Source organism: Lysinibacillus sp. NPDC096382, from assembly GCF_044762845.1.
In the GTDB taxonomy this organism is placed as follows: Bacteria; Bacillota; Bacilli; order Bacillales_A; family Planococcaceae; genus Lysinibacillus.
The window spans coordinates 115,343-208,891 of record NZ_JBIWFC010000004.1 but is presented as its reverse complement, the minus strand read 5'-3'; the positions used below and the strand labels follow the sequence as shown (position 1 = coordinate 208,891).

The following is a 93,549-nucleotide window of genomic DNA, read 5'->3' as shown; positions in this document are numbered from 1 at the left end:
TGCTGCCGCTGCGTTACACTGCGCTTTCGCACAGAAAAACTTGTTGCTGCCGCTGCGTTACACTGCGCTTTCGCACAGAAAAACTTGTTGCTGCCGCTGCGTTACACTGCGCTTTCGCACAGAAAAACTTGTTGCTGCCGCTGCGTTACACTGCGCTTTCGCACAGAGCAACGCTTCCTGGGGACGTTCGATAAGCCGCTTCACTCGTGGTGCTCGCTCCAAAGTCTCAGCTGATCCCCAAGGAGTCGCCCAGCCTTCACTCCAAGCAGAATACGTTTAAAAAAATGTCATCCGCAATTTTTGGGTAGTTTAGTAAAATCCTACTGTAGCTCTTTTACTAATGTTTTCACTAGAGTAGGGAGCCAATCATGAAGTTGACTAAATGTAAAGCCTGCCGCTTCTGCTTTTGTAGTTGACATATACCAATCTGCCGGAACCCCATATGGTGACTGCGACATTTCATCGTTACCTACCAGAGAAATTTTTGCAGACTTTCCGGTCGTTTTTTCAATAAGCCCAAGCAAATCTTTTAACGAAATTGCGCCTGCAGCCGTGGCATTATAAGGTCCTTCAATTGGTGTAATGCCAGCAAAGTATAAAAATGCAGCTGCTTCGTCATCCGTAATAAAGCTCATCTTTGCTGCGATATTTGGTAATGAAATAGGTTGTTCCTGTAAAACTCGTTCAACATGAAAATGTAAACGGCGTGTATAGTCGTTCTCCCCCATAACAATCGGGAAACGTACAGCGACAACAGGGAATGTGGCTTCTTTGAAAAGTACTGCCTCTGCTTGACGCTTACCCTCCCCATACGAAAATTCTTCACGGTTCCCCATCCGAACTTCATAATCATATGGATTAAAATCTTCTTCTGTTTTGACAATGCCGTCTATTTCGTAGGTTGATAGAGTAGATGTAAAAACGAACTTTTTCGTTTTACTTTCTAAAATTCCACATATTTTATGAGCTTCGTTAGGAGAATAGCAAATATTATCATAGACAATATCCCATGCTGTATTGGATAGTGCATGGGATAACGAATCGGCATCATCTCGATTAACTATTAGCTGCTTCACCTTTGTGCCAAAAGGATTCCCACTTTGTCCACGTGTTAAAATAGTCACGCTATGACCGTTTTGAATATAGAGTTCAACAAGCTTTTTACCAAAAAAACGAGTGCCTCCTAAAACTAAAATGTTCAATTATTTCCACCCCTTCAAATTAGTAGTCCCCTTTATAATGACAAAAAAACAGGCATACTACAATTACTTTTGAATTGTAGTATGCCGTGTAAGATTATTATTGGGTAGGTGGTGGATTAGTCGGTGGAGTTGTATTTCCGTTGTCTCCTCCGTTAGAGCCATTCCCAGTGTTTCCGGAACCATTCCCGTTATTTGAGCCATTACCGTTATTTCCGGAACCACTGCCGTTATTTGAGCCGTTTCCGTTATTTCCGGAACCACTGCCGTTATTCGAGCCGTTTCCGGTATTTCCAGAACCATTGCCGTTGTTTGAGCCGTTCCCGTTACTACCATCTGACCCATTGCCATTTTCCGAACCGTTTCCGTTATGGTTCGAGTCATTACCGTTAGTAGGTGGGGTCGTTGGAGGATCTTTTTCTTCCTTGTCTTTTTCAGGTTGTTTGTCATTCGCACTACCACCAGTAGAAACGACATTAGATTGCGATGAAGTTAAACCTGTAATATCGACAGCGACAACAACATAGGCTTGACCACTTGCTACCGTCATACTTTGTGATGACTCAAGCACTGATCCGACAAGCGTTTTACCACCGTTTGTTACTTTATATATTCGATAACCGACAACAGCATTTGAAGAGCCTGTCCAAGATAATGTATTGCCATTAACTGAAGCGGTTACTGCTGCTGGCGAATTGTGATCTGCCGGGAAATCAACAGCTGATACCGATGAATTCGATAATGTCGAATTTTTTGGTAGTAGGCTGGCTGGGTTACCGCCAAGTCTGCCTAACATTCGTTTAATAAATGCCTGATTAATACCTGCGCCACCTTGTTTTACAAATTCTGGTGGTGTGTTAGGGAGTGCATTATACGTTTTACCTTTAATCGTCACAACCTTTGAGGAAGCTAAGCTATCATCAGGCTGCGAAGGTAAAAATACTTTCGCGTTAAACAAATCAGAGCGTACGAGACCAGCATTAGCACATGCTGCTGAAGGTGCTAGACCAGAAATACCACAGAATGATGCAGTAACAACGTTTTTCGGTTGCTTAAATCTAGTTTTAGGGGAGATTAATTGTGGATCGACATCATACACAGAATTCATTAATGATCCCCATAGCTTGTTAATTCGCACACTAGGCTGTTGATACGTATTATTAAATGTATACAGTGATTGATTGTTATCATAACCCATCCATACACCAAGAGAAACATTCGGGTTATAGCCAACTAGCCAAACGTCTTTATAATTTTGCGAAGTACCTGTCTTAGCAGCAAAGTCAGCAGAGAATTTAAGTGAATTTCTTGCAACTGTACCTGTTCCTTGTGTTAACACATCTCGTAACATATCTGTAACGATATAAGAAGTTTCAGGACTAAACACTTGTTCAGGTTTAACTTCGTGTTTATATATGATATTTCCATTTTGGTCTTCAATTCTATCAATCATATAAGCGTCAATGAATTGACCGCCGTTTGCGAAAGTTGCATAGGCGTTGGTGTTCTCTTCAACAGTAATACCATCTTTTACTCCTCCGATCCCAGCTGCAAGGTTTGAAAAGTCATCAGGTTGTAAAGTTGAGATCCCCATTTTTACTAAATAATCGGCAGGACGTCTGTTAAGAATATCATAATATAGACGTAAAGCAGATAAGTTTTGTGAACTAGCTAAAGCTTCACGTGCAGGTATAAGTCCTCGTTCATCACTACTAATATAGTTGCTCGGACTCCAACTGCCAACAGAGAATTTTACGTCGACTAATGGGCTACCTGCACCGATTACACCGTATTCTATTGCAGGTGCATATACGAGTAATGGCTTCATTGTTGACCCATTTGAGCGTTTTGCCTGTGTAGCATAGTTATAATTTTTTAATTCAAAGTCACGACCACCGACAAAGCTTAAAATACGTCCAGTATTATTTTCAATTAAAATACTGCCGACCTGTACAGGCATTCCAGTATCCACTGCTTCACCTGTTGCAGGATCCTTGTCTTTCACGGTGTAAGTATGACCGTAATTTTTGAAGTTTTCCGCTGCTTTTTGCATCGCATCGTACATATCCTTATTTATAGTTGAATAGATGCGATAACCTTTTGAACGGACATCACGATCTGCTAGGATCGTATACTTATCTTTTAATTTTTTTTCATTTTTTAAGCGTTCTGGATCAATACCATCTGCTACCGCTAGTTTTTCAGCAATAATTTCTGTCGCGCGACTTTCAAGCTCATATGTTAGCCATGGGTAGCGATCCTCTGTGCGCATCTCTGGTGAACGGAAGTCAGCGGTAATATCATAAGCGAGTGCTTCTTTATACTGAGCTTCGTTAATGTAACCTGCGTCTTTCATGCGATAAAGTACAGTTTTCATACGATCAATACCCTGTTGAAGAGCTTCTTTACTTTTAAGTGCACCTGTATTTGTAAAAGGTGTGTAAGTAAAAGGTGCTTGAGGAATACCAGCTATATACGCTGCTTGAGGAAGCGTTAAATCCTTTGCTTTTACATTGAAAATACCTTCAGCAGCTGTTTCAACCCCTGCAATGTTTCGACCGGAAGAGTTACGACCGTAAGGAATTATGTTTAAATAGGCCTCTAAAATTTCTTCCTTTTTCATAAAGTGCTCTAAACGCATTGCGAGTAAAAGTTCTTTTGCTTTTCGCTCGTAAGATACTTCGTTTGTTAATACTTGGTTTTTTATAAGTTGTTGTGTTAGTGTAGAACCACCAGTTTGAGTGGAAGAGTTTGTGACGTCTTGAAGTAGCCCGCGGATGACAGCTTTCGGAACTATTCCGTTATGTTCACGGAAATACTCGTCCTCTGTCGCTAATACCGCATTAATAACATCAGGTGCGATATTGTTTAATGTTGTTGCCCGACGGTCTAAATCTGTACGTAATTTTCCGATATAAATATCATTGGCAAAATAAATCTCACTTGTTGAATCGTAGTTGAAAATTTCATTTCGTAATTCTTGCTTTGAGCGTAGTGGCTCTTCTTTTACAAGTGACGCAAAATAGCCAGCGCCAACTGACCCGGCAAATACAGTACCTACCAATGCAAAGACTAAAAATAGTAAAAATAAGTTCCAGGTAACACTTCCTGAAATACGTAATTTCTTCATCCATTTTTGTTGAATTAATTCATCGATCTTTGCATTGATTTTCTCAATCCAATCTTTCAATGTATCGACCTCCTAAAATCTTGTTTATTATAGCACATATTGATTTAGGTCGAACATAGTTATTGACAATGAAAAAGAATCGTATAGAATAATGCTTATAGTTTTCTAGTGAGGAAGAGCTTGCAGTAGTGTCTATATTCCCTGTTTAGAGAGCCAGCGGTTGGTGAAAGCTGGTCATAATGTAGAGACGAATTACGTGCTTGGAGCTTAGACGTGCGCGCCTGCGATAAAGGCGGTTGAATGAAGAGGAAGATGGATGACATCTTCAAGCCGGGTGGTACCGCGTTAGTTATTAACGTCCCTGCATGCAATGTTTTGCGTGTAGGGACTTTTTTGTTTCTAAAATAATTCTCCCTACACAACATATTAAACACTTAGGAGGAATAATAATGACGAACGAATTATTACAAGACTTAGAATGGCGTGGATTGTTATACCAACAAACTGATGCTGAAGGTATGAAAAAATTATTAGATGAACAATCTGTATCTTTATACTGTGGTGTTGATCCAACTGCGGATTCTATGCATATTGGGCATATTGTGCCTCTTTTAACGCTACGTCGATTCCAAAAAGCAGGTCACCGTCCGATTTTGTTAGTTGGTGGTGCGACTGGTATGATTGGCGATCCATCTGGTCGCTCGGAAGAACGCCAATTACAAACTGTTGAGCAAATTGATAAAAATGTTCAAGGTATCCGTAGTCAATTAGAGCGTATTTTTGACTTTGCAGAAGATGGTAATGGTGCTCAATTAGTGAATAATCGTGACTGGATTGGCAATATAAATACGATTGAGTTTTTACGTGATTATGGGAAATTAATTAACGTGAATTACATGTTAGCAAAGGATACGATTGCATCACGCCTTGATACAGGGATTTCATTTACTGAGTTTGCGTATACTTTAATTCAAGGTATTGATTACAATCATTTATACAACCATTACAACTGTCGTATTCAAGTAGGTGGCTCTGACCAGTGGGGGAATATTACAACAGGTTTAGAAGTTATTCGTAAAACACATGAGGAAGAAACGAAAGCTTTTGGTATAACAATTCCTTTAGTAACGAAAGCAGACGGTACGAAATTTGGTAAAACAGCAGGTGGTGCTGTATGGTTAGATAGTAAGAAAACATCTCCATACGAGTTCTACCAATTCTGGATTAATGCTGCAGATGCTGACGTTGTAAAATACTTAAAAATCTTCACATTCCTTTCTCGTGAAGAAATTGAAGCTTTAGCAGTATCTGTAGAAGAGGAACCACATTTACGTAAGGCGCAAAAAGCACTAGCTGAAGAAATGACTCGCTTAATTCATGGTCAAGAAGCATTAGACCAAGCAATCCGCATTACAGCTGCTTTATTTTCTGGAGACTTAAAAGCACTTTCTGCTGATGAAATGAAGGATGCGTTTAAAGATGTTCCTTCTATTGAATTGGCGAAAGAAGATAAAAACATTGTGGAATTATTAGTGGAGGCGGGTATTTCACCTTCAAAACGTCAAGCTCGTGAAGACGTAACAAATGGTGCGATTAGCGTGAATGGTGAAAAAGTCACTGAATTAGAATATGTAATCGACGGCAAAGATCGTTTAGAAGATGCATTCAGCATTGTTCGTCGCGGTAAGAAAAAATACCATATGGTGAAATTCGTATAATCCAGACTCAAAAACATCCCTTCGAAATTTGAAGGGATGTTTCTTTATGTGGCTCTTCTGCAAAACGAGGGGGTGATTTCCGTTCCGGCTGGGCGCTTTCCTGGGGGCGTCCGATGAGCCGCTTCGCTTCGCTGCAGGGTCTCGGGCCAACACGATGTTGGTCACGAAGGCGTTATCACAGGACGTGATGCTTTTAGCCTTCGTTCCTCTATCGCTGATCCTCAAGGAGTCGCCCAGCCTCCGCTCCAACCACCTACTTCACATAGAATATACCTTCTGGCATGTTCCTCTAATTTATAAGTGATAAAACTAAAACTTCAGCAATGTTTGTGCGAAAGCGTCATCAGCAACAAGATGTGTTTTTGTGCAAATGCGAAGTGACAGCAACAACTATTTCCTGCGAAACGAAGTGTCAGCGGAAACAATAGCGGAGGAAGCGGCTCGACGCTCGCCCACAGGAAGCTTTGCTCTGCGCGAAAGCGAAGCGTCAGCGACAAAGGGTAGCCTGGAACGGAAATCACTCTCATTTAAAGTGTAACAATATTAACAAAGACCTCCTTGATTATTTCTTTTAGCTATCTAAAAAACTAGGAAGCTTTATGTGCTCATATTCTTTGGGGTGAAGCATATTTGCAAGCTTTAATGCACCCTCTATGAGGCGTGGTGATGGGCGACAATAAAGCCATTCCTCCATTACGTGAAGCTGTTTCATTTTAATGGCTTGAAGCTCCTGCGCTTGTGCACGCTTTAATAAATTAGCCGGTTGAATACGCTCAAATGCAACCCCTACCCAAGCCATCATAATATAGTCTGGGTCGCGCCTTACAACATCAGCCCAATCAGTTTGCACGCTTGCTAGTTCTACATCTTGAAACAGATTTTGCCCACCAGCAATGGCACTTATTTCAGTTAGCCAATTTATGTTACCTGGTGTAAAGATAGGGTTTGGCCACCACTCCCAATAGAGAGTTGGTTTTTTAGGAATCGTTTGAGCAACTGTGCGAAGACAATCGATACATTGTAAATATTCCTCAGAAATTTCTTTTGCACGTCCTTCAACTCCGCAGGCTTTACCTAAAGTATGGAGATCCTGTGCGATTTCCTCTAATGAATTAGCATTAAAAACAATATGGGGAATATTTCTAGCTTGTAATGCTTCAATATTTTTTTCCATGCCAGGGACACTTAAGGATGCGAGTACAAGATCAGGCTGCAACGCCTCTAATGCAGCCATATCAATTGATAAATCTGGGCCAAGCTGAGGTAAGTTTTTTACTGCTAATGGCCAATCCGAAAAATCATCGACTCCAACAAGCTGATCAGTCAGACCTAAATAAGCAACAAGCTCGGTATTACTAGGACAAATTGATATTAAACGCATCTTCTTATCTCCAATTCTTTTTAAGAAAAGTATAGCTAGTGTTGGAATCACATACAATGACAGAATGTTTTTCTCAATAAAAAAAGCATGCCAAGAGACATGCCTTCTGATTACTTATTAAGAAAGTGCGATAGCTTCGAGTGATTCTTCTTCTTTCGCTACAGGGCCCATCGCATTTGTAATAATTTGTTTAATGTCTTCTAAAATTGCTTTACGTGGGTTTGTTGCAGCACATACATCTAACATTGCATTTTTCGCTAAGATTTCAATATCCTCATCCTTTGCACCTAGTTCGCGGAAGCCACTTGGAATGTTCAAGTCGCTAGAAAGATTTTCAATTGCTACAATTGCCTTCTCCGCAGCATCACGTTTACTTAATCCTTCAACGTTTTCACCTAACAATTCAGCAATTTTTGCAAAACGCTCAGTACGTGCTGTTAAGTTAAAGCGACAAACATGAGGCAATAAAATAGCATTACAAACACCATGTGGTAGATTATAGAAGCCACCTAATTGATGAGCAATTGCATGTACGTAGCCAAGTGAAGCGTTATTAAACGCCATGCCTGCTAAAAATTGTGCGTAAACCATTTGCTCACGTGCTTCTAAATCAGCACCGTTTGCATAGGCACGTGGTAAATATTCAGGAACTAACTGAAGTACCTTTTCAGCGCAAGCGTCAGTAATTGGTGTTGCGTTTGTCGATACAAATGATTCGATCGCATGTGTTAATGCATCTAAACCAGTTGCCGCTGTTAGAGCAGGAGGTAAGCCAATCATTAGCTCTGGGTCATTAATTGATAGTAGTGGAGTAACATGTTTGTCCACAATAGCCATCTTCACTTTACGAGCTGTATCCGTGATAATCGTGAAGCGAGTCATTTCACTTGCTGTACCAGCAGTTGTGTTAATAGCGATTAATGGCACTAATGGGTTTTGTGATTTGTCAACGCCCTCGTAATCATGAATGCGTCCACCATTCGAAGCAATAAGTCCGATACCTTTCGCTGCATCGTGTGCGCTACCTCCTCCAAGAGAAACGATCGAGTCACAGTTTTCAGCATGATACACTGTAATCCCATCTTCAATGTTTTGATCTGTTGGATTTGGTTCTGCTTTCGGGAAAATTGCTACATCAATTCCAGCAGCTATAATGATGTTAGCAATTTGTTCAGAGAGACCTAGTTTGTGTAAGCCCTCATCTGTTACGATTAATGTCTTTTTCACTTCTAAATCATTTAAGCGTTTACCAACTTCTTGAATTGCTCCAGGTCCAAATAAGTTTGTTTTCGGCATAACAAATTGCTTTAGAACGTCTGACATATTTCCAACCCCTTTAAAAAAATTGTTATTGCTTGAATGATGGCGAACCACCTTTCGAAATTCATAGTATTCTATTCTTTGTAAAAGTTCAACTCGTATTTTTATTAAAATTGTTAATTTTAATTGTGTTATTATTTTACAAAAAAGTTAGCCTTATTTTTTGGTTAGCAGAAGGTTGAATTGTCTAGAAGCGCTGATTTTAAAAAGGTTTAAAAATTGTTTTCCTATGAAAGCAAAATATATTTTTTTGAAATATGTTCTATTTTAAAGAAGTGTTGAATAGTAAATAACTGATATTTTTGTTATTACTATAATAGTAGTGGTTAAGTTTTTTTATTGTGTAATTACTATTTTGAAGTACATAAAATCGTCATAATTTATAGGAATATTTAAAATTATTTGACCCTCCTTTTTAAATTGTTTAAGGAAATCTATAATGCGAGAGTTACATAAAGAATGTCCGTATATCCGTGTAAAGTGCACATATAGAAAATTGCCGTTGAATCTGAACTGATAGGAGGATAACCGCTGTGAGCATTAAAATGATATACCTCCTGCTTATAACCGAACCAAATTGCTACTAATAAAAAGTTGGTTACAAGAAGAGCCAGTAAAGCTTTTTTATGAAAAGTGATGTAACAGATTTTCTTTAAAAGTAATTGGACGCTTTATTTCCTTGCTTTGATGCTTTTTAAAGGGAACTAAGAAAAAAATCATAATGCCACTATAAACTAAAACCAGCACAGTAAGTTCAAAAACCTCCAATATTTCCTCCTTTGAATTTTTAATATTTCTTATTTAGATTTCCGTAAAGATAAAAGGATTCCTTTTTCATTGGTATATATTAATTAATATTTACAAACTGAAATGAAAACTTATTAAAGTTTTTATTTTCTGGGCACTTTTCAGGAATATTTGCAATTTTATTGAATACTATTTCAATGAAAATATATTCAATAAAGGGGTGGGGAAGATGTCAATTAGACATGAACAAAAAGAACAACGAAGGGCATTGATTTTACAATCTGCATTAGATTTGTTTATTCGGAAGGGGTATGGTGAAACGAAAGTTGCTGATATTGCTAAAGCTGCTAATATGAGCATGGGGTTGCTTTTTCATTATTTTGACTCTAAGGAAAAGCTTTATGAAGAGCTAATTCGCATAGGGTGTGAAAGACTTCAGATGGATTTTAGTTTTACTAATGAATCCCCATTAGCTATTTTTACAGCTGCTGCTGAGGAGTTGTTTGACATGATTCGTACAAAACCATCTGCAGCAAAAATGTTTGTCCTAATGGAGAATGCACAACATCTTGATTCCTTGTCGGAAGATTTAAAAGAAATGCTTATGGAAGCAGATAAAGTAATAAGAAAGAGTGTTCCATTAATAGAGAAAGGGCAAATGCTAGGTGAAATTAAACAGGGTAATGCTGAAGCTCTTGCAGTAGCATTTTGGTGTTCTATTCAAGGAATCGCTCAATACATTGCACTGCATCCCGAAACTCCTTGCCCCGATACGATGTGGGTTATTTCAATCCTTGAAAACAGGGAGGTGGATTGAAAAATGAAAACAAAACGCAACTTAATAATTTTTATAGTTGTTGTTTTACTATGTGGTTGGCTTGCTGTTTTTGTAGATCGCTTCGTCCCTGAACAGCCTAGAGGTGACACGCTTGGAATGGGCATTTGGCTAGTGTTTCCACTGCTGACAACTATACTGTTACGTGCCTTTGCGGGAGATGGTTGGCGAGATATTGGCTTATTACCTAATTTGAAAGGTAACATAAAATGGTATATTGTCTCGCTCCTAATCTATCCTGGCGTCACTTCTATAGTTTTGTTAGTAAGCTATCTATTTGGCTGGATGGATTTTTCGGATTTTAATTTAGATGTACTAGTTTCGGTTTTCGTTGGTGGTTTACTGATTCAATTTGTTAAAAACTTTTTTGAGGAATCCGTTTGGAGAGGGTATTTGACAAGTAAACTTTTAACGTTAAAAGTAAATGATTTTCGGTTATATTGTATTGTTGGTGGTGTTTGGGGAGCGTGGCATATTCCTTATTTTTTAGTGTTCCTAACAAAAAGTGATATTTTCAGTGTACTTCCTGTAGATAGGTGGCTATTTGCGTTAATAGGTATTGTGACGATGATTTGCTGGACAGTAATGTATACAGAAATTTATTTAATGACGAAAAGTATATGGCCACTTGTCCTTATGCATATGACAGAAGATGCGCTTGTAAATCCGCTTATTCTAGATGGCTATATTAAAATTGCTCAAGGGAAAGAATTCCTTGTTTCCCCAACGGCAGGCATTATTACTACAATTCTTTATCTAATGGTAGGGCTTTTATTGCGAACTAAACGAAAAAAGCTGGAGAGGGAAATTGTATCAAAATCAACTACTGTTATCGTGAAAATTTGAACTTTTTGGCGTTGTTGCTGCCGTTACGTTAGAACTACGTTTTCGCTTAGAGTTGTTGTAATGGTAAAACAGAGAAAAATTTCCAAATAGATTTAATTTGAGTATTATTAAACTAACGATGAAAGGGAGATAACAGTGGGATATTGGGAGAGGGGATTGTTTAAAATTGGAAGGGGATCCTCCTCATTTGTCGAATTGAAGTAGATGGAAAAAGGAGAGGTTTTATGGAAAGAGACCAACTTAAACAAAGAATAATAAGAGAATCATCTAAATTTATTTCATATTTGAAAGAACTAATTAGCGAAAATAGATTTGACGATGGTGAAGCGTTAGAAATATCGTTGCTTGTCATAAAAAATGGACCTGAAAGTTTATCGGATAAACAATGGTATGTTTTTTTAGAGAATGGTACTTTACGTGATAAGTATGTAGATAAATGCGAAAGATGTTCTGAACATATTCCTTGGTCAAATATGAACAGTGCTATATTTATAAATAAAGATTATCTTTGTGCTAACTGTAGTTATTTTGAAAATAAAGTTACCTTCCACAATTATCTGTGAAGGGTTATCTAATGTACCTAGAAATGCACTGTGTCAAACGGTGCTTTTTTTTGTAAGTAAACTTTTCTTATAATGGACCAACAAAAAAGATGGAAGCAGTACCCAATTAGGTGTTTAGTCATTCATACCCACAAATGCGTTAATATTTAGCTCGGAAATAACAATATATAATACATTATTAAAAGCAAAAACCCTAGAGAACCTTAATATAAAAGGCTTTCTAGGGTTTTCTAAACTACTCTTTGCAGAGCAATTTAATTAACGTGAGTAATACTCTACGATGAATGCTTCGTTGATTTCAGCTGATAATTCAGAACGCTCTGGAAGACGAGTGAATGTACCTTCTTTTTTGTCAGCATCAAATGTTAAGTAGTCAGGTACGAAGTTGTTTACTTCGATTGCTTCTGCTACTACAGCAAGGTTTTGAGATTTTTCACGAAGAGAAATCGTTTGACCTGGTTTTACGCTGTATGAAGGAATATCAACGCGTTTGCCATCTACTAAGATGTGGCCGTGGTTTACTAATTGACGAGATCCACGACGAGTACGAGATAAACCTAAACGGTAAACTAGGTTGTCAAGGCGAGTTTCAAGAAGGATCATGAAGTTTTCACCGTGTACACCTTTCATTTTACCAGCGCGGTCAAATAGAGTACGGAATTGACGTTCGTTCATGCCGTACATGTGACGAAGTTTTTGTTTTTCTTGAAGTTGTAAACCGTATTCTGATAATTTTTTACGTTGGTTTGGACCGTGTTGACCTGGTGCGTAAGGGCGTTTTTCGATTTCTTTACCTGTACCGCTTAGTGAGATACCAAGACGACGTGATAATTTCCAAGATGGACCTGTATAACGAGACATAGTGTTGTCTCCTCCTTTAAATTTGGTTTTTTTGTTGTAAAACAAAAACCAGTAGTACCCATTCTTATACGCATTTTATTTTCATGTATTTTCGCCTATGCAGCCGTTAGGTTACGCAATACACCATCTATTTGTTTAGAATCTGTTTAGTTATACTAAATAGAATAGAGGAATAAAATACAGTAATAAGCTCATACCACTGCTGCGTTTATTTTACACAAACTCCATTGTAACGGCTTAATACATAGACGTCAATTATTAGACTAACTATTTTCGAAAAAGGGTAATAGTATAAATTTCCTCTTTGTACATATTTCGATACACAAGAGTAGTTAATGGTACAGTGTGAAATGTAAAATGTAAAAGTAAAATAGAATAACATAGTCAAAATGACACAAATTATGTATACTATACTATAAGTTAATAGTATTGATTTGGACGTTATATAGAAAAGGTGATTTCATGACAGACCATTTACAAACGCTAAAATATATAAAATCAGATGTTTTGAGCATTTGGGTGAGTTCTAAGGAACAAGCCGGTTTTAATGAGTATTTTTGCTCATTGGAACAGTGTCTAAGGAAGCGCTTTGGAATTGTAAAAACGGCATTTCTTGGTTTCGAAGGTAATTCTTTAATACCTGTTGAAGAAATGGCTACTTTAACAATTGAAACAAAACTAAATGCTGTGTCATGGTTAATGATTGAAGCTAGCTTTTATCAACAGAAGTTAGTAAAAGTCCCTTATATATTAAAAGAAAAAGAAGCATATATGATGATGACAGATATGGTGCTTTTCCAAACAGATGGCAAAACTCCAATTGGTGTGCTACTCGTTGAGGCAACCGATGCCTGGACAGACTTTATGGCTTCGGATTATGGGGAAGAGTTTGTTGCAACGCTCACGAAGTTCTTTCAGATAATTAGAGAAAATCTTCAAGTAAAAGTGAATGAAGATCAATATAGAAAACTGTACAATATGACAGATTTATTTCATTCCACTATGGATATTGATTTAATTTTAGAAAATGTCTTGAAAAATATTAAGGATAATTTTCCAGAGTTTAATGTAGAGCTTATACTATCGAATGATCAAGACCGCCATACGACGATCGATATTAAGCTATTTGATTACTTATCTGAAAGACCTGCGACAATTGAGGCTTTTGTCTCAGGAGAGCTGACGACGGAGCTAGCAAGCGATTTGAATTGTCGATTATTAAACGCCCCTATAAAAGGAAGACAAGCTATTTATGGTATTTTACAAGTAAGTGCACCTACAACATATCTTTTTTCAACGACTGAAAAAGATTTTGTACGAATGCTAGCACAAACATCTGGAAATGCGCTAGAAAATGCGAAATTATATCATCAATCACATCGCCTTGTAAGTGATTTACAACTCATCAATGAAACATCGCATCGTTTAAATATGAGGGTTGACATAAATGAAATGTTACTTTTCCTTCAAAAACAGTTAATGAAATCTTTTCAACCAATGGAAGTTTGTTTCGCTTTTAAACATAATGATACCTTTAAAGTGACGGATGCTAGTACAGCCTTATTCAATGCAGAGAAGGGTCAAACATATATAAAACATGTTGAACATCATTTTGAACATACCAACGATCCACTATTTATTGCCGATTTCAGTCGATTAACCCCTAATCAAATTGAATATCATTCAATTATGGCAATCCCGATTTTAATGGAAGAAAAAATTAATGGCTTTAGTATTGTGTTGCACAAGGAGCCATATTTCTTTTCATTTGATAGCTTTAAATTAATGCAATCATTAATCCATCACTCTTCTTTAGCAATTGCAAACTCTATACTACGTAATCAACTTCAAGAAATGGTAGATTTGGACCATTTAACAAAACTATATGCAAGAAGTTATTTAGATCAGTATGTAGAAAAATCTCTTGAAAATGATCAATCAGGGATGTTTTTACTTATTGATATTGATAATTTCAAACGTATTAATGATACGTTTGGTCACCAAATTGGTGATAAGATTCTTATGCAAATTGCGGTACAGTTAAAAGAAACGATTGGAGCTCGTGGCATCTGTGCACGCTGGGGTGGAGAAGAAATGTCTGTGTATATCCCAAATATTAATGAGAAAGAAGCAATCGAATTAGCAGCTAAAATCGTTGCAAAAATTCCAAATACAACAGATCCTCAGGTGACTATTTCAGCAGGTCTCATAACATGGGACGAACAGTACCATCCAGCGTTTCAGTCTGTTTTCCTCCATGCAGATACAGCGCTATATGAAGCGAAAAACAGTGGCAAAAATCGATTTTGTGTTCATGATCGATCTTATCAAAACAATTTATGAAAATAAAACGTCAGCCTTATGCGCTGAAATGCCCCGAAATGACAATACATCATTTCAGGGTATTTTTTATAAATGGAGAAGTAAGGTATTAACGAATATCTCTAACCCCTCTTGATCTTCTTTTGAAAAGCGGTTTACGATTGGACTGTCGATATCAAGAACACCGATGACCTGTCCTTCATTTATTAAGGGAATAACAATTTCGGATTGGGATGCGGCATCACAGGCAATATGTCCTGGGAAGTCATGTACGTCTTTTACTACTATTGTTTCTGCTTTGCCTACAGCTGTTCCACAAACTCCGCGTCCAATTGGTATTCTGACGCAGGCAGGTAAGCCTTGAAATGGCCCTAATACAAGTTCATCCCCCTGTAATACATAAAAACCAACCCAGTTAATGTTTGGTAGGAATTGATTTAGTAAAGCAGAGGCGTTGCTTAAATTAGCAATGCGATCGCTTTCTCCCGTAAGTAAGGCATCTAACTGTTTTGCTAATGTATTATATTGCTCGGCAATGGGCCCTTCATAATTAATTTGTGTAAACATAATAGCACCTCGTTTGAAAGTTATTTATTTTGGAAATATAACATTATAGTGTTGATGTAAATCAGCAACACTATGAGCATCTGAACCAAAAACCATTGGTAGCCCAATCGATTTACTATAATCGATAAAGGTAAAAGGTGGATAAGGTTCCTGACAATATGTTTTACTTAAACCAGCACTATTTAAATCTAGCTCATAGCCTTCTTCCTTCATTAAATCTAAAACTTCTCGAATCCGCGTAGAGTCATCAATTTTCATCTTATGTGCTAATTGAAATTTGTGAATAAGTGAAGGATGTCCAATGCGCTTAGGCTTGTATTGCCCTAAATCTGCTTTAATGGATTGTAGGACGGTATCATAATATAAATTATACACTTGTTCAATAGAGCCCACTTTTTTTGAAAAAGCCATAAAGCTTTCTGGAGAAAAGTCTATGCATTCAAAGATATTTCGCCATTGTAAAAAATGGACTGATAAAATAGAGTCATCTAAAAAGTGTCCATATGTATCAAGAAATTGACGAGTTTCTTGTTCAAAGCCTTGAATATAGTCAACCTCAAGACCGATATGAATGCGAATGTCTTGTGCGTACTCCTCTTGAAGGCGTTGTAAATCTTCAAAATAAGGCATTAAAAATTCTGGATTCATACCACTATCTTGCTGAGGTGTAGGGTCAGTAAAATTCAATGGTAATGGTGCATGTTCTGTAAAAGTGATATCAGTAAAGTTGTGAGAAATTGCTTTTTCAATGTATTGCTTAAATGAATCAGAAGTACCATGTGGACAATAAGGACTATGAACATGGCCGTCACATTTCATAAAATTACCACTCCTTTAGCTTTTGGATCAAACACTTTTATTTGCGCAAATTGTCCGAAATTTAAGTAGGTGTTATTCTTGAAAGGCGTAAATACATAAAAAACACTCAAATTTTAGTACAAAAGGCGATAACATAGTATATAATAAATACAACTAGCCAATTCGTTTATTGTAGAATAGGAGGCTTACGATGGAGTATATCATCATTCCGGTTATCCTACTATTAATTTTAGCAATAGTAGGATTTATGATGCGACGAAAACATACAACAATCATTACTAAACTTGAAAATGAAAAATCACAAATACAAAACAATCCCATAAATGAGGAAATTTCAAAAGTTAAATCTTTGAACATGAACGGTGAAACGGAAGAGATGTTTGAACGATGGCGTAATAGCTGGGATGAAGTCATCGATGTACATATGACAAAAATTGATTCACTTTTATTTGATGCAGAGGATCAAATCAATAGACTTCGTTTTAAGAAAGCAACGTTAATTGAACGTGAGATAGAAGATTACATTCAAAAATGTGAACAAGATAAAGATAAAATTTTAGAAGAACTAAATGAATTAATTGGCAGCGAAGAAAAAAATCGTATTGAAATTGAACAATTAAAAGAATACTATCGCTCTGCACGTAAAACATTGTTAGCTCACCAACATTCATTTGGTGTAGCATTACCGGCTCTGGAGAAAAAGCTGGAGATGTTTGTTCAAAAGTTTGAGGAATTCGATGTACTTACTAGCGAAGGGAATTATTTGCAGGCTCGAGAAATTGTTATTGGATTGAACCAAGAATCACAACAGACATTTGAATATATTAATGATGTCCCAACAATTTTGACTGAATTACAAGTAAAGCTACCAGGAGCGGTACAAGAATTACGTAGTGGCCAGCGTGAAATGGAGGAGCAATCCTACTATTTACAGCATTTAGAGCTAACTAAGGGGCTCGATAAATTTGATGAAGAATTTGCAACATTAAAAAATGAATTAGCAGAGCTTAATTTAACCGTTGTTAAACCACGTGTAGCTGAAATAAATGAAGAGATTGATCACTTTTACGATCTACTTGAAAAAGAAGTTATTGCTAAAAATTATGTTGACCAAAATTGTGATCGTTTATTAAGCTCAATTACTAATGTTATAAGTTCAACAAGATTAGTAAGTGATGAAGCAACTTTTGTGCAGCAAAGCTATCGTTTAAATGAAAAAGATGCAGAAATTCCAAAAGCTGGATTAAAGCAATTAGAGGCTTTACAACGTCGCTATGATTTATTAGCGATGCGTGTTAGGGAGGAAAAATCTGCATACTCAAGTTTGCAGGAAGAATTGATTGAAATTAACGAGGAACTTGAACGTATTCATGAGGAGCAAGGTCACTTATCAAATACGATGAAGAAGCTCCGAATTGATGAAAACAAGGCCCGTGCACAAGTAGAAAACTTAAAGAAAACATTACAAGAAACAGATCGTCTATTGAATAAGGCGAATATTCCAGGTATTCCTGAAGAGATGGACGCTCGTCTAGATGAGGCAGCAGAGCATATTTATGTAGTTGTGCAAAGCCTTCAAGAGGTACCACTCAATATGGGAACAGTTCATAACAATTTAAATGCTGCAACACTTTGTGTAGAGGATGTAAAAGCGAAGGCGCATGAATTGATTGAAAATGTAATGCTGATTGAACGTATTATTCAGTATGGTAATCGTCATCGTGCCACAAATCCAAAATTGCATACTTGTTTAAGAGAAGCAGAAAAATCCTTTAATCAATTCCGCTATTCCAAGGCATTAGAAGAGGCTGGAACGGCAGTTGAAGAAATGGAGCCAGGTGCTTTAAAGCGAATTCAAGAACTTGTAGCAGAAGAAACAGTATCAAAATAGTCAAGTATAATAAAGAATTACATCAGCTGTCTAAAAGGTATAGTTAATACTTTTTAGACAGTTTTGTTATAAAGGTGCAAAATTCAATAAACATATGATTTTACGTCTTGGAACGGTTGAGGAAGCTACGCATTCATTTTTAATGAGAAATGGAACGGGAAGCTTGACATGCTGTCTCACTACGATATTGATTAAAAACTATTAGAGGTGTTTCAAATGCATTTATATATTCGGGAAATGAATGAAATTTTTGCGACTGATATTTTAAGTTGGAAATATGAGGAACCATATGATTTTTATAACAATGATCTATGCGATGAAGCTCTAAAAGAAATTCTTGAAAGTCCGTATTATTCAATTGTCAATGATAAAGAAGAGCTAGTTGGTTTTTTCTGTACAGGAACATCAGCACAAGTACCTATAGGACGTGATTATAGTGCGTATTTAGACGAGTACATTGATGTGGGGATAGGGATGAAGCCTGAGCTAACAGGAAAAGGTTATGGTTCAGAATTTTTTTCATTTATTTTAAATCAGCTACAACAAGAAAATCATAGTCCCCTTCGTTTAACAGTAGCTACATTTAATACAAGGGCAATTCACCTGTATGAAAAATTTGGCTTTACAAAAGTCATGGAATTTACAGCTTCAACTGAATTTATAACAATGAAGAAAGATTGAAAATAAGCGTGTTGACTAGGATTTATAGTGGTGAAATTCGCCTTCAATACGGTGTTGAAATATAGTTTAAATATGGTCGCTGAAAGTTGAGGATGGCATTTATTTAAAGCATATGTCATGTATATAAGTTGATTGGAGTGGAGGTTGGGCGACTCCTTGGGGATCAGCGGCTCATCGGACGCCCCCAGCCGGAACGGAAATCAACCTCACGTTATAGTAATAAGCCTAACAATGCAAAACCCAAATTTTTATATTCAGGAAACGCTCATAGTAAATTTTAATATGCCACTCTATAATGGGTGGTTTTGCACATTAAAAGCAAACGAATGAGTGATTAAATTAGGATAATTGTTAAAGTTAGTAGTCAATCGCTGAAGATTGCGTTATGATAAATACCGTTAAATCAACGTTTTGAAAGTGTGTGAATATTAATGAAAGTTAATACAATCTATTTAGACAACAGTGCAACAACAAAACCTTTAAAAGAGGTTATGCAAGCATTTATGGCAGTGAATGAGCAGTATTATGCCAATCCTGCTTCCATTCATGCAATGGGTGTTGAATCAAACGAATTGTTAATGCGTGCACGTGAGCAAGTAGCAGATATTTTGCAGACAGAAGCAAAAAATGTGCTATTTACATCAGGTGGTACTGAATCCAATAACACGGCTATATTTGGTTTAGCAAGTAGCAATACACATAAAGGAAATCATATTTTAACAACCGAAGTTGAACATCCATCTGTTCTTGAATCTGTTAAGCAACTTGAGCAAGAAGGTTTTGATGTGGAATACTTACAAGCCGATAAAAATGGCGTTATTTCTTTAGAGGAGCTTCGTACAAAAGTGCGCAAGGATACCATTTTAGTAAGTATGATGCATGTAAATAATGAAATGGGTGCTATCCAACCAATTTTTGAAGCTGCAAAAATTATTCATGAATCAAGTCGCGCAGCTTTTCACGTGGATGCTGTACAAAGCTTTGGAAAGTTACCAATATTATTTAACGATGAAGATGGACCAGACTGTATTTCAATTTCTGGCCATAAAATTCATGGCTTTAAAGGTTCAGGTGTACTAGCGTTCCGTAAAAAAATGAAATGGCAACCATATGCACTTGGCGGAGGGCAGGAGTTTGGTTTACGTAGTGGAACAGTAGCTGTACCGCAAGCAGTAGCTTTATCCAAAGCAGCCCGAATGGCAGTCGAGACGATGAATAATCGTGCAAAAAAATATCGACAATGGAATGATGAAATATGTACGCAATTACGTGGTTATGGAGATGTAGTGCATATTTTATCAACCCCACAAGGTGCGGCACATATTTTATCTTTTAGTATTCGAGACTTAAAAGGTGAAGTCATTATCAATGCATTGCAAAAACGCAATGTAATTGTGTCAACATCGAGTGCTTGCTCATCGAAACAGACAAAAACAAGCCATGTTGTTGAAGCTTTAAATATTGATGAGCACTTTAAAAAGGGTGTTATTCGTATAAGTTTTGGAGCGCATGTAACAAATGAAGATATAGTAAAGTTTAAACAAGTATTAGATGAAGTATTGATGGAACTTAAAGGAGAATATTAAAAATGATTTGGAAAGAAATTTTAATTCGATATGGAGAGCTTTCTACAAAAGGTCGCAACAAGATGGATTTTATTCGTCGTTTACGCGAGAACATTCGTCATGCGTTTGCGGATTTAGGACATTTACACATTCGCACAGAGCGCGACCGTATGTTTATCGCCATTCAAAATGAAACACAAATGGACGTTCTATTAAAAGGATTACCTAAAATTTTTGGTATCCAATCTTTTAGTCCAGTGGCAGCATGTGAAAAAGACATGGAGGCCATGAAAAAACTTGCCATAACAATTATGGATACATTTAAAAATGAGCAGCTTACTTTTAAAGTAGAAGTAAAGCGTACAGATAAAACATTTCCGTTAGAATCACATGCTATTCAACGTGAAATTGGTGGTTATGTATTACCACAATATCAAAATTTATCAGTAAAGGTGAAACAGCCTGATATCGAGCTTCGTGTAGAGGTACGTCATGATGCAACATATATGATGGCACAAGTTATTCCGGGTGCAGGTGGAATGCCTGTAGGTTCGAATGGTAAATCTTTATTAATGCTTTCTGGTGGAATAGATAGTCCTGTTGCAGGTTATTTAATGATGAAACGTGGAGTGCGCTTAGAAGCGATACACTTCTTTAGTCCACCTTATACAAGCCAAAATTCATTAGAAAAAGTAAAGGTGCTGGCTAATGAATTAACGAAATTTGGCGCTAATATACGTTTACATGTTATTCCTTTCACTGAAATCCAAGTTCTTATTAAAGAAAAAGTACCTTCTAATGTATCGATGACAACAACTCGTCGTATGATGCTAAAAGTTGCTGACAAAGTACGAGAAGAAATTGGTGCATTAGCAATTGTTACAGGTGAAAGTCTTGGACAGGTAGCAAGTCAAACTCTTGAAAGTCTAACAGCTATTAATGCCGTAACGAACACACCGATTTTACGTCCATTAATCTCATCAGATAAATTAGAAATTATCGATATTGCAGAGAAAATAGGCACATACGAAACGTCTATCCAGCCATTTGAAGACTGCTGTACAATTTTTACTCCAGCAAGTCCAAAAACAAAGCCAAAGCTTGAAAAGGTTGAGCATTACGAAAGCTTCTCGGATTTTGATGAGCTAATCGAACGAGCAGTGAAAAACCGTGAAGTCTATATATTCCCGAAAAAAGAGCAAGAAGCCGATAAATTTGCAGATCTTCTATAGAAGAAACTTGCGATTTCATAAGCTAACGAGCCGACTCAGAAGTCTTGAGTCGGCTTTTTTGTTCATTTCCTTCGTAGGCACAATTTACCTATAAAATTTTCGTATTAAAAATCTAATATCGCACATTCTATATTCACAAGGAGGTGAGAGACATGACTTCAACAAATCGCAGTTCAAACAAACTTGCTGTACCTGGTGTAGAGTACGCTCTAGATCAAATGAAATACGAAATTGCACAAGAATTTGGTGTTCAATTAGGAGCTGACGCTTCAGCTCGTGCTAACGGTTCCGTTGGCGGTGAAATCACTAAACGTCTTGTACAAATGGCAGAATCACAATTAAAAGGTATGCCAAACAACAACCTATAATTGCATAATCAGCAATTATTAAAATTAAAACCAGTGACCGTAAAAGGCACTGGTTTTAGTTTGTTTAAATTTTTTATTTTTATCCTGTATTAACGGACTGTATCAAAAGAGAAGCGAGTTGTTCCTATTTCAATTCAATGAGAGCAAAGAAATAGGTGAGGCTAACTGCCCGTAAAAAACCGATTGGTGAAAACTAATAAAAGTTTCACCTTTATCCTACAAATGATTTAAATGTAGAGACTGTATTTGCAATATCCTCACTTTGGCAAATTGCAGAAATAACTGCTATCCCATCAGCACCTGCTTTAAATACCATAGGAGCATTTGAACAGTTTATGCCTCCAATTGCAACGATAGGGAGATCCGGATATTGCATCCGAGCTTGTTGTAAAAAATTAGTTCCACTAGGTGGATTGGCGTCACTTTTAGAAGTGGTTGAAAAAATCGGACCAATTCCTACATAATCAGCACCATATTGTAGAGCAGTTTGTAATTCAGCTTGTGAATGAACAGAAACACCTAAAATCATGTTGCCAATTTTATTACGCACCATCGACACAGGAAAATCCTCTTGCCCAATATGAACACCGTCTGCTCTAAGATTTATAGCCAGCTCGACATCATCGTTGACGATAAACGGAACATGATATTGTTGACAGAGCTTTTGACATTTACGAGCAAAATCTTCATAGGCTTGCCCAGTTAGTGTATTTGGTCCTTTTTCACGATATTGAAACATCGTAATTCCAGATTGCAGAGCTTTCTCTAAAACGTTTAATGGCTCGTGTTTGAAAACATTACTTGTACCCATTATAAAATATAGCTGTAGATCGTCATGTTTCATGAATGATCACCTCGCAGGAATTCTTCAAGTTTTGATAAGCAAAATGATTGGTAGGACCATGTCCATTACCAATAGATAAATCATGAGTTATTGCTAATTGAATAAATTTTTTAGCTTCCTCAATCGCATCTTCTAAAGTTAGTCCACGACCAAGAAAAGCAGTTAATGCAGCGGAAAACGTACAGCCTGTACCATGCGTATTTTTGGTTGCAATACGAGTGGACTGCATGGAAAATGACCGACCATCTTGGAAAAATACATAATCAGTAGCATAACATTTATCCTCTAAATGACCGCCTTTAATAATGACGCATTGAATGCCCATTTGTAATAAGACCTTAGCTGCTTCTTTAATATCTGTTAAAGAATTGATTTTCCTTCCAGAAAGGGTTTCTGCCTCTGGAATGTTCGGTGTTACCACTGTTGCTATAGGTAGCAAACAACTGCGTAATGCCTCAATTGCTTCTTGCTGTAATAAGCTTTCGCCACCTTTTGCAATCATGACAGGATCTACTATAAGCGGACTATTTATTTCAGTTAAAATCCGTGCAATTGATTGAATAATTTCCGAGGAAAACAGCATTCCGGTTTTAATAGCACTTATTGAAAAATCCTCGACAAGCGCTTGGAGTTGTTTTTCGACAAAACTAACTTCAATTGGTAAGACATCCGATACCCCGAGTGTATTCTGGGCGGTTAAAGCTGTAATAACAGACGTTCCAAACACCTTTAATTCCTGGAATGTTTTTAAATCAGCCTGTATCCCTGCACCGCCACCACTATCAGAGCCAGCAATTGTCGTTACAATATGCATCATTGTTCACCACCCTTGGAGAGGCGGTGTAGTTCGTTCAATACTGCAATTTGAAAATCGCCAATATATGGGGTAGAAGAAGCAGCTTGCTCTGCCACTTTTTTATAAAGCGATAATGTTTCTATTAATTGGTCAAATGGCTTATTTCCTACGAGGTAGGAAGCACAACAAATGGCACTCAATAAGCAACCTGTTCCAGTGACTTCTGTCATTTGTGAATTTCCACCTGTAACCCATTGCTGATGTTCGCCATCAGTAATAAAATCCTTTTCACCGGTCACAATAACAATACAATTGTAAAGTTGAGCTACTTTTTGTGCCTCAACTTCTAAAGAAATTGAACCACTACCACTATCTACGCCTTTTTGTTGCCATTCTACATCGGCTATTGCTGCAAGCTCTCCGACATTACAACGAATAGCAGCAAAATTTATTTCCTTGAGTAATTGTTGTACCGTTTGTTTCCGGTAAGTTGTTGCACCTGCAGCAACAGGATCTAAAACAACGGGAATGCCAAGAGCATTTGCTGTTTTTCCTGCAAGTAACATTGATTCTTTCATTCGCTCATTAAGGGTACCGATATTTATTAATAAGCCTGAGGCAATTGCGACCATTTCTTCAACTTCATGACTGTCATCTGCCATAACTGGTGAAGCGCCTATAGCTAATAAGCCATTTGCTTGGAAATTAGCTACAACATAATTAGTAATGCAATGAATTAGTGGATTTTGTTTACGGATAGTATGAAATAACATTTTTAGTCCTCCTTGTTGGATGGACGTAAGCGTGCAAAAAAGGCTCTTTTTCGTGTAGAAAAAAACACGTAAAAGAGCCTTTCATCAGTAAATAGATGTGAATTGCTCCCTACGTCAGTATTAACTAACAGGTTCAAAGGGTCAGGTTTTACCTTCTCAACTCTAAATGAGTCCCCCTGCAATCATGCTTTTAGTTGACCAAAATGTACCATATTATTCATTCGTGTTCAATAGTTTTTTTCTTCATTGCGAAAACGGCACTAATGCTAAGTCGAAATGGATAGTACCAATACGTGACTGATGCCATATAGCAGAGCATGATAGTTGTCACGACTTTAATGAATTGGAGTGAATTCCATTGAAAATGATAAAAATTGAGTTTTATAATGAGCGTACAAAAGGGGGCATTTGCCATGAAAAGAGAAGATTTAATCGCACCAGAGTGGTATAACATTTCAGATGAAATTGAAAAATATGCACAGGATTCTACTAAAAATGCATTATTAGTTTATAACGAAGATGAGGAAATTCAATATTTAACATATCGAGCTTTACTTGAAAAGGCAAACCAGGCAGCACATGTATTTACATCTCAAGGTTTAAAAAAAGGTGATGTTATTTTGGTCATGGTGCCAAGATCAGTTGAAGCGTATATCGTTTATATTGCTGCCTTAAAGGCAGGCTTAACCATTATACCCAGCTCAGAAATGCTAAGAACTAAGGATATTGAATATCGAATCAATCATGCCAATGCAAAAGGCGTTGTTGCATTTGAACCTTATATTGAACAATTCGATAATGTGGGAAGTTTACAAGAAATACAACAGTTTGTCATTGGTCATGCACATGAACCTTGGCAGCCATTGCTTGAAAAAATGCAACATCAACCGACGACTTACATAAGTTCTACACCGACTAAGAGTACAGACATTGCATTTTTAGCATATACGAGTGGTACAACAGGCAATCCAAAGGCAGCGGTTCATACACATAGCTGGGGTTATGCGCATTTGCGAACTACTGCTCCAAATTGGTTAGGTGTACAAGAAGGTGACATTGTTTGGGCTACCGCAGCACCAGGTTGGCAAAAATGGATATGGAGTCCGTTCCTTGCTACATTAGGAAGTGGTGCGACAGCATTTGTTTACAAAGGTCACTTCGATGCGGCAACATACCTTTCATTGCTTGAGAAATTCAATATTAATATTCTGTGTTGCACACCGACCGAATACAGATTTATGGCAGGTCTTGAAAATTTGCAAGACTTTAATTTAAGTACGATACGTCAGGCTGTGTCAGCCGGTGAACCTTTAAATAGTGAAGTGATAAAAGTATTTTCCGAGGTCTTTAATGTACAAGTACGAGATGGTTATGGACAAACAGAGAATACATTACTTGTTGGAACAATGGTAGGGATGGAGGCTAGAATGGGCTCAATGGGTAGACCTACTCCAGGTAATATGGTTGAAATTATTAATGATTTTGGAAATCCTACTGTAATTGGAGAAGTAGGAGATATTGCTGTGCACTGTGAATCACCCGCGTTATTTAAGAAGTATTTAAACGATCCCGAACGTACAAATTTACAATTTAGGGGCGAATGGTATATTACAGGAGATCGTGCATATAAAGATGAAGATGGCTATTTTTGGTTTGAAGGACGTGGAGATGATGTCATTATTTCGTCTGGGTATACGATAGGTCCATTTGAGGTAGAAGATGCGTTATTGAAGCATCCAGCAGTAAAAGAAACGGCCGTAGTCGCGAGTCCGGATGAAATTCGTGGAAATCTCGTGAAGGCATTTGTTGTGCTCTCTGATGGAGTAGTTGGTGATGAAACGCTAATAAAAAAACTACAAAGCCATGTAAAAACTTTAACTGCCCCTTATAAATATCCTCGTGCTATTGAGTTTGTTACTGAGCTACCAAAGACTGCATCAGGCAAAATTCGGCGTGTCGAATTACGTGAGCAAGAAAAAATCCAATATAGTAATCATCGTTGATTTCCTAGGAAATAATGTCGAAAATCAAAGTTCCTGCTTTTTTTATGAACTTTGATTTTTTTTTTATAGTAGATAATGTAGTATAGGTTGAATAAGTTAGATTGGTTAAAGCTTTTGCATAGTATTTGTCAGTTACCAAAATTTGGAAATGTAATTTGTTAAAATGTGTAATTTGTTTCTAAGTGGATTGGAAACGTCATAGATTTAGACCTGAGTAAGCCGAGTAGAGGAGACAAAGGTTAAAAGTATCATATTCTGTGATAACGATGCACTTTCGCAAGAGATCAACCCCATGTTATGGTGCTAAGCATATTATTGCAATAAGTATGAAACAAATTTGGATATCAATCGTATAACGTTATGAGGAGGCGGAAAGATATGAATGGTAAAAGGTGGACCGCTTTAATAATTGCAGGTGTACTATTAGTGTTTTCATTAGGGATCAACACAATTTTTGCAATTTTTAAATCGAATTTCTTTAGTAATTTTGATAGCTTGGTGGAGGGAAACGATTTATCTGTGATGGAAGAAGTTAAAGAAAGTGGCGAAATGGATAAACGTATTGCATACTTAAAGGTTGATGGTACGATTCAAGATGTTGGCTCAAGTTCGTTTTGGGAACCAGTTTCTTATGATCATCAATTTTTCTTAGATCAATTAGAAAATATTTTAAGTGATAAGACTGTGGAAGGTATCGTCTTAAGTGTTAATTCGCCAGGTGGCGGAGTAAAGGAATCAGCTGAAATCTATAAAAAACTCATGGAAATTAAAGAAGAGAGACAAATTCCAATCTATGTAACTATGGATTCGATGGCAGCTTCAGGTGGTTATTATATTTCAGCCCCTGCAGATAAAATATTTGCGCAACGTGATACAATTACAGGTTCGATTGGTGTCATTATGCAATCTATTAATTATCAGGCGTTAGCAGAAAAAGTTGGTATTAAATATGAAACGTTTAAATCTGGTGAACATAAAGATATGCTTAGCCCAATGCGTGAAGTGACACCGGAAGAGCGTGCTATGATGCAAGACATGATTAATGAAACTTATCAGGAATTCGTTCATATTGTGGCAAAAGGTCGTAATATGTCTGAAGCTAATGTGAAAAAAGTTGCCGATGGTCGAATTCTTAGTGGTAAGAAGGCTCTTGAAGCGGGCTTAGTAGATGAGATTGGCGATGAGGAAGCAGCAATTACTGCAATGCGTAAAGACTTTAGTTTAGAGGACGCAGAATTATTTGAGTATTCATATGAGACGGGTGGTTGGCCATCATATGTTGGGATGAAGATTGGATCAATGTTTGGCCCTTCAGCAGAGGAAAAAATGTTGATGAAAATTATGGCAGATTATAAAGCACCAAAAATGATGTACTTATATGGCGAAAACTAAGGAGGGAGTACAATGACAAACAATGATATTGTTATGCAAGGTTCACCCTCTATGGAGAATACGTTCCTAATAGATAAACCAACTACGAATAAAAATTATGCGTTAAAAACGGCAGGCTTTTGGATACGTTTTTGGGCATTTTTATTAGATGGATTCGTTATTACAGCTATAGTTGGAATTCTCGTTAACCCAATTTTTTATTTAATGGATTGGTCATTATCTGAGTCTGTATGGTATGCACCGATTTCGATTATATCCGCTATTCTTTATTACAGTTATTTCGTATTAATGACGAAGTTTTTTGGGCAAACATTAGGGAAAATGATATTTGGATTACGTGTTATGTCATTAAAGCATGATAAGCTTACTTGGTCAGATGTGTTATTCCGTGATTGGATAGGGCGTATCATCAACAGCATTTTCATGCCACTTTATATTCTTGTAGGCATTTTACCAAACAATCAAGGTTTACATGATTTTTTCGCGGATACAACAGTCGTTCATGAAAAAGTTTATATTGAAAAAGATATTGTACAATCATCTTTGCCAATCAAAGAGCAAAAGACTGAATCTGTACCTCTAGAGGAAAAACCAGAACCTGAAAAGCTGGAAAAACATAACGAAGAATAATGGCTTGAGCTGTCTCATTACGGTGAGACAGCTTTTATTTTTGTGAGGATAGAGGTGATTAATGGTTAGTTCATTGGAGAAAAGCCCCGAAAGTTGGGATGACATTTTATTATAACGTATACAATGAATAAAATTGATCTTCGTTCCGGCGGGGTGACTCATTGGGGATTAGTAATAGAGGAACGAAGACTAAATGTATCACGTTCTGTGATAACGCCTTCGAAAAGTGCTTAGTCAGAACGAATATCAACCCTATATTATGGTGATGAGCTTGGAAAATGGTGCAATCATAAGCAAGTATGGTAGAACAGGTTCGAAAAAATTCTTTCAAAACTATTTTGATGAGCTGTCTTAGTTGCAATTAATTCCCTCCATTTAGTAATATTATGTACATATGAAGATTAGGAGGCGTTTATATGGCACAAGTAACATTTAAAAATGGCCCAGTAACACTTGTAGGTAACGAAGTAAAAGTTGGAGACAAAGCACCAGACTTTACTGTATTAGCGAATGATCTATCACCTGTTACATTAAAAGATTCAGAGGGGAAAATTCGTTTATTTAGCGTTGTACCATCATTAGATACTGGTGTTTGTGATGCACAAACACGTCGTTTTAATGAAGAAGCAGCAAATTTAGGTGACAATGTAGTTATTTATACGGTATCTGTTGACCTTCCATTTGCTCAAAAACGTTGGTGTGGTGCAACGGGCATTGATGCTGTTCAAACAGTTTCAGATCATCGTGATCTTTCATTTGGTGAAGCATACGGTGTCTACATCCAGGAATTACGCCTTCTAACGCGTGCGGTGTTTGTTGTGGATGCAAATGACAAAGTGACATATGTGGAATATGTTCCTGAAGCAACAAACCATCCAAACTATGAAGCGGCAATTGCAGCTGTCAAAGCACTAGCATAATTTATTGATATTAGGCTAAGATATTACTAGACAAAGGGGCTGTGACAAGTTTTTGTCACGGCTCTTTTCTGCTTGAAAGGAAGTTGTGTATGGAAAATATCGAAAAGTTATTTGGTATGCTAAATGAACATGCTGAAAAGATAGAAAAAGAACATAATGTTACATTGCTAGAGGGGATTTTAGATGGTTTAGAGGCATGGTTAGATGGGGAAGTTAATTTTTCACAAGACGGTGCTACAAAGGAAGATGTGCGCAAAGCAATTCAAATTGCTGTTTTAAAGGGAATGCGAAAAGGTTCTCAGCCGAATCACCAAATGACACCTGATACTCTTGGATTATTAGTTGGTTATTTTGTGGAGCAACTATTTGCAGAGCGTCTAGAAACAGAAAAAATATCTATTTTAGATCCAGCAGTAGGTACAGGGAATTTACTATTAACAGTTATGAATTTATTAGACGGAAAAACAGAAGCTACAGGTGTAGAAGTTGATGAGCTACTTATTCGTATAGCTGCTGCTACAGCTGATTTGACAGAGCAACCCGTTTCCCTATTCCGTCAAGATACTTTACAAGATTTATTAGTAAATCCTGCAGATGCTGTTGTTTGTGATTTACCGGTCGGGTATTATCCGAATGAAGAAGTCGCATTAGATTATGAACTATGTGCTTCAGAAGGAATGAGTTATGCACATCACTTATTTATTGAGCAGTCCATTAATTACACAAAGGATGGTGGCTACTTATTTTTCTTAGCACCAACCCATCTCTTCGAGTCTGAGCAGTCGAAACAACTGCATAAATACATTCAAAAGCATGCTTGGATTCAAGCGATTATTCAATTACCAGATACAATGTTCGCCAATAAAGCACTTGAAAAGAGCATTGTCATTTTGCAAAAGCAAGGTAAGGAATTCAATGCTCCAAAAGAAGTACTATTAGCAAAAGTACCAAACATGCAAAATAAACAAGCTCTTGCTATGTTCTTCGAAAAAGTGAAGATGTGGCAAGAAGGGAAATAAGTATAAAAGGTATCCAAAATAGGATACCTTTTAGTTTGCGCTAAAAGAATAAATATAAAATAGCTTTTACTTCGAGTCGTCGCAAAAACGAGAGGGGTGATTTTCGTTCCTCTATCGCTGATCCCCAAGGAGTCGCCCAGTCTTCACTCCAATCAACCAATGCACTAGCGTGTCACTTAATGATATAACGAAGCTTCAGCGAAGTGTAGAAAAACCCCGCTTAGCACTGGAAGGAGCGTCTTAACTTTCCCGTTTTTCTCTATGATGAGTCATTACCTAATAAATAATCAAATCTTTTAATATTATAGCTTCCGATGTCAATTCACTGCATGGTGTAGAACAATTGCCTTATTTAATAGGACACATTAATCTTAAAGTCATAAAGGTTTTTCAACAATAAGAAAAAGGTACCCAAAATTGGATACCTTTTATGTAAGACAAAATTAATTTTCAGGTGTACGGATTACAAGTACGTCACATTTAGCTGAGCGTACAATTGCTTCAGATACTGAACCGATTAGGAAGCGTTCTACTGCATTTAGACCAGTTGCACCACAGATGATTAAGTCTGCGTCTACAATTTTAGAAAGCTCTTTTGTAATGATATTTTTTGGTGAGCCGTATTCAATTACAAGGTTAACATTTGTTAAGCCTTCTTCTTCAGCTTGTTTTTTGTAACCATTTAATAGCTCTTCAGAGAATGCTTGAGCACGCTCAGCAATTGAACGATCATATGCTTCGATTGCAGCGAATGAACGTGTGTCAATAACATTTACTAAATTTAATACAGCACCTTCGTTACGTTTTGCTACATCAATCGATTTACGGAAAGCGTATTCAGCTTCCTTAGAACCGTCTACTGCAACTACAATGCTTTTATATTTATTAGCCATTTGAATTACCTCCCTGATTTGTATATGTTGATTATACCAAATGATTTTCTAAAGGAAATACTTTCCGGAAGAAAAAATGTGAAGAAGTGAAGGCATTTACATGCACAAAAAAATAAAAATTACTATCAAAAAGCAATTTTTTTGTTACTTACGAGGCATTCTCCAGAAAATCGCTTATCGACGAGAATAACTAATTACCAATATATTAATTGGAATGTTTACTGTTGTTAGAATATTAGGAATTTTATCTATTATTATTTTAATTAAAGCATTTTTTGTTTATGTTTGGTAATATGGAAGTGCAAGGGGTGCATCAATACATCGAAGAGTATGTAACAAAAATGTGCTTATTTTTTAGGTAATGGAAGGGGACAGGGAAGATGAAGATTGGTATTCCAAAAGAGATTAAAAACAATGAAAACCGTGTAGCTATGACACCAGCAGGGGTTGTTACATTAACGAATGCAGGCCATGAAGTGTACATTGAATCTGGAGCAGGTTTAGGCTCAAGCTTTACAGATACAGACTACGTTGCTGCAGGAGCTCATATTGTTGAGACAGCAAAAAAAGCATGGGCACAAGAAATGATTATGAAAGTAAAGGAACCCGTAGCATCAGAATACGATTACTTCTATGAAGGTCAAATCTTATTTACTTATTTACATTTAGCGCCAGAGCTTGAATTAACGCAGGCACTTTTAAATAAAAAAGTTGTAGGCATTGCTTATGAAACAGTGCAATTAGCAAATGGTTCCTTACCACTTTTAACACCAATGAGTGAAGTTGCTGGTAAAATGGCAACGCAAATTGGTGCACAATTCTTAGAGAAAAATCATGAAGGTAAAGGTATTTTACTAGGCGGCGTATCGGGTGTACCACGCGGTAAAGTTACAGTAATCGGTGGCGGTATAGCTGGAACAAATGCGGCGAAAATAGCTGTAGGAATGGGTGCTGATGTAACGGTTATTGATTTAAGCCCAGAGCGTTTACGTCAATTAGAAGATTTATTTGGCCGTGATGTTCAAACATTAATGTCGAATCCTTATAATATTGCAGAATCAGTGAAAAACTCAGATTTAGTAGTTGGGGCAGTTTTAATTCCTGGAGCTAAAGCACCAAAGCTTGTTTCTGAGGAAATGATTCAGTCAATGCAACCGGGTTCAGTAGTAGTCGATATTGCTATTGACCAAGGCGGAATTTTTGAGTCATCTGATCGAGTGACGACACATGATGATCCAACGTATGTAAAACACGGAGTTGTGCATTATGCAGTAGCAAATATGCCAGGAGCTGTACCACGTACATCAACAATTGCTTTAACAAATAATACAATTCCTTATGCGCTACAAATTGCGAATAAAGGTTACAGACAAGCGTGTGTTGAAAATGCTGCACTGAAACTAGGTGTTAATACTATAGATGGACATCTTGTTTACAAGGCTGTTGCAGATTCTCAAGGTTTGCCATATGTAAATGTTGATGAATTAATTCAATAAGTAACATAACAAAAGGAAGCACCATGTTTAATTATGAGTGCTTCCTTTTGTGTTGCATGTTGGTTGCTTCCTTTTCCTTAAATAAACTTACAGTACAATCAAATCTTTCGGGAATTTTGTAAGTATTTCTACGCCATCTTTTGTTACTACCACATCATCTTCAATGCGGACACCAGTCACATCGGATTTATAGATACCTGGTTCAATTGTGAAGACCATGCCTTCTTCCATAGTCATTTCATTAGCGCCTGTAACAGAAGGGAATTCATGTACAGAAATGCCGAGTCCATGACCAAGTCGATGTGTGAAATATTCGCCATAGCCTGCGTCAGTAATAGTATCACGAGCGATTTTATCTAAATCCATTGCGCGAACACCTGGTTTTACAGTTGCGATTGCATTTGTGTTAGCAGCTAGTACTGTGTTGTAGATTTCCTTTTGTGCCTCACTAGGTTCACCAAAGGCAACCGTACGTGTAATGTCAGAACAATAACCGTCGTAAATTACGCCAAGGTCGAATAATATCATATCGCCTTTTTCTATTTTTCGAGCACCTGGTTTACCGTGTGGAGAGGCTGTTTTTGGACCGCTCAATACCATTGTTTCAAAGGACATCTTGCAGCCTTTATCCTGAATAGCGCTTTCTATCGCAGTTAAGATTTCCATTTCTGTTTTGCCTTCAGCAATTTCTTTACAGCCGATTTCAATAGCATAGTCAGCTAGTTCTGCAGCTTTACGTAATTTTTCTAATTCAATTTCATCTTTAATTACTCGCATAGCATTGATTTTTTCGTCGAGACGAACAAAACTAGCCTGCGGGAATGATTGTTGTAGGGCTTCTAAACGCTCTACGATGAGCTGAGCTTTTTCAATAGCAAATGTTTGTGGGTTAACATTACGAGCTTTAATAGCTTGGGCAAGAACTTCCATTGAATTTTCAGTATCTTGATGACCGATGACCTCATAAGGCCAACCTGCATCCTTCGCATCTGGGATTTCCATTTTGGGGCAAATCAAAAAAGGTTCTGCCTCTTTAAAAATCATCACGCCAAGTAATCTCTCGTGCGGATTACTTTTAAAGCCTGAAACGTAAAAAACATTATCAGGTGTCGTTACGAAAGCGGCATCAATTTGGTTTTGTTGTAAATAGTTTTGAATTTCTTCAACCTTTAACATACACAGTTCCTCCTCTTATTGCATTGAAAAAAACTTCAAGTGCTTAGCTAAATTTATAGCCTCCCCGGCATGGGGCTTCAACGAAATGAATAATTGTTTCCTACAAGGTATACCTGTTAGGAAAGTATCTATTATTCTCTGTACTAGCATATCAAAAAAAGGGAAAAATCGCATGGATAGCGAATAAAAATGATGTGGCACAATATGTACTGCTGGGAGGAAACTTATATGGAAATTAGTTATCATGGACATTCAGTTGTTAAAATTCAATCAAATGGGAAAACAATATTAATAGATCCATTCATTAACGGGAATGGGCTAACAGATTTAAAGGTTGCTGATGAGGCTCCGGATATTATTTTACTTACACATGGCCATAATGATCATGTCGGTGATACAGTGGAGCTTGCGAAGAAAAAAGATGCGCTTGTCATTGCACCGAATGAGCTAGCCAATTGGATTTCTTGGCAAGGAGTTAAAACGCATCCAATGCATATAGGGGGAGCTAAGGAATTTGATTTTGGTAAAGTGAAGTTTACTCAAGCGTTCCACGGTTCGTCATTTGTAACAGAAAATAATGAAATTATATATATGGGGATGCCTGCTGGAATTTTATTATTTATCGAAGACTTAACGATTTATCATGCAGGGGATACAGCTTTGTTTAGTGATATGAAATTAATTGGAGAACGCCATCCTATTGATATTGCATTTTTACCGATTGGTGACAATTTTACGATGGGCCCAGAGGATGCTGCTTGTGCAGTTTCATTTTTGAAGCCGAAAATTGTCGTACCAATTCATTACAATACATTCCCTCCAATCGAGCAGGATCCACAAATTTTTGCAGATTTAGTGCAAAATGCAGAGGTTCAAACTTTAAAAGTAGGTGAAAAAGTTAACTGTTCCTAATTAGTGACACTGCTGTACTATATGAGTTGGCACCACGTGCGTAGTTGAAACGATGGGAAAAGTAAAACAAATTATCACTTTACATTAAATATTTTAATAAAAAATATGGTACACTAAGAGCAGAATTTGATGCTTGAGAAATAGGTGATATTTTGTCTACAAAACATGAGAGAATTTTACAATACATCGAATCATTACCCGTGGGTGATAAAATTTCAGTACGTCAAATTGCAAAGGAAATGCAGGTGAGTGAAGGAACGGCATACCGCGCCATTAAAGAAGCGGAAAATCGACGTTTAGTAAGCTCTATAGAACGTGTTGGAACAATTCGTATTGAGAAGAAAAAGAAAGAAAATATTGAGCGATTAACCTTCGCTGAAATAGTTAACATTATAGACGGCCAAGTTTTAGGTGGAAAAACAGGTCTACATAAAACGTTAACGAAATTTGTTATTGGTGCCATGCAATTAGAAGATATGATGCGTTATACAGATGCTGGGAGCTTGCTCATCGTTGGTAACCGTATAAAAGCACATGAAAATGCGCTGCGAGCTGGTGCTGCTGTTTTAATTACAGGGGGCTTTGATACAACTGAGGAAAACAAGTTACTTGCAGATTCCTTGGACTTACCGATTATTTCAACAAGCTATGATACCTTTACCGTAGCAACAATGATTAACCGCGCAATTTATGACCAGTTAATCAAAAAAGATATTTTATTTATTGAAGATATTTTTGTGCCGATGACAGATACTTCTGTTCTTCGAAATGATGAAACAATTCATCATTTCCAAAAGCTAAATGAACGAACAACTCATGGTGCATTTCCCGTTGTTACAGCAAACAATAAGCTTGTTGGGATGATTACCGTAAAAGACGTTATTGGTCGAGAAGAAAACGAGCTAATTGATAAGGTTATGACAAAAAATCCGATTGCTGGATCGATGAAAATGAGCGTTGCCTCTGCAGGACATCGTATGATTTGGGAAGGGATTGACCTATTACCAATTGTTGATGATGACAATATTTTGCAAGGTGTGATTAGTCGACAAGATGTACTAAAAGCGCTTCAGCTTGCTCAAAGACAACCGCAGCATGGTGAAACGATTGATGATTTAGTGAAAAACGAGATGAAGGTACTTGGCGATGAAGAATTAATCGTAGATTTTAAAGTAACACCACAAATGACAAACCAATACGGTGCAATTTCTTATGGAGCATTCACAACTTTGTTAGCGGAAGTTGGCTCATTCGCATTAAAGCGCCGTAAACGTGGGGATGCAGTTGCCGAAAACATGACGATTTATTTCATCAAGCCTGTGCAAATGGAAAGTACACTTACTGTAAAGCCTCGAATATTAGATATGAGTCGTAAGTTTGTGAAAATGGACTTCGAAGTGTTTAATCAACAAATGCTTGTTGGGAAGGCTATGATGATGTTCCAACTACTGGAACGTTAAGTAAACACAAAAAGGGATGGTCTAGGGTAAATGCTAGACCATCCCTTTCACTTCTTTCAGCGGGTGTCACGGAATCGGAGGGGAGTTATTAGCCTATAACAGCTAACTGACCTGCATCGGTGCCGCTCCCGCTGCGTTAGCACTACGCATCGCACAAAAAACATCTGTTGCTGCCGCTACGCTTTCGCACAAAAAAATATATGCTGCCCTAAGCACAAAGCCGATTTCATACGCAATTATGCCGGTGCATAATTGATTATTTATTGGTTAATTCGGTACTCCTCGTCAACAAATTGACCGTAATGACGAACCCTTTTAATATTTTCTATAACAACAAAGATGCCTAAAACGATAAGAATTGCTACAATAATAAATGTATATAACCCAGGGAATAAATAGGCTTGGTTTAAACCAAATAAAAGGATAAATGTACCGAAACTTACATTAGCTTTACTTTTGTACCAATTTTTAGCGATTGGTAATGAAGAACGAAACTGTTTTGTTTTAAAATAAAAATAAAAAACAAATGATATGATTATTGCAAATACAAATATTAAATTGAGCATAGTAAACCTCCTAGCATAACTAGTCATTATTGTAACGATAATTAGAGAAAAATGCTAACGGTTATTACTATCATTTTGGGGGAAATTAATTTGAAAAGACAAATCATCGACACAATTGCTTCATATGAAACAATCATTATTCATCGCCATGTGCGTCCAGATCCAGACGCATATGGATCTCAGCAAGGGTTAAAAGAGCTTATTTTAGCAAATTATCCGGAAAAGAAGGTTTTTGCTGTAGGTGAGCATGATGAATCTTTATCATTTTTAGCATATCCAGATTACATTACGGATGATATATACGACGATGCTTTAGTTATAGTGACAGATACGGCTAATACTGAACGTGTTGACGATCAACTCTATACAAAAGGAAAAATGATCATAAAAATAGATCACCATCCAAATGATGATCCGTATGGTGATTTACTTTGGGTGGATACGAATGCGAGTTCTTGTAGTGAAATGATTTATGAGCTTTTTGAGGAAGGGAAACAAGAAGCAAACTGGATTCTACCTGATGCCTCCGCTAGATTATTATTTGCCGGTATTGTAGGGGATACAGGACGTTTCCAATTCCCTAGCACGACCGTAAAAACGTTTAAAATTGCAGGAGAGCTTATTACATATAATTTTGATCGAAATCAAATTTTCGATGGAATGTATGAAATGGATCAAAAGCTATTAAATTTACAGGGCTATATTTATCAAAATTTCAAAATGGATGAGTATGGAGCAGCGCATATCAAGCTGACAAAGGAATTGCTGGCAGAATTCAATGTTGTACCGTCAGAGGCGTCACTGTTAGTTGGCTGTCTTGGAAGTGTGAAAAGTATTTGTGCATGGGTGGTCTTCATTGAAGAGAACGATCAAATTCGAGTGCGTTTACGTTCAAAAGGCCCTATCATTAACACTTTGGCGAAGGAATTTAACGGTGGAGGGCATCCTCTTGCATCTGGGGCTACAGCTTACTCATGGGAAGAAGCAGAGCGTGTAATAATACGATTACAGGAAATTTGTAAGGCGTATCAATAAACATAAATATTTGGGCTCATCACTAAAATTTGTGGATGACATTTGTTAAACTCGTATGCCATATTTAAGTTGATTGGAGTGGAGGCTGGGCGACTCCTTGGGGATCAGCGTCACAGATGAGACCCTGGAGCGAGCAAATAGGGGAACGAAGGCTAAAAGCATCACGTCCTGTGATAACGCCTTCGTTTTGCTGCCGCTACGTTACACTACGCTTTCGCACAAAAAACATCTGTTGCCCCAAGCGGCTCATCGGACGCCCCCAGGAAGCTCTGCTCTGCGCGAAAGCGAAGCGTCAGCGGCAAATGTTTTCTGTAGCGAAAGCATAGCGACAGCTACATAGCGCCCAGCCGGAACGGAAACCAACCACTCATCATGGTGATTATCCAATACTTAGCGATAATTTGTAAACTCAACAGAATAAGAACGTGCTTCTGTCATAATAATAAAGCTTTGAATTAACATTTTTAAATACCTAGAAAGGAAGGGATTCATTTGACACATGTATACACGAAAATGCATACGAGTGCGGATTTATTGAAAAGTACGATTCGGCTTGAACAATTGATCCCTTTTTTACAAGAGCAAAATACTCAGGCCTGTGCAATCGTCAATTCAAAATTGTACGGGCTTTTGCCTTTTTGTAAAGCATTGCAGCAAGCGAATATTCATGCTGTAATAGGGCTCACGATAAATGTACAGTGGCAAGAAAGAAAGATTCCACTTGTGCTCTATGCTCAGACGCAAGAAGGCTACCAGCATCTTTTAAAGATTAGTAGTGCAGTTTCAATTCGAGAGGATGATGCACTTCCTTGGAAATGGCTTGAAGGATATGCAGCGGGCTGTGTGGCATTACTTTCTTCGGATAACTTAATAGAAATTGAGGATTGGACTGAAGTAGCAAGTGCTCTAAACAAGGTATTTGGTAACCGTTTATTTATGGGTATAGCAAGACCTGCAGGGATGATAGCAGAAAAAGAAGAAGCGTATGTAGCATGGTGTGAAACTTTGAACATAACACTAGTTGCCTCTCAGAGCTGCTATTTTTTACGTCCAGAGGATCATTTTGCCTTTGAGGTTGCAAGAGCGATAGATTCAGGTGACAAGATTACCGGTACAATGTTATCAGCTTATTTACAAGGTTATTTCGCCCCAACGAAAGAGGAATGGCAAAGTTGGTTTGCTGATCATCCAGAATGGCTTGAGTCTAGTGCAATGATGCTTGCTAGCTGTACGGCGGAAATTCCTGAAATGTACGTACAAATGCCTAAATTTCCTGTCCCAACAGGAGAAACAGCCGAAAGCCTACTTGTCAAAGAGGTTTTTGCAGGATTGGCAGAACGTTTAAAGCAAACTGAAATTCCTCAAATTTATCGGGAGCGACTTCAATATGAGCTTGAAATTATTTGTGCAATGGGCTTTGCAGATTATTTTTTAATTGTTGCAGATTTCATGCATTTTGCTAAAGAAAATCGTATTTTAACAGGTCCTGGTCGTGGCTCATCGGCGAGTTCACTGGTGGCTTATAGCTTATCTATTACGCAAGTAGATCCGTTAGTTTACGGCTTATTATTTGAACGATTTTTAAACCCTGAACGTGTTACACTGCCAGATATAGATATCGATTTTGTCGACAGTAAAAGACAAAAAGTTATTCATTATGTCACTCAGAAATATGGAAAGGCAAATGTAGCGCAAATTATTACGTTTGGTACTTTATCCGCTAAGGCAGTTGCTAGAGATGTTGCCCGTGTTTTTGGTTTTGACGCTGAAACATTGGAGAAAATTTCGAAAATGATTCCGAATAAACCTGGGATAACATTGCAAAAAGCACTGGCCGAATCACAAGGTTTACAAGGCTGGCTAGCCGAGGATGAAAAACATCGGCGCTGGTTTGAAGTGGCGTTAAAACTAGAAGGGTTGCCAAGAAATTCTTCTACTCATGCGGCAGGGATTGTGCTGTCGCCTTCACCATTAGTCAATACGATACCGATTGAAGAAGGACATGATGGCGTATATTGTACGCAATGGCCGATGGGAGATGTAGAAGCTAGTGGGCTTGTCAAAATGGATTTTCTAGGATTGCGCAACCTGACAATTTTAGAGCAGATACGTTGGTCGATTTATAAAGCTGGCGGTCCTTGGATCGAGTTTGAGCTTATTCCCATGCAAGATGAAAAGACATTTCAACTTCTTCAAATGGGCGATACATTAGGAATTTTTCAATTAGAATCGGAAGGTATGAAGCAAGCTTTACGTGATATTCATCCAAATCATTTTTTAGATATAGTGGCAATCAACGCGTTATATCGCCCTGGTCCAATGGATTTTATTCCTGTATATGCAAAACGAAAAGCAGGAAGGGAATCGGTTACTATGCTACATCCAGCTTTAGAACCCATATTACGCGATACGTTTGGTGTCATAATTTATCAAGAACAAATTATGCAAATTGCTTCGGTGATGGCTGGTTTTACGATGGGACAAGCGGACTTACTGCGTCGGGCGGTAAGTAAGAAAAATCGTCAAGTATTAGAGGAGCAACGTGCCGCATTTGTAAAGGGAGCAATGAAGCAAGGCTTTGACGTTCATGTGGCAGAGGAAGTGTATGCATTAATTGTGCGCTTTGCAGACTATGGTTTCCCTAAAAGCCATGCTGTCGCATACAGCGTTATTTCCTACCAAATGGCTTATTTAAAAGCACATTTCCCACAAAGCTTTTATACAGCACTTTTATCAAATGCAACAGGAAATGTGGAGAAAATTCTACAGGTTGTGAGTGAGGCGAAAGAGAAGGGGATTCCATTTTATCCACCGTCATTAAAACAGAGCACAAAATTTTTTACTGTTGAAAAGGATGGAATTCGCTATAGTTTATCAGGAATAAAGGGAGTGCCTCATACATTTATAGAGAAGGTGAATGCCTTACGCCAAACGAATGCAGAAGCATTTGATAATTTATTTGACTTGGCAGTTGCTTTAAGTGCACAGCATTTTAAACCAAAAGTAATGGAATCTTTAATTTTTGCTGGAGCTCTTGATTATATAGGTAAAGATCGTGCTGTACTAATAGCTACATTGGAGGCAACCTTAAAGCATGCTGAACTGCTAAGACCAACTGAAGATATTGATATAGAATCTGCTACTGCCTTTAGTTTTGGTAAGCCGAAGTATATGGAAGCGGAAGCGATGCCACAAAAGGAAAAATTACTTCATGAAAAGGAGAGTCTTGGTTTTTATATTTCTGCACATCCGGTCTCAGAGGAAAGAGCTTTTTGGAATGAAGTAAATAGTACGTGCCGAGAGTTGAAGCATGCTCGTGAGGGAACGTATGTAAAAATGATTGGCATAATAGAAGAAGTAAAAAAAATACGCACAAAAAAAGGTGAGCAAATGGCTTTTGTTCAGCTTCAGGATGAGTTTGGAACGGTATCTGTAACATTATTCCCGCAAGTTTTCCATCTTGTTCAAGAGCTGTTACTAGTAGACGAAATGCTTTACATTGAGGGAACTATTGAAAGGCGCTTTGGTAAACCTCAAGTGAAAGTAAAACATGCGCAAACGACGAAAAGAATATGAAATTAAAGAAAAATTTAGAAACTGCATAATCCTTTATGCAGTTTTTTCTTTACTTTTTAATAATTATTTTGTAAGCTAGAGTCAATGTTGAAAAGTGGTCAGACCACTTTTTTCTTCATTCAGTAGGAGATTCCATCTTTTGGAAGTGGTGGACTTCCTTTCTTTTCAATAGGTATCCAAACACCTGCTGAATGAAGATAAAGCCTTTGGATGCATTGTTTATCTGTGCGAAAGCGAAGCGACAGCTACAAATAATCTAAGGCAAAATAGATAGAACGGGGAGTTGATCGTATGGATAAAAAAACCGAACAAAAGAAAGTTTTTTTAGATATCGTCCAACAATTACGACAACTTATTAAATTAGAAAAAATACAGGCTGGTGAAAAGCTACCTTCCGAACGAGTCCTTTCAGAACGTCTAGGTGTCGGGCGATCCTCCGTGAGAGAGGCATTGCGAAGCTTAGAGTTGTTGGGTCTTATTGAAACGAAACATGGGGGAGGTACTTTCCTAGCGTCCACACATAAACATCAGCTAGTGGAAATACTGTCGATGTTTATATTAGAAGATGAAAAATCAAAAAAGGATGTCGAATTAACGCGAGAAATTCATGAAAAGGAAGCCGTTCGCGTAATAAGTTGTACAGAGACTCTACGAACACTACCTGTGTGGGACAGTTTTTTTGTAAAGCTAGAGATAGAAAGCGCGATTAATTGTCGGGACGTTTTACGGGAAATAATAATCACGTCAGGAAATCGTCTTTCACTAAAAGTATGGTTTCAGTTAGCAGTTTATGACGGTGACCGATTAAATCGAAACTCAACAGAAGAAGAAAAAATAATCATTCAAACAATGTTGAAATCGATGCAGCTAGGATATGAAAAAGAAGCATTAAAAGCTTACGAGCAATGGATGAAGACTGTACGAAGTAATTAGACAACAAAGGGGGAGTCAAACATGGCAATTCGCAGCTTATTTACTAAAAAGAAAGAGGATGGACAAGAAAAGGGATTTCCAGAAGGACTTATGACAAAATGTCCAGAATGCCGTCACATTCAATTAACGAAGGAATTAGAAAAAAATGATAAAGTATGTTCGAAATGTGACCATCATTTCAAAATGACAGCACAGGAGCGCGTTGCATGTTTTTTAGATGAAGGATCATTTGTTTCAATGGACGATCATTTACAAACAAGTAATCCGCTTAATTTCCCTGCTTATGTTGAAAAAATTTCAGCGGATCAACAAAAAACGGGATTAAATGAAGCTGTACTGACAGGAAGAGGCGCCCTTGATGGAGAAGAAATTGTAGTTGCAATTATGGATTCTCATTTCCGTATGGGTTCAATGGGCTCAGTTGTTGGAGAAAAAATTACACGTGCCATTGAAAAAGCTACTGAATTACGTGTACCGTTTATTATCTTTACTGCAAGTGGCGGAGCGCGCATGCAAGAAGGCGTACTATCATTAATGCAAATGGCAAAAACGAGTGTTGCATTAAAACGTCATAGTGATGAGGGTCTGTTGTTTATTTCAATACTCACGCATCCTACAACAGGTGGCGTTTCTGCGAGTTTTGCCTCTGTTGGAGATATTAATATTGCGGAGCCACAAGCATTAATTGGCTTTGCTGGTCGTCGTGTAATTGAAGAAACAGTAAGAGAAAAACTACCAAGTGATTTCCAAACGGCAGAATTTTTACTAGCGCATGGTCAGCTTGATGCCATTTTCCATCGAAAAGATTTACGAAACCAAGTAACGGTGCTTGTAAAAATGCATACGAAAGGCGGCGTGCAACATGTCTAAAAATTTAGCTTTTGAAGAACCAGTAGTACAATTACGTGAAAAAATTGATGAATTAAAAACGATTGCTTCCGAAGCAGATGTAGATATGACAGGCGAAATCGAAAAGCTTGAAACACGTCTAATACAGCTTGAACAATCTATTTATGCCAATATGAAGCCATGGGATCGCGTACAGGTTGCTAGACATCCAGAACGACCAACAACTTTACAATATATAGAGGCTATTTGTGAAAACTTTATTGAGTTACATGGTGATCGTACATTTGGTGATGATGCAGCTATTCTTGGAGGAATTGCTTTTTTTGAGGGACAGCCGATAACAATTATTGGACACCAACGCGGAAAATCTACAAAGGAAAACATCCGTCGAAATTTCGGTATGCCACACCCTGAAGGATATCGTAAGGCATTACGCTTAATGAAACAGGCTGAGAAGTTTAAGCGTCCAATTATTTGTTTTATTGATACGAAAGGTGCCTATCCGGGTAAAGCAGCTGAAGAACGCGGTCAAAGTGAAGCGATTGCTAGAAATCTCGTCGAAATGGCGGGCTTAACAGTGCCGGTTATTTCTATCGTTATTGGGGAAGGCGGAAGCGGCGGTGCACTTGCATTAGGTGTAGCAAATCGTGTCTTTATGTTAGAGAACTCAACTTATTCGGTTATCTCGCCAGAAGGGGCTGCGTCGATTTTATGGCGTGATGGTAGCCTAGCGAAGCAAGCAGCAGAAGCAATGCGTATAACAGCACCTGACTTAAAAGAGCTTGGTGTTATTGATGGAATTATCCCTGAAATTACAGGCGGAGCACATCGCAATGTAGCGAAACAAGCACTTAATATAAAAGAATGTATAAGTGATACACTTAAAGCATTGAATTCTTTAAATGGCCAACAATTAATTGAAGACCGTTATGAGAAATTTAAAAAGATTGGACAATATACAGAAGCTTAAATTACAATTTTAAGTTTTTGGATATGTAAATTTGCTCGAAAATAGTTAGAAATTATGATTCGTATTAATAAAAAAATTAGAGTGAATAACATGAAAAAATAAGGGAAATATATTGAATGGATGTTAAATTTCGGATATTTTTGAATAGAAAGAGTGTGTGAAAGCGCATTCTTTTTATTTTTTATGTAAAAGTTATGTTTTTCTAGCCTCAGAACCCTTACATAGTTTGTTTTTTCATGTTAATGTGAATAATAATAGTATCTGCAGGAGGTTCGACAATGAAAAAAATTGCCGTATTAACAAGTGGTGGAGATGCGCCAGGAATGAATGCAGCCATTCGTGCAGTCGTTCGTAAAGCAGCATATCATGGAATTGATGTTGTCGGAATTAAGCATGGCTATGATGGCTTAATAAATGGTAATATGGAAAATCTCGATTTAGGTTCAGTAGGTGGCATTATTCAACGTGGTGGTACACATTTAAATTCAGCAAGATGTCCTGAATTTAAAGAAGACGCTGTTCAGCAGCGGGGCATTGATAATATGCGTGAAGCTGGCATTGAAGGACTAGTCGTTATTGGTGGTGATGGTTCTTACCGTGGAGCTATGGATTTAGTGAAAAAAGGCTTTCCTGTTGTAGGCGTACCAGGAACAATTGATAACGACGTACCTGGAACCGAGTATACTATAGGATTCGATACTGCACTAAATACAGTCGTGGAATCGATTGATAAAATCCGCGATACAGCAACTTCCCATGAAAATTCCTTTATAGTTGAGGTAATGGGGCGAGATGCAGGGGACATTGCTTTATGGGCAGGTCTTGCAGCTGGTGCTGAAACAGTTTTAATTCCAGAAGAAGATTATAATTTGGATGACATTGTGGCACGCTTAGACCGTGGTGCAGCTCGCGGGAAAAAGCATAGCATTATTATCGTCGCTGAAGGTGTCATGTCTGGTAGCGAATTGGCGAAGCTTTTATTTGAAAAAACAGGAAAAGAAACGCGTGTTTCTGTTCTTGGACATATCCAACGTGGCGGTTCACCTACTGCGCGTGATCGTGTTTTAGCGAGTCAATTTGGTGCACATGCAGTTGAATTGCTGATGGAAGGAAAATCTGGCAGGGCGGTAGGTATCCGCAATCATCAAGTTATTGACTACGATATGCCTGAGGCTTTCGAAAAAAATCATGAGGCAGAAGTAAGTTTATATACTTTAATGAAAGAACTATCAATATAATTTGTCATAAAAACGGAGTGGGCAGAAAATGAGAAAAACAAAAATCGTATGTACAATTGGTCCAGCAAGTGAGTCACCAGAAGTTTTAGAGAAACTAATTGAAGCAGGTATGAATGTAGCCCGCTTAAACTTTTCGCATGGTTCTCATGAGGAGCACGAAGTACGTATTAATTTAATTCGCGAAGTAGCACAAAAACTTGGGAAACCAGTTGGAATTTTACTCGACACAAAAGGTCCAGAAATTCGTACGCATAATATGAAAAACGGAGAATTGCATTTAGCAGCAGGGCAAGTAATTGATATTTCAATGACTGAAGTTGAAGGAACTGAGTCAAGCTTCTCTGTAACGTATGATCGTTTAATCGAGGACGTTGAGCAAAACTCTATTATTTTATTAGATGATGGACTTATTCAATTACGTGTATTAGCAAAAGATATGGAAAAAGGACTTATTCATACGATTGTTGAAAATACAGGTATCTTAAAAAATAAAAAGGGTGTTAACGTGCCGGGCGTTTCTGTACAGCTTCCTGGAATTACAGAAAAAGATGCACAGGACATTCTATTCGGTATTAAACAAGGTGTTGATTTTATTGCAGCCTCGTTCGTTCGTCGAGCAAAGGATGTACTAGAAATTCGAGAATTACTTGAACAAAATGGTGGTAACCACATTCAAATTATCCCGAAAATCGAAAACCAAGAGGGTGTCGATAATATCGATGAAATCATCTTAGTTTCAGATGGATTAATGGTAGCGCGTGGTGACCTAGGTGTAGAAATTCCGGCAGAAGAAGTACCACTTGTACAAAAGAAATTAATTTTAAAATGTAATCAAGTAGGTAAACCAGTTATTACAGCTACACAAATGTTAGATTCGATGCAGCGTAATCCACGTCCAACTCGAGCAGAGGCTAGTGACGTAGCAAACGCAATTATCGATGGTACAGATGCAATTATGCTGTCTGGTGAAACGGCAGCAGGGCTTTATCCAGTAGAGTCCGTACAAACAATGAATAAAATCGCACAGCGTACAGAAAATTCATTAGACTATAAGGTAATCGTCTCTACTCGTAGTCGTGAAAAAGAGGCGAACATGACCGAGGCGATTTCTCAGGCAGTAGCATACACTTCGATTAACTTAGGTGTGAAGGCAGTATTAGCACCAACAGAAAGTGGTAACACAGCTAGAATGATTGCAAAATATCGTCCTGGTGTACCGATTGTCGCTGTAACAGGTTCTTCTAATACAGCTCACGCATTAACATTAGTTTGGGGTGTGAACCCAGTTGTATGTCAACGAGTTACGACAACAGATGAAATTTTAGAACTAGCTGTTGATGAAAGCTTGAAGCATGGTTTCGTAACGCACGGTGATGCAGTTGTCATTACGGCAGGTGTACCAGTTGGTGAAGCAGGTACTACTAACTTAATGAAGGTACACATCATCGGAGATTTATTAGCTCGTGGTCAAGGAATTGGTAAAGCTTCAGTAGTAGGTAAAACAGTTGTTGCAAAAAATGCTGCAGAGGCACTAGCATATGATACAGACGGATGCATTTTAGTAACGGTTGGCTCAGATCGTGATATGATGCCAGCACTTGAAAATTGTAGTGGTTTGATTACAGAGGAGGGCGGGCTAACAAGTCATGCAGCGGTTGTAGGACTAAGCCTTGGTATCCCTGTTATCGTCGGAGTAAAAGAAGCGACTACATTGATTCGCCATGGTCAAGAAATTACAATGGATGCTGAAACAGGCGTTATTTACAAAGGGCATGCAAGTGTTCTTTAACTTCTTTAGCAAATGTTATTATCTATAACAAAAAGCTCTAGTACAAATAATTGTACTAGAGCTTTTCTTATAAAGATGAAGTAAATAGCATTTTGCGGTTTATCACCGGAATCAAGAGATGACAATTTGTTAAAAAGTATGTCGTGTGTATAAGTTGATTGGAGTGGAGGCTGGGTGACTCCTTGGGGGGATTAGCGTCACAGATGAGACCATGGAGAGTGAAGCGGCTCATCGGACGCCCCCAGGAAAGCACCCAGCCGGAACGGAAATCAACCACACGTTATGGTGATGACCTAGTTTTAAAACAATATTTAACAAACGTAAAAATCGTTCCCTCATGAAATGAGAAATTACTATAAAAAGAATAACGTCGTTTTCTCTTTAATAGGGCCCATAATTTTTTAAATGAAACTTAATGGGCTATAATAACGTATAAAAGGTATAGCATTTTCAACTAGAAAGGAGAAAAATATGAGAAAAGTACTTCTTGGTTTCATTGTCTATGCATTAGCCGAGTTGGCGTTATTAATAGTAATTGGTCAAAATATTGGTGTTCTAAATACATTATTGCTTATAGTCGCTACGAGTATTATAGGTATTTATATAGTGAAAAATAAAGGTATGAATTCTGTACAAAAGGTAAAAAATACGATAGCACGCGGAGAAGCTCCGGGGCCAGCATTAGTTGATACAGTATTAAATTTCAGTGGTGGTGTACTTCTAGCATTACCAGGTTTTATAACAGATCTTGTTGGTTTATTATTACTCATGCCTTTTTCTCGTAAAATGTTCCAGCCAATCTTTTATTATTGGATGCGGAAAAGGATGAAAAAAGGTCAATTTATCATCGTTCAAAAATAGCATTATCCTTTAGTTTAACCGCCAAAAATAAAAATATAGGGCTCAGTAAAATGCCGTAAAAACCAAATAATAAAATAGAGGCAGCACTGATGAAAAAAGTATGGAATGTACGTAATTGTAATGTATTTGACCAAAGCATGGATTCAGCTAGCTGCCTTGTTAATTGAACGAAGAGATACAAAAGTAAAATAGCTGCACATAAAAAGGTATTGCCTTTTAAGTAAAAATAAACGCTCATGGGTACAAGGAATACGCCAATCCCAAAGAACGGAAGTACATCTGCAAATGCAACTATAAAAGCTTTAATGATGGCTTGTTCAAATTGGAGAATCATAAATCCCGCACAAAGAATGAGCAGTGTAATCGTGAATAGCTGAAACTCCACGTACAAAAAGTAATGAAATAGCTGCATTATTTTAGAAAAATGCTTCTGCCATTCATTGCGGAATTTTTTTGGCACATATTGAAAAAACCAATATCGGGATTTGCGCGTTTCCAATAGGGCGAAATAGTAAGCAATAAGGAATATAAATACTTCAATTACATGCTTCATGAATAGCTGGAAAATATTAGCTGTGTATAAAAAGATTGAATCGAAAATAGAAAGTGATTTTTCCTTTAAAACTTGGATGAACATTGATTCATATTCAGTAAAAAGCGGGAAATTTTGTAATGTATTTCTGATTTCAGGGAAGACAAGAATAATACTGTTTATCGATATGATAACGAGAAGAAAAACGCAAGCTAGTATAAGTGCTTCCACAATAATTGCTGCAAGCCAATAGGTAATTCTACAATAAGAATGAAGAAATTTTATAATAGGATAAGTGGAAAAAGACAAAAAAATCGCAAGAGATACAGGTAATACGAACCACAATATTACCAAATAGAATATGAAAAACAAAATACTTGTAGTCTTTTCGTATGAAAAATATTTAATATTCCTCATTTTTACAAATTCACCCCGTTTCAAATGATAATTTAAAATTGAAATGCACAAAAGAATCTCTTTTAAAACTTATTTATAATCGCTCGTGCACCTTTTTCTTTATTCGGAGGTTTTTCATTCACAAAGCTGTCAAAAATGATTATAATAGCAATGTAAGCGATTAACTTAATGGTTCATATGAGCAAAAAACGTAAATGCGAGCTAATAACTGCATTTACCACTAAAAAATATATTATGAGGGAGCGATAATTTATGTCAGCAACTAAAGGTTTAGAAGGTATCGTAGCAGCGGAATCTAAAATCAGTTCAATTATCGATGACACACTTACATATGTTGGTTACAACATTGATGATTTAGCAGAGAATGCGTCATTCGAAGAGGTAATTTATTTATTATGGCATACTCGTTTACCAAAAGCGGACGAGCTAGCTGAATTAAAACAACAATTGGCAGACAACATGTCTATTCCACAAGCAATTGTAGAGCAATTCAAAACATACCCACTTTCAACTGTACATCCAATGGCTGCACTACGTACTGCAGTATCTTTACTTGGTGTATTCGATGAAGAAGCGGATGTTATGGATACAGAAGCTAACTACCGTAAAGCAATCCGTTTACAAGCTAAAATTGCTACAGTAGTTACTGCATTTGCGCGTATTCGTAAAGGTTTAGAGCCAGTTGCGCCAAAACCAGAATTAGGATATGCAGCAAACTTCTTATACATGCTTAAAGGTGAAGAGCCAGCAGCAATCGAAGTGGAAGCATTCGACAAAGCATTAGTATTACATGCTGATCACGAATTAAATGCATCTACATTCACAGCACGTGTATGTGTAGCTACATTGTCAGATGTTTATTCTGGTGTAACTGCAGCTATCGGTGCATTAAAAGGACCACTTCATGGTGGTGCAAATGAGCAAGTTATGAAAATGTTAACTGAAATCGGCTCACTAGAAAACGTTGAATCTTATATTCAAAATAAATTAGATAACAAAGAAAAAATCATGGGCTTCGGTCACCGTGTATACCGCAAAGGCGACCCACGTGCACCACACTTACGTGTAATGTCACAAAAATTAACTGAGCTAACTGGTAAACCAGAGCTTTATGAAATGTCAGTTAAAATCCATGACATGATCGTAGAACAAAAGAAATTACCTGCAAACGTAGACTTCTTCTCTGCGTCAGTGTATGATTCTTTAGGTATTGATCATGACCTATTCACACCAATTTTCGCAGTGTCACGTACTTCTGGTTGGGTAGCTCATATTTTAGAGCAATATGCTAACAACCGTCTAATCCGTCCACGTGCAGAGTATGTTGGACCAGGCATGCAAAAATATGTTCCAGTCAGCGAGCGCTAATTCGGAAAATATGCTAGAATATTTGGGACTGTGTTACTGAAAACACAGTCCTATGATTATGAATTTAGGAGGCAACATCAATGTCAAACAAAATTGTAGTTGAAAATGGCGTACTTAATGTACCAAACAATCCAGTGATTCCTTTCATCGAAGGTGACGGAATTGGTCCAGATATTTGGGCTGCAGCATCACGCGTAATCGACGCAGCTGTAGAAAAAGCTTACAACGGTGAAAAGAAAATCGAATGGTTAGAAGTTTTAGCTGGTGAAAAAGCATTCAACCAAACTGGTGAATGGTTACCACAAGAAACTTTAGACAAAATTAACGAATACCTAATCGCAATCAAAGGTCCTCTTACTACTCCAATCGGTGGTGGTATCCGCTCTCTAAACGTAGCATTACGTCAACAGCTTGACCTATATGTATGCTTACGTCCAGTACGTCACTTTGATGGAGTACCTTCTCCAGTTAAACGTCCAGAAGATGTTGAAATGGTTATCTTCCGCGAAAACACAGAAGACATCTACGCTGGTATTGAATTCGAATCTGGTTCTGAACAAGCACAAAAAATCATCAACTTCCTACAAACTGAATTTGGTGTTAACAAAATCCGCTTCCCAGAAACTTCTGGTATCGGTGTAAAACCTGTATCTAAAGAAGGTACTGAGCGTTTAGTACGTTCAGCTATCGAGTATGCTATTAATCATAAACGCCCATCTGTTACTTTAGTACACAAAGGTAACATCATGAAATTCACTGAAGGTGGATTCAAAAAATGGGGTTATGAATTAGCTGAAAAAGAATTTGCTGACCAAACATTCACTTGGAACCAATATGATGCTATTAAAGCTGAACAAGGTGAAGAAGCAGCAAACAAAGCACAAGCTGACGCTTTAGCAGCTGGTAAAATCTTAGTTAAAGATTCTATCGCTGATATCTTCTTACAACAAATCTTAACTCGTCCAAATGAGTTCGACGTAGTTGCTACAATGAACTTAAACGGTGACTATATCTCTGACGCATTAGCTGCTCAAGTTGGTGGTATCGGTATCGCTCCAGGCGCAAACATTAACTATGTAACTGGACACGCGATCTTCGAAGCTACTCACGGTACAGCTCCAAAATATGCTGGTCAAGATAAAGTAAACCCATCTTCAGTATTACTTTCAGGCGTATTAATGCTTGAGCACTTAGGATGGCAAGAAGCAGCTGACATGGTTACTAAATCTGTAGAGAAAACAATTTCTTCTAAAGTTGTAACTTACGACTTCGCTCGTTTAATGGACGGCGCTACAGAAGTAAAATGTTCAGAATTCGCTAATGAATTAATCAAAAACCTATAATTTCCTATTTTAAATAGAAATTATAGTTAAAGCGGAAGTATGTTCTGCCGATATAATTAGGGTGAAATGTAAATTTCTATTGACCTTAGCTTAATAAAATATTTACGATGAACTTGTTTAATCGAGGGAGGAGAATTTATTCTCCTCCCTTTTTTAAATTCTTTCAGCGGGTGTTTAAACACCCGCTGAAAGAAGCCTCCGGCGGATGTCACGGAATCGGAAAGGAGTTCACATAGGATGTTAGCCTAAAAGCATCGCATCCATGCGATAACGGCTAACTGACCTGCATCACGCAGGCCTAAAGCCGATTCCTGACACAATTATGCCGAGGCATAATTGATTATATAACCTAATTTTAAAGGAGCGTATTCGAATGTCTCTGAAACGAAAAAAAATCTCAGTAATCGGTAGCGGTTTTACTGGCGCTACTGCAGCATTTTTAGCAGCTCAAAAAGAACTTGGTGATGTAGTGTTAGTGGATATTCCTCAAGCTGAAAACCCAACAAAAGGTAAAGCTTTAGATATGTGGGAAGCTGCACCAGTGCAAGGCTATGATTCTTATGTTAAAGGTACTTCTAATTATGCAGATACTGCAGACTCTGATGTAGTAATCATCACTGCTGGCGTTGCACGTAAACCAGGTATGAGCCGTGACGATCTTGTTCAAATTAACCAAGATGTAATGAAAGCTGTTTCTAAGGAAATTGCTAAGTACTCACCAAATGCAACAATCCTCGTTCTTACAAACCCAGTTGATGCAATGACTTACACAGTATTCAAAGAAACTGGTTTCCCTAAAAATCGTGTAATAGGTCAATCAGGTGTACTTGATACAGCTCGTTTCTGTGCGTTTGTAGCTGAAGAACTGAATATCTCAGTAAAAGACATCACAGGTTTTGTGTTAGGTGGTCATGGCGATACAATGGTGCCACTTACTCGCTACTCATTCGCTGGTGGTATTCCATTAGAATCATTAATTCCAGCAGATCGTCTTGAAGAGATTGTAGACCGTACACGTAAAGGTGGTGCAGAAATCGTTAACCTCCTTGGTAATGGTTCTGCATATTATGCTCCTTCGGCTGCGCTTATTGAAATGGCGGAAGCGATCATTAAAGACCAAAAACGTATACTTCCATCTATTGCATACTTAGAAGGCGAATATGGCTACAATGATTTATATCTAGGTGTTCCGACATTATTAGGTGCAAATGGTATAGAAAAAATCTTTGAACTTGATTTAACAGACAAAGAAAAAGCGGCTTTAGATAAATCGGCAGAGGCTGTCCGCGACGTTATGAAAGTTTTAACTTAATAAAAGTTTATGAAATCGAGTGGGATTCATTCCTACTCGATTTTATGTTGTTGAAAAAACGATTAATGTCAATGAAATTAAAGTGTTATATTAATTAAAGTATGACTCTTTGGCAAAGTGAGTGGTTGATTTCCGTTCCGACTGTGCGCTTTCCTAGGGGCGTCCGATGAGCCGCTTCGCTTCGCTGCAGGGTCTCATCTTAGACGCTAATCCCCAAGGAGTCGCCCAGTCTCCACTCCAATCAACCACTTCATATAGCGTGTAACTTCGGGCATGTTACTTTAATGTATAGTAATAAAGCAAAACTTCAGCAACAAATGTTCTCTGTACGAAAGCGAAGCGTCAGCGGCATCAGATTTACAAACTTATCACTGTTAGAAGTCTTTCCGTTCGATTATGGTGAGTAGCTTGGAACGGAAATCACCCCTACGTTATGATACTAAACTTTAATCTATTTCGCCTTGAAATAATGGTAGCTGTCGCACAGACGAACTCATTTTGCTGAATAAAGATAAAATGGTTATTTTGCTTTTCGTTGTACTTTTGGAATAAAATTGATACTATGAAGGTATATGATAGAAAAGGGGTTGGCGTATTTTTGCTTCAAAAAAACAGTAAGCTTGGTCTCACTATTGATGAAATTACAGTTGGCGAGAAGATTCATATTACCGAGAAGATAGAAGATAAGGATTTACTGCTTTATTTAGGACTTACGAATGATAATAATCCGCTTTATATTCAACATGATTATGCAGCGATGACTCCTTTTCAAAAGCCAATCGTACCAACAATTATGTTAAATGGCATTATTACTTCAGCAGTATCAAAGTATATTCCTGGACCAGGTGCACGAATTATTGAGCAACATATAAAATATTTAGAGCCGCTCTATCATTATGAATTATTTGATACTCTTTTAGAGGTGACGGAAGTAAATAAATTACAAAATACAATTACTGTATCGGTACACTCTTATAATGAGCAGAAGCAGCTTATGATTGAGGGTACTTTGCTGGTGACACCACCACTTGCTTTATAGACGTCTTGAGATTTGAAATGGGGGTTTCAAATCACTAACGGAGGCTTTATACATGACAAAAACGATTTTAGTTGTAGAAGATGAATTTTCGATTGCGACATTATTGAAATATAATTTAGAACAGGCTGGATATGTAGTAGAAACAGCTGCAGACGGTCAAGAGGGTCTAGGTAAGGCCATCGACTTACAACCCGATTTAATTTTATTAGATTTGATGCTTCCAAGGCTTGATGGTATGGAGGTTTGTAAACAGATCCGTCAACAACGTATGAACACACCTATTATTATGCTAACAGCAAAGGATGATGAGTTCGATAAAGTACTTGGTCTAGAGCTAGGAGCAGATGATTATATGACGAAGCCCTTTAGTCCGCGCGAAGTGTTAGCACGGGTAAAGGCAGTTTTAAGACGTTTTACACAAAATGTAGTGCCTGAAGAGAAGAGTGGGCCACAAGAGAAAATGTTTGAATTTGGACAATTGCGTGTCTTTCCAGAGCGTTTTGAAGTATTTTTACAGGATGAGGCACTGGAATTTACACCAAAGGAATTTGAGCTACTCATTTATTTACTTGAAAATAAAAACCGTGTTTTAACACGTGATCAGCTCTTAAGTGCTGTATGGAAGTATGACTTTGCTGGTGATACTCGAATTGTAGATGTGCACATTAGCCACCTTCGCGATAAAATCGAAGAAAATAGCCGTAAGCCGATGTTCATCAAAACAATTCGTGGCCTTGGCTATAAATTCGAGGAGCCGAAGACGACATGAAATCAATGAGCAACCGCTTATTCTTGACATTCATGCTATTGCTTGGATCGATATTAGCTGTCCTAATGATTGTTATAGGTCAGCTTTTTCCTGTTTATATAGAACAGTACAATGAGCAAGCTAGTTTACAGGTGCAAGAATCCATTAACCAAGTATTAGATGAACGAAAGATTGAACTAACAAAAGAAGATAGAGAGGCACTGTATACTGCTCAAAACATTGAGGCAACAGATTCTATAATATCGAATGTTCATGCGCGACTATATGTTGTGCTAGCGATTCTTTTTTTAATAGCGCTAATTTTAATGGCTATTGTAAGTCGCTATATGATTCGAAATTTCACTGCTCCTATTGATAACGTGACAGATACAGCACTGGAACTGGCGAAGGGAAATTACCGTGCTCGTGCCCATGAAAATGAGCATGAACGCATGATGCCACTTAGTCACTCCATCAATATTTTAGCGCGTAACTTACAGGATATTACGGCGATTCGCGAGGTAGAAGAGGAAAGGCTTAAAACGTTAATTGAAAATATGGGAAGCTCCCTCATGATGATTGGACGTGAGGGGAATATATCTATCGTGAACCGTGTATTTTTAGAGCGTTTCGGTATGCAAATTAACGATGTACAAGGAAAAGTTTTTCGTACAATTGGCTTACCTAAAACTCTGGAGCAATTTATCGACCATGTGTTTCTAACGGAAATGCCTTATCGACAACAAATTAAAATGGAGGTCCAACAGGAGCTATACAATAAGGAAGTCTATGGAGCACCTGTTATAGGGGATCATGGTAGATGGCTTGGTGTTGTTATCGTTATGCATGATATTACAGAGCTTGTTCGTTTAGAGCAGATTCGTAAGGATTTTGTAGCAAATGTATCCCATGAATTGCGTACACCCATTACATCTATTAAAGGCTTTTCTGAAACTTTACTGGATGGAGCATATAAGGATGAAAAAATGCTGCTATCTTTTTTAGAGATCATTTATAAGGAAAGTAACCGTCTGCAAATGCTTATCCAGGATTTACTAGAATTATCGAAAATTGAACAGCATGGTTTTACCGTTAATATTATGCCGATGGGCTTGCAAGATGTACTTATACGTGGGGCAGAGCTGACAGGACCTCGTCTGGATGAGAAAAATATGAGCTTTCGTGTTGATATAGAACGTGATGTTCAAGTTATGGGTGATGCGAATCGTATCATTCAAATTGTCACTAATTTAATTACTAATGCTATTACGTACTCTCCGGAAAATACAATCATTACGATTCGATTAAAGGAAAATGAAACGTACGGTATTCTTGAAATAGAAGACCAAGGTATAGGTATTGAAAAGCATGAAATTGCCCGTGTCTTTGAACGGTTTTACCGTGTGGATCGTGCACGAAGTCGGAATTCTGGGGGTACAGGTTTAGGGCTTGCTATTGTGAAGCACTTAGTAGAGGCGCATCATGGCCGCATTCAGGTAGAAAGTGAAGTTGGAATTGGGACAAAAATGATTGTCATGATTCCGAAAAAATTAACAAATTCTTTACATTAGCACAATTTTAGATTCACAATAGGGCCTTATACTTGTTAGTAGAAACCCCTATATAATTGTAAAGACTTTTTAATAGCCAAAAAAATCTTTATATATGAAGATTTTCTGATTGTGTTGCTTAGTTATCGCCGATAGGAAGAATCTATTGCCAAATTTTTTGGTGATAGGTTCTTTTTCTGTTTTACACGTAACGCAAATAGGTGTAAAGTATAGTAGCATAATATTCAACTAACTTATTAGTTGAGCCAATCGGGCTTACGGTCTGCACTTATCTAGAAGTGCTCTATATTCTGACCGTTTAAGCGGGATAAAAAATTGAGAGAAGGATGACCATGAAAATCGTCAAAAGTATCGTGCAAATCGGCTATCTATATGTAATTTTATTTGTTGGGAATAGTATTGCACGTCTACTTCACTTGCCGATTCCAGGGAGCATAATTGGACTAGTCTTATTGTTTTTACTTTTGCAGTTTCATATTATTAAGCTTGAATGGATTGAGCTAGGTGCAGGTTTATTACTTAGTGAATTATTACTATTTTTCATTCCATCTGCTATCGGAGTAATCGATTATACTGCATTATTCGGTGTGCAAGGTGTGAAAGCTGTGCTTGTTATTGTATTGAGTGCCATAGTTGTAATGTTTGCAACAGGTTTCACAGCACAATTGCTAGGGCAACGAAAGAAAGGTGATACTGCATGAGCTTTTTAATAGCTATACTAAGTTTACTAGGTACTATTGCAGTTTTTTATACTAGTAAAATGTTTTATAAAAAGTATCAGAAGGAATGGTTAACACCTATACTAATCACACCATTAGTGGCAATTATCATCCTGCTGCTAACGGGTACATCCTATAAATCTTATACTGCAGGAGCCGGTATTTTATCAAATTTACTAGGCCCAGCAACAGTTGCATTCGCGGTACCAATTTATAAAAATTTTAACCTATTAAAGAAACATGCTTTTGAAATTTTTCTAAGTATTGCAGTTGGCTCAGCTGTTGCGATTACATCATCATTTACCTTTGCTGTATTAGTTGGACTAAATAATGAGCTTGTGCATAGCATAGTTCCACGCTCAGTTACTACACCAATAGCGATGGACATTTCCAATATGATTGGTGGCTCTCCTACGCTTACTGCAGTTTTCGTTATGGTAACTGGTATTTTAGGGAGTATAATAGCACCGTTAGTTATTAAAGCATGTCGTTTCCATCGACCATCCTCTAGAGGTCTACTGTTAGGAATGGGAGCACATGGTACGGGTACATCTAAAGCATTTGAATTTGGTGAGCTAGAAGGTACGTTTGCAAGTCTTGCTATGATTGTAGCTGCATTAATTAGCATTGTATTATCAACAACATTTTTCCCAGCATTTGAACATCTAGTTGTCAATATCCTGTTGCCTTAAATGGTAGCAGGATTTTTTTGTTCTATTTTATTTGGTGAGCTTCACAATCCTCCTTATGTCAAACTGCCTAAAATAAAAATGGGTTTATTAAAATATTTTGAAACTTTTTAAGAAGTGCCACGTATACATTAGTACTAAGCTTAAGGGAGGATTAGACATGAGTGTGAAAAGGTCACTAATGATGGTGGGACTTGGCATTTTCGGCATTGTTGCACTTATTGCGGTATTTACATCATGGTACACGGTAGATGAATCAGAACAAGCCGTTGTCATAACGTTCGGTCGTGCCGATAATACAGTAACAGAACCAGGTTTACATTTTAAATTACCTTGGCCTGTACAATCGGTTGAGGTTTTATCGAAGGAAACATTTAGTTTACAGTTTGGCTATAAGCAAAATAAAGATGGGGAATTGGAAGCTTATGATGCTGAAACGAAAATGATTACAGGGGATGAGCATATTGTTTTAACAGACCTTGTAGTTCAATGGAAGATTACCGAACCGAAAAAGTATTTATTCAGCTCACAAGATCCAGAAAAAATATTACATAGCGCTACGTCGAGTGCGATCCGATCAATTATTGGTAGCTCAAAAATCGACGCTGCGTTAACAGAGGGAAAAGCGGACATAGAAGCAAAATCACGAGATTTACTCGTTTCTCTTATTGAAAAATACGATATTGGTATTAGTGTTTTAGGGGTAAAACTAAAAGATGTTGAGTTACCGAATGCAGATGTGCGAGCAGCGTTTACAGCTGTTACAGACGCACGTGAAATGAAAAACACAAAAATTAATCAAGCAGAAAAATATAAGAATCAGCGTACTAATGAAGCTGAAGGTGAAAAAGATGCTATTATCTCGAAGGCTCAAGGTGAAAAAACAGCCCGTATTGAGCAGGCCCAAGGGGATGTAGCTGTCTTTAATAAAATGTATGAACAATATAAGGGTAATAAACAAATTACACGTGAGCGTTTAATTTTAGAAACGCTTGAAAATGTTTTACCTAAAGCACAAATTTATATTATGAATGATGATGGCAATACAATGAAATACTTGCCTCTTCAAGCATTGCAACCTGCGAAACAGGAGACACCTACTGCGCAGGAAACACCAAAAGAGGAGAAAAAAGAAGGGGGCGGTAACTAATGGACCAAAAAAATAAGGATCTTGAAAAATTCCTCAATTTTTTATCAGGTAAATCCAAAAATACTGCTCCAAAAGAAGAGGATACAGTGGATAATGTGGTCAAAATGTCGAAAAAAAGCCCGATGAATCCTAAAAAATATATTTCTCTTGCCGTAACATTAACAGCCGTTTTTGCTCTTGCCATAATATTATTTACTAATGTTTATATAGTTAAAGAATCCGAATACGCAGTTGTTAGACAGTTTGGAGAAGTAGTGAAATTTCAAAGTGAGCCTGGCTTGAAAATAAAGGTTCCATTTATTCAAAGTGTAACGAAGCTACCAAAAAACCAAATGACGTATGAAGTTTCTGAAGAAGAAATTAATACAAAGGATAAAAAACGAATTATTATTGATAATTATGCAGTTTGGCATATAACAGATCCAAAGCAATTAATTTCAAATGCAGGAACAATAGAAAAAGTTGAATCACGTATGGAAGAGTTTATTTATTCAGTTATTCGTTCAGAGCTTGGTCGAATAGAATATAAGGCGATTATTAATGATGAAGATTCTTCACGTGGAGGTATCAACGATCAAGTAACTGCACGTGTCAATGAGTTACTTTCAAATGATAAGTATGGAATAGAAGTAATAGATGTTCGTATTCGTCGTATTGATCTGCCATCTGTAAATGAGCAATCCGTGTTTACAAATATGATTTCGGACCGTGAATCAATGTCGCAAAAATATTTATCAGAAGGTGATGCTGAGAAACGCCGTATTGAAGCTCAAACAGATAAGGAAGTTCAAGAAATGCTCGCAACAGCGAAAAAGGATGCAGCAATGATTCAAGCGGAAGGTGAAGCAGAAGCGGCTAAGATTTACAATAAATCGTTCTCTCAAGACCCTGAATTCTATTCATTGTACCGTACATTAGAATCATATAAGAAAACTGTAGGTGAAGATACGGTCATTATTTTGCCATCCACTTCACCCTATGCAAAAATATTATCTGGCTATATAAAGTGAAACTTTAATCAGTGGGGGTTCTCTAACCCCACTGATTATTAGTCTTCACCAATCGGGCTTTTACGGGTAGTTAATCTCCCGCTTAACTTCTTTGCTTTCGTGAATTTTGAGGTGGGAGTCTTGTACCTGACGCTTCGCTTTTGATATAGATAAATTACTGCCCGTTAATGCGGGATAAAATAATACGATTATTCTTGCAGGGATAAGCATATGAAGTCGTCTCAAACTTTTTGAGACGGCCTTTTACATTTTAGTAAGTTTTTTGTATAGCGTTGGAAGGACTTTAATGGGTGGCGATAGTTATATATGCGTTCCGATTGGGCGACTCCTTGGGGATTAGCAACAGAGGAACGAAGGCTAAAAACATCACATCCTGTGATAACGGCTTCGTGACCAACATCGTGTTGGCCCGAGATCCTGCAGCGAAGCGGCTCATCGGACGCCTACAGGAAAGCGCCCAACGGAAATCAACTCCACGTTATGGTGAGGAGCCTTCGAAGTTTGATTAGGTGTTTTTAATCACTCACTCAATAAAAATCTATCGTATGTCGATGGTTTGTTATGAAAATGATAGAAATCTGTAATTTTATGTTCCGTTTATGACTATTATCTGATAGAATGATATTGTTCGAGAAATAAAAAATGGGGGTAATAGTTGTGAAGTTGCAAATTAGTAAGTGGCTCCAAAATTTAGGGATAGCCTGTAGTATTGCATCGTTATTTACACTTTTCTTCCGTCTATCAGATTTTGCATGGATCACAAAAAGTGTTTATCATATACCAGTATTTTTTGTCATTTTGTTTTTATTAGGTTTAGTCATTGCTGCGGATGTACGCAAAATATTTAAAAGAATATTTTTATACGAGAAACGCAAGGTTAAACGTCCTATATGGCAGGTAGGGATTGGCTTTATTTTCTTCTTAGCGCAAATCGGCACTGTAATGGTGTTTAATACAGAGCTTACACATCCACAGCTTGGTGGTATGCCATTATTTTTAGTATTTGCCTTTATGAACGCCTTTATTTTGACAGTCATATATGAAGAGATTTTTTATCGTAAAGAAAAAACGAATAAAGCCAGTGAATAACATAGATGAAGTCAATTACAATGAGTGATTGGCTTTTTTTTGTGCAGTCAATCCTAAGCTATTGATGTAGAAAATTTGGCGATTTTCAACGTTATGATTGGTAAAATACCCGTTTTCTCGATAAAGTAAAAGGAAGAGGCATTTTCAAACATACGTTTTCGTTTTACAATTAAGAAGACGACAACGCAGGAGGATAAAATCATGACAAAGGAAAAATTGCTATTATTGGACGGCAATAGTTTAGCATATCGCGCGTTTTTTGCGTTGCCATTATTGACGAATGATAGTGGGATTCATACGAATGCAGTATACGGCTTTACAACAATGCTACAAAGAATATTAGAGGAAGAGCAACCAACGAAAATTTTGGTTGCCTTTGATGCGGGGAAGACAACCTTCCGTCATGAGACATTTACGGAATATAAAGGTGGTCGACAAAAGACTCCACCAGAATTATCGGAGCAGTTTCCTTATATACGGAAGCTTATTGATGCTTATGGTATTAAGCGATATGAGCTTGAATTGTACGAAGCGGACGATATTATAGGGACACTCGCCAAAGAAGCTTCATCACAAGATATGGACGTCATTGTCGTATCAGGAGATCGAGACTTAACACAGCTTACGACTGAGCAAGTAACAGTATATATTACTAAAAAAGGCATTACTGAAATTGAAAAAAATACACCAGCCTTTATTGCAGAAAAATACGGCTTAACGCCCGGGCAAATAATTGATATGAAAGGTTTAATGGGAGATTCTTCAGATAATATCCCTGGTGTACCAGGTGTCGGTGAAAAAACAGCAGTTAAATTGCTAAAAGAGCATGGTTCAGTAGAGTCGCTTTATGCGGCAATGGATACGGTGAAGGCTTCTAAAATGAAAGAAAAATTAGTTGCCAACGAAGAACAGGCGCTAATGAGTAAAAAGCTGGCTACCATTTTTACAGAGGCACCGATTGAAATAACGCTTTCGGATCTTATCTATAATGGTCCGAATGAAGAAGAATTAATTAGCGTGTGGCGAGAGCTTGGCTTTAAATCATTGCTAGAGAAAAGTGATTTTACTGTCCAAGAAGAGGAACAAGCTCCTTTTGACTATGACATTGTGCAAGAAGTAAAACAAGAGCATTTAAAAGATGTAATGGCAGTGCATTTGGAGCTAGAGGACGAGCATTATCATACATGCCAGCAACTAGGCATTGCACTCACAGATGGAGCGAAAACAATGTATGTGCCGTTTGATATTGCGGCTCAATCAGATGTCCTTCGTCTTTGGTTAGAAGATGCTACTAAAATAAAGTATATGTCTGATTCAAAAGCATCTCAGGCTGCGTTAAGACGTGCGGGAATTCATTTAGCTGGTGTGGAATTTGACTTATTACTTGCTTCTTATATTAATAATCCTGCGCTAAGTGGAGATGATGTGGCAACACTTGCGAAAGAACTAGGCTATCGTAATGTGCAGGCAAATGAGACTGTTTATGGTAAAGGGGCGAAACGAGCTATACCTGCCATTGATGCACTTGCTGAGCATGCCAGTCGCAAAGCCTTTGCTGTATGGTCTTTACAGCCTAAGCTTGAAGAATTGCTAAAGGAAAACGAACAGTTTGAACTCTATAAAAATTTAGAGCTACCGCTTGCTTCTATTTTAGGGGAAATGGAAAGTGAAGGAATCACGGTCAATCGTGCCACATTAGAGAAAATGGGGCAGGAACTAAATGACAAACTAATTGTAATTGAACAGGAGATTTATACGGAGGCAGGAGAAGCCTTCAATATTAATTCACCAAAGCAATTAGGGGTCATCCTCTTTGATAAACTTGGTCTGCCTGTTATTAAAAAGACAAAGACAGGCTATTCCACTGCAGCAGATGTTTTGGAAAAATTAAAACCAGAGCATGCCGTTATTGAGCATATTCTTTTATATCGTCAGCTTGGGAAATTACAGTCAACTTATATCGAAGGCCTGCTAAAGGAAATCCATGAAGAGGATGGAAAGGTGCATACTCGATTCCAACAAGCATTAACAGCTACAGGGCGTTTAAGCTCAACGGATCCGAATTTGCAAAACATCCCGATTCGTTTAGAAGAAGGGCGAAAAATTCGTCAAGCATTTGTGCCATCGAACGAAGATTGGATATTATTTTCTGCCGATTATTCGCAAATCGAATTGCGTGTATTGGCCCATATGTCAAAGGATGAAAACTTAGTTGACGCTTTCCGTGAAGGTATGGATGTTCATACACGTACTGCTATGGATGTATTCCATGTCTCAGAAGATGAGGTCGACAGTAATATGCGCCGTGCTGCAAAAGCAGTAAACTTTGGTATTGTTTATGGTATTAGTGATTACGGCTTATCGCAAAACTTGGATATTACCCGTAAGGAAGCTGCTACATTTATCGAGAAATATTTTGCGAGTTTCCCAGGTGTAAAACAATATATGGATGATATCGTCCAAGATGCGAAGTTTAATGGTTATGTGACAACACTTTTAAATAGACGTCGATATTTACCGGATATTACGAGCTCGAATTTCAATATACGAAGCTTTGCAGAGCGTACTGCGATGAATACACCAATTCAGGGAAGTGCAGCTGATATTATTAAAAAAGCAATGATTGATATGGATGCTCGCTTGAAAAAAGAAAATATGCAGGCAAAACTTTTATTACAAGTGCATGATGAATTAATTTTTGAAGCACCTAAAGAGGAGATTGCATTGCTTGAAAAAATAGTACCAGAGGTTATGGAGAATGCAATCGCACTTTCAGTACCATTAAAAGTAGATTTTAATTACGGTGCGACTTGGTACGAAGCAAAATAAGGAGGGGTTAAAATGCCTGAATTACCAGAGGTTGAAGGTGTCGTCCAGGCATTAAAACCTAAAATTGAAGGGCGTACAATTCAACAGGTTCAACTATCTGAAATTATTCGTTTTTCCTTTGGGGAGGGAAAACAATGTATCGTGAAGCAAGCTGAGCCTGATGCATTTGAAATATCCTTGTCTCAAATGATGATTACAAAAGTCGAACGACGTGCGAAATACATCTTTTTTCATTTGCTGAAAGCGGATGTCCCATATGTGCTTGTTAGTCATTTAGGGATGACAGGTGCATGGTTTGTAGTGAATTCGCCTGAGGAAATCCATGAGGCGAAATTTAAAAAGCATATTCATGCTACATTTCAAATGGCAGATGGTGGCTATTTAATTTATTCGGATATACGCCGCTTTGGTGAACTACGTTTTTTAACAAAAATTGAAGATCATGCACCATTAACAAAAATGGCGCCAGAGCCATTCGATGAAATAGCATGTGATTATTTTATTGCGAAATCAAAGTTACCGAAATATGAGAAAAAGGCCGTTAAGGATGTCATTATGGATGGGCAGGTTATTTCGGGCTGTGGCAATATTTATGCTACCGAAGCATTATTTGCTCAAAAAATTCATCCGGCCCGCACAATGAACCGCATCAGTGAAAAGAGTAAGTGTGCATTATTCGAGGCAATTGTCGCCATTTTACGCCAAAGCATTGAAGCGGGGGGGTCAACAATTTCAGATTATCGTAATATTAATGGTGAGGCTGGAAGTATGCAGAAACGACTGCAAATGTATGGAAAGAAGATGTGTCCAACGTGTGGTACTGCAACGAGCCAAATGACGATAGGTGGGCGCACATCAGTCTTTTGCCCAAATTGTCAACATTAAAGGGGATTTAACTATGATTATCGGACTAACGGGAAGTATTGCAAGCGGAAAAAGTACAGTAGCAAAAATGATGACAGCACTTGGTTTACCTATTGTCGATGCAGATATTGTTGCACGTGATGTTGTAGAACCAGGAACGGAAACTTTAAGGTTAATAGCTGAAAATTTTGGACAACATATATTGCTAGAAGACGGTAGTTTAAATCGCACCAAGCTTGGCGATATTATTTTTCACGAGCCTGCTAAACGTAAAATGTTAAATGATATTATGCATCCTGCTATTCGTCAGGAAATGTTACGCCAGCGTGATGCTTATTTAGAGGCTGGAGAAAAGCATGTTGTGATGGATATTCCGCTTTTATTTGAAAGTAAGCTGGAGCATTTTGTCGAGCGTATTATTGTGGTATCGGTTAGTGAAGAGGTGCAGCTCCGTCGATTAATGGAACGTAACAACTTATCGAAGGAAGATGCACTAGCTCGAATGCATTCTCAGTTACCTTTGTCAGTCAAAGAAAAAGGCGCCCATGCTGTTATTTATAATAATGAAAATCTAGAACAAACAGAGCACCAATTAAAAAAAATCCTGACTTATTGGGATGTAATTTTAACTAAGAATCTGTAAAATCATTCGATGCGTAGCAATGACATATTGCTACGCATTTCATATTTTTGAAAAACTATTGTGTTGCAAGGAAATCTCTTAATGGTGTGGCTCATTAAAGAGTGATTTCCGTACTCGCTTTCCTGTGGGCGAGCGCCGAGCCGCTTCCTCCGCTACGCCCCCAGGAAGCTTTGCTCTGTGCGAAAGCGAAGCGTCAGCTACAAAGCGCCCAGCCGGAACGGAAATCACCCCCTCGTTTTGCCGAAGAGCCATACTTTATTTAATGTGACACCTTAATTTCATTGACACAATAGTTAACAACATGGATGCGTAGCAAAAACACTTTGCTATGCATTTTTTTGTGAGTTTATACCATAATAAGGACTAATTTAGGCGATTTTATTTTTCAGAAAATAAGAACTTTAATATTATGAATATATAATGTTCATCTTTTTTGAAATTGTGTTATACTATTCGCATAAAGTATATAATTAATCTGAGTATGACTCACAGGAGGATTTTATAAATGACAGTATCAGTTGCTATTAATGGTTTCGGACGTATCGGACGTATGGTTTTCCGCCAAGCGATCGTGCAAGAAAGTTTAAATATCGTTGCGATTAACGCTAGCTATCCAGCTGAAACTTTAGCACATTTGATTAAGTATGACACAAATCATGGAACATTCGAAGGTTCAGTTGAGCCAGCAGGCGATGCTTTAATTGTAAACGGTAAACGTGTTCAAATTATTAGCGAACGTGACCCATTAAAATTACCATGGGCAACAATGGGTGTAGATATCGTTATTGAAGCAACTGGTAAATTTAATGATCGTGAAAAAGCAGCAATGCACTTAGAAGCAGGAGCAAAGAAAGTTATCTTAACAGCACCTGGTAAAAACGAGGACGTAACAATTGTTTTAGGTGTAAATGATGAGAAACTTGATATTGCAAAACATGATGTTATTTCTAATGCTTCTTGTACAACAAACTGCTTAGCACCAGTTGCCAAAGTATTAAATGACACATTTGGAATTGAAAACGGATTAATGACAACGGTTCACGCTTATACAAATGACCAAAAGAATTTAGATAATCCACATAAAGATTTACGTCGTGCACGTGGTTGCGCACAATCAATCATTCCAACATCTACAGGTGCTGCAAAAGCATTAAAATTAGTGTTACCAGAATTAGAAGGCAAAATTCATGGTATGGCACTTCGTGTTCCAACACCAAACGTATCATTAGTTGACCTAGTAGTTGATTTAAATACAGACGTAACAGTAGATTCTATCAATGCTGCATTTGTGAAGGCTGCTACTGAAGGTCCGATGAAAGGTATTTTAAACTTCTCAGTTGAGCCTCTAGTATCTTCTGATTACAATACAACAACTTACTCTTCTACAGTAGATGGACTTTCTACAATGGTAATGGGTAACCGCAAAGTGAAAGTACTTGCTTGGTACGACAATGAGTGGGGTTATTCTGCACGCGTTGTGGATCTTGTGAAAAAAGTGGCCAAAGCTTTAGAAACAGTTAATGCATAATTCAGTGACATCCGCTAAAAGAAGTTAAACTGAGCACATTGAAATCCAAGTGATTTCAATGTGTTTTTTATTTAGACAATTGGTTTAAATGTAGAATCTATGCTTGTACTTTAGCCTGTCAAGGCTTATCATGAGCACACTTGCGTTAATGCACTTTTCTTACACATAGGAAATTTGTTATAATAGAGATATTAAATTGTTGTGAAATCAGGAGAGTAATTATATGAGATGTCCATCTTGCCAGTTTAACGGAACGCGTGTTGTGGATTCGAGGCCAGTTGATGATAATAAAGAAATTCGTAGACGTCGTGAATGTGAGTCATGTGGCTTCCGCTTTACAACGTTTGAAAAAATTGAAGAGACACCTTTAGTTGTCGTGAAAAAAGAAGGTTCGCGAGAAGAATTTAGCCGTGAAAAGGTACTTCGTGGACTTATTCGTGCTTGCGAAAAACGTCCAGTTGCCCTTGAAGTACTTGAGGGACTAGTAATGTCTATTGAAAAAGATCTTCGCCGCATTGGGAATTCCGAAGTCCGATCTGAGGATGTAGGAGAAATGGTAATGGATCGCTTAGCGAAAATCGATGAGGTTGCTTATGTGCGCTTTGCATCGGTTTATCGTCAATTTAAGGATATCAATGTCTTTATTGAAGAAATTAAAGAAATTATCCAACGTCAGACAGAACAGAAATTATAAGGTAAACAGAGAGGGTGAATGACGTTGAACCATTTGTATAAGGAATTGCAGCCAGTTGATTCTTTTGACATTCGTCTACCTCATGCACTTTCTACGCAGGAGCGTCAATTAGTAACGCTTTTTTATCAGCCTTTAATTGGAGCGGAGCCAATCAGCCTTTATTTAACACTATGGGCAGAAGCTGAACAAATGTCTAAGCAGCAAATGACGCATTATTATTTAATGAATGTACTAGGGCTTCCTATTGGTAAAGTATTTGAGGCGCGTATTGCGCTTGAAGCAATTGGTCTGTTACGCACATGGAAAAAAGAAGATGCTGGCCAGCGAAGCTTTTTATATGAGCTAATACGTCCACTTGATGCAGATAGCTTTATGAAAGACCCACTGCTCTCGATGTTTTTATTTAGTAAAATAGGGGAGCAAGCTTATCGGAAGTTACGTCAGCGTTTTATGCCATCTACAAGAGATGTAGAGTTTAAAGATGTATCGCGTGCCTTCATAGATGTTTTTAAGCCTGTAAGTACAAAAATTCCAGATGATTTACAAGCTGATACTAGTCATAAGGATAAACAGCAAAAGATATATCCGTTTTATTTTGATCAGTTTGATTTTGAACTACTGCAAGGGGGCTTATCGGAGCAACTAGTGCCGGCAAGCCTTCTAACATTTGAGGTACGTGAATCAATAGCAAAATTAGCATTTTTATATCATTTAACGGCACTTGATATGCAAAAAGTAGTGATTCTTGCATTAGATGATGACTTAGGGATTTCATTGGAACGTTTACGTAAGGCCGCTGCGGATTTTTATAAGCTAACGGTATCAAAAGAACCACCAAAGCTTGCTAGAGTGAGTAAGCAGCCGTCATCCATAGAAGAATCGAGCCAAAAAACAAAAGATCAGGAGCTTCAGCAATATTTAGAAACGACTCCTCCAGTGCAAGTACTGCGAGATATCAATAATGGCAAAGAACCTTTACAGACCTCCGTACAGCTTGCTGAGAGTTTAATTGTTCAGCATGGAATGCCAGTAGGTGTTGTTAATGCACTTTTGGAATATGTCATGCTAACAACTGATATGAAGCTACCTAAAAAATATGTGGAAACGATTGCGGATCATTGGGTACGTAAAAATATTCAAACTGCAAAAGAAGCAATGGAATTAGCACGCCAAGAGCATGATAAGTACACTACGTGGAAAAATAAACCCCAGTCTTCGGCAAAAAAGAACTCTTACACAAAAAATCGCCGAGAGGAAAAAGTACCAGATTGGTTTTATAAGCGTAATGAAAAATCAGAGGAAGTAGTAAATGATACAACAAATACTGGCACTACTGATTTTGAAAAGGAAAGACAAAAGATACTAGAGAAATTAGGTAATATTCAAAATAAGGTAGGTGAATGACAATCGAACCGATTAATGGACCATTAAAAAGAGCAATTAAGGTACCATCATTTCAAGAACGATATGAAGCGATGCGTAAAGAAATATTAGAAAACCCTCGTGTGCAACAGTTTTTAGCTGAGCATATGGATGAGTTAAGCTATGATGCGGTTGAACGTAATTTACCGAAGCTCCATGAATTTATTAGTCAATCTACAGTCTGCTGTGGCTGTGACAGTACAGAAAATTGTACAAATTACTTAAAAGGTTTTTTACCTACCTTACGTGTAGTAAGGGGTACTGTTGAAATTGATTATGTACGATGCGAGCAAAAGATACGCGAAGATGAGCGCCGAGATGTTGCTAATATGATTGCAAGTATGCATATGCCAAAGGATGTGCTACAAGCTACTATAAGTGATTTATTTATTGATGATCATACACGTGTTGACATTGCAAATCGTGCGACTGATTTTGTTCAAAATGTACTAGATACAGGGAATTTACCTGCTAAAGGCTTTTATTTATATGGTCAATTTGGAGTGGGGAAATCTTTTGTGCTAGGCGCATTAGCTAATGAACTTGCGAAGGCTAAAGTAAAGTCAGTTGTAGTTTTCGTGCCTGAATTTTTACGAGAAATGAAAAATTCAATTGGCGACAACACGTTGAATGAAAAAATAGATTATGTGAAAAAGGCACAGGTGCTAATGCTCGATGATTTAGGAGCCGAAACAATGACTGCTTGGACGCGAGATGAAATTTTGGGGACTATTTTCCATTACCGCATGGCAGAGCAATTGCCAACATTCATTACATCTAATTTTAATTACGATGAATTGGAGCACCATTTAGCACAGTCACAAAAAGGTGACATAGAAGTTGTGAAGGCTGGACGTGTTATGGAACGTATTAAAGCTTTGACAGAGCCGATAAAAATGGGCGGGCAAAATAGACGTCTGTAAGATTGGCAGTTGCATTTTATGACAATCGAGCGTATACTGTCACATATAATAATTAACTTCTTTCAACAGGTGTCCAAACACCTACTGAAAAAGTTAAAGCCTCCGGCGGATGTCTCGGAATTGGAAAGGTGTTAATAAAGGATGTTTGCCTAAAATCATCGCATCCATGCGATAACGGCTAACTGACCTGCATCGGTAAAAACGCCACGTCCTGTGGCATTACCGAAATGACCGACATCGTGTCGGCCCTCGTGCAGGCCTAAGCACAAAACCGATTCTGGACGCAATTATGCCGAGGTATAATTGATCAAATGCATTGATGAGGACATGAATTTTGTGTAACGGCTTTTAGAGAGGGAAGTCATTGGCTGTAAGCTTCCTAGTTCGAGCACACTATTTACTACCTGCTGAGCAGCGAAAGGGATAATCTTTCGCCGGTCCCTAGCCCGTTAGCTAGCCTTAAGCTTCGTCTGACTATAAAAAGTCGGAAGGAAGAAGGGTGGAACCACGAGCATACGCTTCGTCCCTTTCGTAGGGACGGAGCTTTTTTTATTTTCGTCCGATGGAAAATAGTGGTGAGCTGAATGCGGATGTAATTTTGGGTGTCACAACATCTATTGATTACGGATAACTTCCGGGATTCTTGGACTTCAATCATGCATCACAACAAAACAATAAGGAGTGCAAACAAAATGTCAGATATGATTAAATTAACTTTCCCAGATGGCGCTGTAAAGGAATTTGCAAAAGGTACATCTACTGATGATGTAGCATTATCAATTAGCCCAGGACTTCGTAAAAAAGCATATGCGGGTAAAGTAAATGGTGCCTTAGTCGATTTAAAAACACCAATTGAAGAGGATGCTACAATCTCGATTATTACACAGGATGATGAAGAAGCACTAGAAATTTTACGTCACTCTACTGCACACTTAACTGCACAAGCGATTAAACGTTTATTCCCTGATGTTAAACTTGGTATTGGTCCAGTTATTGAAGGTGGCTTCTACTATGATGTTGATGCACCAACTCCAATCACTGCTGAAGACCTACCAGCAATCGAAAAAGAAATGAAAAAAATTATCGCTGAAAACTTAGAAATCGAGCGCAAAAATGTTAGTCGTGCAGAAGCGCAAGCCATCTATGGAAAAATTGGCGATGAATACAAATTAGAATTACTTGAAGCGATTCCAGCAGATGAGCAAGTTTCTATTTACCATCAAGGTGAATTCTTCGACCTTTGCCGAGGTATCCACGCACCATCAACTGGTAAGCTTCGTGAGTTCAAACTTCTTTCATTAGCAGGTGCTTACTGGAGAGGTAACTCAGATAACAAAATGCTACAACGTATTTATGGTACAGCATTCTTTAAAAAAGAAGAATTAAAACATCACCTACAAATGCTTGAAGAAGCAAAAGAACGTGATCACCGTAAAATCGGTAAGGAATTAGAATTATTTACAACTTCTCAAAAAGTTGGTCAAGGTTTACCGCTATGGTTACCAAACGGTGCAACAATCCGTCGTGTCATTGAGCGCTATATTGTAGATAAAGAATTATCTCTTGGTTATAAACATGTTTATACACCAGTACTTGGTTCTAAAGAGCTGTACCAAACTTCTGGTCACTGGGATCACTACCAAGATTCTATTTTCCCACCAATGGAAATGGACAATGAAACATTAATTATGCGTCCGATGAACTGTCCTCACCATATGATGGTGTACAAAAACAGCATGCATTCTTATCGTAACCTACCATTACGTATTGCGGAACTTGGTACAATGCACCGTTACGAAATGTCAGGCGCTGTTTCAGGCTTACAACGTGTACGTGGGATGACTTTAAACGATGCACATATTTTCGTTCGTCCAGACCAAATTAAAGCGGAATTCCAAAAAGTAGTACAGTTAATATTAGAAGTATACAAAGACTTCGATTTAAAAGATTATTCATTCCGTTTATCTTACCGTGACCCAGCGGATACTGAGAAATATTTTGACGACGATGCAATGTGGGAAAAAGCACAAAGTATGTTAAAAGAGGCAATGGATGAGCTTGGCTTAGATTACTTCGAAGCTGAAGGTGAAGCTGCATTCTACGGTCCTAAACTTGACGTACAAGTGAAAACTGCCATTGGTAAAGAAGAAACTTTATCAACAGTTCAGCTTGACTTCTTATTACCAGAACGCTTCGACTTAACTTACGTTGGAGAAGATGGTAAACCACATCGTCCAGTTGTTATTCACCGTGGTGTCGTATCAACAATGGAACGTTTCGTTGCCTTCTTAATCGAAGAGTATAAAGGGGCATTCCCAACATGGTTAGCACCAGTACAAGTTGAAGTCATTCCAGTTTCAAACGAAGCACACTTTGATTATGCAAAACAAATTGAAGAGCAATTAACTGCAGCGGGCTTACGTGTTGAAATGGATGATCGTGAAGAAAAACTAGGCTATAAAATCCGTGAAGCACAAATGAAAAAAATCCCGTATATGCTTGTTATCGGAGACAAAGAAGTAGAGGCTGGTGGCGTAAACGTACGTCGCTACGGCTCAAAAGATTCAGAAACAATTAGCTTCCAAGACTTCTTAGCTAACATGAAAGCAGAAATTACAAAATAATTTTAATGATTTTGCCGTTGATGCGATTAATTAGAATTCGCCGGCAATTTTTGAAGTGTAATCTTAATTTTATTAAAACAATATTATTGATTTAATTACCAAATGTTGGGGTGACACTTGTTACAACAAATGCCATTTATATAAGTTGATTGGAGTGGAGGCTGGGCGACTCCTCGGGGATCAGCGTCACAGATGAGACCCTGGAGCGAGCAAAGCGAGTGAAGCGGCTCATCGGACGCCCCCAGGAAAGCGCCCAGCCGGAACGGAAATCAACCTCACGTTATGAAGATGAACCATTATAATAGTTTAGATTATAAATTTTTAGGTTACTTTATTAATAATAAGCTAAAAAATATTTGACAGCTTATAAAGTACATGCTATTATAGTTAAGGTTAATGAATACAAAGTTTGTGGTTGAAGTAGAGGCTGCCCGCTTCTCACCTGATACAACGCTCTTAGGCTGTGAACAGGTATGACACGTTGAATTGTTTTGCGCAGACTTGCGCATGCACATATAGCGGGCGGACATCTTAGTGTCCGTCCTTTTTTTATGGACATGACAAGAGGATGTACCGTTCAACCGGGCAAGGCTTTGCCCAAACCATGTATTCGCGACAACTACTTGGAGGTGGATTACTATTAGCAAAGACATGTATGTAAACGAAGGCATTCGCGCACGTGAACTTCGATTAATCGATCACAATGGTGACCAGCTTGGTGTAAAGACACGTAATGAAGCGCTAGAAATTGCCACTCGTGTAAACTTGGATCTTGTCCTTGTGGCCCCTCAAGCCAAGCCGCCAGTCGCTCGTATCATGGACTATGGTAAATTTAAGTTTGAACAGCAAAAGAAAGACCGTGAAATTCGTAAAAATCAAAAGGTCATCGTAATGAAAGAGGTTCGTCTGAGCCCAACAATCGATGAGCATGATTTCCAAACGAAGCTACGTAATGCGATTAAATTCCTTGAAAAAGGCGATAAAGTAAAATGTAGCCTACGTTTCAAAGGTCGTGCGATTACACACAAAGACATTGGTCAACGTGTGTTAGATCGTTTTGCTGAAGCTTGTGCTGAAGTATCGACGGTTGAACAAAAACCGAAGATGGAAGGCCGAAGCATGTTCTTAGTTCTTCAACCAAAGAACGAGAAATAATATTAGACGAACAGTTTAGGAGGAATTCGACATGCCAAAAATGAAAACTCACCGTGGAGCTGCGAAACGTTTCAAAAAAACGGGTTCAGGTAAATTAAAATATGACCGTGCTTATGGAAGCCACTTATTCGCAAACAAATCTACAAAACAAAAACGTCACCTACGTAAAGCAAACATCGTTTCATCTGGTGACTTCAAACGCATCAAATCATTACTTGTTTACATGAAATAATTTGACTACACAAATAAAATACTAACATTCATTTTTAAATGAAAAGCAGGAGGTAATTCGTATGCCACGCGTAAAAGGCGGAACAGTGACGCGCAAACGTCGTAAAAAGGTTTTAAAATTAGCTAAAGGTTACTATGGTTCAAAACATACATTATACAAAGTTGCAAACCAAGCAGTAATGAAGTCAGGTCAATATGCATACCGTGACCGTCGTCAGAAAAAACGTGATTTCCGTAAATTATGGATCACTCGTATCAACGCAGCTGCTCGCATGAACGGTCTTTCATACAGCCGTTTAATGCACGGTTTAAAAGTTGCAGGTATCGAAGTTAACCGTAAAATGTTAGCTGACCTAGCTGTAACTGATGCAGCAGCATTCACTCAATTAGCAGACGTTGCTAAAAAAGCTGTAGCTAAATAATTTTTGACGAAGTTAAAAGTTATTTCTGCACCGAAAGCGAAGCGACAGGTGCAAAATTTTTCAAAAGGCTGATGGATTTATCCGTCAGTCTTTTTTGTGTTAGAGTAGTAGAAAATAGAAAATAAAAAGGAGTACTCAATGGGGCAAGCATTATTAGCGTATATGGCGATTGTTTCTATAGTCCTGCTCGTAATGATGGGCATGGATAAGTCAAAAGCAAAAAAACATGAATGGCGTATTGCAGAACGCACATTATTTACATTAGCAATCGGTGGAGGTGCAGTAGGGGGCGTGTTGGGAATGTATTTATTCCGTCATAAAACACGCCATAACAGCTTTGCATTTGGCTTCCCGCTGCTAGCAGCTATTCAAATTTTTATCCTAGTACAATTATGGGGATAAATCTCGAAGATAAAACACAGGAATGTTTCGATAAATAAAAACACATCCTCATTATGAGGATGTGTTACGCATAAGCTTTTCAATGGGTTGCTTCCAATTTATTTTTGCGCTCGGATAGTTCAATAGGATTTCTTGCTGAAGGTATTCAAAATCTTTTTTCGCAAAACCTTGCAGTTTAGCGGCGTCACGGGCACCAACAAAAATAGTCACAACCTCGAAGGCATCTTCAGTAGTGCCGAGGTATTTTTCACCTTCAAAAAGAGCACCCTTATAAGAGATAAAGAAATTTTTTCGGACATTTTTGACGTCATCATAGAAATAATATTGGCCTTTTTCATAGGCTTCATCCAGTTTTCGCTTAGGATCGGTTATATAACGAATCGCTTTATAAAATACATAGATAATAAGCGCAATAACAGCAACACGAATAAGTAACGGCAACATTTTTAATTTCCCCCTTGAAGAAAGGTTATTCCTTCCTATACGATTGTGAAGGACAATTAGTTTCACTTTTTATAAATATTTTTAAGAAATTTAGGAGAAAAAAATGAATTTACAACAATTGTTTAAAATGCAAAAAGGACTTGATGATTTCATCGAGAAAACACAAAATATAGAACGTGATGTATTTAAAGAAAAAGGTTTAGCCTTAATGGTAGAACTAGCCGAACTAGCAAATGAGACACGTTGCTTTAAGTTTTGGAGCACAAAGGGAGCCTCAGAACGTGATGTAATTTTAGAGGAATATGTGGATTCGATTCATTTTATATTATCACTTGGCTTATTAAAAGGTTATACAGCGATCGAAAAGTGGCCGGTGATTGAAGAGAAGAGAGATTTAACAGAGACATTTTTAATGACACAAGACTATATTTTAAGTTTTATTAGTCAACCAACAGAGGATAGATACTTAGCGATCTGGCAATGCTATGGATTGCTTGCATTTAATCTGGACTTTTCATTTGAAGATGTTGTTGCGGCATATATAGAGAAAAACGAAGAAAATTATAATCGTCAGCGAACAGGATATTAAAGTGTAAGAAATACACCAATTTTCTGACGATTAAGCTAGGAATATTTCGGTAAACGAAGTATAATAGAGAAGATTCAAGAGTCAGGAGGCAAAAGGATGACACAGCTAGATTCAACATTACAAATGTTTAAAGATTTAACAGATGCGAATGGTATTGCAGGTAATGAACGTGCACCACGCGAGGTCATGAAAAAATACATTGGACCATATGCAGACTTAGTTGAAACAGATAATTTAGGTAGCGTCATTGCTAAAAAAGTTGGGGATGAAAATGGCCCAAAAATCATGGTTGCAGGTCACTTAGATGAAGTAGGCTTCATGGTTACTCAAATTGATGACAAAGGGTTCATCAAATTTCAAACAGTAGGTGGCTGGTGGAGCCAGGTTATGCTTGCACAGCGTGTAACAATTACAACACGTAAAGGCGATGAAATTATTGGGGTTATTGGTTCAAAGCCACCGCATATTTTACCAGCAGATGTGCGTAACAAAGTGGTAGACATTAAAGATATGTTTATCGATGTTGGTGCTGCTTCAAAAGATGAAGTACTTGAATGGGGTGTACGCCCTGGCGATATGGTAACACCATATTTCGAATTTAATGTGATGAAAAATGAAAAATACTTATTAGCAAAAGCATGGGATAACCGCATTGGTTGTGCAATTGCAATTGATGTTATGAAAGCATTGCAAAATGAAAAGCATCCTAACATCCTTTATTCTGTAGGAAATGTTCAAGAGGAAGTAGGGCTTCGTGGTGCGAAAACTGCTACGCATAAAATCCAACCAGATATCGGCTTTGCTGTCGATGTAGGTGTAGCAGGAGACACACCAGGGGTAACCGCAAAAGAATCAACTAGTAAAATGGGCGCCGGTCCACAAATTGTTGTTTACGATGCATCAATGGTGTCACACCGTGGCTTACGTGAATTCGTATTAGATGTGGCTGATGAGCACAATATTCCATATCAATTCGAAGCAATGGCTGGAGGCGGTACAGACGCTGGCTCTATCCACGTAACGGCAAATGGTATACCTGCCCTATCTATCGGAATTGCAACACGCTACATCCACTCACATGCAGGTATTTTACATCGTGATGATTATGATAATGCTGTAAAATTAATGGTGGAAGTGATTAAAAAATTAGACCGTGATGCAGTCAATAAAATTATTTTTGACTAATACTGCGGAAAGAACTAATTGAAATACCGTAGTTTTGCCTTCTAACAGAAAAGTTAGGAGGCTTTTTACGTTGGTTTAGACCAAAGAATATATCATAATTAGCAATTCACATCGGAACGTAGCGGCAGCAAATGTTTTGACTGTGCGAAAGCGAAGCGGCAGCAACAAATGTTTTGACTGTGCGAAAGCGAAGCGGCAGCAACAAATGTTTTTTCTGTGCGAAAGCGAAGCGGCAGCAACAAATGTTTTTTCTGTGCGAAAGCGAAGCGGCAGCAACAAAGCGCCCAGTCGGAACGGAAATCAACCACACGTTTTGGTGATGATCCACTTATATACCTGTTACATTATCAATAGTTGTAGGTTTTCCATTGATGTGAATATTAATCGTATCAAGATTTGAGTCGAACGTAAATTTATAGACATGTTGTTTTATTTCATTATCTTGTTGATTCGTAACATCTAACTTTATTATTAATGTATCATCTTCTGTTTCGAGGCCTGTTGTAACTGTTCCTTTTGACCGAAAAACGATATAAGAAACATCCTTTTCTACTTCGTTGATTAATTGAAGTGTATTTTTTTCATCAATTACCTTTTGTACTTTTTCTGGAACACTTTCAATTTCACTAATACTTAGCGTTGATGAATTACATGCTGTTAAAATAAATACTGTTAAAAGCACTAAAAATAAAAATTTTTTCAATGACTTATCATCAGCCTTCCTTCGAATGATTGGAAATTACTGTTATGGTAAATTGTAACATAGAAAATCGTGGATTGGTGAAGGAATGGTAAATGTACAGCAAAATAGATTAATCGTTACAAACAAGCGTTAAGAGCATGTCTAAAATGGCTCTATCCAAGTTACTGTAAATGGTTATACCTGCTCTATCCATCGGTATTGCAGCACGCTACATCCACTCACATGCTGGCATTTTACATCGTGAAGCTTATGATAAAGACAGTGATTCAATGAATAAAATTATTTTTTGACTAAGATAAGTAAAACAACCCCCAAACGAATAAAGTTTGAGGGTTGTTTTATATGAAAAATAAATCATTCATCAAAGTGCTGAAAAAAAGATGCAATAGTATGTAAAGATATTTGTTCAATAGCATTCGCTTCAATTTGCTCATTGGAACAGCAAGCTATAGAATACTGTTGTTCAATACTAGTGGTTAAAAAATAAAGAGAATCCAATTGGTTTGTAGCATTTAAATGAATGCCACCACCATGAATTTTAAAAAAGAAGGATTGAAGTGGCAAAGACAAGCCTACACCACAATATTTAATATAGGCTTCCTTCAATGTCCATAGTTTATAAAAATAATTTAATTGATTTCTGTCAGACAAAGCTATTAAATCTTCATATTCCTCGGGAGCAAAAATATGTTGAGCGAGGTTGAGATCCAGTATTTTTTGCTTTTCAATATCGACACCGATTTCCATATTACTAATACCACAAAGAACATAATTTCCTGAATGTGAAATATTAAAAAAGGCGTAAGGTAGATTTTTCACATATGGTTTACCATATGTATTATTGTCAAATTCAATAGCTGATGGGGCAATATTAAAATTTGTTGAAATTAAATATCTAGCTAATATGTCAGCTAATAAGCCTCGCTTATAGTCATCTTTGAAATGGAATCGCTGAAGTTTGTTCTGTTTGTCTTTTGAAATGAAAGCTGTGAGTTTTGAATGGTATTTATCGAAATGCGAATCTGTAATGGAAAGTAGAGCAAGTTTTATGATGATCAGTCACCTCCTATTATGTTTAACCTCTAAATATTTGCTGCCTATATTCCTTTGGCGTTAGCATAGCGTTTAAATAGCTCTGAAAATCTACCTGCACTTTGTTAGCCTACTGTTCGAGCAATTTCGTTAATAAGGAGCTCTGTATGAGCTAGTAATTTCGCAGCATGATGAACGCGTTGTTTTTGAATATATTCGGTAATAGTACAATGATACACTTCTTTAAATAATTTTTTTAATTTTGTAGCACCCATACAAGAAACTTTAGTTAAATGATCTAACGTTAGTTGTAGTGCGTAGTATTTTTCAATATAAGTGGCTACATGCTCAATTTGGTGAATATCTTCTGTAGAAATTTGTGAGCAATGACAAGTTTCATTGACAAGTACACGTTCCATTATAAGGGCTAATGCTTCGTATACTTTCCCTTCATAAAAAAGTGCAGAAGTCAGATCGGCACCACGATAAGCCGCTATTTGTCGAAGTAGGATTATCATTTCTGGAAAAGTAGCTGTAGCTTTTAGTGTTGTTAATGCTTGACGTGGATTCACATAAGTCACTTTTTCCCATATGAACATAAACAGGATTATTATAAGAATTTGGAGCAGTGCTGTATGCTAGGTTCTTCTAAGATATTTGTATTTAGTAAAAAATTCACTTTAAAATGAGGGTATCTTAAAAAATTAGAAATACCCCGTTTTGTATTCATATAAAATATCTACTATTAAACCTGTAAAAGCTTCAATATATCTTTCCCAATCTGCCCAGGGTTTGTCGCCAAAATAGGCGAGCGATAATTTGATAAAACAACGACTCCTGTTTGTTGTGTTTTATCAAACCCAAGATAACTAGAGAAAGCTTTCGTCGAACCGTTATGCCAAATGATATTGTCTTCAAGAAGCCATCCTAGACCAATACCCATATGTTCCGAAAAGGTTTCAGTTGCTTGATGTGTAAATGTATAACCTAAATTTTCATCACTTAAATGTACGCTCATAAACTTTAAAAGATCGTTGACAGTTGAACGGATTGCTCCTGCTGCCATAAAGTCATTCATTTGGAGTGGCGGCTTTTTATGTCCAAGGATCGTGTAGCCTTGCAATACTGCCTCTGCTTGATCAGAAGGGATAGAAATAAATGTATTTGGCATATTTAAAGGATCTGTTAATCTTTGTTTAATAGCTGTTTCATAATCAGTGTGAAGTGTATTGGCTAAAATATATCCTAAAAGCCCCATTCCTACATTAGAATATCTAAATTTAACTTTAGGCTCGTCTGTGTGCGTTTTAAAATAATTTATAGTCTCTTCCAGTGAATATTGGCAAAAGGGATCACGAGGTGTTTGTGCGTCAAAAAGATTGTAAATGTTCTTCAGCACACCTATTCCTGGTAGTCCAGAAGTATGATTTGCTAAACGTTTGAGTGTGACAGGGTGATTATCGGGAATTTCAGAAAAGTATTTGCCAATAGAGTCTTCTACATGGATTTTTCCTTCCTGAATCATTTCCCCTAATATGGATGTAGTAAAAACTTTAGAAATCGACCCAACTTCATATATATAAGGCTTTTCTTCCAGCATAAATTTCGAACCACCGAAAGTAAAAGTAGCTTCTTGGTCTTGAGAAATGATACCGATAGATAAAGCAACATTTGGACGGGTTTTTATATAGGGATAAGCAATTTTAAATATGTCCTTTTTTAAATCGTGTAAATCCACAATAATACCTCCATTAAGAACGCTTATTTTTTTCCTGCTCCTCTGAAATAATAAAACGTAATTTCAAAAGTATGTCTTTTAATTGTAACAAGTCCTCTCTATTGAGCTTTGTATAATATTTATAAATAATAGCAAGCTCAATTTCCTCCTGCTTTTGAAAATAAAGATGCCCCCGTTCATCTAGTTCTATAATAACCTCTCTACGATCCTTTTTACTCATTGTTCTTTTTATATAATCTTCTTGCTCCAGCCTATTAACTAGTTGGCTAACAGCACTTGGGGATGTACCCATTAACTTGGCTAATTCATAAGTTTGAAGGGGACCTTTCGTCTGAAGAAGATTTAAAAATACTGCTTGTTTTGTAGTTAATGTTTCATCGAACAATGAGGAAAATTCTTCAGTTAACATTAAAGTGGTTTCATATTCAACTTGATTGATTTCTTTAACAAGATGCACCAAATCCTTATCCATGTATTTTACCACCTAAATAATTAATATATATAAATTATAAATATGTATTAACAGTAATGCAATTTTCTTACTATGCGATCGAAGATGGAATATGCATAAATATTCGATTATTCGGATTTTAGACACAACCGAAGATAAAATTCTAACTTTTTAAAATAAACATAAAAATTCAGTTGATTTTATATTTATGCATTTGCTATACTAAGCCCAACAGCAATTAAACAAGGAGCGAAGGTTATGAAATTACTCGAGGAAGTACAGTTAAAGTTAGTATCTAGTTTAAAAGGTAAGGACTTATTAACCTTTCTAGACTATACAAGTGAAGAGGTTCAGCAGTTAGTTGAATTAGCGACACAGCTGAAAATGATTACTAAAGAAGGGAAATGTCCGAAGCTGCTAGAAGGTAAGACACTCGGCATGATTTTTGAAAAACATTCAACTCGTACTCGTATTTCATTTGAAGTTGGTATGAACCAATTAGGTGGAAAAGGTATGTTTATGCATGCGCGTGATTTACAGATTGGTCGTGGTGAATCGATTTATGATACAGCACATGTGTTATCAGGCTATTTAGATGGTATTATGATTCGCGCGAACGCTCATGCAATGGTAAAGGAGCTTGCAGAGCATGCATCTATACCGGTCATCAATGGACTAACAGATATTTATCACCCATGCCAAGCTTTAGCTGATTTAGAAACAATTATTGAAAATAAAGGTCACCTAAAAGGATTAAAAATTGCCTATGTTGGAGATGGCAACAACGTGGCGCACTCTTTAGTAGTCGCTTCTGCTCATGTAGGAATGAACGTGGCAGTAGCAACGCCAGTTGGCTATGAATGTGATGCAGAGGTGATCGCAAAAGCACAGGCTATCGCAGCAGCAAATGGTAGCACAATTATAATTACAAATGATCCTGTAGAAGCGGTGTTAAACGCGGACGTAGTATACGCGGATGTATGGACATCAATGGGGCATGAAGAGGAGACTGCAAAACGTCTACAAGACTTTTCAGGTTATCAAATAAATGATGAGCTAGTAGCATTCGCAAAACCGAATTATATGTTCCTACACTGTTTACCAGCTCATCGTGAAGAAGAAGTAGCGTCATCTGTTATAAATGGCCCAAATTCCTATATTTTTGAGCAAGCGGAAAATAGACTTCATGCACAAAAAGCAGTGCTAGCATCAATTCTAGCTTAACTTCTTTCAGCGAGTGTTTTTTTGTAGCGAAAGCGAAGCGTATGCTACAATTGTTTTGAAGTATTATACTTCTTAGTTGAGATACTATATAAAGAGAGTTCATATTGGCAACAGGGGGTGTCAATATGAATAACATAAAGTGGTTGCAGACAGAGGGATGTAAGCCACGCGTGATGTATGTTATCAAGATGGATGACCACATCGCTACATAATAAAGTAACCTGGGAGACGCTAGGTTACTTTTTTCTTGTTAACTGCCCATTTACTTCAATACCTAGTTTTCCAATCTTTTATAGAGAATTGAAACGATTATCTATATAATAGGATAAATAAGTTATTTGAGGAGGGCTTCAGATGAATATTGACCATATCGAAGCGTTTTTATATGTAGTGCATTATAAAAGTATTCATAAGGCCGCAAATGCATTGTTTTTATCTCAACCGACTGTGACGGCACGTATTAAATCATTGGAGCGAGAGTTAAATGTAGAGTTATTTCATCGCGATGGGCGAAGTGTAATATTATCGGATAAAGGCAAGGATTTTGTACCTTTTGCGACACAGATTGTGCAAACCTTCGAACAGGGAAAGAAACAATTAGAGGAAACGAAGGAGTCTGACGAAGTGTGCATTGGTACAAATGGTGTCACAGCACAATATTTTTTAGCTTATGCAATGCCAAAATGGAAGAAAGACTTTCCACATTTACGCTTTCAGATTATCACAGGTTCAACAGCGGTGATTTTAGAAAAATTACAAAGTCATCAAATCCATCTTGGTCTAATTCAATATGTGCATAGGGAAGGGATTTGTAATGAGCTATTGCTAAGTAATGCAGTCAAACTTGTGATGCATCGCGAGCATCCCTTTATACAACAAAATCTAATAAAAGCAAAGGAACTGGCACAACAGAAAATGGTGTTTTTTGAATGTGGGGCTTTTGATTGGAATTATGTGCATAAAATGTTTGAGGTAGAGGGCGTATCAGCAAATATTGAAGTGCGAACGGATCATTTAGAAGTAGCGAAAGAATTTATCCGTACAAGGGAGTATATGAGTTTTTTACCATATCTTTGTGTAAAAAAAGAACTTGAAAGCGGTGAGTTTGTAGAGATTGATATCAAACATTTACTTGATATGAATCAACACATTTTTCTAACGTATAAAAATAAACAGACGCTGGCATCAGCCTTTTGGAAAACAATAGTAGAAACAGCTGAGCAATTTGAAAGCATTCAAGAAAATCTGAATTGATAAAATTTTTTATAAGTCAGTAAATTTTTTTCTATTAAGTAGCCTATTGCAAACTGTATAAATGAACTGTATTATCTTCCTCAACCCTATTTTATTTATGAGTACCCATAAATGGAATATTTTTTTAAATATAAAACATACTTAACCACTATGTTTAGTAAAAATAAAATTTAAGGAGGAACAAATATGGTGAGACAGGACAAAATTCGATTCGGGGCTATTATTCATGGTGTGGGTGGTAATATTTCAGGGTGGCGTCATCCTAAGGTGGCTAGCAATCAAAGTGTAAGCTTGCCGTTTTATATTCAGCAAGCACAAAAGGCTGAGCAGGGAAAATTTGATGTTGCTTTTATTGCAGATGGTTTGTTCATCAATGAAAAATCTATTCCCCATTTTTTAAATCGTTTCGAGCCAATAACAATTCTTTCGGCGCTAGCAGTAGCAACGAAAAACATCGGGTTAGTTGGTACTGTATCAACTTCCTATAGCGAACCATTTACAGTTGCACGCCAATTTGCCTCGTTGGATCATATTAGTGGGGGCCGTGCAGGGTGGAATGTTGTTACGACACCATTAGAAAGTACTGCTTTAAACTACAATAAATCAATTGAACAGCATCCTAGCCATACAGAACGCTATCAAATTGCTGAGGAATATTTAGAAGTGGTAAAGGGCTTGTGGGATTCGTGGGAAGATGATGCTTTCATAGCAGATGTAGAACATGATGTATTTTTCGATCCTGAAAAGCTGCACACACTAAATCATAAGGGCAACTATTTTTCAGTACAAGGTCCGCTGAATATAGCACGCTCTAAGCAGGGGCAGCCTGTTATTTTCCAAGCAGGTTCTTCAGATGCAGGTATTCGATTAGCGGCAAAGGATGCAGAGGCAATTTTTACACATGGTGCGTCGTTAAAAGAATCACAGAAATTTTATAAAAGAGTGAAGACTGAGGTTGTGGCATTTGGACGCAATCCAGATGAAGTTAAAATTTTCCCAGGAATCTCTCCGATTATTGGCGATACGCTTGAGGAAGCGGAAGCGAAGTATCAGGAAATCGTTGAGCTTGTTTCGATAGAGCGCGCACTTGCTTATCTTGGTCGATATTTCGATCATCATGATTTTTCACAATATGATGTAGATGCTCCGTTCCCAGAGCTTGGTGATATTGGAGCAAACAGCTTTAGAAGTACGACTGATTATATTAAAAAATATGCCAAACAAGAAGGGCTAACATTGCGACAAGTAGCGTTACGTGAGGCAACCCCCAAAACAGCATTCTTTGGTACAGCAGAGCATGTTGCTGACCTCGTGCAGGAATGGTTTGAGCAAGAGGCGGCTGATGGCTTTATTATAGGCGTTACTGTACCTGGAGCACTGGATGATTTTGTAGACAAGGTTGTGCCGATTTTACAAGCAAGAGGGTTATACCGTGAAGAATATGAAGCTGACACATTACGTGGTAACTTAGGTTTACCATTTAAAGAAAGCCGTTATGTCAAACGGTCTGTCTAAAAACCAAGTATATATATAAGAATAAGTGTATTTAAGGAGGCAATGTATGAGCTATTCATTAGGTATATTAGATCAAAGCCCTATTATTGAGGATGCTACAAACGAGAAGACCTTACAAAAAACAGTGGCTCTAGCACAAAAAGCAGAGCAATTGGGCTACTCACGTTTTTGGGTGTCAGAGCACCACAATACAGATACATTAGCAGGATCATCGCCGGAGGTATTAGTATCTTATCTCCTTGCGAAAACAAAGTCTATCAATATTGGATCGGGTGGAGTAATGCTTCAGCACTACAGTCCTTACAAGGTAGCAGAAAACTTCCATGTTCTCGCATCGTTGGAGCCAGGCCGTGTTGATTTAGGCATAGGGAAAGCACCGGGCGGTTTACCTCTCTCTACGAAGGCATTGCAATATGGCACCCTCCATAAAAGCGAAAATGATTTTGAGGAAAGATTAACATTTTTACAGCAATTAATTGAGCAAACAGTACTAGCAGAGCACGAGTTATATGGAGTACAGGCAACACCGATTCCAAAGGTAAAGCCAGCATTATTTTTACTTGGGGCAAGTCCACAAAGCGCCGCACTTGCAGGTACACTAGGCATTGCGTTTGTCTTTGCGCGATTTATTAATAGTGATAATGATGTATTAGCACAAGCAGCTACAGCTTATCGCACGCATCATCCAAACGGTCATTTTGCCGTCTCCATCGCAGCACTTGCAGCCCCTACAAAAGAAGAGGCGATAGCGTTAGTTGGTGATCAAAAAATTACGAAGGTGCATTTAGCGAGTGGCAAAAGTCTAACATTACAATCAGTAGAACTTGCAGAGAAATTTGGTCAGGAATCTGGGGAGTCATTTACGGTGAAGCAATATGATGCAGATATTTTATGTGGGACTCCGGATGATATTAAAACGATATTAGATGACTACCATGTGCGCTATCAAATTGATGAGTATATTTTGCATACGCCTGTGTTGAAGGAATTTGAACGGGAACGATCATTTGAGCTATTGAGTCCAGTCAATTTACAGCAAAAGGAAGCGGTAAGCTAAGGAAGAAATGAATATGACGAAAAATATAGATGTAATAGTTTGGTCAAAGCAAGGTTGTAGTTATTGTGATGAAGTGAAAACACATTTGAAACAGCAAGGTATTTCTTACAAAACCGTAGATGTAACACATAATGACGCATTCCGTGACATCTTAGAAGCAAAATATGGTGTCCGTTATGTTCCGGTTGTCGAAATTGGAGCAAATGGCGTCTTTAAAGCAGTAACAGAAATTGGGTTGGAGCATTTAAAAGCAGCGCTTGCTGTTGATTTACCGTCGCATGCATAAGAAGAGAGGGATTCTATGAAAAAATTATCACTTTATTTACTATTGTTGCTAGTTTTACTTTTAACCGCTTGTACAAGTTCTGAAAAGTCCGAAGGGGATACTAGTGAGAATAAAGCTGCGCAAGGTGGAAAGGACGTTCGAAAAATTATTGTCGGTACCGGTACTCAATTTCCAAATATCTGCTTTATTGATGACAAGGGGAATTTAACAGGTTATGATGTGGAGCTTGTTCGCGCTATTGATGAGAAGCTACCAGAATATGAGTTTGAATTTAAAATAATGGAATTTTCAAATTTATTACTAAGTTTAGAGACAAGAAAGATTGACTTTGTTGCCCATCAAATGGAAGTCAATAGTGAACGAGAGGAGAAATTCCTCTTTAATAAAGAGCCTTATAATGTATTCCCATTAAAAGTAACAGTCAATGCAAAAAACAATTCTATTCAATCCATTGATGATTTGAAAGGGAAAAACGTTAGTGTTTCGCCAACTAGTAACTCTGCTGTCTATATAGAAAAATACAATAAGGAACATAATTTAGGTGCTAATATTGTCTATTCGTCAGGCTCGGTTGATGTTCATAATCAACTTGCAACAGGTCGAATCAATGCAATCATTACAACACCATTTGCAGTAAAGTACTATAACGAAAGCAATAAGGCACAGGAGAAGGTAGTAGGAGATGCTTTATTAAATTCAAAAGTTTACTTCTTATTAAATAAAGACGAGGTCGTCTTACAGGAGCGACTTGATGATGCTATCCGAGAATTAAAGGCAGAAGGCGTCATTAGTAAGTTAAGTAAGAAATGGCTAGGTGACGATTATTCAGTAGACTTCTAAACGAGATAGGAGAAGGAGATGGAAGTATGGCTAATGACTTTGACTTCACACTAATTGCACAAGTACTTCCAATATTGCTTCAGTATTTACCAGTAACACTCGAAATTTTAGTGTTCGCCACTTTTTTTGGCATGCTACTTGGTATAGTAATCGCTATACCAAAGTTGCTACACATACCAGTTTTGAAGCACATCATAACGATTTATATTTCGTTTATTCGAGGTACGCCGGTTTTAGTGCAATTGTTTTTAGTGTTTTATGGTATACCAGCGTTATTAAAGCTTGTGCATATTGATGTAACAAGAATGGATGCTATGTATTTTGTAATTATTACTTATACGTTGAGCAATGCTGCATCGTTTGCTGAGATTTTTAGAGCGGCTATTTTAACGGTTGATCGCGGACAAATGGAGGCAGCTTATTCAGTTGGATTAAGTGGAATACAGGCCTTTCTACGTATAGTGCTCCCTCAGGCGATTCGTGTTGCCTTTCCAAATATGGCAAATACGATGATTAGTTCTTTAAAGGATACTTCTTTAGCATTTTCAATTGGTGTCATGGATATGGTGGGACGTGGAGAAACACTTATTGCTTCAACAACAAGGGCGCTAGAGATATATTTGGCGCTGTCCATTGTTTATTATGTCATTGTTATGTTACTAGAAAAGGGTTTGAAATTAAATGAACGATATCTTAATCGATATATGCCAAAGGAAGCTGCTTCTAGCTAGGGGGAAATGCTATGACTATAGATATTGTTTTTATTTTTGAAGCTTTAATAGAAATTAGTAAAGTATTGCCGTTAACTTTGTTCATGGCAGTTACACCTGTCTTATTAGGCATTTTTATCGGCATAATAGTTGCTTTTGTTCGGATACAACAAACAAAAATTCTCACGCCTTTGTTGAATTTTTACGTTTCTTTTTTTAGAGGTACACCAATCATTATGCACATTATGCTTGTTTATTTTGGCATACCAATTGTTGTTGATGTTATTTCAAAAGCTTTCAAGCTTGAGTTTCAATCAAGCTCTATCCCTATTTTACTTTTTGTTATTTTGGCTTTGACGCTAAGTGCAGGAGCTTACGCCTCCGAAATAATTCGGTCCGGTATTTTAAGTGTACCTAAGGGACAGCTCGAGGCAGCATATGCAGTCGGTTTGTCTTTTTCACAGGCGATGCGACGCTATATATTACCTCAAGCATTTGGTAAATCCATTCCTAACTTCACAAATGTCTTTATCGGTTTCTTACATGCCACGTCACTAGCTTTTTTCCTTTCAATTAAAGAGTTAACAGGAGTTGCAAATATCATTGCTTCTATTAATTTAAAGTTTTTGGAGGCATTTATCGCCGTTGGGCTAATTTATTGGAGTGTTTCAGCTATCGTTGAATGGCTTGCACATCATATTGAAAAAAGAGTAACAGCCTATAGTAAGGGCGGCATTTAAATAGAGTTGTTTATATAGAAAGGGGATAAGAACGATGACAGTAGCTGAAATAGTGATTGAGCATTTAAAAGAGGAAGACTATGCAAAGTATTTAGAGGTTTTAGTAGAGAGTTATGCACAATATGAAAAAGAATATGAAAACCCAGAGGACTGGGCTTCTTACTTAAGTGATATTCGAGCATCTGTCGGTAACCCTAATGCAGAGACAATTTTAGTGGCAAAGCGGGGTGATGAAATTTTAGGGGGACTGCAATTATTTACAGATTCTGAAAAAGCATATGGTTTGCCAGAGCTTAACATAAAGTCTACCATTGTGCGCTTACTTGGCGTGCATCCTAAAGGAAGAGGGCTAGGTGTTGCTAAAAAGTTATTGGACGAAAGCTTCGCCTTTGCACGCAATCGTCAGGATCAAGCATTATATTTACACTCGGGTGATATTATGCAAGCTGCTATTAATCTTTATTTATCCTTGGGTTTTGTAAGAGATGAATCTAAAGAGTTTAATAAGGGAGATAAGCTTGTAAAAAGTTTCCGCTATGATTTATAAATAAACTATGAGTACGTTAAAAAATGCCATAGAGAAAGGATTTGTTCGTCCTTTTTCTATGGCATTTGCACTTAACTCAGCGCTTACGAAATTTTCCCATAGGCTAAGTATGGGAAAAAGCCTTCAAGGAATCGTTCAGTTGCCGGCATAAAGTAAGAGCCGAAATGGAAATCAGGATCTAATGTTGTTATGACCCAAGTTCCGCCCGTAGAGGTAGTATCAATATATAAAACTGCACCACCATCTTCCGTCGATACTAAAATATTTGCATTTTCAGGAGGCCAGAAAACGCCATGTTGGTGCCATGTGCAGTCGGCAAGTGTTAAATAACCGTTAAACAGAGGATGTTTTGGTTTTTGTAAAACTAGACCACTTGAAGTATCTTTTTCAAGCTACCACCAAAAATTTGTTGGTCGCTCTTCCCATTGTTGTGCTGGTAACCAACTCCATGGCTGTGGTCCAAATGCAACTACAATTCCACCTTTATCAGCAAATGAATGGATTTTTACTACGCTAGCAAGTAACAGCTTGTGATTTAATTGAGAGGGAACAATCAGTACATCTAAGTCTTCAATGTCCGTTTCTAGGAAATCAGGATGATAAATTAATTTTTTTATATATTGATTGAATTTTGGTTCATGGAATGTCCGATAATGTGATTCATTACCACTATATATAACACCGATTCTTCTCATTGTACTGTGCTCTCCTTTAATGATTGTACTTCTGCTTCAAGCCATGATAAAAATTGAGGCCGAATAAGGTCTGTTGATTTGCTTTCATTAGCATAGCCTAGTAAATCACGTCCTGCATGGACTAAAATAATACCATTTGTTGTAGTACGATCTACATATGTAACCGTTTTACCATTTGAAAAAGTAAGTAATATTTCTGCATCATCTGGTGCGTGATGATAACCACGTGCAAAAAAGCCAGCAACTCCTTTTTTAAATGTCATATCTTCCGTAGTTACACCTTGAAAAATGGATGAATCTGCGGTCGGAAAAACCTCATAATCTTTATAATTACGAATTAGCTGTGGCATGAATGGACCGCAACCTGGTAGCCATTCGCGAAATAGATGGCCACAATACACTACGATTTTTTTCTCTTCTAAAAAGGCAGCAATCTTCTCGCGTTGACTGTACAAAAATTCTTGATCAACAAAGTTTGGGATTAGGATAACATCCACTTTTTCTAAATTTGCGTATGCGAAATCATATTGATCAATTATTTTTGCTTCATTACCTGTATCTTTTTGCATACGACCATTCACACCGAAAGCATGTCCGGGGTCTAGTTTTAGTATCGAAATTGGGTCACTCATATTTATTCCTCCAAAAATAAAATTAAATAATAAATTATATTGAAAAAATATTTTACGCTTTTTGAACAATTGTTCGCGGAAAAATTTACCTACAAATGTCTTGGAAACAAAAGGAAGTGCGCAAAACCTATTTGACAATGATAATCATTATCACTATACTGTAATATGTATTTAGGTGCAAATGATAATCATTATCAATAATGGTGGGATAGAAAGAAGGGTTCTCTTTGAAACCAATTGCTTATGTTGGTATTGATATACAGTTTTCGAGACTGACAGATGAGGATCGAAGGCGAGGATTAACGTTTTTATATGTATACGATTTACCGTATACCGATTTACGTGCCTATGCAGGCTTAATTATTACTAATTTAGTGGATGAGCAATTTTTATTAGAGCATAGAAATGTTTTGGATCAATATTTGACTCAAGGTGGCGTTATTTTTTCACTTACAGAGACATCATTACCTTGGTTAACAGGAGTTCCTAATTGGAAACGGTCTCCGATTCCATTAAAGGATCGTGAAATAATTATAAAAGAGCCAATACATCCATTATTCGCAAGTATTGATGCTTATGATATTAACTACCGTAAAGGAGTTAGAGGATTTTTTTCTCGTGGTTATTTCGAAAAAATTCCATTACATGCAGAGGTTCTTGTGACCGATCAAAGTGGTGCAACTATCATTTATGTGGATCGTGATTCAACAAATGGCACAATTTTTGCTGGCGCAGGGACGGACATTTATCGAGTATTTATCGATGAAGATAATTCCTCGCGTTATTTAAGTTTGCAAATGCTTACATGCATCCGAGAAGAGTATGAGCGCAATCAATTGAAGGGAGTGGGGGCACAATGATCGGTATCGTAACAAATGGATTACCCTTTCAAAAGCGATTTTTTGAAGAGCAGGAATTTCATTATGTATATGATGATATTTTACATATTCAAGAATTACATCGATATAATTTAGCAGATTATGACACATTGATTTTATCATGCCGTCTAGATATTCCCCATTTGAAGCGTTATCAATCACAGCTTCTCACATTTATTGAATCAGGTAAGCGACTCATTATTTTTGGTGAGATTTTAGATAATTGGTTTCCTACAATTGATTGGGAGGATTCGGAAGTTAATTTTAGTTGGTGGGTGCGCGACGGCGGTGATTTACCAATGAGTGAGCAAAATACAACACATCCATTATTCAAATTTATAACGCTTCGTGATATGAAGTGGCATTATCATGGCTCGTTTTTACCACCAGTTGGTGCTCAATCTTTACTCGATATCCCAGGTGGTCGCTCATTATTTTATATCGACAGCGTAAGTTTTAAAGGCGAATTAGTTGTCACTACATTAGATCCAATGTTCCATATCGGGCTTGGTTTTATCGATCAGTCAAAACCCTTTTTACATGGAATTGCAAAATGGTTAAGAGAGGAAGAAAATCAATGAAAAAATATGGTTATTTGGCAGCACTAACATTAACAGCAATGCTTGCAGCCTGTGGCAATCAAGAGGGACAATCAAAGTCTAATCAATCCGCAGAATCTTCAAAGTCGGAGGTTCAGACAACAGCGGAGGAGAAAGTTGTGACGGATCAGCTTGGCCGTGAAGTAACAGTACCAGGCAAAATTGAACGTGTCGTGACAGGTGGGATTTTACCTTATTTCTCCACATGGTATGTCGCTACAAACTCAACGAAAGAAATTGTCGGTATGCACCCAAATTCGTATAATGCCGCGAAAAATTCAATTTTAGCAAAAATCTCACCAGATGTTTTAAAAGCAGAAACATCGTTTATTCAAAATGGTGAAGTGAATGTGGAAGAATTAATGAAAGTGAACCCTCAACTATATGTAGAGATTTCAACAAATGAGGATTCCATTAATAAAATTACAGAGGCAGGAATCCCTGTTGTTGCAGTAAAAGCGATTGATGCCGCAGCTGCTGAGCCTCTAGCAACATTCAATAGTTGGTTGACGTTAACGAGTCAAATGACAGGAACTACTGACCGTGCTGACCGTTTTTTAGATGAAGGTAAAAAAGTGCAGTCCGAACTTGATGCTAAATTAAAAGATGTTGCCACTCAGGACATGCCTCGTGCGATGATACTGCATATGCATAATGATAAATCCATCACGGTTGGTGGTAAAAACTTTTTCGGTAATCAATGGCTTAACGCAACTGGAGCTGTAGACGTTGCTGAAAATGATGTACAAGGAAGGAAAGAAGTAAATATGGAGCAAATTTATGCTTGGAATCCAGATATAATTTATATCACTAACTTTACTGAAACGCAGCCAGAAGACTTACTTGAAAACAAGGTGAGTGGACAGGATTGGAGTCAGGTGAAAGCTGTTCAAGAGGGAAAAGTTTATAAAATTCCATTAGGTATTTATCGCTGGTTTCCACCAAGTGGCGATGCGCCATTAATGCTAAAATGGATGGCACAAAAAAATCACCCAACATTATTTAACTATAAAATAGAAGATGAGATTAAAGCTTACTATAAGGATTTCTATGAATTTGATGTTTCAGATAAGGAAATCCACACTATTTTAAATCCTTCTTCCGATGCAGCGAAATATTAAGGACTGATTGTGAAATGAAGAAATGGAAAATTATACTTTTATGGTTGCTACCGATTTTGGTAGCAATCGTTTCTCTTGGTGTTGGACGATTTGGGGTAAGCATGGAGCATATTATTAAAATCCTAGCTTCTCAAGTATTTCCTATTGAACAAACGTGGACAAGTATGGAAGAAACTGTAGTTATGAATATTCGTTTACCTCGAATCTTACTTGCTCTATTAATTGGTGGTGGTTTATCTATTGCTGGTGCAGGATTTCAAGGTATGTTTGGAAATCCACTAGTATCACCTGATATATTGGGCGTTTCTGCGGGTGCAGGGTTTGGAGCATCGCTTGGGATATTATTATTTGGACAAAACTTTGTAGCTCAAATGATGGCACTTATCTTTGGATTAGGTGCAATTGGCTT

Annotated in this window: 86 protein-coding genes, 2 pseudogenes, 1 riboswitch and 1 other annotated feature (1 of these 90 running past the window's edge); of the genes and pseudogenes, 65 read left to right on the top strand and 23 right to left on the bottom strand. The window is 37.5% G+C overall.

Translation table 11 applies throughout. The features are described from left to right. Positions 1-320: 320 nt before the first annotated feature. On the bottom strand, positions 321-1,202 hold the full coding sequence (locus ACIQZA_RS08885) for an NAD-dependent epimerase/dehydratase family protein (protein ID WP_402882107.1): 882 nt from the start codon (positions 1,200-1,202) through the stop codon (positions 321-323). A gap of 97 nt (positions 1,203-1,299) precedes the next feature. Next, positions 1,300-4,389 (bottom strand): transglycosylase domain-containing protein, encoded by a 3,090-nt coding sequence (locus tag ACIQZA_RS08880; RefSeq protein ID WP_402882110.1) that lies wholly within the window; start codon positions 4,387-4,389, stop codon positions 1,300-1,302. Positions 4,390-4,491: 102 nt separating this feature from the next. Further along, positions 4,492-4,695 (top strand) — a binding site (T-box leader). An 83-nt stretch (positions 4,696-4,778) separates the two neighbouring features. Between ACIQZA_RS08880 and tyrS the strand changes: the two genes are divergently transcribed. Then, positions 4,779-6,047 carry a tyrosine--tRNA ligase gene (tyrS, locus tag ACIQZA_RS08875; RefSeq protein ID WP_142508764.1) on the top strand — a complete coding sequence of 423 codons (1,269 nt, stop codon included), beginning with the start codon at positions 4,779-4,781 and terminating at the stop codon, positions 6,045-6,047. 571 nt (positions 6,048-6,618) lie between these two features. On the opposite strand, the gene ACIQZA_RS08870 is transcribed toward tyrS, so the two are convergent. From ACIQZA_RS08870 to ACIQZA_RS08860, 3 genes are all read right to left on the bottom strand, one after another. Continuing rightward, positions 6,619-7,428, bottom strand: a complete 810-nt coding sequence (locus ACIQZA_RS08870) for a cobalamin-binding protein (protein WP_402882112.1) — start codon at positions 7,426-7,428, stop codon at positions 6,619-6,621. 117 nt (positions 7,429-7,545) lie between these two features. After that, positions 7,546-8,751: an iron-containing alcohol dehydrogenase gene (locus ACIQZA_RS08865; RefSeq protein WP_132357225.1), complete on the bottom strand. Its 1,206-nt coding sequence runs from the start codon at positions 8,749-8,751 to the stop codon at positions 7,546-7,548. Between the two features lie 621 nt (positions 8,752-9,372). Further along, the gene (locus tag ACIQZA_RS08860; RefSeq protein ID WP_402882114.1) at positions 9,373-9,516 is read right to left on the bottom strand and encodes a hypothetical protein; all 144 of its coding nucleotides are present in this window, start codon (positions 9,514-9,516) and stop codon (positions 9,373-9,375) included. Between the two features lie 208 nt (positions 9,517-9,724). On the opposite strand from ACIQZA_RS08860, the gene ACIQZA_RS08855 reads away from it, so the two are divergent. From ACIQZA_RS08855 to ACIQZA_RS08845, 3 genes are all read left to right on the top strand, one after another. Next, positions 9,725-10,312 carry a TetR/AcrR family transcriptional regulator gene (locus tag ACIQZA_RS08855; RefSeq protein ID WP_402882117.1) on the top strand — a complete coding sequence of 196 codons (588 nt, stop codon included), beginning with the start codon at positions 9,725-9,727 and terminating at the stop codon, positions 10,310-10,312. Between the two features lie 3 nt (positions 10,313-10,315). Beyond that, positions 10,316-11,176: a CPBP family glutamic-type intramembrane protease gene (locus ACIQZA_RS08850; protein ID WP_402882118.1), complete on the top strand. Its 861-nt coding sequence runs from the start codon at positions 10,316-10,318 to the stop codon at positions 11,174-11,176. A gap of 224 nt (positions 11,177-11,400) precedes the next feature. Next, positions 11,401-11,739: a hypothetical protein gene (locus ACIQZA_RS08845; protein WP_400932400.1), complete on the top strand. Its 339-nt coding sequence runs from the start codon at positions 11,401-11,403 to the stop codon at positions 11,737-11,739. Positions 11,740-11,997: 258 nt separating this feature from the next. Here the strand turns inward: ACIQZA_RS08845 and rpsD are convergent, their stop codons facing one another. Beyond that, the gene (gene rpsD, locus ACIQZA_RS08840; protein ID WP_142508770.1) at positions 11,998-12,600 is read right to left on the bottom strand and encodes a 30S ribosomal protein S4; all 603 of its coding nucleotides are present in this window, start codon (positions 12,598-12,600) and stop codon (positions 11,998-12,000) included. Positions 12,601-13,062: 462 nt separating this feature from the next. On the opposite strand from rpsD, the gene ACIQZA_RS08835 reads away from it, so the two are divergent. Then, positions 13,063-14,943, top strand: coding sequence for a sensor domain-containing diguanylate cyclase (locus ACIQZA_RS08835; protein WP_402882120.1), 1,881 nt, complete (start codon positions 13,063-13,065; stop codon positions 14,941-14,943). A gap of 66 nt (positions 14,944-15,009) precedes the next feature. Here ACIQZA_RS08835 and ACIQZA_RS08830 read toward each other — a convergent pair whose 3' ends face one another. Continuing rightward, positions 15,010-15,489, bottom strand: a complete 480-nt coding sequence (locus tag ACIQZA_RS08830; RefSeq protein WP_142508772.1) for a GAF domain-containing protein — start codon at positions 15,487-15,489, stop codon at positions 15,010-15,012. A 24-nt stretch (positions 15,490-15,513) separates the two neighbouring features. Then, complete coding sequence (gene hisJ, locus ACIQZA_RS08825) at positions 15,514-16,308, bottom strand: histidinol-phosphatase HisJ (RefSeq protein ID WP_402882122.1); 795 nt, start codon at positions 16,306-16,308, stop codon at positions 15,514-15,516. 190 nt (positions 16,309-16,498) lie between these two features. Here hisJ and ezrA point away from each other — a divergent pair, with 190 nt between their 5' ends. The 5 genes from ezrA to ACIQZA_RS08800 all read left to right on the top strand — a co-directional run bounded on the left by ezrA (position 16,499) and on the right by ACIQZA_RS08800 (position 22,045). After that, positions 16,499-18,199: a septation ring formation regulator EzrA gene (gene ezrA / locus ACIQZA_RS08820; protein ID WP_400932409.1), complete on the top strand. Its 1,701-nt coding sequence runs from the start codon at positions 16,499-16,501 to the stop codon at positions 18,197-18,199. A 216-nt stretch (positions 18,200-18,415) separates the two neighbouring features. Further along, complete coding sequence (locus tag ACIQZA_RS08815; protein ID WP_400932411.1) at positions 18,416-18,880, top strand: GNAT family N-acetyltransferase; 465 nt, start codon at positions 18,416-18,418, stop codon at positions 18,878-18,880. 431 nt (positions 18,881-19,311) lie between these two features. Further along, entirely contained in the window at positions 19,312-20,466 is a 1,155-nt protein-coding gene (locus ACIQZA_RS08810) for a cysteine desulfurase family protein (protein WP_400932413.1), read from the top strand. Between the two features lie 2 nt (positions 20,467-20,468). Next, the gene (gene thiI, locus ACIQZA_RS08805; RefSeq protein WP_142508777.1) at positions 20,469-21,677 is read left to right on the top strand and encodes a tRNA uracil 4-sulfurtransferase ThiI; all 1,209 of its coding nucleotides are present in this window, start codon (positions 20,469-20,471) and stop codon (positions 21,675-21,677) included. A gap of 152 nt (positions 21,678-21,829) precedes the next feature. Beyond that, a complete protein-coding gene (locus ACIQZA_RS08800; RefSeq protein WP_142508778.1) occupies positions 21,830-22,045 on the top strand; it encodes an alpha/beta-type small acid-soluble spore protein in 216 nt (71 codons plus the stop codon). A gap of 211 nt (positions 22,046-22,256) precedes the next feature. On the opposite strand, the gene thiE is transcribed toward ACIQZA_RS08800, so the two are convergent. The 3 genes from thiE to thiM are packed head-to-tail and all read right to left on the bottom strand — an operon-like array spanning position 22,257 to position 24,458. Continuing rightward, on the bottom strand, positions 22,257-22,889 hold the full coding sequence (thiE, locus tag ACIQZA_RS08795) for a thiamine phosphate synthase (RefSeq protein ID WP_400932416.1): 633 nt from the start codon (positions 22,887-22,889) through the stop codon (positions 22,257-22,259). Continuing rightward, complete coding sequence (thiD, locus tag ACIQZA_RS08790) at positions 22,879-23,703, bottom strand: bifunctional hydroxymethylpyrimidine kinase/phosphomethylpyrimidine kinase (RefSeq protein WP_400933158.1); 825 nt, start codon at positions 23,701-23,703, stop codon at positions 22,879-22,881. The genes thiE and thiD overlap by 11 nt, the downstream gene beginning before the upstream one ends. Further along, positions 23,703-24,458, bottom strand: coding sequence for a hydroxyethylthiazole kinase (gene thiM, locus ACIQZA_RS08785; protein WP_400932418.1), 756 nt, complete (start codon positions 24,456-24,458; stop codon positions 23,703-23,705). Before thiM ends, thiD begins: the two co-directional genes overlap by 1 nt. Positions 24,459-24,547: 89 nt before the next feature. Continuing rightward, positions 24,548-24,646: riboswitch (TPP riboswitch) on the bottom strand. 225 nt (positions 24,647-24,871) lie between these two features. Between thiM and mbcS the strand changes: the two genes are divergently transcribed. The 5 genes from mbcS (at position 24,872) to ACIQZA_RS08760 (ending at position 30,422) form a co-directional block, all read left to right on the top strand. Continuing rightward, a complete protein-coding gene (mbcS, locus tag ACIQZA_RS08780; protein WP_402882125.1) occupies positions 24,872-26,461 on the top strand; it encodes an acyl-CoA synthetase MbcS in 1,590 nt (529 codons plus the stop codon). A gap of 378 nt (positions 26,462-26,839) precedes the next feature. Then, positions 26,840-27,853 carry a signal peptide peptidase SppA gene (sppA, locus tag ACIQZA_RS08775; protein WP_402882127.1) on the top strand — a complete coding sequence of 338 codons (1,014 nt, stop codon included), beginning with the start codon at positions 26,840-26,842 and terminating at the stop codon, positions 27,851-27,853. Between the two features lie 12 nt (positions 27,854-27,865). Next, the gene (locus tag ACIQZA_RS08770; RefSeq protein ID WP_400932424.1) at positions 27,866-28,483 is read left to right on the top strand and encodes an RDD family protein; all 618 of its coding nucleotides are present in this window, start codon (positions 27,866-27,868) and stop codon (positions 28,481-28,483) included. A gap of 416 nt (positions 28,484-28,899) precedes the next feature. Beyond that, positions 28,900-29,403: a thiol peroxidase gene (tpx, locus tag ACIQZA_RS08765; protein WP_400932426.1), complete on the top strand. Its 504-nt coding sequence runs from the start codon at positions 28,900-28,902 to the stop codon at positions 29,401-29,403. Positions 29,404-29,492: 89 nt separating this feature from the next. After that, positions 29,493-30,422 carry a class I SAM-dependent methyltransferase gene (locus ACIQZA_RS08760; protein WP_400932428.1) on the top strand — a complete coding sequence of 310 codons (930 nt, stop codon included), beginning with the start codon at positions 29,493-29,495 and terminating at the stop codon, positions 30,420-30,422. Positions 30,423-30,865: 443 nt separating this feature from the next. On the opposite strand, the gene ACIQZA_RS08755 is transcribed toward ACIQZA_RS08760, so the two are convergent. Beyond that, entirely contained in the window at positions 30,866-31,315 is a 450-nt protein-coding gene (locus tag ACIQZA_RS08755) for a universal stress protein (protein ID WP_049667487.1), read from the bottom strand. 380 nt (positions 31,316-31,695) lie between these two features. On the opposite strand from ACIQZA_RS08755, the gene ald reads away from it, so the two are divergent. Beyond that, the gene (gene ald / locus ACIQZA_RS08750; RefSeq protein ID WP_402882130.1) at positions 31,696-32,811 is read left to right on the top strand and encodes an alanine dehydrogenase; all 1,116 of its coding nucleotides are present in this window, start codon (positions 31,696-31,698) and stop codon (positions 32,809-32,811) included. A gap of 87 nt (positions 32,812-32,898) precedes the next feature. On the opposite strand, the gene ACIQZA_RS08745 is transcribed toward ald, so the two are convergent. After that, positions 32,899-33,987, bottom strand: coding sequence for a M24 family metallopeptidase (locus ACIQZA_RS08745; RefSeq protein WP_400932432.1), 1,089 nt, complete (start codon positions 33,985-33,987; stop codon positions 32,899-32,901). A gap of 228 nt (positions 33,988-34,215) precedes the next feature. Between ACIQZA_RS08745 and ACIQZA_RS08740 the strand changes: the two genes are divergently transcribed. Next, positions 34,216-34,899 carry a metal-dependent hydrolase gene (locus tag ACIQZA_RS08740; RefSeq protein ID WP_400932434.1) on the top strand — a complete coding sequence of 228 codons (684 nt, stop codon included), beginning with the start codon at positions 34,216-34,218 and terminating at the stop codon, positions 34,897-34,899. 152 nt (positions 34,900-35,051) lie between these two features. Further along, positions 35,052-36,359, top strand: coding sequence for a DRTGG domain-containing protein (locus tag ACIQZA_RS08735; protein ID WP_142508788.1), 1,308 nt, complete (start codon positions 35,052-35,054; stop codon positions 36,357-36,359). 260 nt (positions 36,360-36,619) lie between these two features. Here the strand turns inward: ACIQZA_RS08735 and ACIQZA_RS08730 are convergent, their stop codons facing one another. Next, entirely contained in the window at positions 36,620-36,925 is a 306-nt protein-coding gene (locus ACIQZA_RS08730) for a YtpI family protein (RefSeq protein WP_142508789.1), read from the bottom strand. Between the two features lie 90 nt (positions 36,926-37,015). Here ACIQZA_RS08730 and ACIQZA_RS08725 point away from each other — a divergent pair, with 90 nt between their 5' ends. From ACIQZA_RS08725 to ACIQZA_RS08690, 8 genes are all read left to right on the top strand, one after another. Beyond that, positions 37,016-37,960, top strand: coding sequence for a DHH family phosphoesterase (locus tag ACIQZA_RS08725; RefSeq protein ID WP_400932437.1), 945 nt, complete (start codon positions 37,016-37,018; stop codon positions 37,958-37,960). Between the two features lie 492 nt (positions 37,961-38,452). Further along, positions 38,453-41,536: a DNA polymerase III subunit alpha gene (gene dnaE, locus ACIQZA_RS08720; protein WP_402882133.1), complete on the top strand. Its 3,084-nt coding sequence runs from the start codon at positions 38,453-38,455 to the stop codon at positions 41,534-41,536. Positions 41,537-41,827: 291 nt separating this feature from the next. Next, the gene (locus tag ACIQZA_RS08715) at positions 41,828-42,469 is read left to right on the top strand and encodes a FadR/GntR family transcriptional regulator (protein WP_142508792.1); all 642 of its coding nucleotides are present in this window, start codon (positions 41,828-41,830) and stop codon (positions 42,467-42,469) included. A 21-nt stretch (positions 42,470-42,490) separates the two neighbouring features. Then, positions 42,491-43,339, top strand: coding sequence for an acetyl-CoA carboxylase, carboxyltransferase subunit beta (gene accD / locus ACIQZA_RS08710; RefSeq protein ID WP_400932441.1), 849 nt, complete (start codon positions 42,491-42,493; stop codon positions 43,337-43,339). Beyond that, positions 43,332-44,288, top strand: coding sequence for an acetyl-CoA carboxylase carboxyltransferase subunit alpha (locus ACIQZA_RS08705; RefSeq protein WP_400932443.1), 957 nt, complete (start codon positions 43,332-43,334; stop codon positions 44,286-44,288). Before accD ends, ACIQZA_RS08705 begins: the two co-directional genes overlap by 8 nt. 278 nt (positions 44,289-44,566) lie before the next feature. Continuing rightward, the gene (pfkA, locus tag ACIQZA_RS08700; RefSeq protein WP_400932445.1) at positions 44,567-45,526 is read left to right on the top strand and encodes a 6-phosphofructokinase; all 960 of its coding nucleotides are present in this window, start codon (positions 44,567-44,569) and stop codon (positions 45,524-45,526) included. Positions 45,527-45,554: 28 nt separating this feature from the next. Further along, the gene (pyk, locus tag ACIQZA_RS08695; RefSeq protein WP_400932447.1) at positions 45,555-47,315 is read left to right on the top strand and encodes a pyruvate kinase; all 1,761 of its coding nucleotides are present in this window, start codon (positions 45,555-45,557) and stop codon (positions 47,313-47,315) included. A gap of 471 nt (positions 47,316-47,786) precedes the next feature. Further along, positions 47,787-48,176, top strand: coding sequence for an FxsA family protein (locus ACIQZA_RS08690; protein WP_400932449.1), 390 nt, complete (start codon positions 47,787-47,789; stop codon positions 48,174-48,176). Here ACIQZA_RS08690 and ACIQZA_RS08685 read toward each other — a convergent pair. Continuing rightward, positions 48,160-49,125 (bottom strand): AI-2E family transporter, encoded by a 966-nt coding sequence (locus tag ACIQZA_RS08685; protein WP_400932451.1) that lies wholly within the window; start codon positions 49,123-49,125, stop codon positions 48,160-48,162. The genes ACIQZA_RS08690 and ACIQZA_RS08685 overlap by 17 nt on opposite strands. 252 nt (positions 49,126-49,377) lie before the next feature. On the opposite strand from ACIQZA_RS08685, the gene citZ reads away from it, so the two are divergent. The 23 genes from citZ (at position 49,378) to ACIQZA_RS08570 (ending at position 74,900) form a co-directional block, all read left to right on the top strand. Then, positions 49,378-50,493 carry a citrate synthase gene (gene citZ, locus ACIQZA_RS08680; protein WP_402882139.1) on the top strand — a complete coding sequence of 372 codons (1,116 nt, stop codon included), beginning with the start codon at positions 49,378-49,380 and terminating at the stop codon, positions 50,491-50,493. An 80-nt stretch (positions 50,494-50,573) separates the two neighbouring features. Beyond that, a complete protein-coding gene (gene icd, locus ACIQZA_RS08675; protein ID WP_142508800.1) occupies positions 50,574-51,836 on the top strand; it encodes an NADP-dependent isocitrate dehydrogenase in 1,263 nt (420 codons plus the stop codon). Positions 51,837-52,209: 373 nt separating this feature from the next. Continuing rightward, positions 52,210-53,148, top strand: coding sequence for a malate dehydrogenase (gene mdh, locus ACIQZA_RS08670; protein WP_402882141.1), 939 nt, complete (start codon positions 52,210-52,212; stop codon positions 53,146-53,148). A 598-nt stretch (positions 53,149-53,746) separates the two neighbouring features. Then, the gene (locus ACIQZA_RS08665; RefSeq protein ID WP_142508802.1) at positions 53,747-54,187 is read left to right on the top strand and encodes a MaoC/PaaZ C-terminal domain-containing protein; all 441 of its coding nucleotides are present in this window, start codon (positions 53,747-53,749) and stop codon (positions 54,185-54,187) included. Between the two features lie 52 nt (positions 54,188-54,239). Further along, a complete protein-coding gene (locus ACIQZA_RS08660) occupies positions 54,240-54,956 on the top strand; it encodes a response regulator transcription factor (RefSeq protein WP_142508803.1) in 717 nt (238 codons plus the stop codon). Beyond that, the gene (pnpS, locus tag ACIQZA_RS08655) at positions 54,953-56,506 is read left to right on the top strand and encodes a two-component system histidine kinase PnpS (RefSeq protein WP_400932457.1); all 1,554 of its coding nucleotides are present in this window, start codon (positions 54,953-54,955) and stop codon (positions 56,504-56,506) included. Before ACIQZA_RS08660 ends, pnpS begins: the two co-directional genes overlap by 4 nt. Positions 56,507-56,838: 332 nt before the next feature. Next, positions 56,839-57,207, top strand: a complete 369-nt coding sequence (locus ACIQZA_RS08650) for a CidA/LrgA family holin-like protein (RefSeq protein WP_079561583.1) — start codon at positions 56,839-56,841, stop codon at positions 57,205-57,207. Beyond that, positions 57,204-57,917 (top strand): LrgB family protein, encoded by a 714-nt coding sequence (locus ACIQZA_RS08645; RefSeq protein WP_400932460.1) that lies wholly within the window; start codon positions 57,204-57,206, stop codon positions 57,915-57,917. The genes ACIQZA_RS08650 and ACIQZA_RS08645 overlap by 4 nt, the downstream gene beginning before the upstream one ends. A 157-nt stretch (positions 57,918-58,074) precedes the next feature. Continuing rightward, complete coding sequence (gene hflK / locus ACIQZA_RS08640; RefSeq protein ID WP_400932462.1) at positions 58,075-59,064, top strand: FtsH protease activity modulator HflK; 990 nt, start codon at positions 58,075-58,077, stop codon at positions 59,062-59,064. Next, positions 59,064-60,074: a protease modulator HflC gene (hflC, locus tag ACIQZA_RS08635; RefSeq protein WP_402882146.1), complete on the top strand. Its 1,011-nt coding sequence runs from the start codon at positions 59,064-59,066 to the stop codon at positions 60,072-60,074. Before hflK ends, hflC begins: the two co-directional genes overlap by 1 nt. 657 nt (positions 60,075-60,731) lie before the next feature. After that, positions 60,732-61,163 carry a DNA polymerase I gene (locus tag ACIQZA_RS08630; RefSeq protein ID WP_402882148.1) on the top strand — a complete coding sequence of 144 codons (432 nt, stop codon included), beginning with the start codon at positions 60,732-60,734 and terminating at the stop codon, positions 61,161-61,163. 201 nt (positions 61,164-61,364) lie between these two features. Beyond that, complete coding sequence (polA, locus tag ACIQZA_RS08625; protein ID WP_402882150.1) at positions 61,365-63,992, top strand: DNA polymerase I; 2,628 nt, start codon at positions 61,365-61,367, stop codon at positions 63,990-63,992. Positions 63,993-64,004: 12 nt separating this feature from the next. Beyond that, complete coding sequence (gene mutM / locus ACIQZA_RS08620; protein ID WP_142508810.1) at positions 64,005-64,877, top strand: bifunctional DNA-formamidopyrimidine glycosylase/DNA-(apurinic or apyrimidinic site) lyase; 873 nt, start codon at positions 64,005-64,007, stop codon at positions 64,875-64,877. 13 nt (positions 64,878-64,890) lie between these two features. Further along, positions 64,891-65,499, top strand: coding sequence for a dephospho-CoA kinase (coaE, locus tag ACIQZA_RS08615; RefSeq protein WP_400932472.1), 609 nt, complete (start codon positions 64,891-64,893; stop codon positions 65,497-65,499). A 505-nt stretch (positions 65,500-66,004) separates the two neighbouring features. After that, positions 66,005-67,027 carry a glyceraldehyde-3-phosphate dehydrogenase gene (locus tag ACIQZA_RS08610; RefSeq protein WP_402882152.1) on the top strand — a complete coding sequence of 341 codons (1,023 nt, stop codon included), beginning with the start codon at positions 66,005-66,007 and terminating at the stop codon, positions 67,025-67,027. A gap of 223 nt (positions 67,028-67,250) precedes the next feature. After that, positions 67,251-67,721, top strand: coding sequence for a transcriptional regulator NrdR (gene nrdR / locus ACIQZA_RS08605; protein WP_402882155.1), 471 nt, complete (start codon positions 67,251-67,253; stop codon positions 67,719-67,721). Between the two features lie 24 nt (positions 67,722-67,745). Then, positions 67,746-69,125 (top strand): replication initiation and membrane attachment family protein, encoded by a 1,380-nt coding sequence (locus ACIQZA_RS08600; protein WP_400932475.1) that lies wholly within the window; start codon positions 67,746-67,748, stop codon positions 69,123-69,125. A gap of 2 nt (positions 69,126-69,127) precedes the next feature. After that, positions 69,128-70,066 (top strand): primosomal protein DnaI, encoded by a 939-nt coding sequence (dnaI, locus tag ACIQZA_RS08595; RefSeq protein WP_400933160.1) that lies wholly within the window; start codon positions 69,128-69,130, stop codon positions 70,064-70,066. 692 nt (positions 70,067-70,758) lie between these two features. Continuing rightward, a complete protein-coding gene (gene thrS, locus ACIQZA_RS08590) occupies positions 70,759-72,690 on the top strand; it encodes a threonine--tRNA ligase (RefSeq protein ID WP_402882158.1) in 1,932 nt (643 codons plus the stop codon). 651 nt (positions 72,691-73,341) lie between these two features. Further along, positions 73,342-73,845, top strand: coding sequence for a translation initiation factor IF-3 (gene infC / locus ACIQZA_RS08585; protein ID WP_024363824.1), 504 nt, complete (start codon positions 73,342-73,344; stop codon positions 73,843-73,845). A gap of 31 nt (positions 73,846-73,876) precedes the next feature. Beyond that, complete coding sequence (gene rpmI / locus ACIQZA_RS08580) at positions 73,877-74,077, top strand: 50S ribosomal protein L35 (protein WP_004226312.1); 201 nt, start codon at positions 73,877-73,879, stop codon at positions 74,075-74,077. Between the two features lie 61 nt (positions 74,078-74,138). Then, positions 74,139-74,498, top strand: a complete 360-nt coding sequence (rplT, locus tag ACIQZA_RS08575) for a 50S ribosomal protein L20 (protein WP_402882161.1) — start codon at positions 74,139-74,141, stop codon at positions 74,496-74,498. A gap of 138 nt (positions 74,499-74,636) precedes the next feature. Next, the gene (locus tag ACIQZA_RS08570) at positions 74,637-74,900 is read left to right on the top strand and encodes a DUF1294 domain-containing protein (RefSeq protein ID WP_142508816.1); all 264 of its coding nucleotides are present in this window, start codon (positions 74,637-74,639) and stop codon (positions 74,898-74,900) included. 51 nt (positions 74,901-74,951) lie between these two features. Here the strand turns inward: ACIQZA_RS08570 and ACIQZA_RS08565 are convergent, their stop codons facing one another. Beyond that, a complete protein-coding gene (locus ACIQZA_RS08565; protein ID WP_142508817.1) occupies positions 74,952-75,344 on the bottom strand; it encodes a sigma-w pathway protein ysdB in 393 nt (130 codons plus the stop codon). A gap of 103 nt (positions 75,345-75,447) precedes the next feature. Between ACIQZA_RS08565 and ACIQZA_RS08560 the strand changes: the two genes are divergently transcribed. Continuing rightward, the gene (locus ACIQZA_RS08560; protein WP_402882163.1) at positions 75,448-75,933 is read left to right on the top strand and encodes a dUTP diphosphatase; all 486 of its coding nucleotides are present in this window, start codon (positions 75,448-75,450) and stop codon (positions 75,931-75,933) included. Between the two features lie 96 nt (positions 75,934-76,029). Further along, positions 76,030-77,118 carry a M42 family metallopeptidase gene (locus tag ACIQZA_RS08555; RefSeq protein ID WP_370041481.1) on the top strand — a complete coding sequence of 363 codons (1,089 nt, stop codon included), beginning with the start codon at positions 76,030-76,032 and terminating at the stop codon, positions 77,116-77,118. Between the two features lie 328 nt (positions 77,119-77,446). Here ACIQZA_RS08555 and ACIQZA_RS08550 read toward each other — a convergent pair whose 3' ends face one another. Next, positions 77,447-77,821, bottom strand: a complete 375-nt coding sequence (locus tag ACIQZA_RS08550) for a peptidylprolyl isomerase (RefSeq protein ID WP_402883138.1) — start codon at positions 77,819-77,821, stop codon at positions 77,447-77,449. Positions 77,822-77,969: 148 nt separating this feature from the next. Here ACIQZA_RS08550 and ACIQZA_RS08545 point away from each other — a divergent pair. Next, positions 77,970-78,111 (top strand): annotated as a pseudogene (locus ACIQZA_RS08545) (peptidase M28); the annotation flags it as partial. Between the two features lie 64 nt (positions 78,112-78,175). On the opposite strand, the gene ACIQZA_RS08540 reads toward ACIQZA_RS08545, so the two are convergent. The 4 genes from ACIQZA_RS08540 to ACIQZA_RS08525 form a co-directional block, all read right to left on the bottom strand. Next, complete coding sequence (locus ACIQZA_RS08540) at positions 78,176-78,850, bottom strand: 4'-phosphopantetheinyl transferase family protein (protein ID WP_402883151.1); 675 nt, start codon at positions 78,848-78,850, stop codon at positions 78,176-78,178. 128 nt (positions 78,851-78,978) lie between these two features. Beyond that, on the bottom strand, positions 78,979-79,425 hold the full coding sequence (locus ACIQZA_RS08535; RefSeq protein WP_402883136.1) for a helix-turn-helix transcriptional regulator: 447 nt from the start codon (positions 79,423-79,425) through the stop codon (positions 78,979-78,981). A gap of 173 nt (positions 79,426-79,598) precedes the next feature. Next, complete coding sequence (locus ACIQZA_RS08530; protein ID WP_402883134.1) at positions 79,599-80,591, bottom strand: serine hydrolase domain-containing protein; 993 nt, start codon at positions 80,589-80,591, stop codon at positions 79,599-79,601. Between the two features lie 13 nt (positions 80,592-80,604). Then, entirely contained in the window at positions 80,605-81,063 is a 459-nt protein-coding gene (locus tag ACIQZA_RS08525) for a MarR family winged helix-turn-helix transcriptional regulator (protein ID WP_400932491.1), read from the bottom strand. 237 nt (positions 81,064-81,300) lie between these two features. On the opposite strand from ACIQZA_RS08525, the gene argF reads away from it, so the two are divergent. The 9 genes from argF to ACIQZA_RS08480 all read left to right on the top strand — a co-directional run bounded on the left by argF (position 81,301) and on the right by ACIQZA_RS08480 (position 89,215). Then, positions 81,301-82,266 carry an ornithine carbamoyltransferase gene (argF, locus tag ACIQZA_RS08520; protein WP_402883131.1) on the top strand — a complete coding sequence of 322 codons (966 nt, stop codon included), beginning with the start codon at positions 81,301-81,303 and terminating at the stop codon, positions 82,264-82,266. A 354-nt stretch (positions 82,267-82,620) separates the two neighbouring features. Then, complete coding sequence (locus ACIQZA_RS08515; protein ID WP_402883128.1) at positions 82,621-83,520, top strand: LysR family transcriptional regulator; 900 nt, start codon at positions 82,621-82,623, stop codon at positions 83,518-83,520. Positions 83,521-83,706: 186 nt separating this feature from the next. Beyond that, on the top strand, positions 83,707-85,035 hold the full coding sequence (locus ACIQZA_RS08510) for an LLM class flavin-dependent oxidoreductase (protein WP_402883126.1): 1,329 nt from the start codon (positions 83,707-83,709) through the stop codon (positions 85,033-85,035). A 46-nt stretch (positions 85,036-85,081) separates the two neighbouring features. Further along, positions 85,082-86,092, top strand: a complete 1,011-nt coding sequence (locus tag ACIQZA_RS08505) for an LLM class flavin-dependent oxidoreductase (RefSeq protein WP_402883123.1) — start codon at positions 85,082-85,084, stop codon at positions 86,090-86,092. A 13-nt stretch (positions 86,093-86,105) separates the two neighbouring features. After that, on the top strand, positions 86,106-86,378 hold the full coding sequence (locus ACIQZA_RS08500) for a glutaredoxin family protein (RefSeq protein WP_142508828.1): 273 nt from the start codon (positions 86,106-86,108) through the stop codon (positions 86,376-86,378). A gap of 15 nt (positions 86,379-86,393) precedes the next feature. Continuing rightward, positions 86,394-87,218: a transporter substrate-binding domain-containing protein gene (locus ACIQZA_RS08495; RefSeq protein WP_402883119.1), complete on the top strand. Its 825-nt coding sequence runs from the start codon at positions 86,394-86,396 to the stop codon at positions 87,216-87,218. Positions 87,219-87,244: 26 nt separating this feature from the next. Continuing rightward, positions 87,245-87,949: an amino acid ABC transporter permease gene (locus ACIQZA_RS08490; RefSeq protein ID WP_402883116.1), complete on the top strand. Its 705-nt coding sequence runs from the start codon at positions 87,245-87,247 to the stop codon at positions 87,947-87,949. Positions 87,950-87,960: 11 nt separating this feature from the next. Next, on the top strand, positions 87,961-88,668 hold the full coding sequence (locus ACIQZA_RS08485; RefSeq protein WP_402883113.1) for an amino acid ABC transporter permease: 708 nt from the start codon (positions 87,961-87,963) through the stop codon (positions 88,666-88,668). 34 nt (positions 88,669-88,702) lie between these two features. Beyond that, a complete protein-coding gene (locus ACIQZA_RS08480) occupies positions 88,703-89,215 on the top strand; it encodes a GNAT family N-acetyltransferase (RefSeq protein WP_142508832.1) in 513 nt (170 codons plus the stop codon). Positions 89,216-89,298: 83 nt separating this feature from the next. On the opposite strand, the pseudogene ACIQZA_RS08475 reads toward ACIQZA_RS08480, so the two are convergent. After that, a pseudogene (locus ACIQZA_RS08475) lies at positions 89,299-89,910 on the bottom strand (hypothetical protein). Next, a complete protein-coding gene (locus ACIQZA_RS08470; RefSeq protein ID WP_402883110.1) occupies positions 89,907-90,542 on the bottom strand; it encodes a hypothetical protein in 636 nt (211 codons plus the stop codon). Before ACIQZA_RS08470 ends, ACIQZA_RS08475 begins: the two are co-directional and overlap by 4 nt. A gap of 227 nt (positions 90,543-90,769) precedes the next feature. Here ACIQZA_RS08470 and ACIQZA_RS08465 point away from each other — a divergent pair, with 227 nt between their 5' ends. The 4 genes in view from ACIQZA_RS08465 to ACIQZA_RS08450 are tightly spaced (at most 14 nt apart) and all read left to right on the top strand, a layout consistent with a single transcriptional unit that may run on beyond the window. Beyond that, a complete protein-coding gene (locus tag ACIQZA_RS08465; RefSeq protein WP_402883108.1) occupies positions 90,770-91,402 on the top strand; it encodes a hypothetical protein in 633 nt (210 codons plus the stop codon). Further along, a complete protein-coding gene (locus ACIQZA_RS08460; RefSeq protein ID WP_402883105.1) occupies positions 91,399-92,001 on the top strand; it encodes a hypothetical protein in 603 nt (200 codons plus the stop codon). Before ACIQZA_RS08465 ends, ACIQZA_RS08460 begins: the two co-directional genes overlap by 4 nt. After that, positions 91,998-93,140 (top strand): ABC transporter substrate-binding protein, encoded by a 1,143-nt coding sequence (locus ACIQZA_RS08455; protein ID WP_402883103.1) that lies wholly within the window; start codon positions 91,998-92,000, stop codon positions 93,138-93,140. The genes ACIQZA_RS08460 and ACIQZA_RS08455 overlap by 4 nt, the downstream gene beginning before the upstream one ends. A gap of 14 nt (positions 93,141-93,154) precedes the next feature. Beyond that, a protein-coding gene (locus tag ACIQZA_RS08450; RefSeq protein ID WP_400932518.1) for a FecCD family ABC transporter permease crosses the window boundary here: on the top strand, positions 93,155-93,549 show its beginning. It continues 607 nt past the right edge of the window; the window shows 395 of its 1,002 coding nt (coding positions 1-395); its start codon is at positions 93,155-93,157; the stop codon falls past the right edge of the window.

Coding starts and splice junctions, on each gene's coding strand:
- tyrS (WP_142508764.1), top strand. CDS start 4,779: ATGACGAACGAATTATTACAAGACTTAGAATGGCGTGGATTGTTATAC.
- ACIQZA_RS08870 (WP_402882112.1), bottom strand. CDS start 7,428: ATGCGTTTAATATCAATTTGTCCTAGTAATACCGAGCTTGTTGCTTAT.
- ACIQZA_RS08865 (WP_132357225.1), bottom strand. CDS start 8,751: ATGTCAGACGTTCTAAAGCAATTTGTTATGCCGAAAACAAACTTATTT.
- ACIQZA_RS08855 (WP_402882117.1), top strand. CDS start 9,725: ATGTCAATTAGACATGAACAAAAAGAACAACGAAGGGCATTGATTTTA.
- ACIQZA_RS08850 (WP_402882118.1), top strand. CDS start 10,316: ATGAAAACAAAACGCAACTTAATAATTTTTATAGTTGTTGTTTTACTA.
- ACIQZA_RS08845 (WP_400932400.1), top strand. CDS start 11,401: ATGGAAAGAGACCAACTTAAACAAAGAATAATAAGAGAATCATCTAAA.
- rpsD (WP_142508770.1), bottom strand. CDS start 12,600: ATGTCTCGTTATACAGGTCCATCTTGGAAATTATCACGTCGTCTTGGT.
- ACIQZA_RS08835 (WP_402882120.1), top strand. CDS start 13,063: ATGACAGACCATTTACAAACGCTAAAATATATAAAATCAGATGTTTTG.
- ACIQZA_RS08830 (WP_142508772.1), bottom strand. CDS start 15,489: ATGTTTACACAAATTAATTATGAAGGGCCCATTGCCGAGCAATATAAT.
- hisJ (WP_402882122.1), bottom strand. CDS start 16,308: ATGAAATGTGACGGCCATGTTCATAGTCCTTATTGTCCACATGGTACT.
- ezrA (WP_400932409.1), top strand. CDS start 16,499: ATGGAGTATATCATCATTCCGGTTATCCTACTATTAATTTTAGCAATA.
- ACIQZA_RS08815 (WP_400932411.1), top strand. CDS start 18,416: ATGCATTTATATATTCGGGAAATGAATGAAATTTTTGCGACTGATATT.
- ACIQZA_RS08810 (WP_400932413.1), top strand. CDS start 19,312: ATGAAAGTTAATACAATCTATTTAGACAACAGTGCAACAACAAAACCT.
- thiI (WP_142508777.1), top strand. CDS start 20,469: ATGATTTGGAAAGAAATTTTAATTCGATATGGAGAGCTTTCTACAAAA.
- ACIQZA_RS08800 (WP_142508778.1), top strand. CDS start 21,830: ATGACTTCAACAAATCGCAGTTCAAACAAACTTGCTGTACCTGGTGTA.
- thiE (WP_400932416.1), bottom strand. CDS start 22,889: ATGAAACATGACGATCTACAGCTATATTTTATAATGGGTACAAGTAAT.
- thiD (WP_400933158.1), bottom strand. CDS start 23,703: ATGCATATTGTAACGACAATTGCTGGCTCTGATAGTGGTGGCGGTGCA.
- thiM (WP_400932418.1), bottom strand. CDS start 24,458: ATGTTATTTCATACTATCCGTAAACAAAATCCACTAATTCATTGCATT.
- mbcS (WP_402882125.1), top strand. CDS start 24,872: ATGAAAAGAGAAGATTTAATCGCACCAGAGTGGTATAACATTTCAGAT.
- sppA (WP_402882127.1), top strand. CDS start 26,840: ATGAATGGTAAAAGGTGGACCGCTTTAATAATTGCAGGTGTACTATTA.
- ACIQZA_RS08770 (WP_400932424.1), top strand. CDS start 27,866: ATGACAAACAATGATATTGTTATGCAAGGTTCACCCTCTATGGAGAAT.
- tpx (WP_400932426.1), top strand. CDS start 28,900: ATGGCACAAGTAACATTTAAAAATGGCCCAGTAACACTTGTAGGTAAC.
- ACIQZA_RS08760 (WP_400932428.1), top strand. CDS start 29,493: ATGGAAAATATCGAAAAGTTATTTGGTATGCTAAATGAACATGCTGAA.
- ACIQZA_RS08755 (WP_049667487.1), bottom strand. CDS start 31,315: ATGGCTAATAAATATAAAAGCATTGTAGTTGCAGTAGACGGTTCTAAG.
- ald (WP_402882130.1), top strand. CDS start 31,696: ATGAAGATTGGTATTCCAAAAGAGATTAAAAACAATGAAAACCGTGTA.
- ACIQZA_RS08745 (WP_400932432.1), bottom strand. CDS start 33,987: ATGTTAAAGGTTGAAGAAATTCAAAACTATTTACAACAAAACCAAATT.
- ACIQZA_RS08740 (WP_400932434.1), top strand. CDS start 34,216: ATGGAAATTAGTTATCATGGACATTCAGTTGTTAAAATTCAATCAAAT.
- ACIQZA_RS08730 (WP_142508789.1), bottom strand. CDS start 36,925: ATGCTCAATTTAATATTTGTATTTGCAATAATCATATCATTTGTTTTT.
- ACIQZA_RS08715 (WP_142508792.1), top strand. CDS start 41,828: ATGGATAAAAAAACCGAACAAAAGAAAGTTTTTTTAGATATCGTCCAA.
- accD (WP_400932441.1), top strand. CDS start 42,491: ATGGCAATTCGCAGCTTATTTACTAAAAAGAAAGAGGATGGACAAGAA.
- ACIQZA_RS08705 (WP_400932443.1), top strand. CDS start 43,332: ATGTCTAAAAATTTAGCTTTTGAAGAACCAGTAGTACAATTACGTGAA.
- pfkA (WP_400932445.1), top strand. CDS start 44,567: ATGAAAAAAATTGCCGTATTAACAAGTGGTGGAGATGCGCCAGGAATG.
- pyk (WP_400932447.1), top strand. CDS start 45,555: ATGAGAAAAACAAAAATCGTATGTACAATTGGTCCAGCAAGTGAGTCA.
- ACIQZA_RS08690 (WP_400932449.1), top strand. CDS start 47,787: ATGAGAAAAGTACTTCTTGGTTTCATTGTCTATGCATTAGCCGAGTTG.
- ACIQZA_RS08685 (WP_400932451.1), bottom strand. CDS start 49,125: ATGAGGAATATTAAATATTTTTCATACGAAAAGACTACAAGTATTTTG.
- citZ (WP_402882139.1), top strand. CDS start 49,378: ATGTCAGCAACTAAAGGTTTAGAAGGTATCGTAGCAGCGGAATCTAAA.
- icd (WP_142508800.1), top strand. CDS start 50,574: ATGTCAAACAAAATTGTAGTTGAAAATGGCGTACTTAATGTACCAAAC.
- mdh (WP_402882141.1), top strand. CDS start 52,210: ATGTCTCTGAAACGAAAAAAAATCTCAGTAATCGGTAGCGGTTTTACT.
- ACIQZA_RS08660 (WP_142508803.1), top strand. CDS start 54,240: ATGACAAAAACGATTTTAGTTGTAGAAGATGAATTTTCGATTGCGACA.
- pnpS (WP_400932457.1), top strand. CDS start 54,953: ATGAAATCAATGAGCAACCGCTTATTCTTGACATTCATGCTATTGCTT.
- ACIQZA_RS08650 (WP_079561583.1), top strand. CDS start 56,839: ATGAAAATCGTCAAAAGTATCGTGCAAATCGGCTATCTATATGTAATT.
- ACIQZA_RS08645 (WP_400932460.1), top strand. CDS start 57,204: ATGAGCTTTTTAATAGCTATACTAAGTTTACTAGGTACTATTGCAGTT.
- hflK (WP_400932462.1), top strand. CDS start 58,075: ATGAGTGTGAAAAGGTCACTAATGATGGTGGGACTTGGCATTTTCGGC.
- hflC (WP_402882146.1), top strand. CDS start 59,064: ATGGACCAAAAAAATAAGGATCTTGAAAAATTCCTCAATTTTTTATCA.
- polA (WP_402882150.1), top strand. CDS start 61,365: ATGACAAAGGAAAAATTGCTATTATTGGACGGCAATAGTTTAGCATAT.
- mutM (WP_142508810.1), top strand. CDS start 64,005: ATGCCTGAATTACCAGAGGTTGAAGGTGTCGTCCAGGCATTAAAACCT.
- coaE (WP_400932472.1), top strand. CDS start 64,891: ATGATTATCGGACTAACGGGAAGTATTGCAAGCGGAAAAAGTACAGTA.
- ACIQZA_RS08610 (WP_402882152.1), top strand. CDS start 66,005: ATGACAGTATCAGTTGCTATTAATGGTTTCGGACGTATCGGACGTATG.
- nrdR (WP_402882155.1), top strand. CDS start 67,251: ATGAGATGTCCATCTTGCCAGTTTAACGGAACGCGTGTTGTGGATTCG.
- thrS (WP_402882158.1), top strand. CDS start 70,759: ATGTCAGATATGATTAAATTAACTTTCCCAGATGGCGCTGTAAAGGAA.
- infC (WP_024363824.1), top strand. CDS start 73,342: ATGTATGTAAACGAAGGCATTCGCGCACGTGAACTTCGATTAATCGAT.
- rpmI (WP_004226312.1), top strand. CDS start 73,877: ATGCCAAAAATGAAAACTCACCGTGGAGCTGCGAAACGTTTCAAAAAA.
- rplT (WP_402882161.1), top strand. CDS start 74,139: ATGCCACGCGTAAAAGGCGGAACAGTGACGCGCAAACGTCGTAAAAAG.
- ACIQZA_RS08570 (WP_142508816.1), top strand. CDS start 74,637: ATGGGGCAAGCATTATTAGCGTATATGGCGATTGTTTCTATAGTCCTG.
- ACIQZA_RS08565 (WP_142508817.1), bottom strand. CDS start 75,344: ATGTTGCCGTTACTTATTCGTGTTGCTGTTATTGCGCTTATTATCTAT.
- ACIQZA_RS08560 (WP_402882163.1), top strand. CDS start 75,448: ATGAATTTACAACAATTGTTTAAAATGCAAAAAGGACTTGATGATTTC.
- ACIQZA_RS08555 (WP_370041481.1), top strand. CDS start 76,030: ATGACACAGCTAGATTCAACATTACAAATGTTTAAAGATTTAACAGAT.
- ACIQZA_RS08525 (WP_400932491.1), bottom strand. CDS start 81,063: ATGGATAAGGATTTGGTGCATCTTGTTAAAGAAATCAATCAAGTTGAA.
- argF (WP_402883131.1), top strand. CDS start 81,301: ATGAAATTACTCGAGGAAGTACAGTTAAAGTTAGTATCTAGTTTAAAA.
- ACIQZA_RS08515 (WP_402883128.1), top strand. CDS start 82,621: ATGAATATTGACCATATCGAAGCGTTTTTATATGTAGTGCATTATAAA.
- ACIQZA_RS08510 (WP_402883126.1), top strand. CDS start 83,707: ATGGTGAGACAGGACAAAATTCGATTCGGGGCTATTATTCATGGTGTG.
- ACIQZA_RS08505 (WP_402883123.1), top strand. CDS start 85,082: ATGAGCTATTCATTAGGTATATTAGATCAAAGCCCTATTATTGAGGAT.
- ACIQZA_RS08500 (WP_142508828.1), top strand. CDS start 86,106: ATGACGAAAAATATAGATGTAATAGTTTGGTCAAAGCAAGGTTGTAGT.
- ACIQZA_RS08495 (WP_402883119.1), top strand. CDS start 86,394: ATGAAAAAATTATCACTTTATTTACTATTGTTGCTAGTTTTACTTTTA.
- ACIQZA_RS08490 (WP_402883116.1), top strand. CDS start 87,245: ATGGCTAATGACTTTGACTTCACACTAATTGCACAAGTACTTCCAATA.
- ACIQZA_RS08485 (WP_402883113.1), top strand. CDS start 87,961: ATGACTATAGATATTGTTTTTATTTTTGAAGCTTTAATAGAAATTAGT.
- ACIQZA_RS08480 (WP_142508832.1), top strand. CDS start 88,703: ATGACAGTAGCTGAAATAGTGATTGAGCATTTAAAAGAGGAAGACTAT.
- ACIQZA_RS08470 (WP_402883110.1), bottom strand. CDS start 90,542: ATGAGTGACCCAATTTCGATACTAAAACTAGACCCCGGACATGCTTTC.
- ACIQZA_RS08460 (WP_402883105.1), top strand. CDS start 91,399: ATGATCGGTATCGTAACAAATGGATTACCCTTTCAAAAGCGATTTTTT.
- ACIQZA_RS08455 (WP_402883103.1), top strand. CDS start 91,998: ATGAAAAAATATGGTTATTTGGCAGCACTAACATTAACAGCAATGCTT.